Genomic DNA, 113401 nt, shown 5'->3' on the forward strand with positions numbered 1-113401 from the left:
TCGTCGACGCGCCCGGTGGTGAAGCCGCGGGAGGTCGGCGGAGGTTCGCCGACGTGGAGTTCGTCGAGCTGTGCCACCTCGGGGTGGTGGAGGTCGAAGGCCGGGGACTCGGAGCGGATGCGGGGCATGGCGTAGAAGTTGTGCGCCGGGGGCGGGCAGGAGGTCGCCCACTCCAGCGAACGGCCGTATCCCCAGGGGTCGTCGACCTCGATCTTCTTGCCGTACTTCGCCGTCTTCCAGACGTTGTAGAAGAACGGCAGCATCGAGAGGCCGAGGAGGAAGGAGCCGATCGAGGAGACGGTGTTGAGCGCGGTGAAGCCGTCGGCCGCGAGGTAGTCCGCGTACCGGCGGGGCATGCCCTCGGCACCGAGCCAGTGCTGGACGAGGAAGGTGGTGTGGAAGCCGACGAAGAGCGTCCAGAAGGTGATCTTGCCGAGGCGCTCGTCGAGCATCTTGCCCGTGAACTTCGGCCACCAGAAGTGGAATCCGGCGAAGGTGGCGAAGACGACGGTGCCGAAGACCACGTAGTGGAAGTGCGCGACGACGAAGTACGTGTCCGAGACGTGGAAGTCCATCGGCGGCGACGCGAGGAGAACACCCGTGAGCCCGCCGAAGAGGAAGGTCACGAGGAAGCCGGTCGCCCAGAGCATCGGCGTCTCGAAACTCAGCGATCCCTTCCACATCGTGCCGATCCAGTTGAAGAACTTCACGCCCGTCGGCACCGCGATGAGGAACGACATGAGCGAGAAGAAGGGGAGCAGCACCCCTCCCGTGACGAACATGTGGTGGGCCCAGACCGTCACCGAAAGGCCCGTGATCGCGACCGTCGCCCCGACGAGGCCGACGTACCCGAAGATCGGTTTGCGGCTGAAGACGGGGATGATCTCGGTGACGATCCCGAAGAACGGCAGCGCGATGATGTAGACCTCGGGATGCCCGAAGAACCAGAAGAGGTGCTGCCAGAGCAGCGGCCCGCCGTTCGCCGCCTCGAAGATCATCCCGCCGAACTTGCGGTCGTACTCCAGCGCCAGCAGCGCGGCGGCGAGCACGGGGAAGGCCATGAGCACCAGCACGGCGGTGAGCAGGACGTTCCAGGTGAAGATCGGCATCCGGAACAGCGTCATGCCGGGCGCCCGCATCCCGACGATGGTGGTGATGAAGTTGACGGAGCCGAGGATCGTGCCGAACCCCTGGAAGGCGAGGCCCATGACCCACATGTCGTGGCCGACGCCCGGGCTGCGGACGGCGTCGGTGAGCGGCGAGTAGGCGAACCAGCCGAAGTCCGCCGCGCCGTTGGGCGTGAGGAAGCCGCCCACCACGATGAGCGACCCGAAGAGGAAGAGCCAGTACGAGAGCATGTTCAGCCGCGGGAGCGCGACGTCGGGCGCCCCGATCTGGATCGGCATGATCCAGTTGCCGAAGCCGATGAACGTCGGCGTCGCGAACATCAGCAGCATCACCGTGCCGTGCATGGTGAAGAACTGGTTGAACTGCTCGTGCGAAAGCAACTGGATGCCAGGACGGGCGAGTTCGGCGCGCATCAGCAGCGCCATCACCCCGCCGAGCAGGAAGAAGACAAAGGACGTGACGAGGTAGAGCGTGCCGATCTGCTTGTGATCGGTGGTGGTGAGCCACTGGACCACCACCGACCCCGGCCGCTTGCGCGGCGGCTCCGACTGCTCCCCTGCGACGTTTGGCGGACTCTCCGTCGACGTCATGGCCTGCTCCCTCTGCGGTGGCGGTGCGCGGAGGGCGGCCCCCTGTGCGGGCGGACGCTGTGAGCCGTCGTCCGGGTGTGGGGGAGTCGCGCCGCGCGGGACGGAACCATGCATAGCGCGCAGAGCACGGAGTTCGTGGAATACCACGCCGAACACCCTTTACCGGACATGGATCGACGGCGCACACCACCCGGCGCGGAGGAGCGGAGACGCGCGTCGTCCGGCCCCGGCAAGCCGGGACCGGACGACGCGAGGTTCAGGCGGACTTGCGCCGCAGCAGCCGCACCGCGAGCAGCGTGACGGCGACGCTCCCCGCGACGAGCGCCGGCACCTTCGCCCGCTTCGCGAGGGCCGGCCAGACGGCGGCCCCCACGTCGAGCGCTTCGGGCTCGGCCGCGGTCGACGCCGCGGGCGCCGCGGACCGGGCTGCGTCCGGCGCCGCCGTCCCGACGTCCGGCTGTGCGCTCAGGTGCTTCTGCAGGTTGCCGGCGAACTGCTGCACCAGCCGGTCCCCGACCTCGACGAGGATGCCGCGCCCGAACTGCGCCGGCTTCCCCGTGAGATCGAGGTCGGTCCGCACGCGGACGGCGGTGCCCTCGCCGTCCGGCGTCAACGTGGCGGTGACCGTCGCGGTGGCGGTGCCGCCGCCGCGGGTCTCGCTGCCGCTGAGGTCGAGGACGACGCGCCGGGCCGCCTCGTCCCTGGTGATCGTCCCCTTGCCGCGGTAACTCATCGCCACCGCACCGACCTTGACCTTCACCCGCCCCTCGAAGCTGTTCTCGTCCGCGCGGTCGAGGACGGCGCCCGGCATGCAGGGCGCTATCGCCTCGATGTCGTGGAAGAGGCGCCAGGTCTCCTGCTGCGGCACCGGCACCTGGAAGCTGTGGTCGAGTTGCATGGTCTCTCCGTACGTGCGTGCTCAGGCGGTCGGGACGGCGGGGCGCTCGGCTTCGCCCCGCTCCCCCGCGGACTCGCGGATCAGGGCGCGGACCCGGTGCGGCGTCAGCGGACCGCGTCGTACCACCGCACCGTACGGACGCAGCGCGTCCTCCACCGCGTTCGAGATCACAGCCTGCGGCGCGATCGCGCCGCCCTCCCCCAGGCCCTTGACGCCGAGGTCGTTGAGGGTGCTGTGGGTGTGGGTCTCGTCCAGCTCCAGATCGGGGATCTCCGAGGAGGTGGGGAGGAGGTAGTCCATGTACGTCGTGGTGACGGGCTGGCCGTCGGGCCCGTACGCCATCTCCTCGTAGAGGGCGCCGCCGATCCCCTGCGCGACGCCGCCCGTCACCTGCGCCTCGGCGATCATCGGGTTGACGATGCGCCCCGCGTCGTGGACGACGACGTACCGCTCGATCTCCACCTCGCCGGTCCGGGTGTCGACGTCCACGACGACGGCGTGCGCCCCCGCCGCGAAGGTGAAGCCGGGTGGGCGGAAGTGCGCCGTCTCGCTGAGGTCGGCGCCGAGCCCGTCGGGCACCGTCATCGGGGAGTTGACGAGTGCGGCGAGCGGCAGGCCCTCGGGCGCCTCGCTTCCCGCACCCTCGTCAGCGGACTTCAGCGGGAGCACAACGCCGTCGACCACGGTCAGCTCGTCGGCCGGCGTCCCGAGGCGGGCGGAGGCCGAGTTGAGGATCTTCTCGCGGAGCAGCCGCCCCGCGCGATGCGTCGCGTTCCCCGCGGTGACGAGCGCCCGGCTGGCGATGGTGCCGACGCCGAAGGGCACCGCGTCGGTGTCCCCACCGACGACGTCGACGACGGAAGGCGGGACGCCGAGCGCATCGGCGGCGATCTGCGCCATGCTGGTGCGGTGCCCCTGGCCCTGCGAAGGCGTGCCGAGGTAGAGGCCGACCCGCCCGTTGCGCCGCAGTTGGACGCGCGCCGACTCGAAGGGGCCTAGCCCCGTCGCCTCCAGATAGACGGCGAAGCCGACGCCGACGCGGTGCCCCTCGCGCTCCCCCGCGCGCTGCCGCTCGCGCACGGCGGGCACGTCGATCCGGTCCACGGCGCGCCGCAGGAGTTCGGGGAAGTCGCCCGAGTCGTACTCCTGCGGGTTGCCCGCGCGGTCGACGAGTCCGGTGCGGTACGGCATCGCCTCGGGCGGTATCAGGTTCCTCGCGCGCAGCTCGGCCGGCTCGATCCCCAGCTTCGCCGCGAGGCGGTCCATCGCGCGCTCCATCGCGAAGACGGCCTCGGGGCGGCCGGCGCCGCGATAGGGCGCTGTGTAGGTGGTGTTGGTGAGGACGGCCTTGACGTCGATGTGGACGTGCGGGACGCGGTACGGGCCGAGCAGGTGGCACAGCGAGTTGTACGGGACGACGAGGCCCGTGATCGTGGTGGCGCCGAAGTTGACGAGGATCTCGTCCCGCAGGCCGAGCAGCCGCCCCTCGGCGTCGGCGGCGAGCGAGATCCGGTGGGTCTGCTCGCGCGCGTGCGCGGTGCCCGTCAGGTTCTCGTTGCGGTCCTCGCGCCAGCTCACGGGGCGCCCCGACCGGTGCGCGGCGAACGGCACGAGGAGGTCCTCCACGTAGAGGACGCCCTTCTGCCCGAATCCGCCGCCGACGTCGGTGGCGATCACGCGGACCTGCTCGGGGTCGAGACCGAGCGTGCCGGCGACCGTGTCGCGCACCCGGTGCGGCGTCTGGTGACTCGACCACACGGTGAGCCGTCCGTCGTACCCGCCGGGTGCGGCGGTGATGCCGCGCGGCTCGATCGGCGAGGCGACGTAGCGGTGCGCCCGGAACTCCTCTTCGACCACGCAGGCCGCCTCGGCGAAGGCGGCCTGCGGGTCGCCGACGGTGGTGTCGAGCGCGAGCGCCACGTTGTCGTCCCAACTCTCCTCGACGCGCGGCGAGTCCGGGCGCAGCGCCGCCTCCGGGTCGACGACGACGTCGAGCGGCTCGTACTCCACGTCGATCAGCTCCAGCGCGTCCTCGGCGAGGTAGCGGCTGTCGGCGGCGACGAGCGCGACGGGCTGCCCGACGAAGGTGACCTTCTCCCCCGCGAGGAGCGGCATCGGCAGCGCCCGCACCAGCGGATCGAGCGCCTCCTGGAGCCCCGCGGGGACGGCGAGTTCGGCGCGGTTGAGGAGCGGCGGGAGCGCTGCCGTGTCCTCGCCCGTCCAGATCGCGTGGACGCCGGGGAGGCGCGCGGCGGCCTCCGTGCCGAGGGAGGTGATCCGGGCGTGGGCGTGCGGGCTGCGGAGGAAGGCGAGTTCGAGGGTGCCGGGGAGGCCGAGGTCGTCGGCGTAGCGCCCGTTGCCCCGCAGGAGGCGGTCGTCCTCGACGCGGGGCAGGCGGCGCCCGATCCACGCCTCCTGCTCCGTGCCCGCGCTCGCCGGGGCGGCCTGCTGGGTGGTCACTTCTCCTCGCCTGCCTTCCCGTACCGGTCGTCGAGGACCTGCTCGACGGCGGCTCTGATGTTGCGGTAGCCGGTGCAGCGGCACAGGTGGCCGCTGAGCTGGTCGGCGACCTCGTCCTCGGCGGGGCGCTCGGGCGCCTCCACCATGGCGGTGCAGCTCATCACGAAGCCGGCCGTGCAGAAACCGCACTGCATGGCGTGCTGCTCGTGGAAGGCGCGCTGGACGTCGGTGAGCTGCCCCTCCTCGTCCGCGAGCGACTCGACGGTGCGCAGCGAGGCGCCCTCGCAGGCCACGGCCAACGTGAGGCAGGAGCGCACCGGTTCGCCGTCGACGAGGACGGTGCAGGCGCCGCAGACGCCGTGCTCGCAGCCGACGTGGGTGCCGGTGAGGGAGAGTCGCGCGCGGAGGAAGTCGCTCAGCAGCAGCCGCGACTCCACCTGCGCGCGGATGGGGCGCCCGTTGACGGTGAGGTGGAGCTCGTGCCAGGAGGACGGCTCGCTCAGCGGCGGGGCTGCGCTCGGCAGCGGGTCGGGTCTCGCTTCGGTCGTGTCGGTCACCGGGTACGCTCCCAGGCTCGGTTGCAGGCGCGGACGAGGAGGATCTCGGCGGCCTCGCGCCGCCACTCCGCGTCGGCGTGCACGTCGGACGGCGGGTCGAGGCGGGCGCGGGCCGCGGCTCCGGCTGCGGCGAAGGCGTCGTCGAGTCGCTCCGGCCCCTCGGCGGCGAGGAGCGCGTCCTCCGCCTCGGGGAGCCGCAGCGGCCGGGAGCCCGCCGCGCAGAAGACGACGCGGGCGCGGTCGACGCCGCCGGCCTCGGCACGGGTGAGCAGGACGGCCACGCCGATCGCGGCGAAGTCGCCGCGGCGGCGGGCGAGTTCCTCGAACGACCAACCTGTGCGGTGCGGTTGGGCGGCGAACCGGACGGAGGTGACGATCTCGTCGGCTTCGAGCGCGGTGAGGAAGGTGCTGAGGAAGAAGTCGTCGGCGTCGACGGTGCGGGTTCCGGCGGGGCCGCTGAGGTCGAACCGCGCGTCGAGCGCGAGCGCCGCCGTCGGGAGCTCGGCGGCGGGGTCGTGGTGGACGAGGCTGCCGCAGACGGTGCCGCGGTTGCGGATCTGCGGGTGCCCGATGTGCCCGATCGCCTCGGTGAGCAGCGGCCACCCGGCGCTCACCGCGGGGTCGACGGCGACGGCGGCCTGGCGGACCCCCGCGCCTATCCGGAGCGCGCCGTCCCCCTCGACGTCCAGGGTGCGCAGCTCGGGTATGCGGGTGATGTCGACGAGCAACTCGGGCCTGGCGAGCCGCATGTTGAGCATGGGGACGAGCGACTGACCACCGGCGAGGACCTTCACCTCCCGCTCTTCGTCGGCGAGGAACCGCAGCGCTTCGGGCAGGGTGCCCGGCGCGACGTAGTCGAACGGAGCCGGTTTCACGCGACCACCTGTCTCTCCACCGGGCCGCATCAGCTCTGCCGAGTTAACTAAGCCCTAAGATTTTCAGCAACCGTAGACAGCAGAATCGCTCAGCCGCCCAAGTGTCAACCCCTATCGAAGGTTTCCTCGCGGAAAGATAATGACGACAGACCGGCGGGCGAAGGGAAGGCGGGCAAGCGTGCGTGACGTCCTACAGCAGGCGCTGACCTGGCAGCGCGACGGCATCCCATTCGCCGTCGCAACCACCACGGCGACGTGGCGTTCGGCACCGAGGCCGGTGGGCGCCGCGATGGCGGTCAGCTCCTCGGGCGAGGTCGCGGGGAGCCTCTCCGGCGGCTGCGTCGAGGGCGCCGTCCACCAACTCGCACTCGACGTACTGGAGTCGGGCGAGCCGGCGGTCGAGCAGTACGGCGTCACCGACGACGACGCCTTCGCCGTCGGCCTCACCTGCGGCGGCGTCCTCGACGTACTGGTCCGCCCGTTCCGCGCCGAAGAGGGCCCGCTGCTGGAGCGGTTGGCGGCCCAGCAGGCGGCCGGGCTCCCCGCCGCGCTCGTCACCGTCGTCGAGGGCGCCGTGCCCGTCGGCGGCACCCTCCTCGCGTGGCAGGACGCCGAAGGCGGGCGGCACACCCTCGGGGCGCTCGGGACGCCGGAGGCCGACCGCGCCGGCGCGCACGCGGCGTTCGGGGCGCTCGCGGCGGGCGGTGCCGCGCGCACGCTCGACGTCGAGGAGTGCGGCACGCGCGCGGGCGGACGGGCGACGCTGCTCGTCGAGTCGTACGCGCCGCCGCCGCGGATGCTCGTCTTCGGAGCCACCGACTTCGCCGAGGCGCTCACCAGGATCGGCCGGTTCCTCGGCTACCACGTCGTGCTCTGCGACGCGCGCCCCGTCTTCGCCACCGCACAGCGCTTCCCTTACGCGAACGAGATCGTCGTCGACTGGCCGCACCGCTACCTCGACTCGGTGCGCGACACCGTGGACGAGCGCACCGCCGTCTGCCTGCTCACCCACGACCCGAAGTTCGACGTCCCCGCCCTGACGACGGCGCTGCGCAGCCGCGCCGGCTACGTCGGCGCCATGGGCAGCCGCCGCTCGCACACCGACCGCCTGGAACGCCTCCGAGAGGCCGGCCTCTCGGAACCCGAACTCACCCGGCTCCGCTCGCCGATCGGCCTCGACCTGGCGGGCCACACCCCTGAGGAGACCGCACTCTCCGTCGCAGCCGAACTCGTCGCCTCCCGCTCCGGCGGCACCGGCACCCCGCTCTCCACCACCGACGTACCGCTGCACCGGGCAACGGGTCGGGAGGTGCGGCAACCCGAGGGGTGACTCGCGTCCCAGGCGTCGAGCCGCTTCGGGGCCCGGCGACGTCGATCCGTCGCCCCTGCGTCTCCGAGAACCCCGCCCCACAGGCGTGCCGGAGCGGCGCCCGTCAGCAGCGGGTCCGGCCGTTCTCCGCAACAAGCGGCGGCAGCTTCGAGAGCAAACGCCGTCCGCAGCAATGCGGTTGGCCCACGGCAGTCCCTCGCCCTTCCGAGCGGAGGCCCCACCGCAACGGCACCGACGTCCAGAACAAGCAGTCATGCCGTCTCGCCCCGCAAGACGGCGGGCCGGGCCGGGGCGCGGGGAGGGACGGCCCGGACTCCGCCGAGGAGAGAAGGCTGCCCGTTCGTGGGCGTTCCTCGCAGCACGGAATGCGGCAAACCACCCGGAGTGGGGGCGCGGGCGTGCTCACTCCGCGAGGGGGAAGCGGAACGCGCCCTCGGAGCCGCCGAGTTGGAGCCAGAGCGCGCCGGGGTGGCGTGCCATGCGCAGGGCGATCGCCGAACACCCGGGGCAGCGCGCGGTGATGCCGGGCTGGGGTCCGTAGACGTGGAGTTGGGCGAGGCTGGAGACGAGCCGGCAGTGCGGGCAGCGGCGCAGTGCGGTCGTCGGCTCGACCGCGAAGACCTCCGACAGCGGTCCCGCGAGCATGTTCCCGTCGAGGTGCTGCATGACCATCGCCTGCTCCTCTCTCCCACCGGCGGCCGTCACCCGAACCGCTCCGTCCGCACCCGCCCGGGGGGCACGCCCGCTGCGACGAGGAGCCCCGCCGCGTGCTCGACGAACCCGGTCGGCCCGCAGACGTAGCAGAGCGGCGGGCCGCCCTCGACCTCCGCGGCGCCTGCGAGATCCGCCGCCGTCAACCGCCCTGCGGGGCGCGGTTCCTCCGCAGGCGCCTCGCGGCTGTAGAGGAGGCGCGTCCGCACGCCGTCCGCGTCCGCACCGGGGCGCAGCTCCTCCGCGTACCAGCGCTCGGCGGGCGAGCGGAGCGCGTACAGGAGCAGGAACGGCGACCGTGCCGCCGAGCTCCGCCGGGCGCGCACCATCGCCCTCAGCGGAACGATCCCCGAGCCCCCGCCGAGCAGCAGCACCGGCTCCGTACGCTCGCCGCGCCAGACGAACCAGCCACCGAGCGGTCCCCGCACCTCGACGTAGGCGTCGAGCGGCAACTGCTCCGCGAGGTAGGGAGACACCTCGCCGCCCTCGACCGGCTGGACGCCGAGCTCCAGGCGGTCACCCTCGGCCGGAGCGGCGAGGGAATAGCTGCGGATGGCCTGGTACCCGTCGTCGGCCGTGAGCCGCACGTCGACGTGTTGCCCCGGCAGGTGGCCCGGCCACTTCTCGACGTCGAAGAGGAGGGTGCGCGCGGTCGCGTTCTCCTCCCTGCGCGCGGCGAGCCGCGCGAAGTACCAGTGCCCGTGCACTCAGTCGCTCCTGTTGCGCTGCTCGCGCCAGGGGTCGCCGTACATGTGGTAGCCGACCGACTCCCAGAACCCCGGCTCGTCGCGGTCGAGCAGCCGGAGCCCCGACACCCACTTCGCGGATTTCCAGAAGTACAGGTGCGGAACGAGGAGCCGCGCCGGGCCGCCGTGCTCGGGTGGGAGCGGGAGGCCGTCGAAGGTGTGCACGATCCACGCCCTTCCGCCGGTGAGGTCGGCGAGCGGCAGGTTGGTCGTGTAGCCGCCGTAGGACTCGGCCATGACGTGGCTCGCGCTCGTGTCCACGCCTTCCAGCAGGACGTCGACGGAGACGCCGCGCCAGCTCGTGTCCCACTTCGTCCACCGGGTGACGCAGTGGATGTCGACGGTCGGCTCCTCCTGCGGGAGGTCGCCGAAGCCCGCCCAGTCCCAGGTGCGCAGCCGCTCGCCTTCGGTGCCCGTGAGCGTGAACTCCCACGTGGACGTGGGGACTTCGGGCGTCGGCCCGGCGGAGAGGACGGGGAACTGCTCGGTCGGGTACTGCCCGGGCGGGAGTCGGTCGCTGCGCGGGCGGGTGTGGCCGTGGAAGCCGGGGGAGAGGGTGTTCACGCTGCTCGCCTCGCTCGTGGACGTCGGGCGGGCGGCGCTCTCGTGACGCCGCCGCCCCTCCAGCGTCCAGCGGCATACGCACGTCGCAACTCGGCGGCTCCGGGACGCCCTGAGAGTGCGCCTTGCGTATATATAGGACACAATGCCCAAATCACACTTTCAGTTCTTAAGCGGCCTTACGGTGAGCAAAAGATCGTCTTCCCTGGAGTCGACCATGCCGCTCAGCCCAGCGGGCCCGTCCCCTCGCGCCCGCGCCTCCCGCCGCCCACGCCGCCGCCGACGCCCCCACCGCGGCACGCTCCTCGTCGTCACCGCTCTGCTCGCCGCCCTCACCGGCACCGCGAGCCCGGCGCTCACCTCCACCGCGCAGGGAAGCGCGCCAGGAACGGTCCCCTCCCCCACGGCGACGACCTCGGTGATCACCGTCAAGACCGGCGGCGACCGGAGCGCTCCCAAGGAGGTCGCCCCGCTCGCCGGCGTGCGGCTCCAACTCGTCGACCCCGCGACCGACCAGCCCGTCGGCGAGCCCTGGTCGACCTGCGTCTCCGACGGCGACGGCGACTGCAACTTCGTCGTCCCCGACACCCAGGACGGCGGGGCCAACGCGGGGCGCGAGTTCGTGGTCCGGCAGGTCGAGGACGTCGAGGATGCAGTACCGCCCGGCTGGTACACCAACCCCGAGCTCCGCACCGGCCGGGGCAGCGGCGCCCAGTCGGTGGCCCGCCCGTACGAGTTCGACACGCCGGCGATGGCGGCGGGCGAGACGTACCGCTCCACCGACGAGTTCATGTACAGCGACGACCGGCTGGACTGGAAGATGTCGGGCGGCATCTGGCAGCAGTCCCGGAACAACCCGGCGCTCCCGCAGAAGTGCGGGCTCGACGTGGCGCTCGTACTCGACGTCTCCTCGTCGGTCGGCAGCCAGCTCCCCAACCTCAAGCGGGCCGCCGACCGGGCCACCGACGGCCTCGCCGGCACCGCCTCGCGCATGGCCGTCTTCTCCTTCTCCGGCACGTCGCCGAGCCCCGGCAACCCCAACCATCCGGAGCTGCAACCCGTCTCCACGCAGGCGGGCGCCGACGCCTTCAAGGCGAAGTACGCCGACTACCAGCTCGGCAGCGGCACCAACTGGGACCAGGGCCTCTACAAGGTGGCCGAGGCGCAGGAGCACTACGACCTCGTCGTGGTCCTCACCGACGGCAACCCCACCCGCTGGTCCACCGAGCCGCTCGGCGACGGTTCCCGCACCCACTTCCGCGACGTGGAGAACGGCATCTTCTCCGCCAACTCCGTCAAGGCGAAGGGTTCCCGCGTCATCGCCCTCGGCGTCGGCAGCGGGGTGTCGGGGGTCACAGGGCTCAACCTTCGCGCGATCTCGGGGACCGAGGCGTACAACGGCAGCAACCTCAGCACCGCCGACTACGCGCAATCCCCCAACTACGAGGCGGCGGGAGACGCCCTCCACCAGCTCGCCCTCAGCCAGTGCGACAACTCGGTGACGGTGACGAAGCAACTGGTACCGGCGCAGAACACCGGCGAGGACGTCTCGGGGGCCCGCCCGGCAGGCGAGGGCTGGACCTTCGACGCCACCACGACCACCCCGGGCATCGGCGGCCTGCCCGACAGCCGAACCACCGAGGGCGACGGGACCGGCTCCGTGGTCTTCTCCCCCGAGTTCCCCACCGGCACCAGTGCGGCAGACGTGACCGTCGCCGAGACCCAGCAGCCCGGGTACACCCTCGTCACCCAGGGCGGCAACAACGCCGTCTGCGTCAACAAGGACACCGGCGCCGACGTGGACGTGACCAACGCCTCGGGTACGGGCTTCACCGTCGAGGCCCCCAACGGTGCCGCGATCTCCTGCACCGTCTACAACAGGGAGCCGCCCTCAGCCGACGTCACCGTCGAGAAGAGCTGGCGGATCGACGGCGACGAGTACGTCGAGGGTGACCAGCCCGAGGGCTTCCAGGCCCAACTCACCCTCACGGGGCCCGAGAACGACACCCCCACCGACCAGGAGTGGGGCGAGGCGCGCACCGACTACACCCGGAACGCGACCGCCACCGTCGACGAACGCATGGAGGTCCCCTCCTGGTGCCGCGTCGTCTCGCAGCGGATCACGGAGGAGAACGGCGACCCCGCCGACGCGCGACTCCCGTACGAGGCCCGTCTCGTCGCGGAGCACAACACCTACCGCCTCACCAACACCGTCGAATGCGGCGCCCAGTTGACGCTCGTGAAGCAGGTCGAGGGCGGCGACGCAAAGCCGACGGACTGGGTGCTGCACGCCTCCGGGCCGACGCAGGTCGACGGTGAGAGCGGCTCGGACGAGGTCACGGGCGTCCGCGTCGAGCCCGGCAGCTACCGACTCTCCGAGGAGGGCGGGCCCGAGGGCTACACCACCTCCAACTGGACGTGCGAGCAGGAGGACGGCGAGGAGGCACCCGTCACGGGCGGTTCCGTCACCCTCGCCCGGGGCACCTCGACGACCTGCACGGTCACCAACACCGCCAAGGGCGACGGAGGTTGGACGACGGAGAAGCAGAGCGACCCGCCCGACGGCTCGACCGTCGACCCCGGCTCGACCGTCACCTACACCATCACAGTGCGCCCGGAGAACAGCACTGCCGGCGAGGTGACCCTCTCCGACGACCTCTCGCACGTCCTCGACCACGCGACGCTCGTCCCCGACAGCATCCGCACGACGGCGGGCAAGGCGCAGCTCGACGGTACGGCGCTCAACTGGCACATCCCCGAACTAGGGGGCGAGGAGACGCTCACCTACCGGGTGCGGGTCGACGACGACGCCCACGGGAAGCTCCTCGCCAACGTCGTCACGCCCGGGGACGGCGGCACCTGCGGCGACTGCGAGGTGAAGCTCACCACGGCGCCCCACCCCGGCGGCGGGGCGCTTTCGCAGACCGGTTCCGGCTACCCCATGCTGGCGGCCGCGGGGGCTCTGCTCCTCCTCACCGCGGGAACCGTCTTCGTGACGCGCCGTAGGAGAAGGGCATCGGGAACGGAGTAACCCTCCGCTTCCGAGCAGCGGGCCGGGCACCCACGGGGGCGCCCGGCCCGCCTCTGCGGGGGACCTTCCGAACCGGGATGCGGGCGCGCGGAGTTGCGGCGCGCAGCCGTCCTCCGACTGCGGTCCGCGCTCGCCCGGGTGGGCGATGTGCCGCGCTCCGCACAGAGTTCGGAGCCCGGACGACGGGGGTCGTCCGGGCTCCGACGGGGACCCCCCGGGGGAGGGGGACAGGCTCCGGGAGCTGTCGGGGGAGCCGCTCCCGGAACCGGTCCGTTCGCACGGCGCAGCACCAGCGCCGGCGAAGCCGGATTGCGCGTTGCGGCGGCCACCTTGAGCCCCACGGGGGAGTGGCTCACGCTCACGCTCCCGTGTCGACGGGCGCGGAGCTCGGTCCGGCCGCCGCAACGCGGCCCGGGGGAGCTGTCGCTCGGGGGTTGCGATCCGTCGACCTGAGCGGCCTCCGGGTATCCAGCTCCACCGGGGACTCCGCGAGACGGATGCGCTCCGTGTTCGCTTCGTCACAGAGAACATTACGTGCTCCGGAGCCCAAGTGGGACCACACAGGGGCCAATTCGCCCGGTCGGAGCGTTCGCGGGCCGCACCCGTAACGCGGTTCACCAACGGGTGACGGGCGGCGCGGCAGCCCAGCTCAGGACAGGTGCCCGGAAAGGCTCGCGAGGCGGTGCGCTGACGCTACGGAGGGTCTCACCCGGCGTGTAAGGCACCGGAGTTGGATGTGGAGGTTGACGGATTCACCCCCGGGAGGCGGTGGCCGGCGGGGCGCGGGAAGCGGGGCACCGTCGGTGCGATCGTTGGAGTCCGACGTTCCGCTCGTCCGCAGCGCAGAAGGGAACCCCTATGTCCAGCACGAGTTCCGAAGTGGGTCCGACGCCGGCGATCGGCAGGTACGGCGTCTTCCGCTCCCTCGCCGACGTCGAGCCGGAGGCCCGCGGTGAGGCGGTGGCCGAGCTCGACGAGCTCGGGTACGGCGCCGTCTGGCTCGGCCACACGACCGTGGAGGAGGCGGCGCCGCTCGTCGGCGCGGCGCCGCGGATCACCGTCGCGACCGGTATCCACTCCATCTGGCGGCAGGAAGCGGCCGACGCGGCACGGCACTTCGGCAGGCTGGAGGAGGAGCACCCGCAGCGCTTCCTCCTGGGCCTCGGCGTGAGCCACCCGCAGATGGTGAGCGGCTACCGGCGCCCTTACACCGCGATGGCGGCGTACCTGGACGAGCTGGACGACCCGGCCACGTTCGTCCCGCCGCGGAGCCGGATGCTGGCGGCGCTCGGGCCGCGGATGGTCCGCCTCGCGCGGGAGCGCGCGGCGGGGGCCTTCCCCTACCTGGTCACCGCCGAGCAAGTGGCCGAGACACGCGCGTTGTTGGGCGACTCCCCCGTGCTCGCCCCGGAGTTGGGCGTCGTCACCGAGGACGATCCCGCGCGTGCGCGGAAGCTGGCGCGCGAGGCGCTCTCGGTCTACCTCCAGCTCACCAACTACCGGCGCAACTGGCTGCGCGCCGGGTTCACCGAGGAGGACCTCGCCGACGGCGGGAGCGACCGCCTCGTCGACGCCCTCTTCGCCTGGGGCGACGACGCGCGCATCCGCGAGCGGTTCGCCGAGTTCCGGGCCGCGGGCGCCGACCACGTCGCGCTCCAGGTTTTCGACGGGAGCCCCACCGGCGCACTGCCGCACCGGGGTTGGCGCGAGGTCGCCCGGCTGCTCGACTGACCCGGCGCTAGGCGGCGACCTCGTCGGCGGGGACGTCCTCCACCCGGACCGCGGCGAGCCACAGTGGGAGGAGGCCCTGGAGCAGGAGCAGCCCGACACCCGTACCCGCCAGGGCGCCGGCGAGGTCGGCGAGGGCGATGCCCGTCGCCGCGAGCCCCGCGAAGGCGAGGACGGCCGCGAGCACCACGAGCCGTACGACGCGGAAGGCGAGGCCGTGCACGGCTGCGCGCTCGGCGAGTTGGCGTTCGTCGAGCATGCGGGGACGGAGTTCGAAGAGGCCGTCCGTCATCGAGTTGAGGAGCCCCGTCAGGGGGACCCACACGAGGAGGGCCGCGGCGATGAGCGCCGCCCACCACGCGTTGTGGGCGGCGTAGAGGACGACGAGGCCGGTGAAGCCTGCTGCGGTGGCCGCCGTGTGCGCGAGGACGAGCGCGCGGCGGCGGCCTGCGGTCGCGTGGTACGGCTTCGTCCGCGGGTCGTTCATGATGCGGTGGAGCCGCCTGTCCGAGGCGGTGGGCTGCAAACGTCCGGGCGCGGTCATGTCGAACTCCCCCTGGGTGGTGCCGTGTCGGCTTCGGTGCCTTCGTCGCGTCGGCGCGGATAGAGCTCCTCGCTGAGCGGGCGGAAGGCGGTGAGCGAGAAGAGCGCCTCGACCGGGAGGCGGAAGTACTCGGCGATGCGCAGGGCCAGGTCGAGGCTGGGGTTGTACTGCCCGCGCTCCAGGTGGCCGATGGTCTGGTAGTGCGCGCCGACCGCGTCGGCCAACTCCCGTCGGGATACGCGGTGTTCGGCGCGCACCACCGCAAGCCTGTTGTGCACTCGCTCGCTCATGTATAAGAAGTACTACGAAGTAAAGCGTGAACACAAGACCTGGGCGGGACGGGGGCGTCGCCTCTGCGTCCCGGACCCGCGGCTGCCCGGCGGCCTCCCTATACCGTCGGGGCATGCGGGCAGACGGGGAAAAGGCGAGGGCGCGGCCAAAACGGCTCGGGCGCACGGGGGTTGCCGTGGTGGCCGGGGTGACGGCGATGGTCGTCGTGGCCACCGCTTTCGTGGTCGAGACAGTCCGCTCGGAGGGATGCTGGACACCGTCCGACGCCACCCTGCGCCTCGCCGAGGAGCCGGCTCGGGCGGCCGCGGCCCTCGACCCGGGCGAGACGCTGGTGATCCCCTCACCCATGACGGCACCGGAGACCGACCCCTCGGACACCCGCGTCGGACGGCTCCTCGCCAAGGAGCGCCGCACGACCTGCGAAGGCCCTGCGGCCTCGCAGGTCGTCGGCCGGGTCCTCCTCGCGGCCACCACCGGTTCCGACAGGGCGACTTCGGGACCTCAGCGGCACACGGAGCCGCAGTCGAGGACGGCCACCGCGGCGCTTCTTGCGCTCGGCGAGCGTGAAGAACGCTATGCAAGCGAGGAGTTCGCGCCGTACGTCGCCAAGCTCCTTGCGCATTACGCCGGCTCGGTCGGCGCGGGCGGGGACTCGGTCCCCGAGGGCGACGACTCCGTGCTCACTTTCCCCGACGAGACAACGGGCGAGCCGAGGGCCAACCTCGCCTCGCCCGGGGCGACGGACGCCGCACGGGAGGCGGTGCGCTCGGTCGCCCCGTACCCCGAGAGCTACGCGCTCCTCCACGACACCTTCCGAGCCCAGGCCGCCGAACTCCTCGACGCACGCCCGCACTCCGGGACACAGGGCAAGGAGCCCACACGGTCGCCCGACAGCCTGCGTTTCAGGCTCTCACCGGCGCTCCACGGCCTGGCCCTCCTCCAAAGCGCCCGTACACGGGCCGTGTTGGACGGCCGCGTCGAGGACCTCACCCGGTTCGACCGTCAGGTGCTCCGCCACAGCCGGGGCGGATACGGCCCCGCACGCTCTCCGCACGAGCCCCTCGACGCCGGGGCGGCGCACCGCCGCCCCGGCGTCGACGTCCCCACCTGGCTCCGCGAGGGCGCCCCCGCAGCACGGACGGAGCGGCAGCGCACCGAGTGGTTCCTCGACGGCGGCCGCCAGGTCCAGCGCACGGCAACCCTCTGGGGCAAACGGCGGGGACTCCCGGAACGGTTCCTGAACCGGCTGCGCACCGGGATCAGCAGCGAGTGGACCGCACAGACGAGGTTGTACGCACACACGGTGCCCCTCACCGGAAGCTAGCAACTCCCCACGTACGCAAGCGGACCGCCCGCACGGCACACCGGCTGCCACCCGCGCACCGCCCGACGGGGCCAGGCGCGCACACGCGCACCGACGGGACCGTCATCAGGTCGACGGCAGCCCCACGACGCCGCGACAGCACGAGCCCGCTACGCCTCCCCGGGCAGCCGCAGCCCGGTGCAACCCAGCCGACGCGTATCGGCCTGCGCGTACGCGGCGAGGGAGCTGCGCAGGACGCCGGGGTCAAGCTCCTCCTGCGGATTCGACGTGACCAGGTAGCCGACGCGTTCGCCACCGCACCGCGCGGTGCCGTACGCGTAGTACTTCCCGAGCGCGGGCAGCCAGCGGCCACTCTCCCCCTTGCTCCCCTCGGAGCCGATCCCCGCCTCCCTGCCCAGCCGCTCCACCAGCACTTCGACGGCACGCGAGAATCGCAAGGAGACCCTGCCCGACTCGCCCGCTCGCGACCGGAGTTCGACGACGCAGTGGTCGAGCGGCGCACCCTCGGCGTCCCCCGGCACCACGTCCGCCACCCGCACCGGCGTGTTCTTCCCCCGCAGCGGAAGCCCCGCGAGCTGACGGCATCCCGTCTCGCCGACCCGGCTGAACGGCACGGTCCACGGCCCGGAAGCGGCCCGCGGCAGGCTCAGCGGCTCCGTCTCGCAACCGAGCCGCTCCAGCGCCGAGTTGGCGGCACGGATCGCGCTGCGCCAGATGGCCAGCGCGTCCTCGGACACCACGTCCTCGTCCGGCCGCCACGCGCCCTCGACTCCGATCGCCGCCCTCGCCGTGTCACCGTCGATGTCCCGTCCGGCACCGGGGCACGGGGGAAGCAGGGTGATGCGGCGCTCGTCGCTCCAGCCGGGCACACCCGCGAGGCTGGGGGTCAGTCGGTCGGCGGACTCGAGACCGCCGACCACCTGGGAGACCCCCGCCCTGTCGACCGCCGCGTCCAGCGCGAGGACCACCTTGTCCCCGTCGCCCAACTCGCAGTAGTACCTGCCCAGTTCGGCGTTGTACCGCTCCGTCTGCTCCGTCGTCTCGGTCTCGCCGTCGTACTGCGCCACTTCGTCCGCGTGCAGCGCCCCTCCGCACGCGTCGTGGACGGCGCGCGCCGAGCTGAGCGGCGTGTCGACGGCGCGGTCGAGTGCGAAGGCCGCGAGCAGGCCCAGCACCACGATGCCGACCCAGATCTTGGACCGGGTCGCGCCCCGCGCCAGGTCCTCCTCGGCGTCCCAGCGTGCGGCCCGCTCCTCCCTGGTGCCCAGCGACGAGCGGGGCACCGCAGCACCCTCTTCCCCGTCACGTCCCCCCACGCGGCCCCCAACTCCGTACCGTCACCTGGCAATTGCCGCCCCCGAGCCTATCCACAGCGTTCCAGGGACCGCGCACGAAGCCCCCGCACGCACACGTGCCGCCGCCCGCGGACTCCGGGCGGCGGCACGTGGAACTCAGCGGGCCTACGAGGCCCTCACTCCCACTCGATGGTCCCCGGCGGCTTGCTCGTCACGTCGAGGGCGACGCGGTTGACCTCGGCGACCTCGTTGGTGATCCGCGTGGAGATCCGTGCGAGGACCTCGTAGGGGAGCCGGGACCAGTCGGCCGTCATCGCGTCCTCGGAGGAGACCGGACGCAGCACGATCGGGTGCCCGTAGGTGCGGCCGTCGCCCTGGACGCCGACGCTGCGTACGTCCCCGAGGAGGACGACGGGGCACTGCCAGATCTCGCCGTCGAGCCCGGCCGCCGTCAGCTCGGCGCGCGCGATGGCGTCCGCCTCGCGGAGGACCGCCAGCCGCTCGGCCGTCACCTCGCCGACGATGCGGATGCCGAGCCCGGGCCCCGGGAAGGGCTGCCGCTCGACGATTGCGTCGGGGAGGCCGAGTTCGCGCCCGACGGCGCGCACCTCGTCCTTGAAGAGCTTGCGCAGCGGCTCGATCAGCTCGAACTCGAGGTCCTCGGGGAGCCCGCCGACGTTGTGGTGCGACTTGATGTTCGCGGTGCCGTTGCCGCCGCCCGACTCGACGACGTCCGGGTAGAGCGTCCCCTGCACCAGGAAGGCGACGTCCTCGCCCGCGGCCCCCGCCTCGGCGACGAGCTCCGCCTGTGCCTGCTCGAAGACGCGGATGAACTCCCGCCCGATGATCTTCCGCTTCTCCTCCGGGTCCGAGACGCCGGCGAGCGCGGTGAGGAACCGCTCCGCTGCGTCGACCACCTTGAGCTGCACGCCGGTCGCCGCGACGAAGTCCTTCTCGACCTGCTCCGTCTCGCCCTTGCGCATCAGCCCGTGGTCGACGTACACGCAGGTGAGCTGGGAGCCGATCGCGCGCTGCACGAGGGCTGCCGCGACGGCGGAGTCAACGCCGCCGGAGAGCCCGCAGATCGCGCGCTTCGGCCCGACGCGCGCGCGGATCTCCTCGACCTGCTCGTCGACGATCGACTCGGTCGTCCACGAGGGGGTGAGCCCGGCGCCGCGGTAGAGGAAGTGCTCCAACTCCTGCTGCCCGAAGGTGGTGTGCATCACCTCGGGGTGGTGCTGGACGCCGTAGAGCTTCCGTTCGTCGTTCTCGAAGGCGGCGACGGGGACGAGGTCCGTCGAGGCGGTGACGGTGAAGCCGGCGGGGGCCGCGGAGCAGGCGTCGCCGTGCGACATCCAGACCTGCTGCCCGGACGGGGTGCCCTCGAAGAGCGTGGAGTCCGGCTTGGAGACGGCGAGTTCGGTGCGTCCGTACTCGCGGCTGCCGGTGTTGTCGACAGTGCCGCCGAGCGTCTGCGCCATGACCTGGAAGCCGTAGCAGATGCCGAGGACGGGGACGCCGGCCTCGAAGACCTCGCGGTCCATCGACGGGGCGTCCTCGGCGTAGACGGAGGACGGGCCGCCGGAGAGGATGATCGCCTTGGGGTTCCGCGCGAGCATCTCGGCGGCGCTCATCGTGTGCGGAACGATCTCGCTGTACACCCGCGCCTCGCGCACCCGCCGCGCGATCAACTGGGCGTACTGCGCGCCGAAGTCGACGACGAGGACGACCTCGGGCGCCTCCTCGGCGGGGCCGTTCTCGGTGGACGGGTCACTGCGGCGCATCGCGCCTCCTTCGGGGGCGTGGGTTTCTCGACGGGAAGGCGCCACGAAGCTGCCTCTCGGCGGATGAGACGGGGTGTACCCACGAGTCTAACCGGGCGCTGCACGTGCCTGTTCCGGCCTGCGGAAGCGCGCATCCGGGATGCGCTCCGGAGCCTCCCGTGCACGCACCGGAGCGCCCCGGGCCGCCGCCGGCTGGGCCCCTGCTTGGAGGGTATCGGGTACGGGGGCATACTGGTCCGCGTGTTCACGCGAGCGACCTTCTGGTTTACCTATGGCACCGGCCGGGCCGGCTGCCATGGGAGCCGCGGTCGTCTCCGCTGAACGACCACCGCAGACCTCCCAGGTGCCCCGGGCCGATCGACGCCCGGGGCACCTGCCGTCTCCGCTCCAGGCTCCGACCGGTCCGCCGGCTCCTCGACGGGCGTCCAAGCCCGGGGGTCGACCGACATCAGCAGGGAGCTGACCATGAGCACCACCACGCGGACCCGCACCACCGACGACGCCGGCGAGAACGGGCCCACCACGGCACAGCCCGCACCCGGCACCCCGGGGGTGGCGGCGGGCCGGGCCGAGATCGACGCGCTCGACGAACGCATCGTCGCCCTCGTCCGGGAGCGCATCGAGGTCTCCGTACGGGTCCAGCAGGAGAAGATCGCCGCCGGCGGCGGACGCGTCGACCTCGCCCGCGAGATGCAGGTCCTCGACCGCTACCGCGGCCACCTCGGCAGGCCCGGCACCGAGCTCGGCATGGTCCTGCTGAGGCTCTCGCGGGGGCGGGACTGAGCGCCCCTCTCCTCACCCGTACGGAGCGTGACCGCCCGGACGCGGCTTCGTTGGTCCCGGTGTCCCTGAAGCCAACCGGGCGCCCGGCGGCGAGGGGGCGGCGTCATCGGAGCGATGAGACGTCCGGGCCTTCGCGGCGCAGTTGCCCCGCGCGAGGCGGAGCGGCGTCGTGGGACCTCGCTCCGATGCGAGTGACCGGGCAGCAGGGGACAGCAGACCGGTCACGAAAGCGGCCGGTCACGGGGACGCCCGGGACCGGCCGCTCCGCGGACACGCCACGTACGCGGAGCCGATCCGCCGACGCCAACTCCCCCGCCACGTCGGGAGATTGCACCTGGACGGCCGTCCGCGCCGCGGTCGGTCGCAGAGGTTGCGCGGCACCGGCCGATCGAGCACGATGCACCACAGAACGGCACGGCTCGACTTCGCGCAGTGCAGCCGGCACCGCCCCAGCACATCCCCCGGTGTACCGAGGGGCCGTGCCGGCCGCTGCGAAACCGCGGCGCACCCCCCGGCGCCGCAGCTCGGCATCCGCGCTGCCCTGACGCGGGTGCTGACGGTGAAGGGCCCCGCATCGGCCGCCACTTCGGCGCCGTGCGGGGCCCTTCATCGTCGGTCGCGACGCAACTCCCGCCCGCCGGCGTGGTGTTCGCCCACCTCACTCGGCGGGCGACGGCTCCTCGGCCCCCGGCCGCATCCGCGGCTGCGGCAGCGGCACGGGCGCCCCGATCCGCAGCGCACCGAACGCGCCCTCGGGGACGGCGGGTCGGCGCGGCGCCACCGGCTCCAGCCGCCGGTACTCCTCGCTCTGCGCGGGGCGCGGGTCGGCCTCGCCCTTGTTGGGCCAGAGCGACATCGCGCGCTCGGCCTGCGCCGTAATCGTCAGCGAGGGGTTGACTCCGAGGTTCGCCGAAACGGAGGAGCCGTCGACGACGGAGATACCGGGGTGGCCCCACACCCGGTGGTACGGGTCGAGGACACCGCGCTCCACGCTCTCGCCGATCGGGCAGCCACCGAGGAAGTGCGCCGTGAGCGGCGTGTTCATCAACTCGCCGATGTTGGTCCCGGGGAAGCCCCCGATCTCGTCGGCGATCTTGCTGGCGGCCTCGGCGCTCTCCGGGATGTGGACCGGGTTCGGCGCGCCGTGCCCCTGCCGCGCGGTGAGCAGCCCCTTGCCGGGGCGCTTGCTCCGCCGGTAGGTGGTCAGGGAGTTGTCGACCGTCTGCATGACGAGCCCGATGATGGTGCGCTCCGACCACTTCCGCGCGGAGAGCGAGAAGAAGAACCGCACCGGATGGCGCAGGCATGTCCCCACGTGCGCAAGGGGCTTGGGGAGCCGCGTGTTCTGTCGCACCTGGAGGGTGGTGAGCGCGCTCATCGAGTTCGACCCCTTGCCGTAGCGGACGGGCTCGATGTGGGTGCTCTCGTTGGGGTGGACGGACGAGGTGATGGCGACGCCCTTGGTGAAGTCCGGCTCCGCGTCCTTGCCCCACTTGGCGCGGTAGCGGTACGGCAGGGTCTGGGAGCCGACGAGCGCCTCGGAGTTGGTCCGGGTCAGCTCGCCGAGCCGGCCCGAGAGGCGGGGCAGGGTGCCGGTGTCGCGCATCCGGTGCAACAGCGTCTGCGTGCCGTAGGTGCCCGCGGCGAGGACGACCCACCGGGCGCGGAGGACCCGGGCGCGGGCGCGCCGTTTGTCGGTCGGGCGCACGGCGATCTCCCAGCCGTGCTCGGGGCTCTCGGGCCCGTGTGCGGGCGGGGCGCCCGCACCCTTGCGCGGACCCGGCGCCTCGCGGACCGACACCACGGTGGTGAGCGGGTGGACGACGGCGCCGGCCCGCTGTGCGAGGTAGAGGTAGTTCTCGTTGAGGGTGTTCTTCGCGCCCCTGCGGCACCCGGTCATGCACTCGCCGCACTCGGTGCACGCGTTGCGTGCGGGACCCGCGCCGCCGAAGTACGGGTCGGGCACCTCGGCCCCGGGGTCGGCGCGGACGCCGTCCCGCTTCGACTCGTCCGCGGCGTCCTCCCCGTCGCCGAAGAAGACGCCGACGGGCGCCATGTGGAAGGTGTCCCCGTACCCCAACTCGTCGGCCGCCGCCTTGAGGTGGACGTCCGAGGGGGTCATCGTCGGGTTGAGCCGGGCGCCGAGCATGCGGCGCGCCTGGTCGTAGAAGGGGCTCAACTCCGCCTGCCAGTCGGTGATGTGGCCCCACTGCTGGTCCTCGAAGAACGCCTTCGGCGGTACGTAGAGGGTGTTGGCGTAGTTGAGCGAGCCGCCGCCCACCCCCGCGCCCGCCAGGATCATGACATTGCTGAGCAGGTGGATGCGCTGGATGCCGTAGAGGCCGAGCGCCGGCGCCCAGAGGAACTTCTTCAGGTCCCACGAGTTCTTCGGCAGCGTCTCGCGGGTGAAACGCCGGCCCGCCTCCAGGACGCCCACCCGGTACCCCTTCTCGGAGAGCCGCAGGGCGGAGACGGAGCCGCCGAACCCTGAACCGACCACGACCACGTCGTAGTCGAACTGCTCTTCCTCGGCGCTCGGTGACTTCTCGGACACGGGACCTCCGATGACGTGCGGCTCGGTCGTGACGGTGCGGCTCTGGTCGTGCGCGCTCGCGCGGGGGCGTCGGGCACCGGGACCGCCTCCCCGCACGGGCGGCCCCGGGAGTGCTCAGCGGAAGCGGAGCGCCTTCAGTGCCCGCAGGGAACGGGACATGAAGGCGGCGTACTGCGCGTCGTCCATCCCGAACGAGGGGGCCATGGGCAGCACCCGCTGGTGCGCCACGGTCTGCGGTTCGGTGTACTTCATCAGTCCGTCGACGCCGTGCCTGCGGCCGAGCCCCGAGTCGCCCATGCCGCCCATCGGCGCCTGCGCACTGCCGTACGCCGCCGCGTATCCCTCGTTGACGTTGACGGTGCCGGCGTGCAGGCGGGCCGCGACGTCGCGCGCGCGGCGTCCGGCGCTCGACCAGACACTCGCATTGAGGCCGTACGGCGTCGAGTTGGCCGCCTCGATCGCCTCCTCCTCGTCGGAGAAGCGGTAGACCGAGACGACGGGCCCGAACGTCTCCTCGCAGCAGAGCGACATCGCCGGCTCGACGCCGCCGAGGACGGTCGGCTCGTAGAAGAGCGGGCCGATGTCCGGGCGGGCGCGACCCCCGGCGAGCACTTCGGCGCCCTTCTCGACCGCCTCGTCGACGTGCCGCTCCACCGTCGCCAACTGCCGCTCGCCGGCGAGCGATCCCATCTCGGCGCCGTAGGCGAGCGCGCTGCCGAGGCGCATCGCGCGGACGCGCGGGAGGAACCGCTCCAGGAAGGCGTCGGCCACCTTCTCGTGGACGTAGAGGCGCTCGATGGAGATGCAGAGCTGGCCGGCGGAGGAGAACGCGCCGCGTACGGCGCCGGCGGCCGCCTTGTCGAGGTCGGCGTCCTCCAGGACCAGCATCGCGTTCTTGCCGCCCAACTCCAGCGAGGAGCCGACGAGTCGGGCCGCCGCCCGCTGGGCCACGCCGCGGCCCGTCGCCGTCGAGCCCGTGAACGAGACGAAGTCCCCGCGGTCGACGACCTCGGGACCTACGACGGACCCCTCGCCGAGCACCACCTGCCACACGGCCTCGGGCAGCCCCGCCTCGATCAGCAGCCGGCGCGCCCAGAGCGCGGTGAGCGCCGTCTCCGTGTCGGGCTTCATCACCACCGCGTTGCCCGCGACGAAGGCCGGCAGCGCGTCGCCGACCGAGAGCTCGAACGGGTAGTTCCACGGCGCGATCTGCCCGACGACACCGCGCGGGTGCCGCACCTCGGTGACCTTGGTGAGTACGGGTATGGCGCCCGTGTGCCGCTTGGGGCGCAGCAGCCCCGGCGCCTTGCGCCCGTAGTACCGCGCCGCTATGGCGACCGCCTGCACCTCCTCGTGCGCGTGCAGCCTCGCCTTGCCCGTCTCCAGTTGGACGAGGTCGAGCACCTCCTCCTGCCTGCGGAGGACGAGGTCGTGGAAGCGCAGCAGGATCTCGGCCCGCCGCCGGACCGGCACCTGCGCCCACGCCCGCTGCGCGGTACGGGCGCGCTCGAAGGCCGCTGCGACGTCTTCGGCGGCCGACTCCGGTGTGGAGGCGGGGAGTTCGGCGAGTACCTCCCCCGTGGACGGGGTGTGGTCGACCGCGGTGCCGCTCGCCACCACGCCCTCGGTGAGGCGGCGTACCAGTTCCGGGGTGACCACGTCCGCGGCCGTCCTGACACCGGCCGGAGCGTCCGCGACCGGGTTTCCCTCCCGGGCCGAGGTGCGGGTCCCGGTGGCCGTTGTGCTCTCCTGCGAGTCCGTCATGGGGGGAGAGTACGGCGCCGCGGCGACGCTCGTATACCCAGCGGTAACCGCTTTTCACGGAATCTGCCAGCAATCGGTGGCACAACTACGGGTGCCGGCCCGCTCGCGGAGGGTGCGCAGCCCCGACAGGCCCGCGCGCGGCTACGGTTCGTGGATCTCCAAGGACTCCACGGCCTGCGCATAGACGTCGAGCCCCTCCTCCATCGCGCTGCCCTTCTGCGGCATGTCGACCTTCAGCCGCCAGGCCACGCCGTCCTCGTTGACGTAGAAGAGTTCCTGGGCCCGCCGCTCCGTCAGCGCCTCGGGGGTCTCCTCCTCGGCCGTCGCGTCGGTGTAGCGGGTGGTGACCGAGGCGGCCTCCCGGTCCTGGTGCTCCGTCTCGCTCACCGCGCTGCGGACGTCCTCCTTCGTCGTGGTGTAGTCGTCGGGATCGCCGTCGTCGTACCGCGACTTGAACGCGTTGGCCTCGGCGAGCGCGTCCTCCTCGACGTTCTTGGTGTAGCGGGAGAGGTAGATCTCGATGAGACCGCCGGGCTCCGTGTACGTGACCGAGTTCTCGCCCGCACTGCGCTCGTAGCCGTCCGGGACCGCGAGGGTGGCGCGCACGCGCTCGTCCTCCTCCCGCGTCGACCAGCCGCTGGGCGCCCTGTCCACCGCGAGGAAGACGACGAGCGCCGCCACGGCGGCGAGCGCCGCGACCGCGCCGCCCGTGCCCCACTGCCACCTGCGGCTGCTGCGCACCTTCCCCGGGTACGCGCGCAGCGCCCTGGTGAACGCGGCGGTCCGCGGCTCCGTCGTCTGCTGCGGGAGCTGGGGCGTCGGGCGGGCGACGTCGTCGAGGGTCTGGCGCACCTCGGCTGCGCCCGGGCGCATCGCCGGCTCCTTCTGGAGGAGGTTGACGACGAGCATCCCCAACGCGCCCGAGACGGCGGCTGCTTGGGCCGGGCGCTGCGGTTCGGCGGAGAGGACGGCCTGGAGCGTCGCCGGGGTGTTGGCCCGGCGGAACGGCGAGACGCCCTCGGTCGCGGCGTAGAGGACGACGCCGAGCGACCAGAGGTCGGACCCGGGCCCCGGCCGCTGGCCGAGCACGCGCTCCGGCGCGATGTACTCGGGCGAGCCGACGAACGCGCCCGTCTCGGTGAGCCGTTGCTCCCCCTCGACCTGCGCGATGCCGAAGTCGGTGAGCACCACCCGCTGGTGGTCGCCGAGGAGGACGTTGTCCGGCTTCACGTCGCGGTGGAGGATGCCCTTGGCGTGCGCCGCGTCGAGCGCGCCTGCCACGGCGCCGCCGATGCGGGCCGCCTCGCGCGCGTCGAGCGTCCCCTCCTGGAGCACGTCGGCGAGGGAGTGCCCGCGGACCAACTCCATCACGATCCACGGCCGTTCCTCCTCCACCACCACGTCGTGGATGGTGACGACCGAGGGGTGGTCGATCCGCGCCGCCGCGCGCGCCTCACGGCGCATGCGCTGGTACATCGTCTCGCGCTCGCGGTGCGAGAGGTGCTCGGGGACGCGCGGTTCCTTGACGGCCACCTCGCGGTCGACGACCTCGTCGTGCGCCCGCCAGACCGTGCCCATACCACCGTGGCCCAGCCTCGCGAGAAGCCGGTACCTGCCGCCGACGAGGCTGCCCACGTCCGACTGCGCCCCTCCCTCAGAGCGCGGTGCCGGCACCTCCGCGGCTCCGGGCGGCTGGAGCCCGTAGCTCGTCGGCTCACCCGAGCGCTCCCCCTCGTGCGTCATGCCTCACTCCTCGCGTGGGGCGCGTGCCCTCGTCGCTGCTGCATCCGCGGCACGGCGGCACGCTCGCCCCCGTGGCCGTACGCACTGTACTGGGTGCGGAGCCAAGTGGCGTGCGGGAAAGAGGAGTTACGGCGGGTCCCTCCGCCTCGGTCGAGGGACTGCGTTCGACATGTCCGCGTCGACATCCCTCTTGAGATGCGTGACACGTGTCCTGGCCGGACCGGCAGCGTCGTCATCAGCCCTGGAGGGCTCGCACAACGGACGCTGGCCGGAGCCTCCCCCCGAGCGGACCGCCCCGTCACCGCGTCCGCGTGCCGTACGTGTCCGCCACCGCCTCGAAGGTTTCGTCGATCTCCGCGCGCTGGGACTTCGGCCCCTTCACCAGCAGGACGTGGTACTTGCCCTCGTGGAGCATCGCGCGGTTGCGTGCGTAGACCTCGCGGCCTCCGCTGTCCGGCCAGGTGAACGTGCCCTCGACCATCGCCTTGTCGCCGACGTCGATGTCCCGCAGGCCGCTCGCCGAGTTGTCGAACTCGGAGCTGCGGTAACCGGCGAGCTCCGGCTCGTGGTTGAGCTGGTACTCCATCAGGTCTTTGCCGAACTTTTCCGCGGTGTCGCGGCCGTTGGCGACGACCATCTCCACCGCGCCGCCGTTGTACCGCACTTCGCCCGACTCGCCGACGGAGCGCCTGTCCCACTTCTTCGGCACGGCGACCCGGAAGCCCGCCGGGTCGTTGCTCATTTTGTAGCCCTTGGGCGCGGCCTTGCCCGGCAGCGCGCCCGAACCGCCGTCCTGCGAACGGCCGTTGCCCTTGTCCGAGCCGCCGTCCTCGCTCTTGCCCGCACCCTTGTCCGCGTCGTCGTCGGGCGCGGGAGGGTCCGCGCTGCCGACCGATCCCTGGCGCTGCGCGTCGTCGCCCTCGCCCGCATCCGGCATGAACCACGTCGCGTAGAGCACCGCCGCCGTCAGGGCCAACAGCACGACGCCGACGAGGAGACGGCCCAGCCTCACCGGACGGCGGCCACCGCCGCGCGCAATACGCGGCTCACGCGGGCCCTTCGGCGGACGCTCGGCACGGCGCGGCTTCTCCGCCTTCGGCGGACGCTCGGCGCGGCTCCGCTTCTCCGCCTTCGGCTTCCGCGCTGCCGAGGGGGAGAGCTGGATGTGCGGTTCCTCGGCCGCCGCCGCGCGTTGCGCCTCGGCCCGTGCGCGCTTCTCGGCGCGGCGGCGCTCCCTGCGCCGCCGGACGAGCTCGCCGCGGCGCCGTACTATCGGCAGCCGGTGCGGGTCGGCCGGGCCGCCCGGCTCCAGCGACGGCGGCCCCATCACCGTCCGCAGGCCCACTTCGGGCTCGGGCGCGGAGCGGATCAGCGAGCGGAGCCAGCCGCGCAGCTCCTCGAACTCCGGCCGCTCCATGGGGTCCTGGCGCAGCAGCGACTCCACGACGGGCCGCAGCGGACCGCAGTCCTCGGCGAATGCGGGCGGCTCGGCACAGACCATCTGCACCAGCTCGGCGACGGAATCCTCCGGGTACGGCGCGTGTCCCTGCACGGCGCGGAAGAGCAGTACCCCGAGCGCCCAGAGGTCGGCCGCGGCACCGACCGGCGGTGCCAGCCTCCAGTTGTCGTAGACAGGACCTGCCTGCTCGGGCGCCCACCGCTCCGTGACGGCACCGACGACGGTCATCCGCGCCTGCCGCGCCCGCTCCGCCGCAAGCGCCGTCGTCGGCCCCCTGTACCGCTCCGGCTCGCCCCACTCCGCGGCTGCCGGCTCGGTTCGCCCGCCCCACGCGGCGTACCCGCCCGGGACGGCCTCCGGCGTGGTCTCCCGGCCCGGCCCGGCCTCGCCTTCCGCCGCGGTCTCCCCCTCGCCGCTCACGCCACCGACCGGCTCCAACTCCCCACCGGTGCCGGGCTCCTGCCCCCGCGCGCCGGGGTCACTGCGTCCGCCGTGGACGGTGCGTACGCCCGACTGCGGTACAGGACCGTACGGTTCGCCCTCGGGGCCGTACCCCTCAGCCGTCCCGTCCGCCCCGTCCGCCGCGGCCGGTGCGCGCCCGGTCCGCGTGCCGGCCCACTCGGCGCGGACCCAGCGGCCCTCGGACGGGCGGGAGCCGGGCAGCGCCGTCGGCCCCACCGGGTCCTCCGGGCCCTGGTCGCGGTGCCCGGGCGGCGGCTGCGCGCCGGGGGCCAACGGCCCGTAGACGCCCTCGCGGAGTTCGTCCCTGGAGAGTTCCGCCTCGGAATCCGCGGGCGCCGCCCCGCCCGGCAGCTCGTCGGGAGCGGACCCGCGCGACCGCGTCCACCACTCCCCCTCCTCGGCACGCCGCTCGCCCGCCTCGTCACCGCGCGACTCGGCGACCGCACGCCGCGCACCCGCCCGGTACGCGGCGATCGCCCCTCGCTTGGCCGCCCTGGCCGAGACCTCGGCGTCCAGCGCCTGGACCGCGTCCTCGGCACGGGACGCGCTCGCGGAACCCGCCCCCAACACGAACGGGCCACCCGCACGCTCACCGGGCGACCCCCAATTTCCGTATGCCTGTGCGACGTTGGACTCGCCCGACGCAGGACCAGGCCCAGCACCTTCACCGTGCGGCGCACCCCCGGAACCCGACGCCGACGGGAACGGGCCAGGCGCGCCCTCACCGGGCGTTCCCCGGTCACCGCTTCCCGGCACGTCGACACCACCCGACGCGGAACCGGGCCGTACCGCCCCGCCACCGGCATCGCCCGGCCGCCCACCGCGAGGCGCCCCCAGGGGACCCGACGTCCGATACCCCGGCACCACAGGACCGGGCTCAGATCCGTCACCCGCGCCCTCGCCAGGCGGCCAACCACCGTGCGACGACACCGGGTTGACCGAGCCCGGCCACACCGCCCCGGCACCGGGCTCACCAGCCCCGTCACCGCGAGGCGCTCCCACGGGGCCCGACGTCCGATACCCCGGCGCCACAGGACCGGGCTCGGACCCGTCACCCGCATCCCCGCCAGGCGCCCAACCACCGTGCGACCACGCCGTGCTGGACGCGCCCGGCCCGGCCGCACCCCGGGTGTCCCTCGCCCCCTGATCGAACCCGAAGAGCGCCCCGTCCTGCTCACCACCGCGGTACGGGGAAGGGGTGCCCTCGTTCTGCGGCAGGAAGCCCTTGGGCAGCGGGTTTCCGGCGAACGTCGCGGGGACGCCGGGCGCGGTCTCCTCTTCGCGCGCCGCCGCGAGCGCGGCCCGTGCGCCCGTGGCGCGGTCCGTGGCGGCGTCGGCCGCGTGCGCCGGTTCCTGAGCGGGCTCGGGCAACTGCGCCTCGGGCAGGCTCCCTTCGGGCGACGCCGCCTCAGGGGCGGGGAGCGGGTCGTAGCCGCAGAGGGCCTCCTGGGCTGCGCCCTCCGCGAGCCCCGTGAGCAGCGCGCGGCCGTCCTCGCAGACGAGCACGGTGCGTGCGGTGATGTTGCGGTGCGCCCAGCCGTGCGCGTGGACGTTGCGGAGGGCGGCGAGGAGGTCGGCGGCGATCTCCGCTGCGCGGTGCGCCCCGAGGGGGCGCTCGGCGAGGAGCGCGGCGAGCGGCCGCGCGGGCACCGACTCGCTGACTATCCACAGTCCGTCGCCCTCGACGAAGACGTCGAAGACCTGGTCGAGCCGCGGATGGTCGGGGATGCGCGAGGCGGCGAGTGCGGCCTCGACCGCGCGCCGCACCACCGGGTCGGCCGGCCGCCGCGTCGCCCCGCTGGCCTGCGCCCTGCGCCGGGGCCCTGCGGCGCTCGGGCCGTCCTCGAACTCGGCCTCCACCACCTCGGGGAGCGGCACCTGCCGGACGAGGACCTCCTGGCCGCTCGCCGTGTCGTAGGCGAGGGACTCCACGAACTCGTACTCGTCCGCCGGGGGTTGGGGCAGGCGGTAGCGCTCGGCGAGCAATCGCCCGGCGTAACCGGTGTAGTCGTCCACGGCACCTCCCCACAGCCCGCTTAACCGCTCGGGCTTCCTCCGCTCCCCTCGCGGCTCCGCACGGTCCACGGTCCCTCACGATACGTGCCGCAACTGCCTCCCGTCGCCCTCCTGCTGACTCGGCGTACGACAACTCACGCCTGTCCACGGCACGGTGGCACCCGGCGCCTACGCCGCCGTACACCACTCGTACGGGTCACACGCACGCGCGGTTCCCACGGGAGCCATGTGCCCCGAATCGACGCACGGGAACCAGGCCGTCGGCAGTGGGTGAGCGCAGGCTGCGGGGACGCACGTCCCGACCCGCCTCGCAGCGAGGGAAGTTCGCAGCGGCCGCGGGGCTCAGCCCTTCGGCTGGAAGGTACGGAAGGCGGTGTCGCGGAGCGTCTTGCACTCCTTCGCGCCCCACTCGCCGGCCTTGCAGGTGATCATGATCGCGTAGCCGCGTCCGCCGTCGACCTTGAAGCCGCGGTTGAGGACGCGGACCTTGCCGCCGTCCTCGCTCCGCGTGAACTGCCAGTCGGCGACGGTCGGGTAGTCCCGCCAGCCGACCTTGTCGATGCCGATGAGGTGGTAGCCGGGGCTGCTCCCGCTCACCGCGGGCTCCAGTTCGCGCCAGGCGCCTGCGGCGTCGTCGAGCGGGCTCGCGTTGTAGTCGACCTGGACGCGCGGGAGTCCGCCCTGCTTCGTCGCGTACTTGCCGCCCGAGTTGCGGCCCGCGACGCCGACGCGCTCGAAGCCCTCCGGCATCGCCATGGCGAAGTGGAAGCGCCCGTCGGAGACCTTCTCGTACCCGTCGGGCACGCCGTCCTTGCCCTGCTTCTCGCCGGCGTCCTTGTCCTGCTTCTCGCCGCCGTCCTTGCCCTTGTCCGGCTTGTCGTCCTTCGCGCCCTCGGTGCCGCCCGAGCCGTCCTTGTCGGCGCCCTTCTCGTCCTTCGCCTCTTTGCCGCCCGAAGTCGCGGCGTCGCCGGTGCTGCTCCCCGCGCTGCCCGTGGTCTCGTCGCCGCCGTCGTCGCCGCCTGTGCTGAAGAGCACCGCGCCCACCGCGACGAGCACCACCAGCACCGCGGCGGCGACGGCCAACACCCGCCGCGAGACGCCCTTGCGGAGCTCCGGCAGCTCCTGCAGATCCCGGAGGGAGGTGATGGCGGCGCTGCCCCCGCGCTCCGGCGCCGGACGGCCGCCGCTGCCGTCACCCGTGGCGGCAGCGCGCGACTCCGCCGGCAACTCCCCCGCCGCGGCCCGCTCGTCCTCGCCCTGCGCCGCCTCCGGCTTCACGGCACCGGCCGCCGGCCCTTCGCCCGCAGCGGTCTCCGCACCCGAACGGGCCCCCGGGGCCCGGGAGTCGGGCCCGTCCTTCACTCCGGCACCTGCCGAGCCGTTCGACGCCGCCTGTCCCGACGCCGCCTGTCCCGACGCGGCAGCCGCGCCCCCGGCAGCAGCCCCCGCCGCCGCGTTCCGTACCGACTTCAGCGCGCCCCGCAGCCGCTCCCCCGACCCCGACCCCGAGGACTCACCGCGCCGCTTCCACAGCCCGATGCTCCGCGCCCCGGACGACGCCCCCGAAGGCCCGCCCTGCGGCGAAACCCCCGGCTCCGCCCGCGTCCTGGCGTCCTGCGCCCCGTCGGCTGCCGCCGCCTTCCCGCGTCTGCGCACGGGGCTGCCCGCCGCGACGGGCTCCAGCAACGCCCGGGCCCCGTCGACGTCGAGGCGCTTCTCCGGGTCCTTCACGAGCAGCCCCGCGATCACCTCGGAGAGCTCGCCCGCCTTCTCCGACGACGGGACCGGCTCCGTCATCACCGCGGTGAGCGTGGAGATGGCGGAACCCTTGTCGTAGGGCGGGTGGCCCTCGACGGCCGCGTAGAGCAGGCCGCCCAGCGACCACAGGTCGGCGGGCGGCCCCGGGCGCTTGCCCCGCGCGCGCTCCGGCGAGATGTACGAGGGCGCTCCGACGAGCATGCCGGTGGAGGTGACCGAGGGGTCGCCCTCGACCTTGGCGATCCCGAAGTCGGTGAGGACGACGCGCCCCGTGCCGTCCTCGAGCAGCACGTTGGACGGCTTGACGTCGCGGTGGAGGATGCCCTCGCGGTGCGCGGCGCGCAGCACGTCGAGGATGGCGAGGCCGACCTCGGCGGCCCGGCGCGGAGTGAGCGTCCCCTCCCGCTTGATGCGGTCGGCGAGCGAATGCCCCTCGACGAGCTCCATCACGATCCACGGACGCCCGTCCTCGTCGACGACGTCGAAGACGGTGATCGCGCTGCCGCTGCGGATACGGGCGATCGCCTTGGCCTCGCGGAGGGTTCGCGTGATGAGGCGCTGCTTCTCGTCCTCGTCGACGCTGGAGGGGAAGCGCAGCTCCTTGACGGCGACGGTCCGGCCGAGGATCTCGTCCTTGCCGCGCCAGACGGTCCCCATCCCGCCACGGCCGAGGACATCCTCGAGCCGATAGCGTCCTCCTACCAGCCGTCCCGTGTCCTCGCTCATGAATCCCCTTGAGTCCCCTCTGCGGTGAGCCCACCCCCGGCAGAGCTTTCATTGTGAACCATCGTGATGACAAGTCGACTACGGGGTCCGGCCCTTGCCACCCCCGCACGAGGCCGGCGCAGCCGCTTCGGCCTGCGCTTTCCGACGTCTTCTCAGCCGCCGGAACCGACCCGCACGGCAGTCGTACGACGGGGCGCGCTGGCCGTCCTGACCGGCGGTCAGCACGACGCGTACGCGCGCTGGTTCGGGGAGCTCCGGGGCGCTCCTCGCCTGGCGGACCGGCGGTGGACCGCCGGCCAGGGCGACCGTATCCGATTCCGCGCCCCCGCCGGTCCGCCGACGGCTAGAGCGGGGCGATGTCGGGGGCGCCGAGCCGTGCCGCGTCCGCCGTGCGGTCGTCGGGCTGGCGCTGGGACTCCACCTCGGCCTCGACGCGCTTCTCGTAGTGCTCCACCTCGCGTGCGATCTGGTCGCCGTCCCAACCGAGTACGGTGGCCATCAGGTCGGCGCACTCCCTGGCGCTCCGCGCACCGCGGTCGAAGGTCTCGATGGAGATGCGCGTGCGCCTCGTCAGTACGTCCTCCACATGGCGTGCCCCCTCGTGCGTACAGGCGTAGACGACCTCCGCCTTGAGGTAGTCGTCGGCCGCCGGCAGCGGCTCCCCCAAAGCCGGGTCGCGCGCGACGAGTTCGAGCACCTCCTGCGCGAGCGTCCCGTACCGGCCGAGCAGGTGCTCGACGCGCGCCACGTGCAGCCCGGCGCCCGCGGCGAGCCGCGCCCGCGCGTTCCACCGCGCCGGATACCCCTCGGCGCCCACGAGCTGCACCTCCTCCGTGACGCAAGGGCCCACCTTCTCGTCGAGCCCGCGCACCGCCTCGTCGACGGCGTCCTTCGCCATCACCCGGTACGTCGTGTACTTGCCGCCCGCGATCACCACGAGCCCGGGCACGGGGTGGACGACGGTGTGCTCCCTGGAGAGCTTGCTCGTCGCATCCGACTCCCCCGCGAGCAGCGGGCGCAGCCCCGCGTAGACACCCTCTACGTCGTCGCGCGAAAGCGGCACCGACAGCACGGAGTTGAGGTGGTCGAGGAGGTAGTCGATGTCGGCGCTGGACGCGGCCGGATGCGCCTTGTCGAGGTCCCAGTCGGTGTCGGTGGTGCCGATGATCCAGTGCCGTCCCCAGGGGATGACGAAGAGCACCGAGGTCTCGGTGCGCAGGATCAGCCCCGACGAGGAGTTGATCCGGTCCCGGGGAACGACGAGGTGGATGCCCTTCGAGGCGCGCACGTGGAACCGCCCGCGTTCCGCGATGAGCTCCTGCGTGTCGTCGGTCCACACCCCCGTCGCGTTCACCACCTGCTTCGCGCGCACCTCGAACTCCCCACCGAACTCGAGGTCCTCGATCCGCGCACCGACCACGCGCTCCCCTTCGCGGAGGAAACCGACCACCCGCGCACCGTTCGCCGCGAGCGCCCCGTAGGACGCCGCCGTACGCACCAGCGTCTCGGTGAAGCGCGCGTCGTCGACCTGCGCGTCGTAGTACTGCAGGGCACCGACGAGCGCGCTGCGCTTCAGCCCGGGCGCCACCTGGAGCGCGTGCCGGCGCGAGAGGTGACGGTGGAGCGGGAGCCCGCGCCCGTGCCCCGAGGAGATCGACATGGCGTCGTACATCCCCACACCGCTGCCGACGTACAACCGCTCCCAGCCGCGGTGCTTGAGCGGGTAGAGGAACGGAACCGGCTTCACCAGATGCGGCGCCAGCCGTTCCAGGAGCAGCCCCCGCTCCTTCAGCGCCTCCCGCACCAGGGCGAAGTCGAGCATCTCCAGGTACCGCAGCCCACCGTGGATGAGCTTGCTCGACCTGCTGGAGGTGCCGGCCGCCCAGTCCCGCGCCTCGACGATGCCGGTACTAAGTCCCCTCGTCACGGCGTCGAGCGCGGTGCCCGCACCGACGACCCCGCCGCCGACGACGAGCACGTCCAACTCCCGCTCGGCCATTTTCGCCAGGGCTTCGGCCCGCTGCTCGGGGCCCAGTGTCGCTGTCCTCACGCTGCCTCCCGTGCGCTTCGTACGGAAACCTGCCCCGGACCTGCCCGTCCCCCGCCCGCCCGACTCCTGCCCACGATGGTCCCCCATTTCCCCGACTTTGGCCGAGCGTCTGGCATGGCTCGGCGTCCAATCCAACCGGGCTTTCATATAGGCCCTTAACCTGACATAGCGCCTCGCACCAGACCGCGAATCCCCGCCGCAGCGGCCGGGAAAGGGGAAGGAAGTCCTCAGCCATGCCCGCAGATCTCGCCGTACTCGGACTCGCCCGATCGGGTCTCCCACTCGCGCTCGCTGCGACCGCCGCCGGTGTCGGCACCCTCGGCTACGACCCGGACGAGGCCACCGTCGCCGAGGTCACCGCAGGACGCCCGCCCGCCGGCGCCCCGCTCACCGCAGCCGAACTCCGCCGGATGCTCTCCCGCGGCTTCCGCGCCAGCGCCGACCCCGCCGTCCTCGCCCGCGCCCGCACCGCGGTCCTCTGCACCCCGACGCCGCTCGCCACCGACCGCTCCCTCGACCTGACGACGCTGCACACCGCCGCCCGCACCCTCGCCTCCCGACTGAGACCGCGCACCACCGTCATCGTCGAATCGACGCTCCACCCCGGCGGCACCGAACGCGACGTACGCCCCCTCCTGGAGGAGGGCTCGGGCCTGCGCGCCGGACGCGACTTCCACCTGGCGTACGCCCCCACCCGCCTCGACCCCGGCAACCGCACCTGGGGGTACGCCAACACCCCGCGCGTCATCGGCGGACTCACCCCCGCGTGCACCGAGGCCGCCGCCGCCTTCTACTCCCGGCTGACGGAGAAGGTCGTACGCGCCCGCGGGCTGCGCGAAGCCGAGGCGGCGAAGCTGCTGGAGACCAACTACCGGCAGGTCAACATCGCGTTCATGAACGAGATGGCCGTCTTCTGCCACGACCTCGGCATCGACCTGTGGGACACCATCCGCTGCGCCGAGACCAAACCCTTCGGCTACCAGGCGTTCCGCCCGGGTCCCGGCGTCGGCGGACACGGCCACGCCCTCGACCCCGACTGCCTCGACCACCGCACCCGCACGCCCGGGTACCCGCTGCGCATGGTCGGCCTCGCGCAGGAGGTCAACGCGCGCATGCCGCGGTACGTCGCACAGCGCGCCGCCGCGCTCCTCAACGAGTACGGCAAGTCCGCCAGGGGCGCACGCATCCTCCTGCTCGGCGTCACCTACAAGCCCGACCTCCCCGACCGGCAGGGCGCCCCCGCCGACGAGGTGGCGGCCCGACTCCGCGAGCTCGGCGCCGAGTTGGCCTTCCACGACCCGTACGTCCCGCACTGGAGCCCGCAGGGACTCCGCGTCCGACGGGCCGAGGCGCTCTACGAGGCCGCCGCCGACGCCGACCTCACCCTCCTCCTCCAGCACCACCGCACGTACGACCTCCAGGGCCTCGCAGCCAAGGCACAGCTCTTCCTCGACACCCGCGGCGCGAGCCCGACAGGCGCCGCCCACCGCCTCTGAGCCGCACCGCACGACAGAGCGCCCGCACGCCGACAGGCGTACGGGCGCTGTATGTGTGCGGTGTCAGCGCGAGCGCGCGATGGTGACCTCCACGCGCTGGAACTCCTTCAGCTCCGAGTACCCGGTGGTGGCCATCGCGCGGCGGAGCGCGCCGAAGAAGTTCATCGAGCCGTCCGGCGTGTGCGACGGGCCGAGGAGGACCTCCTCCAGCGTTCCGACGACGCCGAGGTCGACGCGGCGGCCGCGCGGCAGCTCCTCGTGGACCGCCTCCATGCCCCAGTGGTGGCCGTGTCCCGGCGCATCGCTCGCCCGCGCCAGCGGGGAGCCCATCATCACCGCGTCGGCGCCGCAGGCGACGGCCTTGGGCAGGTCCCCGCTCCAGCCGACGCCGCCGTCCGCGATCACGTGGACGTACCGGCCGCCCGACTCGTCGAGGTAGTCCCGCCGCGCCGCGGCGACGTCGGCGACCGCCGTCGCCATGGGCACCTGGATGCCGAGGACGTTCCGCGTGGTGTGCGCGGCGCCGCCGCCGAAGCCCACGAGCACACCTGCGGCGCCGGTACGCATCAGGTGGAGGGCCGCGGTGTAGGTGGCGCAGCCGCCGACGATCACGGGGACGTCGAGCTCGTAGATGAACTGCTTGAGGTTGAGCGGCTCGGCCGCACCGGAGACGTGCTCCGCCGAGACGGTGGTGCCGCGGATCACGAAGAGGTCCACGCCGGCGTCGACGACCGCCTTGGAGAACTCGGCGGTCCGCTGCGGCGAGAGCGCCGCAGCCGTCACGACGCCCGAGTCGCGCACCTCCTTGATGCGCCGGCCGATCAGCTCTTCCTTGATCGGCTCCGAGTAGAGCTCCTGGAGCCTGGTCTGCGCGGCCGACTCGTCGAGCTCGGCGATCTCCTCCAGCAGCGGCTCCGGGTTCTCGTACCGCGTCCAGAGGCCCTCCAGGTTGAGGACGCCGACGCCGCCGAGCTCACCGATGCGGATCGCGGTGCGCGGAGAGACGACCGAGTCCATCGGGGCCGCGAGGAAGGGCAGTTCGAAGCGGTAGGCGTCGATCTGCCACGCGATGGAGACCTCTTTCGGGTCGCGGGTACGCCTGCTGGGCACCACGGCGATGTCGTCGAAGGCGTAAGCCCGCCGCCCGCGCTTGCCGCGCCCGATCTCGATCTCAGTCACGTGTGAGGCCCTTCTCTACGGTTACCGGGCCAGTATCCCCGACGCCCGCGCGCGGCGGCGCGGCCCCCACCGCCGCGCGCGGAAGACGCGTCAGCGGCGGTTGTAGTTGGGGGCCTCGGTCGTCATCTGGATGTCGTGCGGGTGGCTCTCCTTGAGCCCTGCCGCGGTGATGCGGACGAACTTCCCCCGCTCCTTCATCTCCGGGACGGTCCGCCCGCCGACGTAGAACATCGACTGCTTCAGCCCGCCGGCGAGCTGGTGCACGACGGCACCCAGCGGACCGCGGTAGGGAACCTGGCCCTCGATGCCCTCGGGGATGAGCTTGTCGTCGCCCGAGACCTGCTCCTGGAAGTAGCGGTCCTTGGAGTACGAACGCTGCCCGCCGCGCGTCTGCATCGCGCCGAGGGAGCCCATGCCGCGGTAGGACTTGAACTGCTTCCCGTTGATGAAGAGCAGCTCACCGGGCGACTCCTCGCAGCCGGCGAGCAGGCTGCCGAGCATCACGGTGTCCGCCCCCGCGACGATCGCCTTGGCGATGTCGCCGCTGTACTGGAGCCCGCCGTCCCCGATCACCGGGACGCCCGCGGACCTCGCCGCCTCCGCGGCCTCGTAGATCGCGGTGACCTGCGGTACGCCGACGCCGGCCACGACGCGCGTGGTGCAGATCGAGCCCGGCCCCACGCCCACCTTGATGCCGTCGGCACCCGCGTCGACGAGCGCCTTGGCGCCCTCCCTCGTCGCGATGTTGCCGCCGACGACGTCCACACCGGGGGCGTTGGACTTGACCTTGGCGACCATCTCCGCGACGAGCCGCGAGTGGCCGTGCGCCGTGTCGACGACGACGAAGTCGGCACCGGCCTCGACGAGCGCCTGCGCCCGCTCGAACGAGTCCCCCGCGACGCCGACCGCGGCGCCGACGAGCAGCCGGCCCTCGGAGTCCTTCGCCGCGTTCGGGTACTGCTCCGCCTTGACGAAGTCCTTCACGGTGATGAGGCCCTTGAGCACACCCGAGCCGTCGACGAGCGGAAGCTTCTCGATCTTGTGCCGACGCAGCAGCTCCATCGCCTCGTCCCGCGAGGTCCCCACCTCGGCGGTGACGAGCGGCATCGGCGTCATGACGTCGCGCACCTGGCGGCTGCGGTCGAGCTCGAAGGCCATGTCCCGGTTGGTGACGATGCCGAGGAGCCGCCCCGCGTCGTCGGCGACGGGGACGCCGCTGATCCGGAACCGGCCGCAGAGCTCGTCCGCCTCGGAGAGCGTCGCCTCGGGACGGATCGTGATCGGATCGGCGACCATCCCGGACTCCGAGCGCTTGACCCGGTCGACCTGGGCGGCCTGGTCCGCTATCGCGAGGTTCCGGTGGAGCACGCCCACGCCGCCCTGCCGCGCCATGGCGATCGCCATCCGCGCCTCGGTCACCTTGTCCATCGCCGCGGAGAGCAGCGGCACGTTGACCTTCACGTTGCGCGAGACATGCGAGGCGGTGTCGATGTCCTCAGGGGCCATATCGGACTCGCCCGGCAATAGCAGGACGTCGTCGTATGTCAGCCCCAGAGTGGCGAATTTGGCGGGCACTCCGTCGACGTACTCTGTCATGACACCTTTCCCATGCTTGCCCCGGCGAGGAAATCCATGCTAACGGCCACGGGAGAGTGCACCGCCCCTCCCCGACGTCCGCCGGCTACTGCTCGGCGAGCTCCCGAAGCCTGCTCAGCGCTCTGTGCTGGGCAACGCGCACGGCGCCCGGTGACATTCCCAGCATCTGCCCCGTCTCCTCGGCCGTGAGGCCGACGGCGACGCGCAGCAGCACCAGTTCCCTCTGGTGCTCCGGCAGGTTGGCGAGGAGCCTCTTCGCCCACTCCGCCTCGCTGCTGAGCAGCGCCCGCTCCTCCGGGCCGAGGGAGTCGTCCGGCCGCTCCGGCATCTCGTCCGAGGGAACTGCCGTGGACCCGGGACCGCGCATCGCGGCCCGCTGAAGGTCGGCGACCTTGTGCTGCGCGATGGCGACGACGAACGCCTCGAAGGGCTTTCCCGTGTCCCGGTACCGCGGCAGCGCGAGGAGCACGGCGATGCAGACCTCCTGCGCGAGGTCGTCGACCAAGTGCCGTGCGTCGCCCGGGAGTCGGGTGAGACGCGTGCGGCAGTACCGCAGCGCCAGCGGGTGCACCCGCGCGAGCAGGTCGTGGATCGCCTGCTGCTCGCCTTCGACAGCGCGGCGCACGAGGGCACCGGCGTCCGCAGGCCCCGAGGCGGCCGACTGGGCCCCCACGCTCTCGTCGTCGCGCATCGGTCCATGGTGCACCGAAGCCGCGCGATCCGTCCCCCGGCCCCGGGAGGCGGCACCCTCCCCCCGCCGCGGCGAGACCACGCCCGCACGGCCCTCGGCCTGCAACTCGGCGGTCTGATCAGGGGCGTTCACCCGCATCTCGCACGCCCTCCCCTCACGCCCGGTCGGCCCGTCCCCGAGGAACTCCATACTCCAAGGATGCGGCACACGCCCGTTAACCGCGCCGGCCCTGCCGCCCCGCCTCCCCGAAGGAGGCGCGGGCGGCGACGGGAGAGCGGTGCTCCGGGTGGCCGGCGCCGGCACTCAGCGGACGAGCCCCCAGCGGAAGCCGAGCGCGACCGCGTGCGCGCGGTCCGAGGCGCCGAGTTTCTTGAAGAGCCTGCGTGCGTGCGTCTTGACGGTGTCCTCGGAGAGGAAGAGCTCGCGCCCGATCTCGGCGTTGGAGCGCCCGTGGCTCATGCCTTCGAGGACCTGGATCTCGCGCGCCGTGAGCGTCGGGGCCGCCCCCATCTCCGCCGACCGCAACCGCCGGGGCGCCAGCCGCCAGGTCGGGTCCGCGAGGGCCTGGGTGACGGTCGCGCGCAGCTCGGCGCGAGAGGCGTCCTTGTGGAGATAGCCTCTGGCGCCCGCGGCCACGGCGAGCGCGACCCCGTCGAGATCCTCCGCCACGGTGAGCATGATGATGCGCGCCCCCGGATCGGCGGAGAGCAGCCGCCGCACGGTCTCCACGCCGCCGAGCCCCGGCATCCTCACGTCCATCAGAATCAGGTCACTGCGGTCGGCGCCCCAGCGGCGGAGGACTTCCTCGCCGTTGGCCGCCGTCGTCACGCGCTCAACTCCCGGCACGGTCGCGACCGCGCGGCGGAGCGCCTCTCGGGCAAGCGGGGAGTCATCGCATACGAGGACGGAAGTCATGACCACCCTCCGCGGCTGATGCGCATCACCTTGAGCCTCCAGGCTGCTTGTGGTTCGTCACCTGTGCGATTGACAGCCTCGGACCCACAGGTCCGAGCTGACTTCCGCCAACCGCTTCAGCCCGCTCAACGACGGTCACCCGAAAGAGTTACGGGGTCCTACGGTCGGCTTCGACACTCTACGTGAGGGCGCGCTTACGCAGCAGCCACCTCGCAGGGCGTCGGCTTCCCGGTTCCGCGATCACCTCGGCCAGGCGGTCCATCCGATTCGCCTGCCTTCCTTTGGTTCACGCGGATATGTGCCTAAAGTCCCGATGAGTCATATTTACGGATGAGCCTCCGACTCTCTCCAAGGGGACAAGGCAATGGCAGACTTCTCCCGGCTTCCAGGACCCAACGCCGACCTGTGGGACTGGCAGTTGCTCGCCGCCTGCCGCGGCGTCGACAGCTCGCTCTTCTTCCACCCCGAAGGAGAGCGCGGTGCCGCCCGCACCGCCCGCGAGGAGTCGGCGAAGGAGGTGTGCATGCGTTGCCCCGTCCGCTCGGAGTGCGCCGCGCACGCCCTCGCCGTCCGAGAGCCCTACGGCGTGTGGGGCGGCCTCACCGAGGACGAGCGCGAGGAGCTGCTCGGCCGGGCGCGGGGGCGGCTCGTCCCGGCGCGGCACGGCGGGGACGAGGAGGACCCACCGCCCGAGTAGCGCCGTTCCTGCCCACGGTCGTCCGCAAGTACGCTCGTCCCCATGCAGCTCCTCACCGTCAACATGGGGACCGCCGAGCGCTCCGAGCACACGGGAGCGCCCGGCAACCTGACAGGCATCGGCAAGCGGCCGGTCAGCGGTCCCGTGCGGGTCGTGGCGCCGGGGCCGCGGGGCGAGGACGGGAGCGGACTCGTCGGGGACGCGGTCTGCGACCTGCGGCACCACGGCGGTGACGAGCAGGCCGTCTACGCGTACGCACGCGAGGACCTCGACGCGTGGGAGAAGGAGCTCGGCCGCGAACTGCCGGCGGGCGCGTTCGGTGAGAACCTCACCACCCTCGGCGTGGACGTCAACTCGGCGCTGCTCGGCGAGCGTTGGCAGGTGGGGAGCGCCGTCCTGCAGGTGAGCTCGATGCGGGTGCCGTGCCGGACCTTCGCCGGGCACCTCGGAGAGGAGCGCTGGGTGCGGCGGTTCACCGAGCGCGCGCTACCGGGGGCCTACTTCCGAGTCGTCGAGGAGGGTGCGCTCGCGGCGGGCGACACCGTCAAGGTGACGTGGCGGCCAGGGCACTCGGTGACGGTCGGCCTCCTCTTCCGGGCGCTGACCGGCGAGCCCGAGCTGCTGCCCCGTCTCGCGGAGGCCGAGGAGTGGCTGCCCGAGGTCGGCCTGGCGAGGCTCCGGGCCCGCGTCGGGTAGCGGCCGATCCGGGCGGCGGAAAGGCCCGTCGGCGGGGCGTGCGGATGCCCGGCTAGCGTGCTCGCCATGACGACTGCGCTGATCACCGGATCGACGGCGGGCATCGGTGCCGCCTTCGCGCGCCGCCTGGCGAGGGACGGACACGACGTGGTGCTGGTGGCGAGGGACGCCGAGCGCCTCAGCGACCAGGCGGCCGAACTCCACGACCGGCACGGCGTCGAAGCCGCCACCCTCGTCGCCGACCTCGCGGAGGAGCCGGGGATCGCCGCCGTCGAGGAGCGGCTGCGGGATGCCGATCGCCCCGTCGATGTGCTCGTCAACAACGCCGGGTTCGGCAACAAGGGGCGGTACCTGGAGGTGCCGGTCTCCGACGAGTTGACGATGCTCAAGGTGCACTGCGAGGCGGTGCTGAGGCTGACGAGCGCCGCCGCCGAGACGATGCGGGGGCGCGGGCGCGGGAGCGTGGTCAACGTCTCCTCGGTGGCCGCGTTCGTGCCGCGCGGTACCTACGGCGCCTCGAAGGCGTGGGTGGTCCAGTTCACGCAGGGCGCGGCGAAGGATTTGGCGGCGTCGGGGGTGCGGCTGATGGCGCTCTGCCCGGGGTTCGTCCGGACGGAGTTCCACCGGCGTGCGGGCATGGACACGGGGAACATCCCCGGGTGGATGTGGCTCGACGCGGACAAACTCGTCGACTCCGCGCTGCGCGACCTGGAGCGCGGGAAGTCGCTCTGCATTCCGGACGCCCGGTACAAGGCGCTGCTCGGTGCCTCGCGGCTGCTGCCGCGCGGGGTGCTCGCGCGCGCGTCGTCCACCACCGGCAGGCGGTACGGGCCGCGTTGACGCGGCGAGGCCCGGCGCCCCTTCCGGGGTGCCGGGCCTCCACTGCGGCCGGGTGACTTCGCGTCAGTGCGCGTGGCCGTGGCCGTGGCCGGCGGCCGGCTCCTCTTCCTCGGCCGGCTTCTCGACGACGAGGGTCTCGGTCGTCAGGAGCAGCGAGGCGATGGAGGCGGCGTTCTCCAGCGCGGAGCGGGTGACCTTGACCGGGTCGATGACGCCGGCCTTGACGAGGTCGCCGTACTCCTCAGTGGCGGCGTTGTAGCCCTGGCCCTTCTCCAGCTCGGCGACCTTGGAGGTGATGACGTACCCCTCCTCGCCGGCGTTCTCCGCGATCCAGCGGAGCGGCTCGACAGCGGCACGGCGGACGACGGCGACACCGGTGGCCTCGTCGCCCTCCCTGCCGAGGCTGTCTTCGAGCACCTTCACGGCGTGGACCAGCGCGGAGCCACCGCCCGAGACGATGCCCTCCTCAACGGCCGCGCGCGTGGCGGAGATCGCGTCCTCCAGGCGGTGCTTCTTCTCCTTCAGCTCCACCTCGGTGGCCGCGCCGACACGGATCACGCAGACGCCGCCCGCGAGCTTCGCGAGGCGCTCCTGGAGCTTCTCGCGGTCCCAGTCGGAGTCGGTGTTCTCGATCTCGGCCTTGATCTGGGCGACCCGGGCCTTGACGTCGTCGCTGTTGCCCGCGCCGTCGACAATGGTGGTGTCGTCCTTGGTGACGGTGACGCGGCGGGCCGAGCCGAGGACGTCGAGACCGGCCTGGTCGAGCTTGAGGCCGACCTCCTCCGCGATCACGGTGCCGCCGGTGAGCGTCGCCATGTCGCCGAGCATCGCCTTGCGGCGGTCGCCGAAGCCGGGGGCCTTCACCGCGACGGCGTTGAAGGTGCCGCGGATCTTGTTGACGACGAGGGTGGAGAGCGCCTCGCCCTCGACGTCCTCGGCGATGATCAGCAGCGGCTTGGAGCTGCCCGCCTGCATGATCTTCTCGAGCAGCGGGAGCAGGTCCTGGATCGAGGAGATCTTGCCCTGGTGGATGAGGATGTACGGGTCCTCGAGGACGGCCTCCATCCGCTCCTGGTCGGTGACCATGTACGGGGAGAGGTAGCCCTTGTCGAAGGCCATGCCCTCGGTGAAGTCCAGCTCCAGGCCGAAGGTCTGCGACTCCTCGACGGTGATGACACCGTCCTTGCCGACCTTGTCCATCGCCTCGGCGATGAGCTCGCCGACCTGCTTGTCCTGCGCGGACAGGCCGGCGACGGAGGCGATGTCCTCCTTGGAGTCGATCGGCTGCGCGGTGGAGAGCAGGTCGTCGGAGACCGCCTGGACGGCGGCGTCGATGCCGCGCTTCAAAGCGGCGGGGGAGGCGCCGGCGGCGACGTTGCGCAGGCCCTCGCGTACGAGCGCCTGGGCGAGCACCGTCGCGGTGGTGGTGCCGTCACCCGCGATGTCGTTGGTCTTGGTCGCCACCTCCTTGACGAGCTGGGCGCCGAGGTTCTCGTAGGAGTCCTCGACCTCGACCTCACGGGCGATGGTGACGCCGTCGTTGGTGATCGTCGGGGCGCCGAACTTCTTGTCGATGACGACGTTGCGGCCGCGGGGGCCGATCGTCACCTTCACGGTGTCGGCGAGGTTGTTGACACCACGCTCGAGGGCGCGACGGGCGTCCTCGTCGAACTTCAGGATCTTGGCCATGAACTCTCAGGTCCTCTCGAACGAACCGCGCCCCGGCCCCGGCTCCATCGGAAGCGGGCACCAGGGCGCGGATCAGGCAAAATTCGGTGTCGGTGCGGCCGGGCGCGTCAGCGCCGCTGACGTCCTGCCCGCTCCTCGACCACTCGACGTTCGCTGTCGGCTGATTACTTCTCGACGACGGCGAGGACGTCGCGGGCCGAGAGGACGAGGTACTCCTCGCCGCTGTACTTGACCTCGGTGCCGCCGTACTTGCTGTACAGAACGACGTCGCCGACCTTGACGTCGAGCGGCAGGCGGTCGCCGTTCTCGAAGCGGCCCGGGCCGACGGCCAGGACGGTGCCCTCCTGGGGCTTCTCCTTGGCGGTGTCCGGGATGACCAGGCCGGAGGCCGTGGTCTCCTCAGCGTCGAGCGGCTGGACCACGATGCGGTCCTCAAGCGGCTTGATGGCAACCTTGCTGGCCTTGCTGGCGGTCGTCACGATCCGACCTCCCCCTTCGGAGATCTCAACACGGGGTTCTTATGTGTGCGGTGGCGACCTGGAGATCCGTCGTCGCGGGTGCCGGATCTGCCCGTCGCTGGTGCGTGTGCAACGGCGGCCTGCGGGCAGGGTGTTGCCACACCGTGCCTGCGCGGGTCGCGCATGCTCACGCGGTTGGCACTCCCTGGGCGAGAGTGCCAACGACGACATTATGCGGCGGTTAGCACTCCGTCAACCAGAGTGCCAGCGCGCCCTGCGGCCGTATTCTGCGGGACGCCTTCCGAGCCCGCGGAGGACGGCCGCCGACACCGGCGGGCGAGAATGACCGGGTGGATGCCGAGACCTTCTCCCAACTGCTCGAACCCGAGGGCCAGGCGCTCCTCGACCGACTCCGCGACCACGTGCCGGGCGACGAACTCGCCACCGCCACACGGCTGCGCCGCGAGCACCCGGCCGAGCTCGTCTCGGCCGCGCTGACGCAGGCGCGGCTGCGTCAGCGCGCGGTGGCGAAGTTCGGCGCACGCGACGCGGCGCGCATGTACTTCACCCCCGAGGGTGTCGAGCAGTCCACCCGTACCGAACTCGCCGACCACCGCGCCGCGCGGTTCGTACGGCTCGGCGTCCGCACCGCCGCCGACCTCTGCTGCGGCATCGGCGGCGACGCGCTGGCCCTCGCCCGCGCCGGCATCCGCGTGCTCGCCGTCGACTCGTCCCCGCTCGCCTGCGCGGTGGCTCGTGCCAACGCGGAAGCGCTGGGCGTCTCGGACCTCGTCGAGGTGCGATGCGCCGACGTCACCGAGGTGCCGCTCGACGGGGCGTTCGACGCTGTCTTCGTCGACCCCGGGCGACGGGGCGCGAAGGGCCGCACCTTCGACCCCGAGTCGTATGCGCCGCCGCTGAGTTGGGCCGTCGAGGCAGCACGGCGCGCGCCGTGCGCGGCGCTGAAGATCGCGCCCGGCGTCCCGCACGAGGCGGTCCCTGCGGACGCGGAGGCCGAGTGGGTCTCCTACCGCGGGGACGTCAAGGAGGCGGTGCTCTGGTTCGGTGCGGGGCGGGCCGGAGCGAAGCGGGCGACGCTGCTGCCCGCGGGGGACGCGCTCACCGGCGGGGCGGCGCAGGCGCCGCCCGTCGGGGCGGTGGGCGCCTACCTCTACGAGCCGGACGGCGCCGTGGTGCGGGCGCATCTCGTCGCGGAGGCGGCGGAGTTGCTCGGCGGGCGGCTGATCGATCCGACGATCGCCTACGTCACCGCCGACCACCGCGGCACGAGTCCCTTCGCCACCGGGTACGAGATCGGCGACGTCCTGCCGTTCAACCTCAAGCGGCTCCGGGCGCTCCTCCGCGAGCGGAACGTCGGGAACGTGACGGTGAAGAAGCGCGGCTCGGCCGTCGAACCGGAGGAACTGCGGCGAAAGTTGAAGCTCCGGGGCAGCGCCTCGGCGACCGTCTTCCTCACCCGGGTCGACGGCGCACCCTCGATGCTCGTCGGGCAGCCGCTGCGGTGACGGTCACCCCGGAGCCGGGACCGGGACGGCGGTGAGGACGGCGGAGACGGCCATGACCCCTGCGAGAAGCGCGAGTTCGGCGCGTACGGGGCCGCGCGCCGGGTCCGCGCCCCGCAGGCGCCGCAGCCGCCGGCGTGCGAAGAACGCGAGGAGCGCGACCGCGGCGATGAGCGCCAGCTTGATCAGGAACGTACGCCCGTAAGCGGAGTCGAGGAGACGATCCAGGGGGAGGCGCCGCAGGGTGCTGAAGGTGCCCGTGACGACGACGGCGGTGAACGCGACGGCCGCCACCCTCGTGTACCGCTGCAGCAGCACCCGCGCGGGCCCGGGTTCGCGCCGCCAGGCGTGCATCGTGTGGAGGACGCAGAGGAGGCCGCCCGTCCACACGGTCGCCGCGGTGAGGTGGACGAAGGTGAGGAGCGACCCGACGAGCGGAGTGTCCGCCTCCGGGTGGGCGCGGAACGCCTCGGCGACGATCACGACGAGCAACGGGAGGGGCGTCCACGAGACCCAGGGCGCACGGCGTGCCCCGGCGCAGAGCGCGGCGGCGGCGAAGGCGTTCGCCTCCAGCAGCGCGAGCGCGCCGTCCCGCGTCCCGTAGGCGGCTACGAGGTCGAGCTCGGCGAGGCGGTGGCCGAGCGAACCCGTCCCCGCGAGGACGAAGAGCTGCACGGCGGCGGCGACCGCGCCCACGAGCGCCCCGTTCACCGCCCACCGCCGCGCCGGCGACCCGGGCGCCTCGGGCACGGAGTGCGCAAGCCGTACGGCCGTCACCTCGCCGACTGCGAGCGCCAGCCCGCAGAAGGCAGCGGTACGCAGCACGGAGAGCGCCCAACCACCGGGAATCCCCAGCTCGTTGGTGCCGTCGAGGGCCAACCGGGGACCGAGCACGGCGACGAGCACGAGGGCGGCGGCGAGCAGCAGGAGGGGCGGCCACCGTTTGCCGGGGGCACGGTGGGTGGCGGGCTTCCGGGCGACGTCGGCTGGTCGGGGGCGGTCGGGGCGCGGGGCGGCGGGGTGCGGGGCGGTGCGGGACTCGGGTGGCAGGGGGCCGGGGAGGTGGCTGCCCGGGGACGGTGGTGGGGGTGCTTCCTGTGGGAGGGCGCCGGGGGGCTGCGGGGTGTGCGGTGGGGCGGCCTCGTCCGGGGTGCGTGCGGGGGGTGCGGTGGCGTGCGGGAGGGCTTGCGGGGCGGGGAGACGGCGCAGCTCGAGTATGTGCGCGTCGGAACGCTCGGGAGGTAGGGCGGCGTTGGCGGGAGCGGGGGATGAGCCGGCGTGCGGGGTGACGGAGGGTCGGGGCTGCTGCGGGGGGAGTCGGCCGCCGTCGGACATCTCGTGCGTCGAGGCGCCCGGTAGTGGGAGGGCGCCGGCGGACGAGGGAACCTTCGCGCCGGACGATCCGGCGTGCGCACCGCCGGACGATCCGGGCTGCTGCTCGGGGAGTCGGCCGCCGCCGGACGCCTCCTGCGCCGGGGTGTCCGGTGGCGACGAGGCAGCGTCCGCGGTCGCAGGGAGGTGCGCGGACGGGTTCCCGCGGTCGTCGCGGGGCGCGGGGGACGGGTCCGGACGTTTCACCGCTGACTCCTTGGTCGTGCCGGGTCTCGGGGCGCGCTTCCGGGCGCCTGGATGCTGCACTGGACGGGCCGTCGCGGCTGAAGTGCCCTGCTGGGGACGGGCGTTGCGGGGCCGCGCGGGGATTCACTGGTGGTGCGGTGCGGGCGGCGCGTGCGGGCCGACTCCGTGCGTCTTACGCAGGCGTCCATCCGCGCCGGGCGCACGAGAGTGTGCGGAGGCGCCGGGGAGGAGGCACGCTCGGCGGTGGCGCGCTGCTCGGCGTGCGGTCGTCGCGAGTCTCCCCGTCGGCGCCCGGCCGGGGGAAGACCGGGGGCGCAAGTTGGCAGCGCGGGCGCACCGGTTCGCGCGCCCGGCCTGTCCGGCACCCCTCATCGAGACCCCCACCACTCCATGCGCACCCCATCCTGCCCCCTGCCCGAGCCGCTGCCCGTCCCGGGGCCCAACCTGGGACAAACCGCGTAGCCGGTGGTCAATACACTGGCCACCATGTCCGCATCCGCCCCACCCGCCCCGCACGCACCCGAGCCGGATCTCGACGCCTACCTGGCACGCATCGGCTGGCAAGGCAGCACGGAGCCGAGCGCGGACGTACTCCGCAGACTGCAACGCGCGCACATCCTCGCCATCCCCTTCGAAAACACCGAGCCGCTCCTCGCCCGCCGCACCGCCGCCCCCTCCCTGCAACTTCCCGATGTGGAAGCGAAGTTGGTCCGCGGCCGCCGGGGCGGCTACTGCTACGAGCAGAACACGCTCTTCACCGCCGCACTGCGCGCCCTCGGCTTCGAGGTGCGCCTCCTGGCAGCGCGCGTCCTCATCGGCGCGCGCCCCGGCACCGTCCGCCCGCGCACCCACATGTGCCTGCTCGTACACGTACCGGGCGAGACGACGGGCCACCTCGCCGACGTCGGCTTCGGAACGCCCGGCATACCGCTCACCTCCGTGCCGCTCGCAGAGGGCGAGTACGAGCAGGAGGGCGGCCACCGGGTCCGCCTGCTACGCGAGCACGCCCCCGACCGCCCGCTCGCCGACTGGGAGCTGCACTCCCTCACGCCGCAGGGCTGGAACCGCCTCTACGGCTTCACCGTCGAGCCTTTCGAGGCCCCCGACTTCGACGTCGCCAACTGGCAGATCGCCACCAACCCACGCTCCCCGTTCTCCCAGACCCCCTGGATCGTCCGCACCCTCCCGGGCGGCGCCCACCGCAAACTCTCCGGACGCACCACCCTCACCCTCACCGAATCCCTCACCGACGGGACGCGGCACGAACGCCCCGTCGCCGACGGGGCGGAGGCGGTACGCGTCCTCGACGAGAAGTTCGGGATCGGACTGCCGTCAGGGAGTCGGTTGCTGGCGGGGGGAGGCTGAACTGCCCTTGGGGGGCGGCGGGTTGGTCTTTTGATGGGGGTGGCGGGGGACGCTCGTCAAGCACGCGTGGGGTAGGGGGTTTTGGCCGAGTACGGCACCGAGTCAGGGGGCCAGCAGCCCAGCGTGCGCGGGGAGCAGGGCCTTGGCGACCTGAAGGGAGCCGAGTCCGAGGGTCCATCCCCGCGTGCGCGGGGAGCAGTCGATCAGGCTCCAGATCGACTCCGGGGAGGCGGGTCCATCCCCGCGTGCGCGGGGAGCAGGTCGCGGCTGGGGGTGAGGGCGGCCTGCTCCTGGGTCCATCCCCGCGTGCGCGGGGAGCAGGGCCAGCTCGGGGTCGGCCTCGTCCTTGAGGAGGGTCCATCCCCGCGTGCGCGGGGAGCAGGCGGACATCGTCGGCAGGAACAAGCGCATCGTGGGTCCATCCCCGCGTGCGCGGGGAGCAGATCAAATCCGCCGCCGGCGGTCGTCATCACGAGGGTCCATCCCCGCGTGCGCGGGGAGCAGACCGGCGCGCTCGACCTGGCCGTGATGGACGTGGGTCCATCCCCGCGTGCGCGGGGAGCAGTGCAGAGGTTACCGGCCAGACTTCCGCCGTTGAGGGTCCATCCCCGCGTGCGCGGGGAGCAGGTGAGGGTTGCTGAAGTCCTTGTCGGGACGTGGGGTCCATCCCCGCGTGCGCGGGGAGCAGCACGCCGCCGTGGGTGCAACGTCCAAGCGGACGGGTCCATCCCCGCGTGCGCGGGGAGCAGCCGGTGTGGCCGGCGAGGACGTAGTCGTCCTTGGGTCCATCCCCGCGTGCGCGGGGAGCAGTCGGGCTGTCCGCCCGTGTGCCCGTGCCCCTGGGGTCCATCCCCGCGTGCGCGGGGAGCAGACAGGGCGGGGCGACCGGAAGGGGCTCGGGATGGGTCCATCCCCGCGTGCGCGGGGAGCAGCTAGAGCGCCAAGAGCGCGTGCTGCGGGACCTGGGTCCATCCCCGCGTGCGCGGGGAGCAGTACGCGCTCGTGCCGCCCGCCTCGCTCAAGCGGGGTCCATCCCCGCGTGCGCGGGGAGCAGGGTGAGTTGGGGGCAGGGTGCGGCGTCGAGGAGGGTCCATCCCCGCGTGCGCGGGGAGCAGACGTGACGGGCGGTGTGTACAAGGTCCCGGTAGGGTCCATCCCCGCGTGCGCGGGGAGCAGGTCATGCTCGTAGCCGAGGCGTTCGACCCGCAGGGTCCATCCCCGCGTGCGCGGGGAGCAGTCTCGTTGACCTGCATGTTTATCCGGGGCTCTGGCCCTGGGAAGCAACTTTCTTCGAAAGCGACAAATTGGACTCCCACCCTGACGGTCAACTGGCCTTGCAGCAAGGACTACTCCCCCGGTTGCCCGGTGTCATGCCCCGCCTGCCGACCTCGCACCTCTGACCGGTCAACACCGCGCAGACGAAGGCGACAGGGCGCTGTGAGCGAGCAAGCCCCCCGATCACGCCCGCCGTTCGGCGACAGCCTCCTAGCCGACGCGAGTCGCCCGGCCACGCAACTCCCAGACGCAAGCAAGGCGTTCGAAGCGAAGGCATCCCCAAGGAGCACCGAGGCACCCACTCAGTGAACACACCCCGCACGCCCTGACCAACCCCCACCCCGTCAAACCCGCTCAAACCGCCACCGATGCACCCCCCGCGCCACCAACTCCCCCGGCGGCTCAGGTATCTCCGGCAACTCCGCGTCGTAAGCGGCGTCCCACCAGATGATGACGAGCACCCGATCCCCGGGGGCCGTGAAGTGCTCCCTGCGGACCGCGAGGGTTTCGCCGAGGGCGTGTTGGGACCTGGCCCAGGCCAGCAGTTCGGGGGCGCGGCCCGGTGCGGCCTTGGCCTCCCACATGAGTGCCACAGTCATGGGGCGTAGAGGTTCTTCCTGCTCAGCTCGTGCACGTGGTCGTGGTGCGAACCGCCCTCGTGGGCGTCGTCCGGCCCGTGAGCGTAGCCCCTCGGGGACGGGGCGCCCTGCTCGGGCCGTGCCTGTGCCGACGCGGTGGGAACGTGCGGCTCGGTGACCGGGAGGGAGGAGTCGGCGGGGAGGTCCCAGTCGGAGGTGGAGCGGTTCTTCGCGACCATTTCGGCGCCGAGTGCGGCGACCATCGCGCCGTTGTCGGTGCACAGCTTGGGGCGGGGGACGCGGAGTCGGACGCCGGCGTCGGCGCACCGTTCCTCGGCCATCGCGCGCAGGCGGGAGTTGGCCGCGACGCCGCCGCCGATCATCAGGTGGTCGACGCCCTCGTCGCGGCAGGCGCGGAGCGCCTTGCGGGTGAGGACGTCGACGACGGCCTCCTGGAACGAGGCCGAGACGTCGGCGACCGGCACGTCCTCGCCGGCCTTCCGCTTCGCCTCGACCCACCGCGCGACGGCCGTCTTCAGGCCGGAGAAGGAGAAGTCGTAGACGGCGTCCCGCGGTCCGGTGAGGCCGCGGGGGAACGCGATCGCCGCCGGGTCGCCCTCGCGCGCGTACTTGTCGATGACGGGGCCGCCGGGGAAGCCCAGGTTGAGGACGCGGGCCACCTTGTCGAACGCCTCGCCTGCCGCGTCGTCGATGGTCGCGCCGAGCGGACGCACGTCGCTGGTGATGTCGGGCGCGAGGAGGAGCGAGGAGTGTCCGCCGCTGACGAGCAGCGCCATCGTCGGCTCGGGGAGGGCGCCGTGTTCGAGCTGGTCGACGCAGATGTGCGAGGCGAGGTGGTTGACGCCGTAGAGCGGCTTACCGAGCGCGTACGCGTACGCCTTCGCCGCCGAGACCCCGACGAGCAGCGCACCCGCGAGCCCCGGCCCCGCGGTGACCGCGACGCCGTCGAGGTCGGAGGCGGCGACGCCGGCCTCGGCGAGCGCGCGCTCGATCGTCGGGACCATCGCCTCCAGGTGCGCCCTGCTGGCGATCTCCGGTACGACGCCGCCGAACCGCGCGTGGGTGTCGACGCTGGAGGCGACGGCGTCGGCGAGGAGGGTGTGTCCGCGGACGATGCCGACGCCGGTCTCGTCGCAGGAGGTCTCGATGCCGAGGACGAGGGGTTCGTCAGCCATGGTTGTCTGTCCCTTGGGTGGTGCCTTCGGTGTGGTCGGTCGTGCGCGGGGGATGCGCCGCAGCGGTCGGCGGGGGGTGGGCGGCCGGGTCGGCGAGGCGCATCACGAGGGCGTCGACGTTGCCCGGTTGGTAGTAGCCGCGTCTCGTGCCGACGGGTTCGAAGCCGAAGCGCTCGTAGAGGCGCTGCGCCGGCGCGTTGTCGACCCGGACCTCCAACAGCGCCTCTTCCGCCTCCAGTTCGGTGGCGGCGGCGAGGAGGCCCGCGAGCAGCCTCGCCCCGAGCCCCGTGCCGCGGTGCCCCGGCAGCACGCCGATCGTCTGCACGTCCGCGGTGCCGGCGACGACGGCGACGCCGCCGTACCCGACGAGCCCCCGGTACTCCGCAGGACCGGCCTCCGCCTCGGCGACGAGGTACCGCCGGGTCGCGAACGGGCCGCGCGCATGCGCCAGTTCGGACCAGAACATGCCGGCCGTCCACGCGTCCTCGGGGAAGAGCTCCGCCTCGAGGCCGAGCACCGGTTCAATGTCCCACCAGCGCATCTCCCGCAGCGCCACGGCGGGCGGGGACGCCGTCATCCCCGCCCCCTGCGCCGTGCGGGACGCCGGGCGGCAGCCACCGCGGTCACTGCGGCGTGACCACCTTGTAGTTCGCCGGGACCTCGGCGTCGGGCCGACGGAGGTAGAGCGGCCGGGGCGGGAGCAACTCCGCGCCCGCGGCGAGGCGTTCGGCCGCCAACTGCGCGAGCGCCTCGGCCGACTGCTCGGCCGGGAGGTCCTTGCGGACGTCGGGAAAGGACTCCGGGTACAGCCGGGCTCCCGCGCCTGCGGCGGGCAGCGCGGCGACGTCCGCCGGCAGGTCGCCGGGGCGGTCGACGGCGGGGTCGCCGACGCGGGTGCGGGCGTCGGCGTAGCGGGCCCAGTAGACCTCCTTGCGGCGCGCGTCCGTGGCGACGACGAAGGGCTCCCTGAGACCGGAGGCGTACGCGAGCCCGTCGAGCGTGCAGACGCCGTGCACCGGCAGGTTCAGCGCGGCGCCGAACGCGGCGGCCGTCGCGAGACCCACGCGCAGCCCCGTGTAGGGGCCGGGCCCGACGCCGACGACGAGCGCGTCGACCTCGCTCAGGGGCCGGTCCGCCTCGGCGAGGACGCGGTCCACGGCGGGGAGGAGGAGTTCGCCGTGGCGCCGGGCGTCGACCTGGTGGGAGGCGGCGAGGGTGCGGCCGCCGGCGCCGTCGGCCTCGCGGAGGGCGACCGTGACGGCGGGGGTTGCGGTGTCGAGGGCGAGCAGTAGCACGCCCTCCAGCGTACGGCGCCCGGCGGGGTGCCCTCGCCGCGGGCGCTCGAAGGGGCGCGCGCGAGAGGTGCACACCCCGCGGTGTCTGCCACGGAACAGCGGCGCGGACGTCCGGCACGCGCCCGGTGCGCACGCCCCGGAGCGCCGACCGTCAGTCGTCCTTCTGCGCCGCCTGCTTCTCCGCCGCGTCGCCGAACGGCATGTCGGTGCCGGTGAGCTTCGCCCTGATCCCTTCCTTCTCGACGGAGATGTGGCGCAGCCGCACATCCCCCGGGATCTCGGGGAGCTTCATCGAGAGCGACAGCTTCTCCGCCAGCTTCGGCTCCTCGATCTTCTTCAGCGCGTCCACGAGCGACGGGTCGACGCCGATCTTCTGCAGGACCGCGGGGTGCTGGACGGCGAGGTCGACAAGGTTGAGCTTCATCACCTTGTCGAGGAACTTCGGCGTCCCCGTGACGCGGTTCAGCTCGGCCTCGCTCTCCCGCACGCGCTGCGCCCGCTCCTCGGAGAGCCCGAAGCGCTCCGCGATCGCCTCCACGCCGAAGAGCGCCTTCGCCTTCGCCGCGTCCCGCTGGATGCGCTCGGCCATAGGCGCGGCCAGGCGCAGACCGCCGTCGGGGCCGGGTGTGAAGCTGAAGAGCCCCGGGACGACGAGCCGCATGTCGTCGACGGTGGTCCCCACCCCGTGGTCGCTCGTGCGCTGGAGGTGCGCCCGCGCCTTGACCTTGACCTTCGTCCCGGCCACGGGGAGCTCCCCGTCGGCGAGCACCGTGCTGGTGCCTCCCGCTGTGAACTTCACCTGAGAGGTGCCGAGTTCGCGGTCGAGGTCGTCGAAGGCGAGGAGGACGTCGCCCTCCATGCGGCCGAGGACCGCGCCCTTGATCGACGTGGGCGCGTCCCCGACGATCTTCACATCCTTGACGTTGCCGTTGATCTGCGCGAGCGAGATCCGGCCGGCGGGGACGTCGGGGATCGTCACGTCGACGTCGTCCATCCGCTCACCGAGGAGCTGGGTGAGGAAGGGGAAGCCACGGATGTGCACCTCGGGTGCGGCGTGCAGGTTCATCGACTCCTGCACCTTCTTCTCCGCCTGTTGCTCGGCGTAGAGCGCGGCCCAGCGGTCACCGACGACGGTGAAGGCGAGGAGGACGCAGCAGGCGATGGCGACCTTGATCGTCATCCGCAGCCGGGACCTGCGCCTGCGGCGCACGGCGCGGAGGTACGGCATGTCGTCCGTGTACGCGGGCTCGTCGTAGTCCGAGCGCAAGCGGAATCCGAGTGGGCCGTCGGCATGCGGGTCGCCGTACGAGTCGTCGTCGGGGTCCGCGTCGGGCGAGAGCGCCTCGTACGGGTTGTAACTGCTGTTCGCCGGGGCCGGCGGGACGTCCGAGGAGGCGAGCTCGGACAGCTCGTCGTATGGGTTCCGGCTGCTGTCGTCGGAAGAACCGGAACCCGTCGATATCGATGAGCCGGAGCCTGTCGATGATCCGTGGGGGGTCATCGCCTTATGCCAACACAGGCGTGGCCGTTACTCCAAGTCCCGGTATACGGCCTGCGGAGAACATGTGTATAAGAGGTGCCTGCGGTATCTGCGCCGGCTCCGGGCCGGAGCATGTCGGTACCGGCTGCTACCGTCAACGCCGGCACGGAGTACGGCGTAACGGCGTATCGCAGCGGTCGTGAGGCCCGCGCGCCCCGTCCCGCGCACCCGGGGAAGCAGGAGGAAGGCGGCAGACCATGGCACGCAACAGCGCGGGTTTCGTCGTCGCTGGGCTCACCGCGGCGGCGCTCGCCGGTGTGGGATTCCTCGCGCTCCAGGCCAACGCCGCACAGGACCGCGCGGAGCAGGGCAAACCCTCCCCCTCCCCCACGCGGTCGGCGAACGACCGCGAAGGCGGCGAGCAGGCGGAGAAGCCGTCCAAGTCCGAGGCGCTGCCGCCGCGTTCGGGCAAGGGCATGCGCGTCGTCTACGCGCTGGAGCGCAAGCGGGTGTGGCTCGTGGAGAAGGGCGGCGAGGTCGAGCGCACCTTCCGTGTGATGCCGAGCCCCGTCAGCCCGCCGCCCGGCGAGTACCGCGTGGAGTCGCGCGCCTCGCACGTCACCGGCTCGGACAACGTCCCGGTGGAGAACGTCGTGCGGTTCGCCACGGTGCGCGGCACCACGATCGGCTTCAGCGCCGCGCTCGACGGCTCCACACCCGACCCCGAGTCGCGGCAGCAGACGGGCGGGGTGCGCGAGACGCGCGAGGACGGCGAGGCGATGTGGCTCTTCGCGACGATCGGCACCAAGGTCGTCGTCGTCCGCTGACGCGCGACCGGACCCGGCTGCTGCCGACGGTCCTGCTCAGGCCGCGTCGCACTCCGGGGCTTCGCTTCTCTCCCCCGGCGCCTCGGGCGGCGTCGAGACCGTGCGGGCCGCGGCGCACGAGGCGAGCAACTCGCCCATCGAGGGAGTCGCCGTGGGCGGGGCGCTCTCGGCGGCGGACCGGGAGCGCCTGACTGCCGCCGCGGCGGTACGCGCCTGGGGCGCGCGCTCTGCTGCCGTCATCCCAACTCCCTAGGCGCCCCGCCTCCGCGAAGGCCCGGAGGTCCACGGCGGGCGAGGCTACTGAGGTTTACCTAACCTGGCGTACATTGCCCATGGGACCACGGCCGTGGAGTGCGATGCAACATCTTCCCGACGTGCTGTCGGGAACGCGGAGGTGTGCGCGAGGTCCGTAGCGGGAGAACGCGCGCCCCCGGCGCGGACGTTGGAGTGCTTTGCGCCCGAGCGCGTGGCCTGTGGTCTTGTCGACGGGCGCGGGGACGGTCGTCGTTCTCGCACGGCCTCCAGCAGCGGGGTGCCTGCGGGGCGCGGAGTGCGATCTCGCACTCGTCCCCGAGGACAGGGAGCAACTGGTCTGTCTCCGCCGAGTGGTCGCCAAGCGCCCTGGCGAGGCGGACGTGGTGGTCGTTGCCCTGGCCCCGGTGCCGGGCGAGAGTCGAGGCCGCGCCTGAGGGGATCGGGACGCCCTCGTTCGTGCACCGGGCGAGCGGCCGAGGCGCCGGGAACGGCGGATGGCGAAAGGTCGTCGCAGTCCCGCGGCGCCCACCGCGTCGTCGGACGCAGGTGCAGGCGCACCTTGCGGAACCTGCTGGGTCGCCCAGGTGTCGGGCGCGACAACGCGAACCGGGCGGCGAGCACCACGACTTCACCCGCTGCTCAACCAGCCCGACGCAGCGGCCTCGGCACCTCCGCCGGTGCGTACGGCGGCACACGCACGGCGAGACTCACGCCCGGCGCGCACCGGGCGCACGTCCGGGAGAGGCGTAGGGGCCGGTGACTACCCGAGCGCGGAGAGGTCGCATCCGGCCCAGCGTGCGCCGACGCCCGTCACTTCCACGCTCCGCGGGTCCTCCTCGTCGTCGGGCGCCGTGCCGTTGTCCTCTCCGAGGCTGCGCCCCAGCCGGACGTGGAGCCGGTCCTCGGTGAGCTCCTCGACGCGGCCCTCCCCCCACTCGACCACGACCACCGACTCGGGCAGCGTCACGTCGAGGTCGAGGTCCTCCATCTCGTCGAGGCCGCCGCCGAGCCGGTAGGCGTCGACGTGGACGAGCGGCGGCCCGTCGACGAGCGAGGGGTGGACCCGGGCGATGACGAAGGTGGGGGAGGTGACGGCTCCCCGGACGCCGAGGCCCTCGCCCAGGCCGCGGGTGAGCGTGGTCTTGCCCGCGCCCAACTCGCCGGTGAGCAGCACGAGATCGCCGGCGCGCAGCAGGGTCGCGAGCGCTCTGCCGAGCTCCTGCATCCGCTCCGGTGTCCCGACTCTCCCCGACCAGCGGGCGGTGGGCTCAGCGGCCTCGTGCGGTGCGGTCGTCGCGGGGTCCCCGGTCTGGCGGTGCGGTGCTTCCATGGCTCCGGATGGTACGCGCCAGCAGCGCGGCGAGTTCCTCGTTGACCTCTTCCGGCCGCTCCAGCATCGCCAGATGGCCCGTGCGCTCCAGCACCGCGAGCTCCGCCTGCGGGAGGGCGGCCGCGATCTCCTCGCTGTGCTGCACCGGCGTGATCAGGTCGCGGTCCGCCGCGAGGACGAGTACGGCCGCGCCGCTCAGGGCCCGAAGCTCCTCGCGCTTGTCGTGGACGCCGAAGGCGGGCAGGAACTCGGCGACGACGTCGATCGGCACCGACTCCAACAGCCGCTCGGCGAACCGCGCGACACCCGGGTCGACCTCGCGCGGGCTGCCGAAGGAGTAGCGCTTCACCAGCCCGGCGAAGACGTCGGCCGCCGCCCGCCGCCCGCGCTCCACGAGCTCGGTCTGCGCGACGAGCGCGCGCAGCACCCCGGGCAGCACCCGGCGCGCGGCGCGCACGCCGGCGGCCGGCAGCCCGTACGTCACCTCGGCGAGCCGACCGGCGCTCGTCCCCAACAGCGCGACTCCGACGACGCGTTCGGCGACGTACTCCGGGTACTGCGCGGCGAGCGCCATCACCGTCATGCCGCCCATCGAGTGGCCGACGAGCACCACGGGGCCGCTCGGCACGGCCGCGTCGAGGACGGCCTTCAGGTCCCGGCCGAGCAGGTCGATGGAGACCTCCCCGCCGACGGGGCCGCGGCCCGAACGCCCGTGGCTGCGCTGGTCCCACCAGACGGTGCGCACCGCGCCGCGGAGCGCCGCGCGCTGGAAGTGCCAGACGTCCTGATCGAGGCAGTAACCGTGGGAGAAGACGAGCGTCGGCGGCTCCGGTACGGACCCGCGGGGCGTACGCCGGAGCAGGCCCAACAGGCGGTCGCGGTACGGGCGCACGGGCTGCCCGGTCCCTTCGAGCCGAACGGAGGGGACGCTCGGACCGCCGAACCCGTCGCCTGCGACGGGCGATCGGGCAGAGTCCGCAACAGGCGCTGGGGCAGCGTCCGCGACGGGCGATCGGGCGGAGTCCCCGACGGGCACTCGCTCGCTGCCCGCGACAGAACCTCCGGAAGCGGCGCGCTCGCCCGCCTCCTCGACCTCGTAGTGCAGCGCCGTTCCGTCCTCCGCGTACGCCGTCCCCTGCGCACCCCGGAGCGTCCCGTACGGGCCTTCCGCGTCGAGCGCGAGGCGGGCCTTGCGCCGCACCCCGCGGTGGACGGTGAGCCGCTCGACGGCGACCCCGGCCGCGACGGCCCCTATCGCGGCCCCGGCGATCCCCGCCTTGCGGGCGGCGCCACGCGCACCGCCACCTTCCGACTCGGCCATGGACGCTCGACCCCCTGCGACTCCGTGCCTGGACGCTCCGTCACTGCCCCGCCGCGCGCGCCCGGTCCCCCGGGCTCCCGATACCCGCGCGCCCCTCGCCGAACTCCCGCTCGCGTGCGCCGGGTTGCCCCCGCTCCTCCCGCGCGGGGCGTACCTCGGAGGCGTCCTGCGCGCCGTACCTGTGCTCGGGTGTGCGCTCGCGCACGCCGACGTGGACCCGCGGGACTCGGGCCCCGATCCGCGTGACGATCTCGTACCCGATGGTCTCCGCGGCCCGCGCCCACTCCTCGGCGGTGGGCTCGCCCCCGTCCCCCGGGCCGAAGAGGACGACAGGGTCTCCCTCGCGCACGCGGCGGTCGCCTTCGGGGCCGAGGTCCACGACGAACTGATCCATGGCGACCCGCCCCGCGACCGTCCCGCGCTCACCCCCGACGAGCACGGGACCGCGCCCCGAGGCGTGCCGGGGGACGCCGTCGGCGTAGCCGAGCGGCACGAGCGCGAGCGCCGTCTCCCGCTGCGTGCGGTAGTGGTGCCCGTAGCTGACGCCCTGGTCCACGGGCACGCGCTTGACGAGCGCGAGCGAGGCGGCGAGCGTCATCGCGGGACGCAGCCCCCACTCGGCGGCCGTGCCCACCTCGGGCGAGGGCGAGAGGCCGTAGACGGAGACGCCGGGGCGCACGAGGTCGAAGTGGGACTCGGGAAGAGTGAGCGTCGCCGGGGAGTTGGCGAGGTGGCGCACCTCGGGGTGCACGCCGGCGCGTTCGGCCACGTCGAGCGCCTCCCGGAAAGCGTCGAGCTGTGGCGCGATCGACGGGTGCCCCGGCTCGTCGGCGCACGCGAAGTGCGACCAGACCCCGGCGACGCGGACCGCGCCCTCCGCCTCCGCCGCGCGCGCCTCGCGCACCAACTGCGGCCAGTCGGCGGGCTGGCAGCCGTTGCGTCCGAGACCGGTGTCGGCCTTGAGGTGCACCCGCGCGGTGCGCCCGGCCTCGCGCGCCGCGGCGCGCACCTCGGCGAGCGCCCAACCCCCGCTGACGGAGACGTCGACGTCCTCCTCGATCGCCCGCCGCCACGGCCCGCCCGGCGTCCACAACCAGCAGAGCAGCGGCCCCTCGTCACCCGCCGCGCGGAGCGCGAACGCCTCCTGCGGCGTCGCCACACCGAGCCAGCTCGCGCCCGCCTCGCGGGCTGCGCGGGCGCACGGCACCATCCCGTGCCCGTACGCGTCGGCCTTGACGACGGCCATCAGCCCGGCGGACGAGGCCCGCGCGCGCAGGGTGCGGACGTTGGCGCGGACCGCCTCCAGGTCGACCTGCGCACGGGCCCGCTCGTCCCCGGGGATCTCCACTCCGGCACCCGCCGGACGCTCCACGTTCACCCGGCAAGTCTCGCAGGTCGCCCACGCGGACGGCGCTCCGACCGATCCCGCACGCCGCGTCCGGTGCCGAACTCCGTTGCCGATCTACGGATTCGGGCTCCTGCGCCCTCCGGGAACGGGCAGAATGCCGGGTATGACATGGATCATCTCGCCCGAGCCGGCCGCCTCCCAGGAGGCAGACGACGTCCTCTACGCCTTCACCCACGAGGTGGCGAGCCGCTACTACGGCAGGGACGCGACCGACGCCGAGGTACGCGTGGCGCTCGGCCCCGACGAGATGCTGCGGCCGCCCCGCGCCATGCTCCTCGTCGCCCGCTCCCTCTTCGGCCCCGAGCCCGAGGAGGTCGCCTCGCGCACCGGACCGGCCGCGCAGCTCGCACCCGAGTTCTCCGGATGCGTCGGCGTGCGGCTGCTTCAACCCGGCGTCGCCGAGCTGAAGCGGCTGTGGGTCGTCCCCGACCAGCGCGGGGGCGGGCTGGGCTCGCTCCTCGTGACGCGCGCCGAGCAGGTGGCGAGGGAGCAGTGGGGCGCCGAGCGCATCCGCCTCGACACCCGGAGCGATCTCGTCGAGTCCCGAAAGCTCTACGCGAAGCTGGGGTACGGGGAGATCGACGCGTACAACTCGGCGCAGTACGCGGAGCATTGGCTGGAGAAGCGGTTCGGCTGAGCCGCCGCGCTCAGGGGCGCAGCACCTCGCGCCACGCGTCGTGCAGCGCCGCCGCGACCTCCGAAGCCCCCGGCGGCACGGGCGCGTACCGGCCCGCAAGACCGTGCAGGTACGCGCCGGCCGACGCGGCCTCGCGAGCCGAGAGCCCCGTCGCGAGGAGCGAGCCCGCGAGCCCCGAGAGGACGTCCCCGGTACCGGCGGTGGCGAGCCAGCCGGTACCGGTGGCGTTGACGCGCACCGGGCCGCCCTCCGGGCCGACGACGAGCGTCGACGATCCCTTGAGCAGCACCGTCGCGCGGGTCTCGGCGGCCAACCTGCGGGCGGCTCCGAGGCGTTCGGCCTCGACCTGCTCGCGCTGCGCGCCGAGGAGCGCCGCCGCCTCGCCCGCGTGCGGCGTGAGCAGGCTCCCGAGGCCCCTGGCCGCCCGGTCCCGCAGTGCGTCGCGGTCCATCAGCCGCAGGCCGTCCGCGTCGACGAGCACCGGCACGTCCGAGTCGAGCACCTCGCCGACGCGCTGCCGCACCTCGCGGTCCTCCCCCAGCCCGGGCCCCACGACCCAGGACTGCACCCGCCCCGCCTTGTGCGGCGGCCCGGCGGAGACGAGCGTCTCGGGGAAGCGCGCGATCACCGCGTCCGCCGCGGCGCCGACGTACCGCACGGCCCCCGCGCCGCCGCGCAGCGCGCCGGCGACGGCGAGGACGGCGGCGCCCGGGTACCGCTCGGAACCGGCGACGACGCCGACCACTCCCCTGCGGTACTTGTCGCTCTCCGCCGCCGGCTGCGGCAACAGGCCGGCCACGTCCGCATGTTGGACGGCCTCGACCTCGGGCTCCTCCGGCAGGTACGGGTCGAGGCCGATGTCCACGAGCCGGAGTGCACCCGCGCGGTCCGCTCCGGGGTCGACGAGCAGCCCCGGCTTGTACGTCCCGAAGGTGACCGTCGCATCGGCGCTGACGGCGGCGCCCGGAACCTCGCCGGTGTCGGCGTCCACACCGCTCGGCAGGTCGACGGAGACGACCGGCACCCCTGCCGCCTCCACCAGGTCGACCAACTCGACGGCGGCGGGCCGCAGTCCGCCCTTCCCCCCGATCCCGACGATGCCGTCGACGGCGAGGTCGGCCCGCGCGACGATCGGCGCCATCGGCACCGGCTCGCCCTCGACGGCGGCGCCCGGCGCCGGAACGGCGCGCCCGCCCGCGGCGTGGAGCGCGCGGAGTCCGCCCTCGTGCACGCGCTCGGGTGCGAGGAGCACCGCCGTCACGCCGGCGCCCCGGCGTGCGAGGCGCGCACCGGCGTAGAGCGCGTCGCCACCGTTGTCGCCGCTGCCGACGAGGAGGACGACGCGCGCCCCCGACGTCCGCCCGAGCAGCCCTGCACACGCCGCCGCGAGCCCCGCGGCGGCGCGCTCCATCAGCGCCCCCTCCGGCAGCCGCGCCTTCAGGGCCTCTTCGGCCGCCCGTACCGTCTCCACCGTGTGCGCAGTCCTCATGCCCCCAGTCTCACCGGCGGACGGCGGGAGCGCAGGCGGTCACGCCTCCGCGATCACCACGGCGGAGGCGACACCGGCGTCGTGGCTGAGCGACAGGTGCCAGTGGCGCACGCCGAGCTCCTCCGCGCGCGCCAGCACCGTGCCCGTCACCACCAGGTAAGGGCGCCCCGACTCGGCGACCCGTACCTCGGCGTCCTGCCAGCGCAGACCGCGGGGGGCGCCGAGCGATTTGGCGAGCGCCTCCTTCGCCGCGAACCGTGCGGCGAGCGAGGCGGGTCCGCGACGCGCCCCGTCGGGGAGGCGCAGCTCGCTCTCGGTGAAGAGCCGCTGGGCGAGACTCGGCGTCCGCGCGAGCGCGTCCCCGAAGCGCTCGACCCCCGCCACGTCGATCCCCACTCCGACGATCATGAGCCCCCGCCCTCGCGCTTCGCTCCCGCTGACCCCCGTACGCTACCGCCGCCTCCGCGCCCCCGGGGATGAGCGTCCCGGAGGGGCCGCGCAGAATGGCAGCGTGTCGACCAAGCCGTACATCGACTTCCCGAGGAACGAGTGGAGCGCCCTCCGCGAGCGCACCCCGCTGCCGCTGACGGCGGCGGAGGTGGAGCAGCTCCGCGGCCTCGGCGACGTCGTCGACCTCGACGAGGTCAGGGACGTCTACCTGCCGCTCTCCCGCCTCCTCAACCTCTACGTGGGCGCCTCCCACGAGCTGCGCTCCGCGGCGCGCACCTTCCTCTCCGGCACGGGCCACGAGCCGACGGGCCGCACCCCGTACGTGATCGGCGTCGCGGGCAGCGTCGCGGTCGGCAAATCCACGGTCGCGCGGCTGCTCCAGGCGCTGCTCGCGCGGTGGCCCGAACACCCGCGGGTGGAGCTCGTCACCACGGACGGGTTCCTGCTGCCCGGAGCCGAGCTGCGCGAGCGGGGGCTGATGGCACGCAAGGGATTCCCCGAGTCGTACGACAGGCGGGCGCTGACGCGGTTCGTCGCCGACGTCAAGGCCGGAAAGCCGGAGGTGAGTTGCCCCGTCTACTCGCACCTCGTCTACGACATCGTCCCCGGCGAGGTCCACACGGTCCACCAGCCCGACATACTCGTCGTCGAGGGCCTCAACGTCCTCCAGCCCGCGCTGCCGGGCCGGGACGGCCGCACCCGTCTCGCCGTCTCCGACTACTTCGACTTCTCCGTCTACGTCGACGCCCGCACCGAGGACATCGAGGGCTGGTACCTCGACCGCTTCCGGCGCCTGCGGGAGACGGCGTTCCGGAACCCGCGCTCGTACTTCCACACCTACACGTCCGTCTCCGAGGAGGAGGCCCTGGAGTACGCGCGCGGAATCTGGCGGACCGTGAACAGGCCCAACCTGGAGGAGAACATCGCGCCCACCCGGGGCCGCGCCACCCTCCAGCTCCACAAGGGCCGCGACCACAAGGTGCGCCGCCTCTCCCTCCGGAAGATGTGACCCGCGCTCAGCCGGGGCGCCCGAGCAGGCCGTGGGCCTGCGCCCGGAGGACGGTCTCCATACGGTCCCTGGTGCCGAGCTTGCGGTAGACGTTCTCCACGTGCTTGTGGACCGTCCGCCGGGAGATCCCCAATCTGCGCGCGATGGCTGCAGCCGTCAACGCCTCGGCGAGCAGCGCGAGCACGGCGGTCTCCCGCGGCGTCAGCCCGTGCGCCGCGGCGCGTTCCGCCGGCTCCACGCCGGCGCGCGACGCCGACGCACGCCAGCCGTCGAGCACCTCCCGCTGCCCCGCGACGCCGGCGACGAGCGGTTGGAGCCGGCGCGCGCACTCCAGGTGCGCGTCGTCGAAGCCGCCGGCGCGGAACCCGCCTTCGCGGAAGATGAGGAAGCCGGTGACGGGCCCCGTAGAGGCGGGCAACGGGAGGCCCAGGACGTCGTCGGCCCCGAACGCCCGGCGGACGAGCCGGGCCGTCTCGCTCCGCCGCCACCCCGCGGACGCGATGCCGCGGGCGGTCGCCGGCATGCGGTCGCGCGTCGCGACGTAGTGGTCTGCGAGGGGGTAGCAGCGGCGGATCGCGGCACCGGTCTCCTCGTCGATCTCGGCCCCGTCCGGTCCTTCGGCCGTCGCGACGAGAAGGGCGCCGGCCTCGGCGCTCCACTCGCCCGACTTGTGGATGAGGACGTCGCCCCCGCAGGCGCGCGGGAGTTGGGCGGCGAGGAGGGGCCAGAGCCGGTCGGGGTCTCTCTCGTGGAGCACCGCAACGGCCAGGTCGAGCATCCGCTCCCACTCGGGTGCCGCTACGGCCGACGCGGTGACCACGGCGCTGTTCCCCCTGTCGATACGCACTCTTGCCCATACCGCCTGCCCCGCGATCGTCGCAGGCTGGTGCACGTGAAGGGGCCTCGGGGTCGCATGCGGTTCTCGGGGGGCGCATGCGGCTCCGGGGCCGAGCGCCGCGCAGGGAGGGGCAGCAGGCAGGGACGCCAAGTACGCGGCAGCGGCTGGGCGTTGGGACGTACCGTGCGCGTGGCGGCGGTCGCCGTCGGAGCGCCGCCGCCCCCGGTCGGCGCCGTGAACAGCCCTCCTCTTCGAGAACTGCTGCGACCGGACGCAGCTCGGGCGGCCCACCGTGCTTCGGCGGGCCGCCCGACTCTTCGCGGTGCTCCGCGCGTTCAGCCCAGTACGCTCTTGACGACGTCCGCGAGCCGCCCCGCGACCGTCTGCGCCTGCCCCACGTCCGCGGCCTCCACCATCACGCGGACCAGCGGCTCCGTGCCCGAAGGCCGCAGCAGCACGCGGCCCGTCGCACCGAGCGTCCCCTCCGCCTCGTCGACGGCGGTGACCAGCTCGGGGGCCGTCTCCACGCGGGACTTGTCGACATCGGGGACGTTGACGAGGACCTGCGGCAACCGCTCCATGACGGAGGCGAGTTCGGCGAGCGGCCGGCCCGTCGCGGCCGCACGGGCGGCGAGCATGAGTCCGGTGAGCGTGCCGTCGCCGGTCGTCGCATGGTCGAGCGCGATGACGTGCCCCGACTGCTCGCCGCCGAGCGAGTAGCCGCCGCGCTTCATCTCCTCCAGGACGTACCGGTCGCCGACCGCCGTACGCAGCAGCCGGATTCCCTCGCGCTCCATCGCCAGCGTGAAGCCGAGGTTGGACATGACCGTCGCGACGACGGTGTCGTGCCGCAGCGTGCCTGCCTCCTTCATCGCGACGGCGAGGACGGCGAGGATCTGGTCCCCGTCGATCTCCTCTCCCGCCGCGTCGACGGCGAGGCAGCGGTCGGCGTCCCCGTCGTGGGCGACGCCGAGATCGGCGCCGTGCTCCAGGACGGCGGCGCGGAGTCCTTCGATGTGCGTCGAGCCGCAGCCGTCGTTGATGTTGAGGCCGTCGGGCTCCGCCGCGATGGTGACGATGTCGGCTCCGGCACGCGCGAACGCCTCGGGCGAGACCCGGGAGGCTGCGCCGTGCGCCGCGTCGATCACCACCCTGAGCCCGTCGAGGCGGTTGGGCAGGACGCCGACGAGGTGGGCTACGTAGTTGTCGAACCCTTCGTCGTAGTCGCGGACGCGGCCGACACCGTCGCCGGTCGGCCTCGACCACGGCTCGCCCGACGCGTGCTCGCGGTAGCGGGCCTCGATGCGGTCCTCCAGTTCGTCCGCGAGCTTGTGCCCGCCGCGCGCGAAGAACTTGACGCCGTTGTCGGGCATCGGGTTGTGGCTGGCGGAGAGCATCACGCCGAGGTCGGCGCCGAGCGACCCCGTCAGGTAGGCGACGGCGGGCGTCGGCAGGACGCCGACGCGCAGCACGTCGATCCCCGCGCTGGCGAGGCCCGCGACGACGGCCGCCTCCAGGAACTCCCCCGAGGCACGCGGATCGCGGCCGACCACCGCGACGGGCTTCGCGGCACGGCCCTCGCGGGCCTCTTCCGGATCGGCGACGATGCCGCTCTCGGCGAGTACATGGGCGGCGGCGACGGAGAGACCCATCGCCAGCTCCGCCGTGAGTCCTTCGTTGGCGACGCCGCGTACACCGTCCGTACCGAAGAGTCGTCCCACTTGTGGTTCCTCCGAGTTCACCAGGGCCGGAGCCCGTCTCGCGCCCGGCGCCTCCCAGGTATACGCGCCGCGCGCGTCCGGCCGCGGCGCGGCCCCTGCCCGGCGCGTCAGCGTACGCGCGCACGCCCGTCTCCCGCCCGCAGCGCCACGGGCGGACCGGGACGCGAGACGGGGCGAAGAGCGACGAACGCCCCGCGGCCTGGATGCCGTCGGGGCGTTCGAGCAGGGCGTACCCGGGTCAGCGCTTGCTGTACTGGGTGCCCTTGCGTGCCTTCTTGAGACCGGCCTTCTTCCGCTCCACCGCACGGGCGTCACGGGTGAGGAAGCCGGCCTTCTTCAGCGGGCCGCGGTTGTTGTCGACGTCCGCCTCGTTGAGCGCACGGGCGACGCCGAGGCGCAGGGCGCCCGCCTGACCCGAAATGCCGCCGCCTGCGATGCGGGCGACGACGTCGTAGCGCTCGTCGAGCTCCAGGACCTTGAAGGGCTCGTTGACTTCCTGCTGGTGCACCTTGTTGGGGAAGTACCCCTCCAGGGTGCGGCCGTTGATCTTCCACTTGCCGCTGCCCGGGATGATCCGGACCCGCGCCACGGCGTTCTTGCGGCGGCCGGTGCCGGCGGCCGGCTGCGGCTCGCCGAAACGGCTTGCGAGGGACTCGGAGGTGAACTCCTCCGGGGCCTGCGGGGTCTCGCTGGTGTACTCCTCGACGCCCTCGACGGGGGTCTCGGGGGTGGTCTCGGCCACGATTCTCCTCAGCTTCTCTTCTTCAGACGGTGGTGGCCGGACTTACTGCGCGACCTGGCTGAACTCGAACGGAACCGGCTGCTGAGCAGCGTGCGGGTGCTCGGGGCCCGCGTAGACCTTCAGCTTCGAGAGCATCTGACGGCCCAGGGTGTTCTTCGGGATCATGCCCTTGACGGCCTTCTCCACGGCACGGGCCGGGTTCTTCTCCAGCAGCTCGTCATAGCGGACGGAACGCAGACCACCCGGGTATCCCGAGTGGCGGTAGGCCATCTTCTGGGTCCGCTTGTTACCGGACAGGTGCACCTTGTCGGCGTTGACGATGATGACGTAGTCACCCGTGTCGACGTGAGGCGCGTACACCGGCTTGTGCTTGCCCCGGAGAAGAATGGCGGCCTGGGAGGCCAGACGACCCAGGACGACGTCACGGGCGTCGATGACGTGCCACTGGCGCTGGACGTCGCCGGGCTTGGGGCTGTACGTACGCACGGTCGTAGCCTTCGCTTCTTCAGTGGGTGGAGTCACCTCGGACCCGGAGGGCCTGAGGTGACGGTCCTGACAAGGCCACCTGGCTGATCACGACAGCCTGAGCGCAGGCGGTGACGCATCCGCGCGCGCTCGCTGGTCATCGGCCGGCTGGCCGGTGTGCGGCCTCCCACGTGAGAACAGGCAAGCCAATACACACAACGATCCGACAGCCTACCGACCTGCACCCGCACGGGTCAAAACCGCTCCACCGCCCCTCACCGGACCCGGGCCACCCGCTCCTCGTCCCAGACGGGTTCGGGCACCTCGCGCACCCGGCCGTCGGCGCCGAAGACGAGGAAGCGGTCGAAGCTCCGCGCGAACCAGCGGTCGTGCGTCACGGCGAGAACGGTGCCCTGGTAGGACTCGAGCCCCTCCTGGAGCGCCTCGGCCGACTCCAGGTCGAGGTTGTCGGTCGGCTCGTCGAGGAGGAGCGCGGTGGTGCCGGCGAGCTCGAGGAGGAGGATCTGGAAGCGCGCCTGCTGTCCGCCGGAGAGCCGGCCGAAAGGCTGCTCGGCCTGGCGGGTCAACTCGTAGCGGTTGAGCGCGGGCATCGCGGCGCCGCGGTCCTGCGCGTGGTCCTTCCAGAGGATCTCCAGCAGGGTGCGGTCCTGCAGCTCGGGGCGCAGGTGGGTCTGCGCGAAGTGCCCCGGGACGACGCGGGCGCCCAGCTTCCAGCTTCCGGTGTGCGCCACGGGGCCGCCCTCCGCCTCCGTCGAGGGCCCTGCCTCGCCCGGTGCACCGCTCGCCAGGAGCCGGAGGAAGTGCGACTTGCCCGAGCCGTTGGAGCCGAGCACCGCGACCCGCTCGCCGTAGAAGACCTCCAGGTCGAACGGGTGCATGAGCCCCGTGAGTTCGAGCCGCTCGCAGGTGACGGCGCGGACGCCCGTGCGCCCGCCGCGCAGCCGCATCCGGATGTCCTGCTCGCGCGGCGGCTGCATCGGGGGACCGGCCTCCTCGAACCTCTGGAGCCGGGTGCGGGCCGCCTGGAGGCGGGAGGCCATGTCCGAGTTGAAGGCGGCCTTCTGCTTGTACATCGTGACGAGGCGCCTCAGCTTGTCGTGCTCCTCGTCCCAGCGGCGGCGCAGCTCCTCGAACCTGGCGAACCGCTCCCGCCTGGCCTCGTGGTACGTCGCGAACCCGCCGCCGTGCACCCAGACGTCGCTGCCGGCAGCGCCCGGCTCGACGCTGACGAGCTTCTCCGCCGCGTTGGCGAGGAGTTCGCGGTCGTGCGAGATGAAGAGGACGGTCTTGCCCGTCTCCCGGAGCTGCCCCTCCAGCCACCGCTTTCCCGGTACGTCGAGGTAGTTGTCCGGCTCGTCGAGGAGGAGGACCTGCTCCTGGCCGCGGAGCAGCGCCTCCAGTACGAGGCGCTTCTGTTCGCCGCCGGAGAGCGTGCGCACCGAGCGCCAGCGTGCTCGCGCGTACGGGACGCCGAGGGCGGCGACCGTGCACATGTCCCAGACGGTCTCTGCCTCGTAGCCGCGGGCCTCGGCCCAGTCGGCCAGGGCCTGCGCGTACTGGAGTTGGGTGCGCTCGTCGTCCCGCTCCATGAGCGCCTCCTCGGCCGCCTCCACTTCGGCGGCGGCACGGCGGATGCGGGGCGGTGCGACGGAGACGAGGAGGTCGGCGACGGTCGAGTCGTCCCGCACCGAGCCGACGAACTGCGGCATCACGCCGAGCCCTCCGCTGCTGGTGACCGAGCCGGAATCGGGGGCCAGTTCGCCCGCGACCAGGCGCAGCAGCGTCGTCTTGCCCGCACCGTTGGCGCCGACGAGGCCGACCGTCGCGCCCTCGCCGACGCGGAAGGAGACGTCGTCCAGGAGCGGGCGGCCGTCGGGCAGGAGGTAGTGCAGGTGCGCGACTTCGACGTGACCCATGGGGCGATTCTCGCCCGGCGGCGCCGTCCGGGGCGAACGGATTATTCCCCTTCCGTCCGCCTCCGCCGGGCTGCGGAGGCGCGTGCGGGCTGCACCGCGGCGCACGGGCGTCTATAGGATGCGCGGCATGAGCTTTGGGCAGGGGGGACCCGAGTGGGGTCCAGGGGGTTCGTCCACGCCGGACTGGACAGCGCTTGCCGAGGAGGCCGAGCGGGCCAAGGCCCGGCGCCGGCGGTGGATGGTGGTGGGCGGCGGGGCGCTCGCAACGGCCGCCGTCGCGGGGATCGTCGCCGTCGCCGTCGTCAACGAGGGCTCGGGCGGGGGCGCTTCGGACGCACCGTCGAGTTCGCTCCCCTCGCCCGAGGAGCTGCCGACGGACCCCGGCACCCAGCCGGAGCCGACGTTCAAGGACGAGCCCCCGCCGCCGCCCCCGCCGCTCGACTTCATCAAGAGCGCCGAGCGCGACAGGGCACCGCTCGGCACGGAGACCCTCTTCCCCACGGAGAAGGTCACCATCAACGGCCGCGGCTACCAGCGAGCCGAAACCCAGGGGACCACCGAGTGCGCGAAGGCGACCCACTCCGACCTCGGCAAGGTCCTCGACAGGCACGGCTGCAAGGAGCTCTACCGCGCCACCTTCACCCGGCAGGGCCTCGCCGTCACCGTCGGGATAGCGGTCTTCGACAAGAGCCGCACGGCGGCGGCCGTGAAGAAGGAGTACGAGCCCAACCTCAACGCGCTGCCCGGCAGCGGCGTCCCCGACTTCTGCCGCACGGTGACGTGCCGCACCACCGCCAACTCCCTCGGCAGGTACGCCTTCTTCACGATCGCGGGCCGCACCAACGGCAAGCCTTCGACGAGCGAGGACAAGACAGCCGCACGCGTGAGCCTCGACGGCTCGGACTACGCGTACGCACGCGTACTCCAGCGCGGCAAGGCGCAGTCCTCGAAGGCAGCGGCGGCACCCGGGGAGTGACGTCCGTGGCGCCGGGCGCGGACACGTGGCCGCCGTGCACGGCGGCGGACCGGGCGGCTGATCCCATGGGGCGTCCCGTCCAACGTCCGTAGCAGACGGAGCAGTTGCGGCACTCTCGCCACCCAACGCGCCGCCAGGAGTCCGGTCCGCACCGGGGGCGCACGACCTTCGCAGCGGCGAACACCCGCAGTGCCGCCCCGGTCACCACGCGCCCAGCCCGACTCCTCCCGGGGCGCACAGCGGACGCGCCGGCCGCGCGGCCTTCCGACGGAGCGGCGGTCGGGGCGGCGGGTGCCCCTGTACGCCCGTCTCATCGTCGAGCCCCTGACCTCCCTCCGTGATATAGATGCACTATGAAACGTTCGTCCGAGCGGACCCGCACACCGCGTGCTGCACGCCACACGGGCCCGCCTCGCGTACGTCGCCTCTGACCGACACCCGCTCCCCGAAGCCGCCGGCCTAGGGGAGCCGTGCCGCGCGCGGTCCTCACGTGCAGGCGCTCGCGCGGTACCACCCGTCGCACCTTCGTCGAAAGGGGAGCACGCCGATGGCCGGCCGCACCGCGGGCCCAGCAGCGAACCCGCTCAAGCAGCCGAAGGCGGTCTTCGCCGTCGCCTTCGCCTGTGTCGTCTCGTTCATGGGGATCGGCCTCGTCGACCCGATCCTCCCGGCGATCTCCGAGGACCTCGACGCCTCGCCGAGCCAGGTCACCCTGCTCTTCACCAGCTACCTCGTCGTCACCGCCGTCGCGATGCTGATAACCGGCTGGGTCTCCAGCCGGATAGGCGCCAAGCGGACGCTCCTCGTGGGCCTCGCGATCATCGTCGTCTTCAGCGCGCTCGCCGGGGCGAGCGGTTCGATCGACGGGATCGTCGGCTTCCGCGCCGGCTGGGGCGTCGGCAACGCGCTCTTCATCGCGACGTCGCTCGCCGTCATCGTCGCCTCCGCCAGCGGCGGCTTCGCCGGCGCGATCATCCTCTACGAGACGGCACTCGGCCTCGGCATCGCGATGGGGCCGCTCGTCGGCGGCCTGCTCGGGCACATAAGCTGGCGCGGGCCCTTCTACGGCGTCGCCGCGCTGATGGCGATCGCGATGATCGCCACCTGGGTGCTCGTCGAACCGCTCCCGAAGCCGGAGCGCAAGGGCCGGCTGACCGACCCGCTGCGCGCCCTGCGCCACCGCGGGCTGCTCACCATGTCGCTCACCGCGCTCTGCTACAACTGGGCGTTCTTCACCGTCCTCGGCTACGCGCCCTTCCCGATGGAGCTCGGCGCCATCCAGTTGGGCTTCGTCTTCACCGGCTGGGGGCTGCTCGTCGCGCTCTTCTCCGTGGTCGGCGCCCCGTGGCTGCAGAGCCGGCTCGGCCTCGCGCGCACCCTCTACGCCAACCTCGCGCTCTTCGCCGTCGTGGTGCTCGTCATCGCCGTCTGGACGACGACGAAGCCGGTGCTCATCTGCGCCGTGATCGTCGCCGGCGTCTTCATCGGCATCAACAACACCGTGACGACGCAGGCGGTGATGACGGTCGCGCCCGTCGAGCGTCCCGTCGCGTCGGCCGCGTACGGGTTCGTACGGTTCATCGGCGGTGGGCTCGCGCCCTTCGCCGCAGGCAAGCTCGTCGAGGCGAGCAACGTGCACGTGCCGTTCTACCTCGGCTCCGGCGCCCTCCTGCTCGGCATCGCCGTCCTCGCGACCGGACACCGCTTCCTGGAGGACGCGGAGCGCACGCAGGCGGCCGAGGCCGCCGGGCACGAAGTCCCCGCGCCCGAGGCCGAGTCGGCGCCCGACGCCGCGCAGGACACGGAGCCGGGCCAGCACCAGGCGACGGTACCGGCGGACCGCGCCGCCGAGTGAACACGGGCGCGAGCGGCGCCCCTGCGGCCCCGCTCGCGCCCGACTCGCCCTCCGCCGAGTCGCGTTGCTCCACGGACGCCAGCCGCGCGACCGACCGCGAGACGGGCGGCAGCACCGCAGCGAGCTCGCCCCCAGCCGTCACCTCCCTGCACGGGGCGCGGCACCACGCAGTCGTGCTCCGCCTGGGAGTTGACGGCGTCGGGGCCGTGAGACGCGGTAGGAAGCGCCCCGGGGCGTCTCAATTCGCCTTGCACACCCAGGGATTCAGCCACGGGCTCACCCGCAGCACCCCGACCCCCCGGGCAACGTACGCCGGTTGCGCGCCTCGCGGTTCCGCTCGGCGAGGCGGCTGTCGGCCGGGTAGCCGACCTCCTCCAACGTCAGCCCGTGCGGGCGCACCACGTGCACGGCCGAGTCCCGCACCCCGGCGGCGAGCACCTTCGCGGGCCACTGCGGACCGCGGTGCCCGTCGCCGACGAAGAGCAGCGCGCCCACCAGCGCGCGCACCATGTTGTGGCAGAACGCGTCGGCGCGGACGGTCCCCTCCAGGACGCCGTCCTCCCGCCGTACCCAGTGGAGTTGCTGGAGGGTGCGGATCGTCGTGGCGCCCTCGCGCTTCTTGCAGTACGCCGCGAAATCGTGCTCTCCCAGCAGCCCGGCCGCCGCCTCGTTCATCGCGTCGACGTCCAACGGCCTGTTGTGCCAGAGGACATGGCCCCGCTGAAGGGGATCGACGCCTCCCGGATGATCGGTGACGCGGTACGCGTACCGCCGCCAGACCGCGGAGAACCGCGCGTCGAAGTGCGGGGCCGCCTCGGCCACCCGCCAGACGCGGACGTCCATCGGGAGCCGTCCCGCGAGGCGCCGCAGGAGCTGGGCGCCCTGCTCCTCCCAGAGCGCGGCCGGCACGTCGACGTGCGCCACCTGCCCCCGCGCGTGCACGCCGGAGTCCGTACGGCCCGCAACGGTCAGCTCGGGCGCTGCGGCGCCGCGCGTCACCACACGGAGCGCCTCCTCGATCTCCCCCTGCACCGTCCGCTGGCCCCGCTGCTTCGCCCAGCCCGCGAACTCCCGCCCGTCGTAGGCGAGATCGAGCCGCACCCGGACCCGCTCACCCGCCGGGACCGCCCCGGCCGTACCGCTCAGCTCATTCACCCGTCGCTCCTCCCACCGACCGAAGAACCCCCGCAGACGGCGAACGGGCCCGCCCCCGAGGGAGCGGACCCGTCAGCCGGAAGTGCCGGAGGCTCAGGCGTCCTTGGACTCCTCGGCCTCCTCGGCCTTGGTGTCCTCGGCCTCGGCCTCGGCCTTGGCTTCGGCGTCCTTGGCCGTGCGCTTCGTCGCCGCCTCGGCCTCGCCGACAGCGGCCTGCTGCACGGTGAGCGCCTCGACGAGCTCGATCACGGCCATCGGCGCGTTGTCGCCGCGACGCGGGCCGATCTTGGTGATGCGGGTGTAACCGCCGGGGCGGTTCTCGTACCGCGGGCCGATCTCGGTGAAGAGGGTGTGCACCACGCCCTTGTCGGTGATGGTGCGCATCACCTGGCGACGGTTGTGCAGGTCGCCCTTCTTCGCCTTGGTGATCAGCCGCTCGGCGACGGGCCGCAGCTTCCGGGCCCGCGACTCAGTGGTGGTGATACGGCCGTACTCGAAGAGGTCCGTGGCGAGGTTCGCCAGCATGGCCTTCTGGTGCGCGGCACTGCCACCGAGACGGGGACCCTTGGTGGGCTTCGGCATCTTCTCTCTCCTTGAACTCTGCACCGGCCGTGTCAGGTACCGGTGTCAGGCCGACGAGGCGGGCGCCCCGCCGGAGTCCGTACGCGCCACGGGCGCCTACGGCGCTCGGCCCGCGCACCGGGCGGACGCCGGGTGCGCGGGCCGAGAACGGCTCAGTACTGCTCGGTCTCCACGAAGCCCGCGTCCGCGTCGTCTTCGGCGCCGAAGGCGTCGGCGGCGGCGGTCGGGTCGAATCCGGGCGGGGAGTCCTTCAGCGCGAGGCCCATGCCGGCGAGCTTCGCCTTGACCTCGTCGATCGACTTCGCACCGAAGTTGCGGATGTCGAGCAGGTCCGCCTCGGAGCGCGCGACGAGCTCGCCCACGGAGTGGATGCCCTCGCGCTTCAGGCAGTTGTAGGAGCGGACGGTGAGCTCCAACTCCTCGATCGGCAGCGCCAGATCGGCGGCGAGCGCGGCGTCCGTCGGGGACGGGCCCATGTCGATGCCCTCGGCGTCGACGTTGAGCTCGCGCGCCAGGCCGAAGAGTTCCACGAGGGTCTTGCCCGCGGAGGCCATGGCGTCGCGCGGACGCATCGCCTGCTTCGTCTCGACGTCGACGATCAGCTTGTCGAAGTCGGTCCGCTGCTCGACACGGGTGGCCTCGACCTTGTAGGTCACCTTCAGCACCGGCGAGTAGATCGAGTCGACCGGGACGCGCCCGATCTCCTGGCCCACCTGCTTGTTCTGCACGGCGGAGACGTAGCCGCGACCGCGCTCGACGGTGAGCTCCATCTCCAGCTTGCCCTTGCCGTTGAGGGTGGCGAGGACGAGGTCCGGGTTGTGCACCTCGACGCCGGCCGGCGGCGCGATGTCCGCAGCCGTCACGTGGCCGGGGCCCTGCTTGCGCAGGTACATCACGACCGGCTCGTCGTGCTCCGAGGAGACGACGAGGCTCTTGATGTTGAGGATCAGGTCGGTGACGTCCTCCTTGACGCCCGGCACGGTCGAGAACTCGTGCAGGACGCCGTCGATCCGGATGCTCGTCACGGCGGCACCGGGGATCGAGGAGAGGAGCGTACGACGCAGGGAGTTACCGAGGGTGTAGCCGAACCCCGGCTCCAGCGGCTCGATCACGAACCGCGAGCGGAACTCGTCGACGACCTCTTCGGTGAGAGAGGGGCGCTGAGCGATCAGCATGGGGTGTGTTCCTCCAGTCTTCGGCAACCGCTATTTGATGCCGATCACCGGGCCGCATCCGACACGGCACGGTGTTCTTGCAAGGGTACGGGCGCCGCGGCGGAACCGGACCGCGAAGTCCGGCCACCGCGGGCCCGTACCGGTGCGAGCTGCTACTTGGAGTAGAGCTCGACGATGAGCTGCTCCTGCACCTGGGTGTCGATCACCTGGCGCTCGGGCAGCGAGTGGACGAGGATGCGCAGTTGCGACGGGACGGCCTCCAGCCACGCCGGCACCGTCCGCTCGCCGGCCTCCGCCTGAGCCACCTGGAAGGGAACCAGGTTCCTGGCGCCCTGGCGGACCTCGACGATGTCGTTGACGCTGACCCGCGCCGACGGGATGTCGGTCTTGCGGCCGTTCAACTGGATGTGGCCGTGCTTCACCAACTGGCGAGCGTGGTCACGGGACTTCGCGAAGCCCGCCCGGTAGACCACGTTGTCCAGACGGGTCTCCAGGATGCGCAGCAGGTTCTCGCCTGTCTTGCCCTGCTGGCGGTTGGCCTCGGTGAAGTACCCGCGGAACTGCTTCTCCAGAACGCCGTAGATGCGCGCGGCCTTCTGCTTCTCGCGCTTCTGCAGCAGGTACTCGGAGTCCTTGGTGCGCCCGCGCCCGTGCTCACCCGGGGGGTAAGGACGGATCTCGATCGGGCACTTCGCGCTCTCGCACTTGCTCCCCTTGAGGAAGAGCTTCTGCTTCTCCCGACGGCAACGCTTGCAGTCGGCCCCGGTGTAACGCGCCATTGTCTTGTTGATCTCCTATTTTCTTCTGGAGCCCGCGGAATCAGACCCGGCGACGCTTGGGCGGGCGGCAGCCGTTGTGCGGGGTCGGGGTGACGTCCTGGATCGAACCCACCTCGAGGCCGGTGGCCTGGAGCGAGCGGATCGCGGTCTCACGGCCGGAGCCGGGGCCCTTGACGAAGACGTCGACCTTGCGCATGCCGTGCTCCTGCGCGCGACGAGCGGCGTTCTCCGCGGCCATCTGCGCAGCGAACGGCGTCGACTTCCGCGAGCCCTTGAAGCCGACGTGGCCGGCCGAGGCCCAGGAGATCACGTTGCCGGTCGGGTCAGTGATCGAAACGATGGTGTTGTTGAACGTGCTCTTGATGTGAGCGTGCCCGTGGGCAACGTTCTTCTTTTCCTTGCGGCGCACCTTCTTGGTGGCGGCCGCACGGCCCTTCGGAGGCATAGCTGAAAACTCCCGTGGAGGTGGTCGGTCCTGCAACGCGGACCGCGTGTACGTCCGCGGCGGCCGGGCGGAGGTTCAGGCCCGTGCGCCTCGACGGCCGCGGCAGCGTCCGGTGCGGACTACTTCTTGCCCGGCTTCTTCTTGCCGGCGATCGCGCGACGCGGGCCCTTGCGGGTGCGGGCGTTGGTCTTCGTACGCTGACCGTGGACCGGGAGCCCGCGCCTGTGGCGCAGACCCTCGTAGCAGCCGATCTCGACCTTGCGGCGGATGTCGGCCTGGATCTCGCGGCGGAGGTCGCCCTCCACCTGGAGGTTGTTGTCCACGTACTCGCGCAGCTTGACCAGGTCCTCCTCGGCGAGGTCCCGGACACGGACGTCGGGGCTGACCCCGGTCTCGGTCACGGTCTGCCGGGCGAGGGTGCGCCCGATGCCGAAGACGTAGGTGAGGGCGACCTCGATGCGCTTCTCACGCGGGAGGTCGACGCCTGCGAGGCGTGCCATGGGATGTGGCTCCTGATGTGTTCGTAGGAGGTCTGCCGCAGCACCGTCCCCCGGTTTGACGTGCCCGGCCGCCGGAGCGGTACGGACCCGAGGCACACGAGGTCCCCGGCCTCCTGCCGGGGGTGTCGTCCCCTGCTGGGCAGGGGGGTCGGGCGCTGCGTATGTACTTGTGATTCGCGTCGCGCGAAGAACCGCGAGGGTGCGAAGGGGTTGGCTGCGGTCAGCCCTGGCGCTGCTTGTGGCGCAGGTTGTCGCAGATGACCATGACCCGACCGTGGCGGCGGATCACCTTGCACTTGTCGCAGATCTTCTTGACGCTCGGCTTGACCTTCATGGGTGTGAGGTTCTCCGGGTCAGTCCGCCACCCCACGGGACGTGGGATCGCGGCTCGATCTGTCGCTCTACTTGTAGCGGTAGACGATCCGTCCGCGCGTCAGGTCGTAAGGGGAGAGTTCCACCACGACCCTGTCGTCGGGGAGGATACGGATGTAGTGCATCCGCATCTTGCCGCTGATGTGCGCGAGGACCTGGTGTCCGTTCTGGAGCTCCACCTTGAACATCGCGTTCGGGAGAGACTCGACGACGGTGCCCTCGATCTCGATGGCCCCTTGTTTTTTGGCCATGCTTGAGCGCTTCACCTTCCGGGATCGGCTACCTACCTTCTGATCGACTCGGGACGCTCGGCAGTCCGTCGCTGGGCACACGGGCCTCGGGCCGGAGAAACCGGAACCGGGGAGTCGGTGAACAGCGCAGGGCATACCGCTAGACCTGGGCCGACGAGCCATCCTACGGCAGTGACCCCGGAAAGACGAATCTCGGATTCTCCCCACCGAACCGGCTCCTTATGTCAGGTAGCCCGGAATCGGAGCGCCCCGTGGGGTTCAGGCGAGCGGATCGGGTGCCGTCTCGACGCCGAGCTCCGCGAGCTTCGCCTTCCCGCCGTCCGGCGCCGTCAGGACGAGGGGTCCCTCCTCGGTGAGCGCCACCGAGTGCTCCCAGTGGCTCGACCACGTACCGTCGTTGGTCTTCACCGTCCAGTCGTCGGAGAGGACGTGCGTCTTCGGGGTGCCGAGGCTCACCATCGGCTCGATCGCCAGGCACATGCCGGGCACCAGCTTCGGGCCGCGTCCGCGGCGGCGGTCGACGTAGTTGAGCAGGTGCGGGTCCATGTGCATCTGCGAGCCGATGCCGTGGCCGCCGTAGTCCTCGACGATCCCGTACTTGCCGGACGCCGGGAGCGGCTGCCTGCGGATGTACCCCTCGATCGCCTTCGAGACGTCGACGAGCCGGTTCCCCTTGCGGACGGCCGCGATCCCCGCCCACATCGACTCCTCGGTCACCCGGCTCAGTTCGCGGAGCTCCGCCGAGTGTCCCTCCCCCACGAAGACGGTGAGCGCGGCGTCGCCGTGCCAGCCGTCGACGATCGCGCCCGCGTCGATCGAGAGGAGGTCGCCGGCCTTCAGTACCGTCCCGCGGTCCGGGATGCCGTGCACGACGATGTCGTTGACCGAGGTGCAGATGTTGCCGGGAAACCCGCCGTAGCCGAGGAAGTTGGGCTTGGCGCCGTGGTCGGCGAGGACCTTCGCCGCGACCTCGTCGAGGTCCTTGGTGGTCGCCCCGGGGACGGCGGCCTCGGCGCAGGCGCGGTGGATCGCGGCGACCACCAGCCCCGCCTCGCGCATCTTCGCGATCTGCTCCGGGGTCTTGATCTCCACCATGGCGAACGTCGCCTTCCTGCACCGAGGGTTGCTGTCGATTGCTTGCGGTCGCTGACGGGCCGCACCCGGCACCGCAGAGCGCGGTGACGACGAGGACGCCGCGGTACCGCCCGACAAGTCTGCCACCCGCGGCCGTGGAAGGAGACCCCGCAGGACGCCTCGCGGCCCGTGCCCCGGCTGCGGGGGCACGGGCCGCGTGAGTCGCTGCGCCGCGGGCTCAGCTCTTGCCGAGGGCCGCCATCGCGCGGCCCGTCACCTCGGTGACGGAGCCGAGCGCGGAGATGGTCGTCACCAGGCCCTGCTCGCGGTAGTGCTCGATGATCGGCTCGGTCTCCTCGTGGTAGACGGCGAGGCGCTTGCGCACCGTCTCCTCGCGGTCGTCGTCCCGCTGGTAGAGCTCGCCGCCGCAGATGTCGCAGACGCCCTCCGTCTTCGGGGCGCTGTACTCCACGTGAAAGACGTGGCTGCTGTCGCTGCGGCAGATACGGCGGCCGGCGATCCTCTTGACGATCTCCTCCTCGGGGACCTCCAGATCGAGGACGGCGTCGAGCTCCTCGCCGTCCTCCTTGAGGATGCCGTCGAGCGCCTCGGCCTGCGCGATGTTCCGCGGGAACCCGTCGAGCAGGAATCCGCCCGCCGCGTCGGGCTCGGACATGCGGTCCTTCGCCATGCCGATGGTGACCTCGTCGGGTACCAACTGCCCGCCCCGCATGTATTCCTGAGCCTTCTGCCCGAGCTCGGTGCCCTGGCTGATGTTGGCGCGGAAGAGATCTCCGGTGGAGATGTGCGGAATGGAGAGTTTCCCGGCGAGGACAGTGGCCTGCGTGCCCTTACCCGCGCCAGGCGGTCCGACGAGGACGATTCGCATCAGCGGAGGAACCCTTCGTAATGGCGCTGCTGGAGCTGGCTCTCGATCTGCTTCACAGTTTCGAGTCCGACGCCCACGATGATCAGGATGCTCGTCCCGCCGAAGGGGAAGTCCTGCTGAGCGTTGAACAAGATCAGCGCGACGGTCGGCACCAGGGCGATCAGCCCCAGGTACAGAGAGCCCGGCCACGTGATGCGGTTCAGTACGTAGCTCAGGTACTCCGCGGTGGGACGACCGGCCCGGATGCCCGGGATGAAGCCACCATACTTCTTCATGTTGTCGGCAACTTCCTCGGGGTTGAAGGAGATGGCGACGTAGAAGAAGGCGAAGAAGACGATGAGTACGAAGTACGTGACGATGTAGAGCGGGTGGTCACCCTTGACGAAGTGCGCCTGAATCCATTCCGCCCATCCTGCTTGCGAACCGCTGAACTGAACGATCAGCGCCGGAATGTAGAGGAGCGAGGAGGCGAAGATGACCGGGATCACACCGGCTTGGTTGACCTTCAGCGGAATGTAGGTCGAGGTGCCGCCGTAACTCCTGCGCCCGATCATGCGCTTCGCGTACTGGACGGGGATGCGCCGCTGCGCCTGCTCGACGAAGACGACGAGCGCGACCATCGCGAGACCGCAGAGGATCACCGCGCCGAACTCGATCCAACCGTCGGCGAGCTTGCCCTGCTTCTTGATCGACCAGAGCGCACCGGGGAACCCGGCCGCGATGGAGACGAACATGAGGATGGACATGCCGTTGCCGATACCGCGGTCGGTGATGAGCTCACCGAGCCACATGATCAGCGCCGTGCCGGCCGTCATCGTGAGCACCATCGTGATCGTGGTGAAGATCGAGCTGTTCGGCACGATTTCGTTGGCGACCGAGCAGTTCTGGAAGAGGCTGCCGCTGCGCGCGGTGGCGACGAGGCCCGTCGCCTGAAGGACCGCGAGCGCGACCGTCAGATAGCGGGTGTACTGGGTGATCTTCGCCTGTCCTGCCTGCCCCTCCTTCTTCAGCGCCTCGAGCCGCGGGATGACCACGACGAGGAGCTGGAGGATGATGCTGGCCGTGATGTACGGCATGATGCCGAGCGCGAAGATGGTGATCTGGAGCAGCGCACCGCCGCTGAACATGTTGACGAGCCCGAAGAGCCCGGACTGGTTCTGCGCTTCGTCCATGCACTGCTGGACGTTCTGGTAACTCACGCCCGGCACGGGGATGTGGGCCCCCACCCGGAAGAGCACCATGATGCCGAGCGTGAAGAGCAGCTTCTTACGCAGGTCGGGCGTCTGAAACGCTCGGGCGAACGCGGTGAGCACGGTGCCTCCTGCGCCCCCCGCGATCAACCACGCGAGAGGTGACGGTCTTGAGGATCGACGGATATTCGACTACGCGACCGCGAGACGACCCCACGGTCACAAGCAACAGCGCACGACACCTTACCGGCGACTGCACCGCCCTAGAAACGACCGGCTGAGAAACAACCGCCGGGGACGCCCCGTTGGAGCGCCCCCGGCGAAGTTGAGTCAACCGCCCAACGAACTCAGGAGAGTTCGGTGACGGTTCCGCCCGCGGCGGTGATCTTCTCCTTCGCCGAGCTGGAGACCTTGTCGACGGTCACCTGCACTGCGACGGGAATGTCGCCGGAGCCGAGCACCTTCACGAACTCGTTCTTGCGTACCGCGCCCTTGGCGACCAGGTCGTCCTTGGTCACCTCGCCGCCCTGCGGGTAGAGGGCGGCCAGCTTCTCCAGGTTGACGACCTGGAAGTGCTTGTGGCCCGGGTTGTTGAAGCCCCGACGCTTGGGCAGCCGCATCTGGAGCGGCAGTTGCCCGCCCTCGAAGCCGGCGGGGACCTGGTAGCGGGCCTTGGTGCCCTTGGTGCCACGTCCGGCCGTCTTGCCCTTGGAAGCCTCACCGCGACCCACGCGGGTCTTGGCGGTCTTCGCGCCGGGCGCCGGCCGGAGGTTGTGGACCTTCAGCGGCTTGCTCTCGGAAGAGTCAGCCATCTCAGTCGACCTCCTCGACCGTGATGAGGTGCTGTACGGAATGCACCATTCCGCGCACCTCGGGACGGTCCTCCTTGACGGCCACGTCGTTGACGCGCTTGAGACCGAGGGTCCGCAGCGTGTCTCGGTGGTTCTGCTTCGTCCCGATGACGGACTTGTTCTGCGTGATCTTCAGGCGAGCCATTACGCGCTCACCCCGGCACGGGCGCGCAGCAGTGCCGCGGGCGCCACGTCCTCGAGCGGCAGACCGCGGCGGGCCGCGATCTCCTCCGGGCGCTGGAGGCCGCGGAGGGCGGCCACCGTGCCGTGGACGATGTTGATCGGGTTCGACGAGCCGAGCGACTTGCTCAGCACGTCGTGGATGCCCGCGCACTCCAGCACGGCGCGCACCGGGCCACCGGCGATCACACCGGTACCGGGGGAAGCCGGCTTCAGCAGCACGACGCCCGCGGCCTCCTCACCCTGGATCGGGTGCGGGATGGTGCCCTGGATACGCGGGACCTTGAAGAAGTGCTTCTTGGCCTCCTCAACGCCCTTGGCGATGGCGGCCGGCACCTCCTTGGCCTTGCCGTACCCGACACCCACGGTGCCGTCGCCGTCGCCCACCACGACGAGCGCGGTGAAGCTGAAGCGACGACCACCCTTGACAACCTTGGCGACACGGTTGATCGCGACAACGCGCTCAACGTACGCGGTCTTCTCGGCAGCAGCGCCGCCGTCCCGGCCCTTCCGGTCCCGCCGCTCGCCGCCACCGGCGCCGCCACCGCGGCGCTGGGGTCCAGCCATTGGATTTACCTCTCTCATCTACGCCCGCGGGCGCCGAAGCGCCCACGGGGCCCATAGCTCTTCGGCCGGCTCAGAACTTGAGACCGGCCTCGCGAGCGGCGTCAGCCAGGGCGGCGATCCGCCCCGCGTACTTGTTTCCACCACGGTCGAAGACGACGGCCTCGATGCCGGCGGCCTTCGCGCGCTCGGCGACGAGCGCGCCGACCTGCCTGGCCGCCTCGCTCTTGTCGCCCTCGCCGCCGCGGATGGACGAGTCGAGGGACGAGGCCGAGGCGACGGTGTGGCCGATGGTGTCGTCGATGACCTGAGCGGTCATGTTCCGGTTGGAGCGAGTGACCACGAGCCTGGGGCGCTCGGGAGTGCCCGAGACCTTCTTCCGGATGCGCAGGTGCCGGCGCTTGGCGGCAGCCCGCTTGTAAGCGTCGCCCTTAGCGATCTTCACGCCGTATGTCATGGCTTACTTACCAGCCTTTCCGACCTTGCGGCGGATGGTCTCGCCGGCGTACTTCACGCCCTTGGCCTTGTACGGGTCGGGCCTCCGCAGCTTGCGGATGTTGGCGGCGACCTCGCCGACCTTCTGCTTGTCGATCCCCTCGACCGTCAGCTTGGTCGGCGACTCGACCTTGAAGGAGATGCCCTCGGGCGCCTCCACCACGATCGGGTGGCTGTAGCCAAGCGAGAACTCCAGGTCGGAGCCCTTCGCCTGGACGCGGTAACCGACACCGCTGATCTCAAGGTCCTTGGTGAATCCCGTGGTCACGCCAGTGATCATGTTCGCCACCAGCGTCCGGGACAGACCGTGCAGGGCCTTGTTCCGAGTCTCGTCGTTGGGACGGGTGACGAGGATCTCGCCCTCCTCGCCCCTGGCGACCTCGATGGGCTCAGAGACGGTCTGCGCGAGGGAACCCTTGGGGCCCTTCACCGCGACGCTCTGGCCTTCGATGGTGACGTCCACACCGGCGGGAACCTGGATGGGGAGCTTGCCGATACGCGACATTGCTTTTCTCCTCCGTTCCCGACTACCAGACGTAGGCGAGGACTTCCCCGCCCACACCCTTCTTGCTGGCCTGCCTGTCGGTCAGCAGACCGTGGGACGTGGAGATGATCGCCACGCCCAGGCCGCCGAGGACCTTCGGCAGGTTGGTGGACTTTGCGTAGACCCGCAGACCCGGCTTGGAGATCCGCTTGATGCCGGCGATCGAGCGCTCGCGGTTCGGGCCGAACTTCAGCTCGACGACGAGGCTCTTGCCGACCTTGGCGTCCTCGGTCTTCCAGCCGGTGATGTAGCCCTCCTGCTGGAGGATCTCCGCGATGTGCGACTTGATCTTGCTGTGCGGCATCGACACCGAGTCGTGGTAAGCCGAGTTCGCGTTCCGCAGACGCGTCAACATGTCTGCGATTGGGTCGGTCATGGTCATGTGATGGCCTTCGGCCTCTCTCGCCGGGGTTTCCTGTCTGCACCGTCCTTCTCCCCGAGCTTGTCGGGACAGGTGTGGTGCGGGGACCTACGGCGTAGTCGAATCCATTGGCGGGCGGTGCCCGCTCCGGTCGTGGGCGTCGGGCCGGCCCCCACCAGGTTAGGCGATCGCCCCACCTGGGGAGTCCGGGCCCGGCGCCCGGTGAGCTACCGGGAGCCTGCGGTTACCAGGAGCTCTTGGTCACGCCCGGCAGCTCGCCGCGGTGCGCCATCTGACGAAGGCACACGCGGCAGAGGCCGAACTTGCGGTACACCGATTGCGGACGGCCGCAGCGCTGGCAGCGCGTGTAGCCGCGGACCGCGAACTTCGGCTTGCGGTTGGCCTTGGCGATCAGGGCCTTCTTCGCCATGTCAGTTCTCCTTGAAAGGGAAGCCGAGGTGACGCAGGAGGGAGCGGCCCTCGTCGTCGGCGGTCGCCGTGGTGACCACGGTGATGTCCATGCCCCGGACCCGGTCGATCTTGTCGGGGTCGATCTCGTGGAACATGACCTGCTCGGTGAGACCGAAGGTGTAGTTGCCCCGACCGTCGAACTGCTTCGGCGAAAGACCGCGGAAGTCGCGGATGCGCGGCAGCGCCAGCGACAGCAGGCGGTCAAGGAACTCCCACATGCGGTCGCCGCGCAGCGTGACGTGCGCGCCGATCGGCTGCCCCTCGCGCAGCTTGAACTGCGCGATGGACTTGCGGGCCTTGGTGATCGCCGGCTTCTGGCCCGTGATGGTGGCGAGGTCGCGGACCGCGCCGTCCATCAGCTTCGAGTCACGGGCGGCGTCGCCGACACCCATGTTGACCACGATCTTGGTCAGCCCCGGGATCTGCATGACGTTCTCGTACTTGAACTCGTCCTGCAGCTTGCCCTGGATCTCTTCGCGGTAGCGCTGCTTCAGGCGCGGCGCTTCAGTGGTGGCAGTCATCAGATGTCCTCACCGGTCCGCTTGGCAACGCGGATCTTGTTGCCGTCCTCGTCGAAGCGGTATCCGATGCGAGTGACGACCTTATTGCCGTCCTTCTCCACCACGAGCTGAACGTTGCTCACGTGGATCGGAGCCTCGGTCGTGACGATGCCCCCGGTCTTCGAACCGCGAGCCGTCTGCCCGGCCTTGGTGTGCTTCTTGACCCGGTTGACACCCTCGACGATGACGCGGTCCTCGCGCGGGTAGGCCACGATGACCTTGCCCTGCTTGCCCTTGTCCTTGCCGGTGATGACCTGAACCAGGTCGCCCTTCTTGATCTTCATGGTCACAGCACCTCAGGGGCGAGCGAGATGATCTTCATGAACTTCTTCTCGCGCAGCTCTCGGCCGACGGGGCCGAAGATGCGGGTGCCACGCGGGTCGCCGTCGTTCTTGAGGATGACGGCCGCGTTCTCGTCGAAGCGGATGTACGAGCCGTCGGGGCGGCGGCGCTCCTTCACGGTGCGCACGATGACCGCCTTGACGATGTCGCCCTTCTTCACGTTCCCACCCGGGATCGCGTCCTTGATGGTAGCGACGACGACGTCACCGATGCCCGCGTAGCGCCGGCCCGAGCCACCGAGAACACGGATGGTGAGGATCTCCTTGGCACCCGTGTTGTCGGCGACGCGCAGCCGAGACTCCTGCTGGATCACGTCTATCTCCTGATCGTCTGCCGGTTCCCGGAGGGGTGCGCCACCGAGGTGTGCACCCCACCGAGCCTGGCGGAACCTGCCCTGGGTCAGTCCCAGGCTGTATGAACGGAACCTCCTTGCGGAGGCCCCTGGTTGGCTACTTGGCCTTCTCGAGGATCTCGACGACGCGCCAGCGCTTGGTCGCGGAGAACGGCCTGGTCTCCATGAGGAGAACGCGGTCCCCGACACCAGCGGTGTTCTGCTCGTCGTGTGCCTTGTACTTCTGCGTACGGCGGATGACCTTGCCGTACAGCGAGTGCTTCACACGGTCCTCGACAGCGACGACGACGGTCTTGTCCATCTTGTCGCTGACGACCAGGCCCTGGGCCGTCTTGCGAAAGCCCCGGCCGGCGGCGGTGCCGCTGTTCTTCTCAGTCACATTCGTCTCGCTCATCAGGCGCTCTCCACCGTCTCGATGCCCAGCTCGCGCTCACGCATCAGGGTGTAGATCCGGGCGATCTCCTTGCGGACGGCCTTCAGCCGACCGTGGTTCTCAAGCTGCCCGGTCGCCGCCTGGAAGCGGAGCTTGAACAGCTCGTCCTTGGCCTCGCGGAGCTTGGTGACAAGCTCCTCGTTGCCCAGCTCGCGCAGCTCGGACGCCTTGGTTCCGGCCGCCATCACGCGTCACCTGCCTCGCGCCGCACGATGCGGCACTTCATCGGAAGCTTGTGAGCAGCGCGGGTGAGCGCCTCACGAGCAATCTTCTCGTTCGGGTAGGACAGTTCGAACATCACGCGACCAGGCTTGACGTTCGCGATCCACCACTCCGGCGAGCCCTTGCCCGAACCCATGCGGGTCTCGGCGGGCTTCTTCGTCAGCGGGCGGTCGGGGAAGATGTTGATCCACACCTTGCCGCCACGCTTGATGTGCCGGGTCATCGAGATACGTGCGGCCTCGATCTGCCGGTTGGTGACGTACGCGCCGGTGACGGCCTGGATGCCGTACTCGCCGAACGCGACCTCGGTACCGCCCTTGGCCATCCCCTTGCGCTTGGGGTGGTGCTGCTTGCGGTGCTTGACCCTGCGCGGGATCAGCATGACGGTCAGCCCTCCGTTCCGCCGCTAGTCGAGGACGAGCCCTCAGCCGCGGGAGCGCTGGCGGCCTCGGCCTTCGGGGCCTCGGTGGCGCCGGCGCCCTGCGCCTCGCGGTTCTGCGGCTTGCGGCCGCGGCCACCGCGCTCGCCGCCCCGACGGGGACGGTCGTTGCCACCGCCGCGCGACGGGCGGTTGCCCGCGCGGGCCGCGGCGTTCTCGGCGCGCACCTCGGCGATGTTCTTGACGTCGCCCTTGTAGATCCAGACCTTCACACCGATCCGGCCGAAGGTGGTACGGGCCTCGAAGAAGCCGTAGTCCACGTTGGCGCGCAGCGTGTGCAGCGGCACCCGGCCCTCGCGGTAGAACTCCGAACGGGACATCTCGGCCCCGCCCAGGCGTCCACCGCACTGGATCTTGATGCCCTTGGCCCCGGCCTTCATCGTCGTCTGCATGCTCTTGCGCATCGCGCGACGGAACGACACACGCGACGAGAGCTGCTCGGCGACGGCCTGGGCCACGAGCTGGGCGTCGGTCTCGGGGTTCTTGACCTCGAGGATGTTGAACTGGATCTGCTTGCCGGTGAGCTTCTCCAGGTTCCCGCGCAGGCGGTCGGCCTCGGCGCCGCGGCGGCCGATGACGATGCCGGGACGGGCGGTGTGGACGTCGACGCGAACCCGGTCACGGGTGCGCTCGATCTCCACCTTGGAGATACCGGCCCGCTCCATGCCCTGCGTGAGCATGCGGCGGATCGCGACGTCTTCCTTGACGTAGTCCTTGTACAGCTTGTCGGCGTACCACCGGGACTTGAAGTCCGTGGTGATGCCGAGCCGGAACCCGTGCGGGTTTACCTTCTGGCCCATTACCGGGTTCCTTCCTTGCTGCTCACGACCACGGTGATGTGGCTCGTCCGCTTCCGGACTCGGTACGCGCGGCCCTGCGCGCGCGGCCGGAACCGCTTCAGGGTCGGGCCCTCGTCGACGTACGCCTCCGAGATGAAGAGCGTGTCGGCGTCCGTGTGGTCGTAGTTGTGCGCGGCGTTGGCGATGGCGCTGTCGAGCACCTTGCCGACCGGCACGCTCGCGGCCTGCGGGGCGAAACGCAGGACCGCCTGAGCCTCCGTGGCGTCCATGCCACGGACAAGGTCCACCACCCGGCGGGCCTTCATGGGCGTGACGCGCACGTAGCGCGCGGAGGCCCTGGCTTCCATGGTTGTCCCTTCGGTGTCAGTCATAGTCTTCACACCCGCCGGTCAGCGACGCCGCGACTTGCGGTCGTCCTTGACGTGGCCGCGGAAGGTGCGGGTCGGCGCGAACTCGCCGAGCTTGTGGCCGACCATCGACTCGGTGACGAACACCGGGACGTGCTTGCGGCCGTCGTGCACCGCGATCGTGTGGCCCAGCATGGCCGGGACGATCATCGAGCGGCGAGACCAGGTCTTGATGACGTTCTTGGTGCCCGCGTCGTTCTGGGTGTCCACCTTCTTGATGAGGTGGCCGTCGACGAAGGGCCCCTTCTTGAGACTGCGCGGCATCGAAAACCCCGCCTCCTAGCGCTTCTTGTTCGTCTTGCGGCGGCGGACGATGTACTTGTTGCTGGCCTTCTTCGGGGAGCGGGTACGCCCCTCCTTCTGGCCCCACGGCGACACCGGGTGCCGGCCACCGGAGGTGCGACCCTCACCACCACCGTGCGGGTGGTCGATCGGGTTCATCACGACACCGCGCACGGTCGGGCGGACGCCCTTCCAGCGCATGCGGCCCGCCTTGCCCCAGTTGATGTTCGACTGCTCGGCGTTGCCGACCTCACCGACGGTGGCGCGGCAGCGGACGTCGACCAGCCGGATCTCGCCGGACGGCATACGGAGGTGGGCCATGCGGCCCTCCTTCGCCAGCAACTGCACCGAAGCACCGGCGGAGCGGGCGAACTTGGCGCCGCCCCCGGGCTGGAGCTCCACGGCGTGGATCACGGTACCGACGGGGATGTGCCGCAGCGGGAGGTTGTTCCCGAACTTGATGTCGGCGTTCGGCCCGTTCTCCACACGCGCGCCCTGCTTCAGGCCGGCGGGCGCCAGGATGTAGCGCTTCTCGCCGTCGACGTAGTGCAGCAGCGCGATGCGCGCGGTGCGGTTGGGGTCGTACTCGATGTGCGCGACCTTCGCGGGCACGCCGTCCTTGTCGTGACGACGGAAGTCGATCACTCGGTAGGCGCGCTTGTGGCCACCGCCCTGGTGGCGAACGGTCACACGACCGGCGTTGTTACGGCCGCCCTTGCTGTGCAGCGGGCGGACCAGCGACTTCTCCGGCGTGGACCGCGTGACCTCGACGAAGTCGGCGACGCTGGCGCCACGACGCCCAGGAGTCGTCGGCTTGTACTTGCGGATACCCATTTCTCAGTCCTCGTCCGATATCGGACGACCAGACCTCCCTCAGGAGGTCGGGCCGCCGAAGATGTCGATACGGTCGCCCTCGGCGAGGGTCACGATGGCGCGCTTGGTGTCTGCGCGCTTGCCGTAACCGGTGCGGGTGCGCTTGCGCTTGCCCTGCCGGTTGATCGTGTTGACCCCGGTGACCTTGACCTCGAAGACCGCCTCGACGGCCTGCTTGATCTGGGTCTTGTTGGCGCGCGGGTCGACGAGGAACGTGTACTTGTTCTCGTCGAGCAGCGCGTAGCTCTTCTCCGAGACGACCGGCTTGATCAGCAGGTCACGGGGGTCCGTGAGCGTCTTGCTGGTCACACCGGTGGTCCGGGTGTCGGCCCCTGCGGCCATCAGGCGTCGCTCCCTTCGAGCTCAGCCTCGTGCGAAGCGGCCGGCGTCCTCGCCGCCAGGAAGGCGTCGAAGGCGGCCTTCGTGAAGACCACGTCGTCGGAGACGAGCACGTCGTACGTGTTCAGCTGGCCCGGCTCCAGGATGTGGACCTGGGGCAGGTTGCGGGCGGAGAGCCACGCGGCCTCGTCGGAGCGCTCGACGACGAGCAGGAGCTGCTTGCGCTCGCTGATCTTGCCGAAGAGCGTCCGCGCGGCCTTGGTGGAGGCCTCGCCCTCGACCACGCCGTTCACGACGTGGATACGGTTGTTGCGCGCCCGGTCGGAGAGGGCGCCGCGGAGCGCGGCGGCCTTCATCTTCTTCGGGGTCCGCTGGGAGTAGTCGCGCGGAACGGGTCCGTGCACGACGCCACCGCCGGCGAACTGCGGTGCGCGGACGGAGCCCTGACGTGCGCGTCCTGTGCCCTTCTGGCGGTACGGCTTCTTGCCGCCGCCGCGGACCTCACCGCGGGTCTTGGCCTTGTGCGTGCCCTGGCGGGCAGCGGCCAACTGACCCACGACGACCTGGTGGATCAGCGGAACGCTGACCTGCGCGTCGAAGATCTCTGCCGGGAGCTCTACGGTCCCGGCCTTCTCGCCTGCCGGCGAAAGAATGTCAACGGTGCTCATGGTTACCTTCAGGCCCCCTTGGCCGCGCTACGGACCAGGACGAGGCCGCCGTTCGGACCGGGGACAGCGCCCTTGATGAGCAGCAGGCCCTTCTCCGCGTCAACAGCGTGGACGGTCAGGTTCTGGGTGGTGACCCGCTCGTTGCCCATCCGGCCGGCCATCTTCGTGCCCTTGAAGACACGACCAGGAGTGGCGCAGCCGCCGATGGCGCCCGGCTTGCGGTGGATGCGGTGCGCACCGTGGCTGGCCTTGCCGCCATGGAAGCCGTGCCGCTTCATGCCGCCGGCGAAGCCCTTGCCCTTCGACTTGCCGGTGACGTCGACCTTGATGCCCGCCTCGAAGGTGTCGGCGCTGATCTCCTGGCCGAGCGAGTACTCGCCGGCGTCGGAGGTGCGCAGCTCCACGAGGTGGCGACGCGGGGTGACGTCCGCCTTGGCGAAGTGGCCCTTGAGGGGCTTGTTCACCTTGCGCGGGTCGATCTCGCCGAAGGCGATCTGGACGGCCTCGTAGCCGTCCGCCTCTGCGGTGCGGACCTGGGTGACCACGTTGGGGCCGGCCTTGACGACGGTCACGGGAACGACGCGGTTCTGCTCGTCCCAGACCTGGGTCATGCCGAGCTTCTCGCCCAGGACGCCCTTGATCTGCTTAGCCATCTTCTTCCCGCCCCTCAGAGCTTGATCTCGATGTCGACGCCGGCCGGGAGGTCCAGGCGCATCAGCGAGTCAACGGTCTTGGGCGTCGGGTCGAGGATGTCGATCAGACGCTTGTGGGTACGCATCTCGAAGTGCTCGCGCGCGTCCTTGTACTTGTGCGGCGACTTGATGACGCAGTACACGTTCTTCTCTGTGGGCAGCGGCACCGGGCCCGCGACCGACGCACCAGTGCGGGTCACCGTCTCGACGATCTTCTTCGCCGAGTTGTCGATGACCTCGTGGTCGTAGGCCTTGAGCCGGATGCGGATCTTCTGTCCCGCCATGGCTACTTCGTAGTCCTGTCTCTCGTCACGCTCTGGAACCCTTGCGCTTTACTGCCCCGCCGACCCACGCGGTCGGGCGTGTCGTCGCCCTTCTCATGGATGTCCCCAACGAGGTTTCCCTGCAGGGGAGTTGGGGGCAGAAAGCCACCGGGTGCCTGGCTGGAAGCCCCTCCCACACTTCCCGGAAGATTCCCGTACTTCCATCCCTGATGAGGGGTGACGAATACGTGGGACTCGCTTCCGGTCCTCCCGGCGGGAGGCGTGCAGCATCGGCACTCAACCGAGCAACCTGGACAGTGTGCCATAGGCCAACTGACTCACGCCAACCAGGTAGATGCACTGGCCAGCGGCGGAGAACACATGCTCGGGAGTCAGACCGCAGATCAGTCCTAGCACACCCGCGCCCGCCGGGACGACAGCCGGGGGCTCCCGCTCTTCCGGCCGCGGGGACGCACGTAGGGGCCACGGGTGGCCCCTACACCGCGCCGGATTCCTCTTCGGCTCTGCCGCAGCTCCGGCGCACCCGACCCCTCACCGCCCCTGCCCCCGCGCCCGACCGCCCCCAGCCTCCCCGCGCGGTGGTGCAGATATAGGGGTTGTCACGGGTGTCCTGGCGTTCCGGCGGCTCACTAGCGTGCGGCGGGAGAGCCCAGGCTGGGCGAGCGCGCTCGTGGAAAGGTGTCGAGAAGTGACCATGCCGCCCGATTCGGTGGCCGTCATCGGTACCGGGTACCGGCCTCCGGAGCACGAGGCCGCGCGGGGCGGCGGCATGGCGAGCGACGCCGCGTCCCTCAGTCGCCTGCTCGCCGCGGCAGCCGCCGAGGCCCTGCCGCCCGGCGGGCCTTCCGGCGACAGCAGCGGCCTCTTCCTCGGCCTCGACTCGACGGCGAGGGGAACGACACCGCCCCTCGGCGAGGCGCAGCGCGGGCCCGTCACCTTGCTCGACGCCGACCGCTGCCCCGGGCTGCTGCCGCTCCGTCTGGCGTGGCAGAGCGTACGGCTCGGCGAGTGCAGGGCCGCTCTCGCCGCGGTGGCGGGGAGCGGTGCGGCGGACGGGGGTGCGGGGGCCGCGGCCGTGGCGCTGAAGCGGCTGGGCGATGCGCGCAAGGACGGTGACCGCGTGCTCGCCGTGCTGCCCTGGACGTCCGCTGCCCTCGAAGGCGGCTCCGCGTACGACTCGAGGCCGTCGAGCCCGCTCGACGGCCTCGCCAGGATCGTCGAGCTGCTCGGCGCCACGGGCTCGGAGAGCCTCCCGTGTTCGGTGCACGCTGCGGGCGCCGACCGTACGAGCGTCTCGGTGCGCCTGGAGCCGCCCGGCGCACCGCGCGCCGAAGGCGCCGCCGGGCACAAGGTCGTCTTCGCGTTCGCCGGGCAGGGGCATCAGTGGCTCGGCATGGGCAGGGAACTGCTGCGTCGGGAGCCGGTGTTCAGGGAAGCGGTGGAGCGGTGCGACGCGGTCGTCCGGGCCCAGGTCGGTTGGTCGGTCGCCGAGCAGTTGGCGCTCGACTCGGCCGAGCCGCGGCTGCACAGGTCGGACGTGCTGCAACCCACGTTGTTCACCGTGCAGGTGGCGCTCGCCGCGGTGTGGCGCTCGTGGGGCGTGGAGCCGGACGCGGTGGTGGGCCAGAGCATGGGAGAGGTGGCGGCTGCGCACGTCGCGGGCGCACTGTCGCTCGACGACGCGGCGACGATCCAGTGCCGGCGCAGCGCGCTGCTGGAGCGGATCAGCGACCGGGGCACGATGGCGGTCGTCGAGCTGCCCGGCGATGCCGCAGCCCGCGAGGCGGAGGAGGCGGACGGGCCCGTGAGCGTCGCCGGGTACAACAGCCCCTCGACGACCGTGCTCAGTGGTGACCGACGGGCTCTGGACGGGCTCCTGCGCTCGCTGGAGGCGCGCGACATCTACTGCAAGCAGGTCAAGGACACCGCGCCCTCGCACAGTCCCTTCGTCGAGGAGTTGCGCGACGACCTGTCGGCGGTGCTCGGCGGCCTCCGGCCGCGGCAGGCCGCGGTGCCGATGTACTCGACGGTGACGCTGGAGCGCGTCCAGGGGCCCGAGTTGACTGCCGAGTACTGGTTCCGGAACCTGCGCAGGCCCGTCCGCTTCGCGTCCGTCGTGGGATCGCTGCGCCGCGGCGGCCACGACGTCTTCCTCGAAATCAGCGGCCATCCCGTGCTGGACGACTCGATCCGGGAGTGCCTGGAGCACGCGGGACAGAGCGGCCACGTCCTCGTCTCCGGGCGCCGCAGGGCGGAGCTGCGCTCCATGCTCGCGTCCCGGGAAGCTCTGCGCTCCCTCGGCAGGGCGTCGCCGGCACCCGCCCCCGCGCGGCGCCGGCTGACGCCCTACCAACGGGTGGTCGCACCCGGCCTGTTCGCCCGAAGGAAGGAGGCGCGAGGAGCGTGAGTCGCAGGCCGCCGAGGCGCCCGCCGGAGGGATGCGACGCGTGGACGACGTACGAACACGACCGTGTTCCGCCCGGGTTCAGGAGAGGAAAAGCTGGTGCTTCCCAAAGTCTTCGGAGAGTTCGCTGAAGGGCTTCGCACGATCAACCACGCGCGGGAGGCCGGTGGTCCGGGCTTCGAGTCGGGCGAGCGGTTCAAGCGCGCTACGCGGTCGATCTACGACATGGCGGCTGTGGGCGCCGCGAAGGGCGACATCTGGAACTGGGGTGTCCACGACGACGCGCTGGAGAAGGAGATCCGCGCCCGGATACCGGGCTTCGGTACACGCGACACCGACGGCTACTCCGAGCAGATGTACTACCTCGCCTTGCGCGAACTGCCCCTCGCGGAAGACGACTACGAGGGTCTCGCCGTGGCGGAGGTCGGTTGCGGCCTCGGCGAGGGGCTGAACTTCCTCTCCCGCCTCTTCGACGCCCGGATGGTCGGCGTCGACCTCTCGTCCGCCGCCGTGGAGCGCGCGGACAGCCGCCTCTCCCGGGGCGACCGGCTGCGCTACATGCAAGGCGACGCGGAGAATCTGCCGTTCGAGGACGGCCAACTCGACATCGTCCTCAACATCGAGAGCTCGCACACCTATCCCGATCTCGGTCGCTTCCTCGCCGAGGTCACCCGGGTGCTCAAGCCCGGCGGCCACTTCTCGTACATCGACAGCTTCACGCACGCCAGACACGAGCAGCTACTCCAGCTCAAGGAGCGCACGCCGGGCCTGGACTGGGTCCACGAGCAGGACATCTCCGAGCTGACGAGGGCGGCCATCCGGCGCCGCTTCACGCCCGGCAGCCTCTTCCACCGCGCCTTCGCGGCACAGCGCATGTCCGTCTCCGCGCGCGTCCTCCAGCAGCAGTCGCGGAGGGCGCTCTTCGGCGCCAAGTTCGCCGGCTACCAGGACAGCCGGCTGGCGAAGGCGCTGAAGAAGGCCGGGGTGCTGCCCTCGGGCCATCCGCTGCCGGACAGCTACCGGCACCTCGTCGCCAGGAAGGTGGAGAAGCCGGACTCATGAGGCTCAGCAACGTCTTCCTCTTCGCCGGCCAGGGCTCGCAGTACCACCGGATGGGCTCGTGGCTCCACGAGCACGACGAGGTTTTCCGGCGCACGCTGCTCGACCTCGACGCCGTCGTCCGCGAGGAGCGCGGCGACTCGGTGGTGGAGAGGATGCACGGCGCCCCCGTGGACGAGCCGATGGACCGGTTCGCGGACAGCCAACCGGCCATTTTCATGACCGAGTACGCGCTGGCGACCGCCCTCGTCGCGCAAGGGGTCGAGCCGGACGCCGTGGTCGGCGCGAGCCTCGGGGAGACGGCTGCGGCGGCGGTGGCGGGCGTCGTCGATCCGAAAGAGTGCCTGCTGCTTCTTTTGCGGCAGGTGGAGGTCTTCGAGAGACGCTGCCCGCCGGGCGGCATGCTGGCGGTGCTCGCCGACCCCGGACTCTTCGACCGGGCGCCCGCGCTGCACCGGCGGTGCGAACTCGCCGCCGTCAACTCGGAGGGCAACTTCGTCCTGGCGGGGACCGCCGACGCACTCGACCGCGCCGAGGAGTACCTCGCAGGCGAGGGCATCCTGTTCCAGCGGCTGCCCGTGCCCTTCGCCTTCCACTCCAGCGCGATCGACGCCGTCGCCGAGGAGTTCACCTCGCTGATCGGCACACTCACCTTCCGCACTCCCCGCATCCCGGTGCTCTCCTGCACGACGGGCGGGGAGGTGGCACGGTTCGACGCCGAGCACCTCTGGCGGGCGATGCGGCACCGCTTCGACGTCCGTCCGGTACTCGACGGGCTGCTGCGCGAGGACCGCCACCGCTACCTCGACCTGGGCCCGTCGGGCTCGATGGCGAACCTGATCACGCCGCTGCTGCCTTCGGGGGCGGCCTCCGTCGCTCTCCCGCTGCTCTCGCCCTTCTCGCAGGACGGCTCCCTGTTCGAAAAGGCCCTGGAGCACCAGCGTCGCGACGGGCCACCGGCACCCGCGTCCCGACCGAAGGCGGAACACATGACGGAAAAGAAACTTCGGGTGCACCTCTTCCCCGGGCAGGGATCACAGGTCAAGGGCATGGGGGAAGAACTCTTCCGCCAGTTCCCCGAGTTGACGGCGAAGGCGGACGCGATCCTCGGATACTCGGTCCGCGAACTCTGCGTCGACGATCCCGAGCGGCTGCTCCGCAGGACCGAGTACACCCAGCCGGCGCTCTACGTGGTCAGTGCCCTCTCCCATCTGGCGTCGTTGCAGGAGGGCGAGCGCCTCCCCGACTACGTGCTCGGCCACAGCCTCGGCGAGTACGCGGCGCTCTTCGCCGCCGGCGTCTTCGACTTCGAGACCGGCCTGCGGTTGGTGAGCAAGCGCGGCGAGTTGATGGGTCGCGCGGGTGGCGGCACGATGGCGGCGGTCTCGGGGCGCGACGCCGAAGCGGTGGGCAAACTGCTGCGGCAGCACCAGTTGGATGCGATCGACGTCGCCAACATCAACGCTCCTTCCCAGACGGTGATCGCTGGACCGCAGGAGGAGGTGCAGCGGGCGCTGCCGCTCTTCACGGAGGACGGCGCCCGCTGCGCGGCGCTCAACGTCAGCGCCCCCTTCCACAGCCGCTACATGGCGGGCGCCGCCGAGGAGTTCGGCCGTTTCCTCGACGGATTCACCTTCAGCGCGCCGAAGATCCCCGTGATCGCCAACGTCGACGCCAGGCCGTACAGCGGTGCGGCGGAGGTCGGGGAGAAGCTGCGGCGGCAGATAGACCACCCGGTGCAGTGGGCCGACAGCATCCGCTACCTCATGGCGGAAGGAACGCCGGAGGCAAGGGAGTTGGGCCCCGGCAGCGTCCTCACCAAGCTGGTTGCGAAGATCCGGTCGGAGGCCACCCCGCTGCTGGAGTCCGCAGCGCCGAGCGCGCCGGCACCCGCCGCGCACGCAGTGGCCGCGAGACGGGAGGCGCGCGAGTTGGGTGCCGCGGCCTTCCGCGAGGCGCACGGGGTGGAGTACGCGTACGCGGCGAGCGGGCTGCACCAGCAGGTGGGCTCGGCCGAGTTCGTGGTCGCGCTGGCGCGTGCCGGGTTCCTCTCCTTCCTCGGCAGCAGCGGGCTGACGGGGCAGCAGCTCGGCTCGGCGATCCGCGAGGTGCGTCAACAGCTCGGGGCGGGTGCTCCGTTCGGCGTCAACCTGACGTACAGCCCGTTCGGTCGCCGGGCCGAGCGCGAGGTGGTCGACGCCGCGCTGCGGGAGGGCGTGCGTGCCCTGGAGACCTCCGCCTACGTGCAGATCACCCCGGAGCTGGTGCGCTACCGGCTGCGCGGCGCCGGACTGCGCGGTGACGGCAGCGCGCACGCCCCGCAGCGGCTGCTCGCCAAGGTCACCCATCCCGAGACCGCGATGCTGTTCCTCAGGCCGGCGCCGCCACGGATCGTCGAACGCCTCCTCGCAGAGGGCGCGCTCAGCTCCGAGGAGGCGCAAGCCGCCGAGTCCCTGCCGATGGCCGACGACGTCTGCGCCATGGGCGACTCGGGCGGCTACACCGAACTGGGCCTCCTGCCGGCCCTGTTGCCCTCGGTGCGGCGGCTGCGCGAGCGTGCGGCGGCCGAGAACCCGGCGTCCGGAACAGTGCGGGTGGGCGCGGGCGGCGGCATCGGCACGCCGGAAGCCGCAGCCGCCGCCTTCGTCCTCGGCGCCGACTTCGTGCTGACCGGCTCGATCAACGCGTGCACGGTGGAGAGCGGCTTCGGCGGCCGGGTCAAGGACATGCTCCAGAACCTGGACGTACGGGACACCACCTACGCACCCTTCGGCGACCTCTTCGAACTGGGCGGGCGCGCCCGGGTGATGAAGAAGGGCGTGCTCTTCCACGCCCGCGCCAACAAGCTCTACGACCTGTGGCGCACCCATGACGACTGGGAGAGCATCGCGCCCCGCGTCCGGTCCGACATCGAGGAGCGCTACTTCCAGGCGTCCTTCGCGACCGTCTACGCACAGGCCAGGGCGCGGGCGGCGGAGAAGGGCGAGGAGGAGCCCGAGCCCGACCCCAAGCGGCGCATGGCGCTGGTCTTCCGCTGGTACTGCGACCGCGCGCTCCAGCTCGCGGCCGAAGGGGAGCCGGGGCGGGAGGCGGACTTCCAGGTCTTCTGCGGACCGGCGATGGGCGCCTGCAACGAGTGGCTGCGCGGCACGGACCTCGAAGAGTGGAAGCAGCGGCATGCGGCCGAGATCGGCCGCCGAATCATGGAAGGCGCGGCGCGGATCACCGGCTGACCCGCCGCGGTGCTTCCGGCTCCGGCCGGCAGCACCGGAGAACCGGAAGACCGAAGAAAGGCGGCACCATGACGGAGACAGCCCGGTCGGAACCGGCCCGAGCAGGCGAACCCCAGCCGGACGGAGTCGAGTACGACCTCTCCGACCCCGCGTTCGTCACCGACCCCGCGGCCGCCGACCGGTGGCTGAGCGCACCCCGCGCGGCATGCCCGGGACGCTCGCTCGACGGCTCCCCCGTCCTCGTCGTCACTCGCTACGAAACGGCGCGGGAGGTGCTCTCCGACCCGCGCTTCACCAGCCGCCCACCGGGCGACTCGCACCTGCGCGGGCTGCTGCGCCAGGGCGTGCCCGAGGACTTGGCGCCGCTGATGTCCTCGACGCTGCTCTCCATGGACGGCCCCGACCACGACCGGGTGCGCCCGCTGGTGAACGCCGCCTTCTCGGCGAAGCGGATACGGTCCCTCCGTCCGCGGATCGACGACCTGGTGTGCGGGCTCCTCGACGGGCTGGACGCCGAGCGGGAGGTCGACCTGCTCGCGGAGCTCGCCGACCCGTTGCCGCTCTCCGTCATCGGCGAACTCCTCGGCGTGGGCGAGGAGGACAGGCGCAGGTGGCTCGCCTCGGCCCGCACCTTCAGCGGCGCCAACCCGGCCACTCCCGAGGAGACCGGGCCCGCGCTGCGCGGTATCGCCGCCGTACTGACCGAACTGATCGCCAAGCGGCGGGCGGAGCCGGGGGACGACCTCCTCTCCGAGCTGGTGCGCAAGCGCGACGAGGACGAGACGCGGATCTCGGAGAGGGAACTGCTGGCGCTCGCCATGCTGGTGATCCAGGCGGGGCACGACTCCGTACGGCAGTTCATCTCGCAGAGCGCCTGCCTGATGCTCGCCCGGCCCGAACGTGCCGAGCGGCTGCGGTCGGACCCCTCGCTGTGGCGTACGGCCCTGCCCGAAGTGATGCGGCACGCCACTCCCGTGAAGCACGCCTTCCGAAGGTTCGCCACCGAGCCCGTCGAGGTCGAGGGGCAGACCGTGGGGGCCGGCGAGGGCGTCCTCGTGGTGCTCGCCGCCGCCAACCGCGACCAGGGCCAGTTCCCCGCGGCGGGCACCCTCGACCTGGAGCGCACGCCCAACCAGCACCTCGGCTTCAGCCACGGGCCGCACTTCTGTCCCGGCTCCTCGCTCGCCCTGGCACAGGCGGAGATCGCGCTCTCGCGCCTCTTCGAGCGGTTCCCCGCTATACGGCTCGCCGCGCCCGCCGAGGAGCTCGCGCCGCGGTTCCTCATCGGGATGCAGCGGCTGCCGGTGCATCTGCGGTGAGGCGCGCCGCGGGAGAGCACACCGACGCGACACCAGCACCGTCCGATTGGCAGCAGAGTCCGAGGAGCGAGAGCCAGATGACCGAGAGCGTCTACCGGGACCCGAAGACCGTGCCGCACGAGTCGGAAGGCGAACGCGACTCGCGCCTGCGCCTGACGAAACTCCTGGCCGAAACGCCGATCCCGCCCGAGTACCTGATCGACAACCTCCCCGTCTACCTGCGCCGCCCGCAGCTCGCCGACCTCCTCGCCATGGACGCGCTCTACCGGAAGGTGCTGGAAGTCCCGGGCGTGATCATGGAGTTCGGGGTACTGCACGGGCGGCACCTCGCCGCCCTCACCGCCCTGCGCAGCATCTACGAGCCCTACAACTCGCTGCGCCGGGTGGTCGGCTTCGACACCTTCACCGGCTTCCCCGACGTCGCGCAGATCGACCGGGCGACGGCGAGCGCCACTCCCGGGAGGTTCGCCGTCCCCGAGGACGAGGTCGACCACCTGCGCGACGTACTAGAGGCCCACGAGGCGAACGAGCCGTACGGCCACACGCGGCGCAGCTTCGTGGTCCAGGGGGACGTGCGCGAGACGGTTCCCGCGTACCTGGCGGAGAACCCCGAAACCGTCATCGCGCTCGCCTACTTCGACCTCGACCTCTACGAACCGACGAGAGAACTCCTCGACGCCGTGCGCCCCCACCTCACAAAGGGCTCCATCCTCGCCTTCGACGAGCTGGCGCACCCCAAGTGGCCGGGCGAGACCAAGGCGTTGAACGACTTCACCGAGCTCGGCAGGACCAGGCTGCGCCAACTGCCGCACCGTGAGTCGCCCCTCATCTACATGGAGTGGGGCGAGGACTGAGGAGGGCGCGTCCGCCGGTGGAAGACGCTCCGCCGGCGGACGCGGAGAGTCCCGCCGCTCCGTGCACCGAGGGGACTCACCTGGCCCACGCCTCCGGCCCCGGACCGCCGTTGCCGAGCGGGGGGAAGAGCGCGTCGAGCCGTTCCAGCACCTCGGGCGGAAGCTCCAACTCTCGGCTGTCGAGGGCGCTTTCAAGCTGGGCGAGGGAGCGCGGGCCGATGACGGGCGCCGTCACTCCGGGGCGCGACCTCACCCAGGCGAGGCCGACCTCCGCCGGGTCGGCGCCGAACTCCGCGCAGAGCTCCTCGTACGCGGCGACGGCCTCGCGCCGCGTCCTGAGCGCCTCCGCCGCCCGCCCCTGTGCGCCCTTCGCCGCCGTGCCTTCGGCCGTCTTCCGCAGCACGCCGCTGAGGAGCCCGCCGTGCAGGGGCGACCACGGCAGCACCGCCACCCCGTACCTGCGGCAGGCCGGAATCACCTCGAGTTCGACGTACCGGGTGGCCAGGTTGTACACGCTCTGCTCGGAGACGATGCCGAGGAAGTGCCGGCGGTGCGCCGCCTCCTGGGCCTCGGCGATGTGCCAGCCGGCGAAGTTCGAAGAGCCGACGTACCGCACCTTTCCCTGTTGCGTGAGGGTCTCCATCGCCTGCCACACCTCGTCCCACGGCGCGTGGTGGTCGACGTGGTGCATCTGGAAGAGGTCGATCCAGTCCGTCCGCAGCCGGCGCAGCGACTCCTCGCAGGAAGCGATCAGGTGCCGCGCCGACAGGCCGGTGTCGTTGGGCCGGTCGCTCATCGGCTTGCCGGCCTTGGTGCCCAGCACGACCTGCTCCCGCCGCCCACCGCCCTGCGCGAACCAGCTCCCGAGGAACTCCTCGGTGTAGCCCTTGTGTTTCTGCCAGCCGTACTGGTTGGCGGTGTCGAGGAAGTTGACGCCCCGGTCGAGGGCGGTGTCGAGGATGGCGAAGCTCTCCTCGTCGCTCGCGCGCACCCCGAGGTTCAGGGTGCCGAGGCAGAGGTCGCTGACCTTCAGGGCTGTGCGGCCCAGGTGGGTGTACTCCATCGCTCTCCTTCGTCGGCGGTCATCCTTGCGCGTACGTCTCCCATTGACGGCGCACCGAATCGGAGAGCGCCGTTCCGGGGGTCCAGCCCAGCACTTCCCCGGCCAGCCGGATGTCGAGCCTCGTCGAACCGCCCGTCGAGGGGAGGCACTCCTCTTCGACCAGCTCCGGGGGGAAGCCCGCAGCGGTGATGAGGAGCCAGGCCAACTCGCGCATGCTGATCGTGGACCCGCCCCCGATGTTGACGACCCGGCCCGACACCGGAGCGGTGAGGGACCGCGCGACCGCCGAGGCGGCGTCGTCGACGTCGACGAAGTCCCGCCCGTCCGCGATCACTTGCAGGCTGAGCGGCGCCCCGGTCGGCGCCGTGTCCCGCAGGCGCTCCGCGAGGCCGCCGAGGAAGCTGCGGCGCGGGGTGCCGGGGCCGCAGACGTGGGAGAGGCGCAGCACGCAGCCGTCGACCCGGCCCTGCGCCGTGGCGTCGAGGACCCTCCGCGCGCCGGCGAGCTTCGTCCTTCCGTACGCGGTGGTCGGGGCGGTCGGGTGGTCCTCGCCGATCACCGTTCCGAAGGGGGCGCGGCCGTACTCGTGCACCGAGCCGAGCTGCACCAGCCGCGGCGTCCCGGGTGCCGCGGCCATCGCCTCGATCAGGCGCTCGACCAGGGGGACATGGGACGCCGTCATCGCGGCGGTGGTCCCCTCCCAGGTGTCCCCCGCCGCGTTGATCACGGCGTCGGCCGCGCCGACCACGCTCGCCAGCTCGTCCATGGGTCCGGTGAGCACGTCGAGTACGACGGTCCGCGCCCCCTGGACCGGCCGAGCCGGGCCCCTGGTGACCGCGGTGACCCGGTGGCCGCTCCCGCTGAGGGCCGCACAGATGCGCCGGCCGAGGAACCCGGCCCCGCCGAGCACCACCACAGAGCCGGCACGGCGGCTCATCCGCGCCGCCACGGAAGCGCGGAGCAAGCGCGGTACGTCGGCAGCAGTCCTGCACGCTGCGCCTCGGCCAACGACGGCGCGTCGCGGTCGCGTCGCGACACGAGAGGGGGGAGGTCGGCCGGCCAGTCGAGGCCGAGCGCGGTGTCGAAGGGGTCCACCTCGTGCTCCACTCGCGGGTTGTACTCCGTCGAGTTGAGGTAGGCGGTGATCGTGCCGTCGGCGAGCGCGACGAAGGCGTGCCCGAGTCCCTCCTCCAGGTAGACCGCCTTCCCCGAGGCGGCGTCGAGCTGGACGCTGTCCCACTGCCCGAAGGTGGGCGAGCCGAGGCGCAGATCCACGACGAAATCCCTGATCGCCCCGCCGGGGCAGCATACGAGCTTCGCCTGCCCCGGCGGCACGTCCGCGTAGTGGATGCCGCGGATCGTTCCGCGCCGCGAGGTGCTGAAGTGGCTCTGCCCCAGCGGGAGTTCGCGTCCGGTGGCCTCGGCGAAGGCGGCCGCGGTGTACGGGGCGACGAAGCTGCCCCGCTCGTCGCGGTGGACCTCCGGCGTGATCAGGTAGGCACCGGGCACGGACAGTTCGGTGAAGACCACTCGTCCTCCCCGCTCACCAGGCCACGGGGAGTTCGGCGACGCCGTAGAACGCCGTGTCCTCGTAGAGCGGCACCTCGTCGGCCGGTACGGCGAGCTCCATCCGCGGGAGTGCGCGCAGGAGTTCACGGAGCGCGACGGTGATCATCAACCGGGCCTGGTGCTGCCCCAGGCACCGGTGGGCACCGTGCCCGAAGGCGACGTGCTGCCTCGCGTTGGGCCTGGTGAGGTCGAGCCGGTCGGGATCGGTGAAGACCCGCTCGTCGCGGTTGGCGGCCGTGAGGGCGGCGACGACCAACTCGCCCTCGGCGAATTCCTGTTCGCCGGCCTCGGCCTCGGCGGCGGCCTTGCGCACCGACCCCATGTTGTTGATGGGCAGGTAGCGCAGCAGCTCGTCGACGGCTTTGTCGAGACGGTCGGGAGCGTCGCGCACCAGCGCGAGCTGGTCGGGGTGGCGCAGCAGGGCGAAGATGCCGAGTCCGATGGCGTGGGCGACCAGGTCCTTGCCGGCGATGCGGAGTTGGAGGCCGATCGAGGCGGCCTCCTCGTCGCTGAGCGGACCCTGCGCGTCCTCGGCGCCGAGGAGTTCGGTGAGCATGTCGTCGCCCGGCTCGCCGCGCTTCGCCCGCACCAGCTCGCGCATGCCGTACCACATCGACTGGTAGGTGGCGACGAACGCTTCGGGAGTGACGTCGGGCGCGACGAGCCTGCCCACCCGGCGCTCGAACTCCTCCTGGTCGTCGAGGGTGGTACCGAGCAGGTCGCAGGAGACCCTCGACGAGATCGGCCAGGCGTAGCGGTTCATCAGGTCGGCCGGACTGCCTTGCTCCTTGAGCTCCTCGAGGCGTCCGGTGACGATCCGCACCAGCCTGGGCTCGAACCGCCGCATGCGGCGCTCGGAGAACATCTCGGCGAGCAGCCTGCGGTACCTGGTGTGCTCGGGCGGGTCCATGCCGAAGATCCAACCCCTGGGGCTCCGCCCCTCGATGACCGGCGGCAGGACGTGCAGCGAGGAGCTGAACCTGCCGTCCTTCAGCGCCTTGCGCACCTCCTGGTAGCGGGTCAACAGCCGGCCCGCGCGGCCCTGTTGCATGGTGACCATGACGGGCCCGCCCTCCTGCTGGGCCCGCCGGTAGTCGTCCGGCGGGTCGAAGGGGCAGCGGCGCGGCTGGGCCCCGGGGATCGGCAGCGCGTCGGTCATCGTCCGGCCCCGTCCGTCCGGGCGTCCTGTTGCAGGAGCAGGTGCGGGTCCGAGGACTCGTACCAGCCGAGGAAGGGCGGGCAGGTGTCGTAGCCGAGCAGCCGCTGGAGCTCCTCGGGGAACTCCTTGACCTTCTCCCTCGGTACGGCGAGGTACTGGTTCTCCTCCTGCCGCATGTTGCCGGCGATCAGGGAGACGGTCAGCCCGGTGCGCGGCGCCTCGGACTCGTTCGGGCCGCCGCCGTGGTACGTACCGCCCAGCCACAGCAGGCAGGACCCCGCCTTCATCTCGACGGGCACCGCCCGGTCCTTGGCCGGCGGTTGCTCGTCCCCCAGCGTGTGGCTGCCGGGAACGACGAGCGTGCCCCCGTTCTCGGCGGTGAAGTCGCTCATGGCGAGCATGAGTTGGACCCTGCTGATGCGCGAGGGGTAGGTGCGCAGGTGCGACATGTCGTCCCGGTGCAGCCACTGGGCGCCCTCGCCCGGCCAGATCTGGATCACCTGGGTGGCGCTGATCTGGACATTCGGTGCCAGTTCGACGCGCTTGCCGCCCATCCACACCGGGACGGGCCGCTCGATGAGCTTGCGGGCCGAGCCGAGGAACTGCGGCGTGAGGACGACCTTCGCGACGTGCGGGGTGCGGGCGAAGAGCGACGAGAGGCGTTTGGTCCGGTGTCCGGAGAAGTCGTCGGCGCCGTACTGCCAGTCCTCCAGCGCCGGACCCAGGTCGCTCCAGAGCCCGCGCAGCGTCTCCTCGTCCACCAGGTCCTCGACGATCAGACCGCCGTCCCGCTCCAGCACTTCGGAGACCTCGTCGGCGGAAGATCGCGGACTCAGACGGATGAGCGTGGATTCCACGTGCCCTCCTTGCGTTGCGCCGCGGATCACTGCCGCGGATCGATGGGCGTGCAGGTGCCGAGCCGCTCCTCGACCGCGGCTGCCGCGTCGAGGCACAGGTCCTCGCGGAACGGCCGGGAGATGAGCTGCACGCCCTGCGGCAGCCCGTCGGCGACACCGGTCGGTACGGCGACGGCGGGCAGGCCGGCGAAGGTGGAGACCGAGCACAGCCGGAGCGCCGTCATCACCTCCTCCAGGCTCTCCGCGTCCCGCGACTCCGCGCCGGGCTCACCCGGCTGCGCGGTGGAGACGGGGCCGAGCAACAGCGGGCAGCCGTCGAGGAGTTCGGCCCAGGCACGCTGCACACCGCTCCGCTCGCCGGTGAGTCGGACGTACTCGGCCAGGTCGACGGGGGGATTGCGCTCCATGGACAGCTCCAGGAAGCGCTGCCCGTCCTCGGGCATCAGCGGGCGGAGCGACTCCCAACCGAGGCTGTACTCGGTCATCATCAGCCGCGCATAGGCCCGCACGGCCTCCTCGAGTTTCGGGACCTCGACCTCCTCGACGCGGTACCCGGCGTCCTGGAGCGCACCGGCCGCCGCCTCGACGGCCGCCCGCACCCGCGGGTCGACACCGAGGCCGCCGGGGTCCGCCACGACCCCGACCCGCAGCGGCCCGGGTGGCGCGGGACCGCGTACGGGCGCGGGGACCGCCCGCGGATCGCGGGGGTCGGCGCCGCAGAGCAGGCCGTGCAGGACTTCCAGGTCGGCGACCGAGCGCGCCATCGGCCCGTCGACGGGGAACAGTTGGGTGGCGAGGGTGGGTTCGCGGTCCATGAGGCGGTTGTCCGAGGCGTACCTGCCCTGGCTCGGACGCAGCCCGGTGACACCGGCGAAGACGGCGGGCACCCGGATCGAGCCCTCCCAGTCGTTGGCGAGCGCCAGCGGCGCCATGCCGGACGCGACGGCGACGGCGTCGCCCCCGCTGGTGCCGCCCGGTGTCCTCGTGCGGTCCCACGGGTTGACCGTGTCGCCGTGCGTGCTGCTGCGGGTGTGCATCCCGCGCATTCCCATGTCGGGCATGTTGGTGCGGCCGACGGGGAGGGCGCCCGCGGCGCACAGCCGCCGCACGTCCGGGCCGTCCTCGGCCGCGACCAGGGCGCTGAGCGCGGGCATTCCCTGCGTCGTCGCCATCGCCTCGACGTGGATGTTGTCCTTGACCGTGAACGGCACCCCGGCGAGCGGGCCCAGCGGCTCGCCTGCCGCCCGACGCTCGTCGACGGCCTCCGCCGCTGCTTCCGCACGCTCGGCCATGACCGTGGTCACGGCGTTCACTCCGGGGTTCACCGCGGCGATCCGCTCCAAGTGGGCGTCGAGCACCTCGCGTGCGGTCACTTGCCCGGTGGCGACGGCCTCCGCCAGCGTCGTGGCGCTGAGGCGCCAGATGTCGGTGTCCATGCGATCTCCGTGGTCGAACTGGTCTGCGTGGCGGCCCTGTCGCGGTGCGGGCTGCTACCCGGCTGCCCGGTACTCGGCGGTGAGTTTCTCCAGCGTCGGCACCAACTCCCCCGGCGACGGGACCGAGAGGATTTCGGCGCGCTGTCGCGCGGCGGCCTCGCGGAAGGACCCTTCGTGCAGGAGCCGGCCCACCGCCTCGCGGAGCGCGGGTCCCGTGGCCTCCGCGTCCGGCACCGCCAACCCGATGCCCTGGCGCTCGAGGTGCTCGGCCTTGAGGAGGGTGTCGCCCGACTGCGGGACGAGCAGTTGGGGCACACCGTGGAGCATCGCCGTCATCCATGTACCGCTGCCGCCGTAGTGGACGACGGCGTCGCAGCTCGGCAGCAGCACGTGCATGGGGACGAAGTCCACGATCCGGGTGTTGGCGGGGACGGCGGCGAACTCCTCGCCAGGCGCCGGTACGAGGGTCGTGACGATCTCCGCTTCCAGGTCGCCGAAGGCGTCCAGGTCGGTGAGGGGGAAACCGTCGTGGCCGGTGTACTGACGGCGGGAGAGACCCATGGTGACGCAGACCCTGGGCCTGTCCGGCGGCTCGCGCAGCCACTCGGGCACCGTGGCGGCGCCGTGGTAGGGCGCGTACCGCACCGGCACGGTGTGCAGATCGAGCGGGAGGCGTGCGCTCGGCGGCGAGGGGTCGATGGTGAACTGCCCGGTGACGGCCTCCTCTTCGAACTCCAGGCCGTGCCGCCCGAGCATCTCGGCGACCCACTCGCCGAGCGGGTCGGCTCTCCGCTCGGCCGGCTGCTCGGCGAGCAACTCGCGAAAGATCTCCCGCGACCGCCCGAGGAAGTCGGGGCCCCACAGGAGCCGCGCGTGCGCGGCGCCCGAGGCGCGGGCCGCCACCGCGCCGCTGTGGCTCATCTGCTCCCAGAGGACCAGCTCGGGGCGCCAGAAGCGGGCGTAGTCGACGAGTTCGTCGACGAAGGCCGTGTTGTTGGCCACCCGCAGGTAGTAGGGCACCAGGCCCTGGTAGAGCGCGAGTTCGCGTTCCCAGGTGGTCTCGGGCTTGGCGAGGCCGCCGAAGGAGGGTCCCTGCGAGAACGCCTGCGGGTTCTCCTCGGCGATGGCGCGGGCGGTCTCGAAAAGCCTGTGGTCCTCACCGAGGGGTACGGCCGTGAGCCCCGACGCCGTGATCTCCGCGGTGAGCGCGGGCTGGCTGGCGACGCGGACCTCGTGCCCTGCCGCCGCGAGAGCCCACCCCATGGACACCATATGGAGGTAGTGCGTCTTCTCCGCGTACACCACGATCAGAACGCGCATCGGTTTCCCCACGTCGGTTACGAATCGCCCGACAGGTCGACGCCTCGGAGCGAAGTGCCCTTCGCGAGAAGTCAACTGACTCGGCGCCCGCGCATCAACCCCTAACCACTCGCCCACCGCACCCCTAAGCGGCACCCACCCCCTGTATTCGGCGGCTACCACTGCCCGTCGGATCATCCGAGCTGTAGCTTCGAGCCGATGAAGGGAATCGTGCTCGCCGGGGGACACGGAACACGACTGCGCCCGCTCACTCACGCCGTCTCGAAGCAGCTTCTTCCGGTTTACAACAAACCGATGGTCTACTACCCGCTGTCGGTGCTGATGCTCGCCGACATAAGGGACGTCCTACTGATAGTGAAGCCGGGGCAGTTGCACCTCTTCAAAGCTCTCCTCGGCGACGGTAGGCACCTCGGTATGCACATCGAATACGCGGAGCAGCCCGAGGCGAGAGGCATCGGCGACGCCTTCAGAATCGGAGCCGACTACATCGGCGACGACGAAGTGGCGCTCGTACTCGGCGACAACATCTTCCACGGCCCGAGTTTCTCGACGCTGCTCATGCAGCACAGCAGCAGCGTCGACGGATGCGTGCTCTTCGGCTACTGGGTGAAGGACCCGGAGCGCTACGGGGTCGGTGAGGTGGACGCCGAGGGCATGCTGCTCGACATCGTGGAGAAACCGCTGCATCCGCGGTCGAACCTCGCCATCACGGGGCTCTACTTCTACGACAACGAAGTGGTGGACATCGCGCAACGGCTCTCCCCTTCGGACCGCGGTGAACTGGAGATCACCGAGATCAACAGGGCTTATGTGAAACGCGGTAAAGCCCGCCTCGTCGACCTCGGCCGCGGTTTCGCCTGGCTGGACACCGGAACCCACGACTCGCTCCTCCAGGCCGGCCATTACGTGCAGATGCTCGAAGAGCGCCAGGGGGTGCGTATCGCCTCGCTGGAGGAGATCGCCTTCCGTATGCACTTCATCGACGCCGAAGCCTGCTACGAACTCGGCGTTGAATTCGGTGCGTCCGAGTACGGCGAGTACCTGCGCTCGATCGCCACCAGGGAGAGTCAGTGAGGCGGGAAGTATGCGAATAGTGGTCACGGGCGGCGCCGGTTTCATCGGCTCGCACTTCGTCAGGAGCCTGCTGGCGGGCGCCTATCCGCCGCTCGCAGGCGCTGAGGTGGTCGTCCTCGACAGGTTCACCTACGCGGGCTGCCGGGCGAACCTGGCGCAGGTGGCGGACGATCCGGCGCTCACCGTCGTGACGGGCGACGTCTGCGACGCGGCGCTCGTCTCCGAGGTGCTGAGCGGTGCCGATCTGGTCGTGCACTGCGCCGCCGAATCCCATGTGGACCGATCCATCGCGGACGGCGGCGAGTTCGTGCGCACCAACGTGCTCGGCACCCAGACGCTGCTGGAGGCCGCCGCCCGTGTGGGCGTCGGCAGGTTCCTCCAGGTGTCGACCGACGAGGTCTACGGCTCCGTCGAGCACGGCTCGTGGCACGAGGACCAGCCGCTCCACCCCAACTCGCCGTACGCCGCCTCGAAAGCCTCCGCCGATCTGCTGGCGCTCGCCTTCCACCGCACCCACGGCCTCGCCGTCTGCGTCACCCGCTGCTCCAACAACTACGGCCCCTACCAGTTCCCGGAGAAGGCGCTCCCCCTCTTCGTCACCAACCTGCTGGACGGCAGGAAGGTGCCGCTCTACGGCGACGGCGGCAACGTGCGCGACTGGCTCCACGTGGACGACCACTGCCGCGGCCTCGCCCTGGTCGCGGAGGCCGGCAGGGCCGGCGCCGTCTACCACATAGGGGGCGGCACCGAGCTCGCCAACCGGGAGCTGGTGGCGCGGCTGCTGGAGCTGCTGGGCCGCGACGGCACGATGGTGGAGCGGGTGCCGGACCGCAAGGGCCACGACCGCCGCTACTCGCTCGCCTTCGACCGGATCTCCGAAGAGCTCGGCTACGCGCCGCGGACCGGGTTCGAGAGCGGGCTCGCCGAGACCGTGAAGTGGTATGCGGAGCACAGGGATTGGTGGCTGCCGCTGCGGCAGCGTCTCGCGCGGGAAGCGTCGCCGGCATGAAGCGGACGCACGCGCGGGTGGCGCTCTCCGCCGTCGCCGAGGAGACCGCCACCGCGCCGCTCGCGGGCTTCCACCGCTGGTGGGAGGAGCGCCGCGCGGAGGACACCTCGCGGGTGGACCGCATCCCCTTCGCGGAGCTGCGCTCCTGGAGCTTCACGCCGGGCACCGGGGACCTCGTCCACGACAGCGGCCGGTTCTTCCAGGTGCGGGGAGCGGAGGTGCACCGGCCGGAGGGGCCCGTTCCGCAGTGGTCGCAGCCCCTGCTGCACCAGCCGGAAGTGGGCATCCTGGGGCTGCTCGCCAAGGAGTTCGACGGCGTGCTGCACTTCCTGATGCAGGCGAAGACGGAACCCGGCAACCGGCCGGGCCTCCAGCTCTCCCCCACGGTGCAGGCGACGCTGAGCAACTACAGCGGGGTCCACGGAGGCCGCGCCGTCCCCTACGTCGAGCACTTCCTGCACCGGAACGCGCACCGGGTGCTCGTCGACGTCCGCCAGTCCGAGCAGGGCAGTTGGTTCTTCCGGAAGCGGAACCGGAACATGGTCGTCGAGGCCGCGGGGGACGTCGAGGTGCGCGAGGGCTTCCGCTGGATGCCGCTGGGGCAGCTCCACCGGCTGCTCGCCGAGGGCACCGGAACGGACGGCACCCACACCTCCGTTGTGAACATGGACACCCGCAGCATCCTGTCCTGCCTCCCCTTCCCGTTCACCGATGTTCCGCGCACGGAACCGAGCGGGGACCTGCTGGGCTGGCTCACCGAGGCGCGCAGCCGGGAGCGGGTCCGGGTGGAGCGGGTACCGCTCGCGGGGCTGCCCGCGTGGCGGCAGGAGCCGGACCGCATCGCGCACCGGAACGGGGCTTTCTTCAGCATCGTGGCGGTGCGTGTACGGGCGGGGGAACGGGAGGTCGCGGAGTGGACCCAGCCGCTGCTCAGGCCGCACGGCGTGGGCGTCTCCGCGTTCCTCACCAAGTCCGTCGACGGTGCGCGGCACGTACTCGCCAACCTCCGCGTGGAACCGGGCTGCGTCGACGTGCTGGAGGTCGGGCCCACCGTGCAGTGCACGCCGGAGAACTACGCGCACCTGCCGGCCGCGGCCGGACCGCCGCTGCTGGAGAAGGTGCTCGGTGCACCCCGCGCACGCGTGCTCTTCGACGCGGTCCTCGCCGAGGAGGGCGGACGGTTCCAGCACGCGCGCAACCGGTACCTGATCGTGGAAGCGGACGGCGATCCGTACGAGCCGCCCGGGCACCGGTGGGTCCCGGTCGCCCAACTCCTCGGGCTGATGCGGCACAGCCACTACGTCAACGTGGAGGCGCGTACGCTCATCGCCTGCCTCCAGAGCGTGTGCGTCCCGGAACCGGGGCGGCCGGGAAAAGGTGGATGAAGATGACGCGCGCACTCGCGCTGGAAGAGATGGTGCACCTCGGGGACGCCAAGAGCCGGGTCACGGTGGTGTGTTCGGTCGGCGGGCACGTCGAAGAGGAGCCGCTGGCGCGGGCGTTCGCCGCCGTGGTGGCGCGGCTCCCCTCGCTGCGCAGCCGGGTCCGGCAGGACGGTCCCTACGCGTTCTCCTTCCAGCCGCTGGAGACGGGTCCGCCGCAGCTCCAGGTCCGCAAGGGCGTACCGGGCTCGCTGCGCGAGGAGATCAACACGCCGCTCCCGCCCGACGGCGGCCTGGTGCGGGGCGTCCTCATCGAGGGCGCGGACGAGGACACCTTCGTGCTCAGCATCGACCACTCCATCACCGACGGGCAGAGCGCACTCGCCGTCTGCGATGCGGTGTGGCGGGGCTACACGGCTTGCGTCGAGGGCACGTTCACCATGCCGCAACCCGAAGACGACGGGGACGACGGGGACGACGCCCTGCCCGCCGCGCTCTCCGCCCGGCTGCCCGCGCACACCCCCGAGGACCTGGCCGCATACGTCACGGCCCGCGGGGAGCGGATGCGGGGGGCGCCCCTCGTGCATCTGCCGTACGCGGCAGGGGAGTCGGCGGCGGAGGAAGAGCTGCCGATGCGGGTGGCCAGGGTCCGGCTCGACCGGGAGCAGACCGCCGGAGTGATCGGTGCGAGCAAGGCCGCAGGGGTGTCGGTGCACGGAGTGCTCGTCGCCGCCCTGCTGCTGGCGGTCCGCGACGCGGCCGGCGGCGCGGGGACGCAGCGGATGAGCAGCATGTCCCCCGTCGATCTGCGGGGGCGCCTCTCTCCGCCCGTCCACCCGGAAGAGCTCTTCCCCGCCGCCTCGCTCTTCTTCGACGTGCTCGACGTGCGGGAGGACGCCGACGTGCTCTCGCTCGGGCGGCGCCTCGCGGAGAACCTCCGCGAGGCCATCGCCCGCGGCGACCTGGAGCGGGAGATCCTGGCGGCGGCCCAGGTGCTCAGGGACCCGTCGCTGCTCAACGCCAGCCTGGTGACCACGAATCTCGGCAACGTGCCGGTGCCCGAGACCCCGGACGGGCTGCCGATCACCGACGTGCGGTGCTTCGCGCTCGGCGATGTCTCGTTCCCGCAGGCCGGGTTCGGCCCGCTGGTGGCTTCCGTGCTGACCGTGCGCGGGCAGCTCGACATCGAACTGCCCTACAGCGCCCGGTGCTTCTCGGCCGGACAGATGGAAGCGATCCGCACCTCGGTGCGTGGACGGCTGCTCGCGCTGGGGAGTTGAGCGGCACGGCACCGGCTCACCGGCGCCGTCCCGCAGCGGCTCAACGAGTGCGGACGAACACCGCGTCCGCGCGCACGGCCGCCTCGACGCCGGCGGCCCCGGCGGCCCCGGCGGCGAGGACGCCGCAGAGCCGGCCGCGGGACGGTGCGTCGAGTACGGGCGGGAGGTCGACCGTCCCGCGCGTCCGCGCCGACTCCAGGGCCCGAGCCCGCAGTTGCTCCTGATCCGCCTCGGCGCGGGCAACTTCGCCGACCGCTACGGCCCCTCTCGTGACGCCCCACACGGCGGCCTCGGGGACGGCGTCGCCGAGGGCGCCGAAGAGCGCGTCGACGGTCTCGGGCACCGCGCCCGGCAGCCAGGTGAGGACGCCGGAGGGACGGCGACCCGTCGACGACAGGTGCCGGAGGCGGGCGCCGAGCACCTCCCGGTCTTCGCCCGCCTCGACGGTGAAGTGCACCGCCTCGGCTCCGTGCCGCACCAGGGCACCCACCAGCGCATCGCCCACCTCGTCCGAGCAGGCGGTGTCCTCCGGGTCCCGAACCCCCTCGGAACCGGTCGGGAGTACGACGAGCCAGACCCCGGTCAGCTCCGCCGGGTCCGCCCCGGGTGTCCGGCGCCACCCGCCGGTCCCCGTCCCGCCGCGCCGCCAGGCGGCCAGCGCGGGGAGGGCGACGCTCAGCGGCTCGTCCCCGCGCAGGCCGAGTTCGCGCACGAGGCCGTCCACGTCTCCGCGCTCGACGCGCTCCCAGAAGCGCTCCCCCGCCGGGGCGCCCGGGTCCGCCGGACGGAAGCTGCGGCGCTGGAACGCGGAAGGGGGCAGCCGCACCTGCCGGTCGG

General features: G+C 72.0%; 106 protein-coding genes and 1 CRISPR repeat array (2 of these 107 only partly in view). Of the genes, 25 read left to right on the plus strand and 81 right to left on the minus strand.

Going from position 1 to position 113401, the window contains the following annotated elements; translation table 11 throughout:
• The 5 genes from ctaD to F603_RS0115900 form a co-directional block, all read right to left on the minus strand.
• Positions 1 to 1718, minus strand: the 5' portion of a protein-coding gene (gene ctaD / locus F603_RS0115880) for an aa3-type cytochrome oxidase subunit I (RefSeq protein ID WP_019546996.1). 82 nt of this gene lie to the left of the window's left edge; only the first 1718 of its 1800 coding nucleotides appear in the window; its start codon is at positions 1716 to 1718; its stop codon lies off the left edge, out of view.
• A 256-nt stretch (positions 1719 to 1974) separates the two neighbouring features.
• On the minus strand, positions 1975 to 2616 hold the full coding sequence (locus F603_RS0115885; RefSeq protein WP_019546997.1) for an SRPBCC family protein: 642 nt from the start codon (positions 2614 to 2616) through the stop codon (positions 1975 to 1977).
• 21 nt (positions 2617 to 2637) lie between these two features.
• Positions 2638 to 5076 carry a xanthine dehydrogenase family protein molybdopterin-binding subunit gene (locus F603_RS0115890; RefSeq protein WP_019546998.1) on the minus strand — a complete coding sequence of 813 codons (2439 nt, stop codon included), beginning with the start codon at positions 5074 to 5076 and terminating at the stop codon, positions 2638 to 2640.
• Complete coding sequence (locus F603_RS0115895; protein ID WP_019546999.1) at positions 5073 to 5633, minus strand: (2Fe-2S)-binding protein; 561 nt, start codon at positions 5631 to 5633, stop codon at positions 5073 to 5075. Before F603_RS0115895 ends, F603_RS0115890 begins: the two co-directional genes overlap by 4 nt.
• Positions 5630 to 6508: an FAD binding domain-containing protein gene (locus F603_RS0115900; RefSeq protein ID WP_019547000.1), complete on the minus strand. Its 879-nt coding sequence runs from the start codon at positions 6506 to 6508 to the stop codon at positions 5630 to 5632. Before F603_RS0115900 ends, F603_RS0115895 begins: the two co-directional genes overlap by 4 nt.
• Before the next feature lie 178 nt (positions 6509 to 6686).
• On the opposite strand from F603_RS0115900, the gene F603_RS0115905 reads away from it, so the two are divergent.
• Complete coding sequence (locus F603_RS0115905; RefSeq protein ID WP_019547001.1) at positions 6687 to 7838, plus strand: XdhC family protein; 1152 nt, start codon at positions 6687 to 6689, stop codon at positions 7836 to 7838.
• Positions 7839 to 8240: 402 nt separating this feature from the next.
• Here F603_RS0115905 and F603_RS0115910 read toward each other — a convergent pair whose 3' ends face one another.
• From F603_RS0115910 to F603_RS0115920, 3 genes are read right to left on the minus strand one after another with little or no spacing between them, the layout of a single operon-like run.
• Positions 8241 to 8510 (minus strand): DUF6510 family protein, encoded by a 270-nt coding sequence (locus F603_RS0115910; RefSeq protein WP_019547002.1) that lies wholly within the window; start codon positions 8508 to 8510, stop codon positions 8241 to 8243.
• Positions 8511 to 8539: 29 nt separating this feature from the next.
• Positions 8540 to 9256 (minus strand): FAD-binding oxidoreductase, encoded by a 717-nt coding sequence (locus F603_RS0115915; RefSeq protein WP_019547003.1) that lies wholly within the window; start codon positions 9254 to 9256, stop codon positions 8540 to 8542.
• Complete coding sequence (locus tag F603_RS0115920; RefSeq protein ID WP_019547004.1) at positions 9257 to 9859, minus strand: sulfite oxidase-like oxidoreductase; 603 nt, start codon at positions 9857 to 9859, stop codon at positions 9257 to 9259. It abuts the gene before it with no gap.
• Between the two features lie 214 nt (positions 9860 to 10073).
• Between F603_RS0115920 and F603_RS32275 the strand changes: the two genes are divergently transcribed.
• Both F603_RS32275 and F603_RS0115930 read left to right on the plus strand, forming a co-directional pair.
• Complete coding sequence (locus F603_RS32275; RefSeq protein ID WP_019547005.1) at positions 10074 to 12887, plus strand: DUF7927 domain-containing protein; 2814 nt, start codon at positions 10074 to 10076, stop codon at positions 12885 to 12887.
• 858 nt (positions 12888 to 13745) lie between these two features.
• Positions 13746 to 14618 (plus strand): LLM class F420-dependent oxidoreductase, encoded by an 873-nt coding sequence (locus F603_RS0115930; protein WP_019547006.1) that lies wholly within the window; start codon positions 13746 to 13748, stop codon positions 14616 to 14618.
• A gap of 7 nt (positions 14619 to 14625) precedes the next feature.
• On the opposite strand, the gene F603_RS0115935 is transcribed toward F603_RS0115930, so the two are convergent.
• Together F603_RS0115935 and F603_RS32280 are read right to left on the minus strand one after the other, a co-directional pair.
• On the minus strand, positions 14626 to 15159 hold the full coding sequence (locus F603_RS0115935; RefSeq protein ID WP_019547007.1) for a hypothetical protein: 534 nt from the start codon (positions 15157 to 15159) through the stop codon (positions 14626 to 14628).
• Entirely contained in the window at positions 15156 to 15449 is a 294-nt protein-coding gene (locus F603_RS32280) for a helix-turn-helix transcriptional regulator (protein ID WP_051096248.1), read from the minus strand. The genes F603_RS0115935 and F603_RS32280 overlap by 4 nt, the downstream gene beginning before the upstream one ends.
• Positions 15450 to 15562: 113 nt before the next feature.
• Here F603_RS32280 and F603_RS0115945 point away from each other — a divergent pair, with 113 nt between their 5' ends.
• Positions 15563 to 16774: a MoxR family ATPase gene (locus tag F603_RS0115945; protein ID WP_158678648.1), complete on the plus strand. Its 1212-nt coding sequence runs from the start codon at positions 15563 to 15565 to the stop codon at positions 16772 to 16774.
• A 149-nt stretch (positions 16775 to 16923) separates the two neighbouring features.
• Here the strand turns inward: F603_RS0115945 and F603_RS0115950 are convergent, their stop codons facing one another.
• Positions 16924 to 18057: a hypothetical protein gene (locus F603_RS0115950; RefSeq protein ID WP_019547010.1), complete on the minus strand. Its 1134-nt coding sequence runs from the start codon at positions 18055 to 18057 to the stop codon at positions 16924 to 16926.
• Positions 18058 to 18245: 188 nt separating this feature from the next.
• On the minus strand, positions 18246 to 19853 hold the full coding sequence (gene guaA / locus F603_RS0115955; protein WP_019547011.1) for a glutamine-hydrolyzing GMP synthase: 1608 nt from the start codon (positions 19851 to 19853) through the stop codon (positions 18246 to 18248).
• Positions 19854 to 20318: 465 nt separating this feature from the next.
• On the opposite strand from guaA, the gene F603_RS0115960 reads away from it, so the two are divergent.
• Positions 20319 to 20636: a chorismate mutase gene (locus F603_RS0115960; protein WP_019547012.1), complete on the plus strand. Its 318-nt coding sequence runs from the start codon at positions 20319 to 20321 to the stop codon at positions 20634 to 20636.
• Positions 20637 to 21294: 658 nt separating this feature from the next.
• On the opposite strand, the gene F603_RS0115965 is transcribed toward F603_RS0115960, so the two are convergent.
• The 6 genes from F603_RS0115965 to F603_RS0115990 all read right to left on the minus strand — a co-directional run bounded on the left by F603_RS0115965 (position 21295) and on the right by F603_RS0115990 (position 35168).
• Positions 21295 to 23190, minus strand: a complete 1896-nt coding sequence (locus tag F603_RS0115965; RefSeq protein WP_019547013.1) for a GMC family oxidoreductase — start codon at positions 23188 to 23190, stop codon at positions 21295 to 21297.
• Between the two features lie 114 nt (positions 23191 to 23304).
• The gene (locus F603_RS0115970) at positions 23305 to 24954 is read right to left on the minus strand and encodes a succinic semialdehyde dehydrogenase (RefSeq protein WP_019547014.1); all 1650 of its coding nucleotides are present in this window, start codon (positions 24952 to 24954) and stop codon (positions 23305 to 23307) included.
• A 141-nt stretch (positions 24955 to 25095) separates the two neighbouring features.
• Positions 25096 to 26697, minus strand: coding sequence for a serine/threonine-protein kinase (locus F603_RS0115975; protein ID WP_019547015.1), 1602 nt, complete (start codon positions 26695 to 26697; stop codon positions 25096 to 25098).
• Between the two features lie 298 nt (positions 26698 to 26995).
• On the minus strand, positions 26996 to 30634 hold the full coding sequence (locus F603_RS0115980; protein WP_019547016.1) for a hypothetical protein: 3639 nt from the start codon (positions 30632 to 30634) through the stop codon (positions 26996 to 26998).
• A gap of 342 nt (positions 30635 to 30976) precedes the next feature.
• Positions 30977 to 33118 carry a serine/threonine-protein kinase gene (locus F603_RS0115985; protein WP_026328461.1) on the minus strand — a complete coding sequence of 714 codons (2142 nt, stop codon included), beginning with the start codon at positions 33116 to 33118 and terminating at the stop codon, positions 30977 to 30979.
• A 343-nt stretch (positions 33119 to 33461) separates the two neighbouring features.
• The gene (locus F603_RS0115990) at positions 33462 to 35168 is read right to left on the minus strand and encodes a glycerol-3-phosphate dehydrogenase/oxidase (protein WP_026328462.1); all 1707 of its coding nucleotides are present in this window, start codon (positions 35166 to 35168) and stop codon (positions 33462 to 33464) included.
• Positions 35169 to 35401: 233 nt separating this feature from the next.
• Here F603_RS0115990 and F603_RS0115995 point away from each other — a divergent pair, with 233 nt between their 5' ends.
• A complete protein-coding gene (locus F603_RS0115995; RefSeq protein ID WP_019547019.1) occupies positions 35402 to 36664 on the plus strand; it encodes a nucleotide sugar dehydrogenase in 1263 nt (420 codons plus the stop codon).
• A gap of 63 nt (positions 36665 to 36727) precedes the next feature.
• Here the strand turns inward: F603_RS0115995 and F603_RS0116000 are convergent, their stop codons facing one another.
• From F603_RS0116000 to F603_RS0116015, 4 genes are all read right to left on the minus strand, one after another.
• Positions 36728 to 37843 carry a GuaB3 family IMP dehydrogenase-related protein gene (locus F603_RS0116000; RefSeq protein WP_019547020.1) on the minus strand — a complete coding sequence of 372 codons (1116 nt, stop codon included), beginning with the start codon at positions 37841 to 37843 and terminating at the stop codon, positions 36728 to 36730.
• A 90-nt stretch (positions 37844 to 37933) separates the two neighbouring features.
• Positions 37934 to 39439 (minus strand): IMP dehydrogenase, encoded by a 1506-nt coding sequence (gene guaB / locus F603_RS0116005; protein ID WP_026328463.1) that lies wholly within the window; start codon positions 39437 to 39439, stop codon positions 37934 to 37936.
• Positions 39440 to 39524: 85 nt separating this feature from the next.
• Positions 39525 to 40130, minus strand: a complete 606-nt coding sequence (gene shbA, locus F603_RS0116010; RefSeq protein ID WP_026328464.1) for an RNA polymerase sigma factor ShbA — start codon at positions 40128 to 40130, stop codon at positions 39525 to 39527.
• A 303-nt stretch (positions 40131 to 40433) separates the two neighbouring features.
• A complete protein-coding gene (locus F603_RS0116015; RefSeq protein WP_003948568.1) occupies positions 40434 to 41045 on the minus strand; it encodes a response regulator transcription factor in 612 nt (203 codons plus the stop codon).
• A gap of 364 nt (positions 41046 to 41409) precedes the next feature.
• Here F603_RS0116015 and F603_RS0116020 point away from each other — a divergent pair, with 364 nt between their 5' ends.
• The 3 genes from F603_RS0116020 (at position 41410) to F603_RS0116030 (ending at position 43278) form a co-directional block, all read left to right on the plus strand.
• Complete coding sequence (locus F603_RS0116020) at positions 41410 to 41742, plus strand: WhiB family transcriptional regulator (RefSeq protein ID WP_019547023.1); 333 nt, start codon at positions 41410 to 41412, stop codon at positions 41740 to 41742.
• Positions 41743 to 41784: 42 nt separating this feature from the next.
• Positions 41785 to 42438: an MOSC domain-containing protein gene (locus F603_RS0116025; protein ID WP_019547024.1), complete on the plus strand. Its 654-nt coding sequence runs from the start codon at positions 41785 to 41787 to the stop codon at positions 42436 to 42438.
• Between the two features lie 66 nt (positions 42439 to 42504).
• Positions 42505 to 43278 carry an SDR family NAD(P)-dependent oxidoreductase gene (locus F603_RS0116030; protein ID WP_026328465.1) on the plus strand — a complete coding sequence of 258 codons (774 nt, stop codon included), beginning with the start codon at positions 42505 to 42507 and terminating at the stop codon, positions 43276 to 43278.
• A gap of 63 nt (positions 43279 to 43341) precedes the next feature.
• Here the strand turns inward: F603_RS0116030 and groL are convergent, their stop codons facing one another.
• Positions 43342 to 44967, minus strand: coding sequence for a chaperonin GroEL (groL, locus tag F603_RS0116035; RefSeq protein WP_019547026.1), 1626 nt, complete (start codon positions 44965 to 44967; stop codon positions 43342 to 43344).
• Positions 44968 to 45131: 164 nt separating this feature from the next.
• A complete protein-coding gene (gene groES / locus F603_RS0116040) occupies positions 45132 to 45446 on the minus strand; it encodes a co-chaperone GroES (protein ID WP_016909742.1) in 315 nt (104 codons plus the stop codon).
• Positions 45447 to 45775: 329 nt separating this feature from the next.
• Between groES and F603_RS0116045 the strand changes: the two genes are divergently transcribed.
• Entirely contained in the window at positions 45776 to 46951 is a 1176-nt protein-coding gene (locus F603_RS0116045; protein WP_019547027.1) for a class I SAM-dependent methyltransferase, read from the plus strand.
• Between the two features lie 3 nt (positions 46952 to 46954).
• Here F603_RS0116045 and F603_RS0116050 read toward each other — a convergent pair whose 3' ends face one another.
• Positions 46955 to 48526, minus strand: coding sequence for a CopD family protein (locus tag F603_RS0116050; RefSeq protein ID WP_019547028.1), 1572 nt, complete (start codon positions 48524 to 48526; stop codon positions 46955 to 46957).
• Between the two features lie 486 nt (positions 48527 to 49012).
• Here F603_RS0116050 and F603_RS0116055 point away from each other — a divergent pair, with 486 nt between their 5' ends.
• Positions 49013 to 49891 carry an arylamine N-acetyltransferase family protein gene (locus F603_RS0116055; protein ID WP_019547029.1) on the plus strand — a complete coding sequence of 293 codons (879 nt, stop codon included), beginning with the start codon at positions 49013 to 49015 and terminating at the stop codon, positions 49889 to 49891.
• 170 nt (positions 49892 to 50061) lie between these two features.
• Positions 50062 to 51128: direct repeats of the CRISPR family, unit length 29 nt; unit sequence GGGTCCATCCCCGCGTGCGCGGGGAGCAG.
• Positions 51129 to 51510: 382 nt separating this feature from the next.
• Here F603_RS0116055 and F603_RS0116060 read toward each other — a convergent pair.
• The 5 genes from F603_RS0116060 to F603_RS0116080 all read right to left on the minus strand — a co-directional run bounded on the left by F603_RS0116060 (position 51511) and on the right by F603_RS0116080 (position 55736).
• A complete protein-coding gene (locus F603_RS0116060; protein ID WP_019547030.1) occupies positions 51511 to 51765 on the minus strand; it encodes a hypothetical protein in 255 nt (84 codons plus the stop codon).
• Positions 51762 to 52940: a tRNA (adenosine(37)-N6)-threonylcarbamoyltransferase complex transferase subunit TsaD gene (gene tsaD / locus F603_RS0116065; RefSeq protein WP_019547031.1), complete on the minus strand. Its 1179-nt coding sequence runs from the start codon at positions 52938 to 52940 to the stop codon at positions 51762 to 51764. Before tsaD ends, F603_RS0116060 begins: the two co-directional genes overlap by 4 nt.
• Positions 52933 to 53517 (minus strand): ribosomal protein S18-alanine N-acetyltransferase, encoded by a 585-nt coding sequence (gene rimI, locus F603_RS0116070; RefSeq protein WP_026328467.1) that lies wholly within the window; start codon positions 53515 to 53517, stop codon positions 52933 to 52935. The genes tsaD and rimI overlap by 8 nt, the downstream gene beginning before the upstream one ends.
• A gap of 46 nt (positions 53518 to 53563) precedes the next feature.
• The gene (gene tsaB / locus F603_RS0116075; protein ID WP_019547033.1) at positions 53564 to 54235 is read right to left on the minus strand and encodes a tRNA (adenosine(37)-N6)-threonylcarbamoyltransferase complex dimerization subunit type 1 TsaB; all 672 of its coding nucleotides are present in this window, start codon (positions 54233 to 54235) and stop codon (positions 53564 to 53566) included.
• Between the two features lie 151 nt (positions 54236 to 54386).
• Entirely contained in the window at positions 54387 to 55736 is a 1350-nt protein-coding gene (locus tag F603_RS0116080) for an LmeA family phospholipid-binding protein (RefSeq protein WP_019547034.1), read from the minus strand.
• A 236-nt stretch (positions 55737 to 55972) separates the two neighbouring features.
• Between F603_RS0116080 and F603_RS0116085 the strand changes: the two genes are divergently transcribed.
• Positions 55973 to 56542: a hypothetical protein gene (locus F603_RS0116085; protein ID WP_019547035.1), complete on the plus strand. Its 570-nt coding sequence runs from the start codon at positions 55973 to 55975 to the stop codon at positions 56540 to 56542.
• Positions 56543 to 56578: 36 nt separating this feature from the next.
• Here F603_RS0116085 and F603_RS0116090 read toward each other — a convergent pair whose 3' ends face one another.
• The 4 genes from F603_RS0116090 to alr all read right to left on the minus strand — a co-directional run bounded on the left by F603_RS0116090 (position 56579) and on the right by alr (position 60796).
• Entirely contained in the window at positions 56579 to 56782 is a 204-nt protein-coding gene (locus F603_RS0116090) for a hypothetical protein (RefSeq protein WP_019547036.1), read from the minus strand.
• A 775-nt stretch (positions 56783 to 57557) separates the two neighbouring features.
• Positions 57558 to 58127, minus strand: a complete 570-nt coding sequence (tsaE, locus tag F603_RS0116095; protein ID WP_019547037.1) for a tRNA (adenosine(37)-N6)-threonylcarbamoyltransferase complex ATPase subunit type 1 TsaE — start codon at positions 58125 to 58127, stop codon at positions 57558 to 57560.
• Positions 58066 to 59448, minus strand: a complete 1383-nt coding sequence (locus F603_RS0116100) for an alpha/beta fold hydrolase (RefSeq protein ID WP_019547038.1) — start codon at positions 59446 to 59448, stop codon at positions 58066 to 58068. The genes tsaE and F603_RS0116100 overlap by 62 nt, the downstream gene beginning before the upstream one ends.
• Positions 59449 to 59488: 40 nt before the next feature.
• Positions 59489 to 60796, minus strand: coding sequence for an alanine racemase (gene alr / locus F603_RS0116105; protein WP_019547039.1), 1308 nt, complete (start codon positions 60794 to 60796; stop codon positions 59489 to 59491).
• A gap of 163 nt (positions 60797 to 60959) precedes the next feature.
• Here alr and F603_RS0116110 point away from each other — a divergent pair, with 163 nt between their 5' ends.
• A complete protein-coding gene (locus F603_RS0116110; protein ID WP_019547040.1) occupies positions 60960 to 61493 on the plus strand; it encodes a GNAT family N-acetyltransferase in 534 nt (177 codons plus the stop codon).
• Between the two features lie 10 nt (positions 61494 to 61503).
• Here F603_RS0116110 and F603_RS0116115 read toward each other — a convergent pair whose 3' ends face one another.
• The gene (locus F603_RS0116115) at positions 61504 to 62982 is read right to left on the minus strand and encodes a bifunctional ADP-dependent NAD(P)H-hydrate dehydratase/NAD(P)H-hydrate epimerase (RefSeq protein ID WP_026328469.1); all 1479 of its coding nucleotides are present in this window, start codon (positions 62980 to 62982) and stop codon (positions 61504 to 61506) included.
• 39 nt (positions 62983 to 63021) lie between these two features.
• Complete coding sequence (locus F603_RS0116120; protein ID WP_019547042.1) at positions 63022 to 63390, minus strand: holo-ACP synthase; 369 nt, start codon at positions 63388 to 63390, stop codon at positions 63022 to 63024.
• 103 nt (positions 63391 to 63493) lie between these two features.
• On the opposite strand from F603_RS0116120, the gene coaA reads away from it, so the two are divergent.
• A complete protein-coding gene (coaA, locus tag F603_RS0116125) occupies positions 63494 to 64441 on the plus strand; it encodes a type I pantothenate kinase (RefSeq protein ID WP_019547043.1) in 948 nt (315 codons plus the stop codon).
• Between the two features lie 7 nt (positions 64442 to 64448).
• Here coaA and F603_RS0116130 read toward each other — a convergent pair whose 3' ends face one another.
• The 5 genes from F603_RS0116130 to F603_RS0116150 form a co-directional block, all read right to left on the minus strand.
• Entirely contained in the window at positions 64449 to 65288 is an 840-nt protein-coding gene (locus F603_RS0116130; protein WP_342665926.1) for a helix-turn-helix transcriptional regulator, read from the minus strand.
• Between the two features lie 326 nt (positions 65289 to 65614).
• On the minus strand, positions 65615 to 67000 hold the full coding sequence (glmM, locus tag F603_RS0116135) for a phosphoglucosamine mutase (RefSeq protein WP_019547045.1): 1386 nt from the start codon (positions 66998 to 67000) through the stop codon (positions 65615 to 65617).
• Positions 67001 to 67238: 238 nt separating this feature from the next.
• Positions 67239 to 67742 carry a 30S ribosomal protein S9 gene (gene rpsI / locus F603_RS0116140; RefSeq protein ID WP_016909718.1) on the minus strand — a complete coding sequence of 168 codons (504 nt, stop codon included), beginning with the start codon at positions 67740 to 67742 and terminating at the stop codon, positions 67239 to 67241.
• 42 nt (positions 67743 to 67784) lie between these two features.
• Entirely contained in the window at positions 67785 to 68228 is a 444-nt protein-coding gene (rplM, locus tag F603_RS0116145; RefSeq protein WP_016909717.1) for a 50S ribosomal protein L13, read from the minus strand.
• A 254-nt stretch (positions 68229 to 68482) separates the two neighbouring features.
• Positions 68483 to 70144 (minus strand): ABC-F family ATP-binding cassette domain-containing protein, encoded by a 1662-nt coding sequence (locus F603_RS0116150; RefSeq protein WP_019547046.1) that lies wholly within the window; start codon positions 70142 to 70144, stop codon positions 68483 to 68485.
• 238 nt (positions 70145 to 70382) lie between these two features.
• Here F603_RS0116150 and F603_RS0116155 point away from each other — a divergent pair, with 238 nt between their 5' ends.
• Both F603_RS0116155 and F603_RS0116160 read left to right on the plus strand, forming a co-directional pair.
• Entirely contained in the window at positions 70383 to 71120 is a 738-nt protein-coding gene (locus F603_RS0116155) for a hypothetical protein (protein ID WP_019547047.1), read from the plus strand.
• A gap of 547 nt (positions 71121 to 71667) precedes the next feature.
• Positions 71668 to 72975, plus strand: a complete 1308-nt coding sequence (locus F603_RS0116160) for an MFS transporter (RefSeq protein ID WP_019547048.1) — start codon at positions 71668 to 71670, stop codon at positions 72973 to 72975.
• A 276-nt stretch (positions 72976 to 73251) separates the two neighbouring features.
• On the opposite strand, the gene truA is transcribed toward F603_RS0116160, so the two are convergent.
• From truA to rpsJ, 32 genes are all read right to left on the minus strand, one after another.
• Positions 73252 to 74130, minus strand: coding sequence for a tRNA pseudouridine(38-40) synthase TruA (gene truA / locus F603_RS0116165; RefSeq protein ID WP_019547049.1), 879 nt, complete (start codon positions 74128 to 74130; stop codon positions 73252 to 73254).
• Between the two features lie 93 nt (positions 74131 to 74223).
• The gene (gene rplQ, locus F603_RS0116170) at positions 74224 to 74712 is read right to left on the minus strand and encodes a 50S ribosomal protein L17 (RefSeq protein ID WP_019547050.1); all 489 of its coding nucleotides are present in this window, start codon (positions 74710 to 74712) and stop codon (positions 74224 to 74226) included.
• 152 nt (positions 74713 to 74864) lie between these two features.
• Positions 74865 to 75887, minus strand: a complete 1023-nt coding sequence (locus F603_RS0116175; protein ID WP_019547051.1) for a DNA-directed RNA polymerase subunit alpha — start codon at positions 75885 to 75887, stop codon at positions 74865 to 74867.
• A gap of 152 nt (positions 75888 to 76039) precedes the next feature.
• The gene (gene rpsD / locus F603_RS0116180; protein ID WP_016909709.1) at positions 76040 to 76666 is read right to left on the minus strand and encodes a 30S ribosomal protein S4; all 627 of its coding nucleotides are present in this window, start codon (positions 76664 to 76666) and stop codon (positions 76040 to 76042) included.
• A gap of 40 nt (positions 76667 to 76706) precedes the next feature.
• Entirely contained in the window at positions 76707 to 77111 is a 405-nt protein-coding gene (gene rpsK, locus F603_RS0116185) for a 30S ribosomal protein S11 (protein WP_019547052.1), read from the minus strand.
• 119 nt (positions 77112 to 77230) lie between these two features.
• Positions 77231 to 77611 (minus strand): 30S ribosomal protein S13, encoded by a 381-nt coding sequence (gene rpsM, locus F603_RS0116190; protein ID WP_016909707.1) that lies wholly within the window; start codon positions 77609 to 77611, stop codon positions 77231 to 77233.
• A 220-nt stretch (positions 77612 to 77831) separates the two neighbouring features.
• Positions 77832 to 77945 carry a 50S ribosomal protein L36 gene (gene rpmJ / locus F603_RS0116195; protein ID WP_003956441.1) on the minus strand — a complete coding sequence of 38 codons (114 nt, stop codon included), beginning with the start codon at positions 77943 to 77945 and terminating at the stop codon, positions 77832 to 77834.
• 67 nt (positions 77946 to 78012) lie between these two features.
• Positions 78013 to 78234, minus strand: a complete 222-nt coding sequence (gene infA, locus F603_RS0116200; RefSeq protein WP_003948620.1) for a translation initiation factor IF-1 — start codon at positions 78232 to 78234, stop codon at positions 78013 to 78015.
• Positions 78235 to 78492: 258 nt separating this feature from the next.
• Positions 78493 to 79329: a type I methionyl aminopeptidase gene (gene map / locus F603_RS0116205; RefSeq protein ID WP_019547053.1), complete on the minus strand. Its 837-nt coding sequence runs from the start codon at positions 79327 to 79329 to the stop codon at positions 78493 to 78495.
• 217 nt (positions 79330 to 79546) lie between these two features.
• Positions 79547 to 80197, minus strand: coding sequence for an adenylate kinase (locus F603_RS0116210; RefSeq protein WP_019547054.1), 651 nt, complete (start codon positions 80195 to 80197; stop codon positions 79547 to 79549).
• On the minus strand, positions 80197 to 81510 hold the full coding sequence (gene secY, locus F603_RS0116215) for a preprotein translocase subunit SecY (protein WP_019547055.1): 1314 nt from the start codon (positions 81508 to 81510) through the stop codon (positions 80197 to 80199). The genes F603_RS0116210 and secY overlap by 1 nt, the downstream gene beginning before the upstream one ends.
• A gap of 224 nt (positions 81511 to 81734) precedes the next feature.
• Complete coding sequence (rplO, locus tag F603_RS0116220; protein WP_019547056.1) at positions 81735 to 82199, minus strand: 50S ribosomal protein L15; 465 nt, start codon at positions 82197 to 82199, stop codon at positions 81735 to 81737.
• 1 nt (position 82200) lies between these two features.
• Entirely contained in the window at positions 82201 to 82383 is a 183-nt protein-coding gene (rpmD, locus tag F603_RS0116225) for a 50S ribosomal protein L30 (RefSeq protein WP_016909702.1), read from the minus strand.
• Positions 82383 to 82985 (minus strand): 30S ribosomal protein S5, encoded by a 603-nt coding sequence (gene rpsE / locus F603_RS0116230; RefSeq protein ID WP_016909701.1) that lies wholly within the window; start codon positions 82983 to 82985, stop codon positions 82383 to 82385. The genes rpmD and rpsE overlap by 1 nt, the downstream gene beginning before the upstream one ends.
• A gap of 70 nt (positions 82986 to 83055) precedes the next feature.
• Complete coding sequence (gene rplR, locus F603_RS0116235; RefSeq protein ID WP_019547057.1) at positions 83056 to 83439, minus strand: 50S ribosomal protein L18; 384 nt, start codon at positions 83437 to 83439, stop codon at positions 83056 to 83058.
• A gap of 3 nt (positions 83440 to 83442) precedes the next feature.
• A complete protein-coding gene (rplF, locus tag F603_RS0116240; RefSeq protein WP_016909699.1) occupies positions 83443 to 83982 on the minus strand; it encodes a 50S ribosomal protein L6 in 540 nt (179 codons plus the stop codon).
• Between the two features lie 22 nt (positions 83983 to 84004).
• Complete coding sequence (rpsH, locus tag F603_RS0116245; RefSeq protein ID WP_016909698.1) at positions 84005 to 84403, minus strand: 30S ribosomal protein S8; 399 nt, start codon at positions 84401 to 84403, stop codon at positions 84005 to 84007.
• A 223-nt stretch (positions 84404 to 84626) separates the two neighbouring features.
• Positions 84627 to 84812, minus strand: a complete 186-nt coding sequence (locus F603_RS0116250) for a type Z 30S ribosomal protein S14 (RefSeq protein WP_016909697.1) — start codon at positions 84810 to 84812, stop codon at positions 84627 to 84629.
• A gap of 1 nt (position 84813) precedes the next feature.
• Entirely contained in the window at positions 84814 to 85374 is a 561-nt protein-coding gene (gene rplE, locus F603_RS0116255) for a 50S ribosomal protein L5 (protein ID WP_016909696.1), read from the minus strand.
• Positions 85374 to 85697, minus strand: coding sequence for a 50S ribosomal protein L24 (gene rplX / locus F603_RS0116260; RefSeq protein ID WP_016909695.1), 324 nt, complete (start codon positions 85695 to 85697; stop codon positions 85374 to 85376). Before rplX ends, rplE begins: the two co-directional genes overlap by 1 nt.
• 2 nt (positions 85698 to 85699) lie before the next feature.
• On the minus strand, positions 85700 to 86068 hold the full coding sequence (gene rplN / locus F603_RS0116265; RefSeq protein ID WP_016909694.1) for a 50S ribosomal protein L14: 369 nt from the start codon (positions 86066 to 86068) through the stop codon (positions 85700 to 85702).
• Positions 86069 to 86204: 136 nt separating this feature from the next.
• Positions 86205 to 86501: a 30S ribosomal protein S17 gene (gene rpsQ, locus F603_RS0116270; RefSeq protein ID WP_019547058.1), complete on the minus strand. Its 297-nt coding sequence runs from the start codon at positions 86499 to 86501 to the stop codon at positions 86205 to 86207.
• Complete coding sequence (gene rpmC / locus F603_RS0116275) at positions 86501 to 86725, minus strand: 50S ribosomal protein L29 (RefSeq protein WP_016909692.1); 225 nt, start codon at positions 86723 to 86725, stop codon at positions 86501 to 86503. The genes rpsQ and rpmC overlap by 1 nt, the downstream gene beginning before the upstream one ends.
• On the minus strand, positions 86725 to 87144 hold the full coding sequence (gene rplP, locus F603_RS0116280; protein WP_016909691.1) for a 50S ribosomal protein L16: 420 nt from the start codon (positions 87142 to 87144) through the stop codon (positions 86725 to 86727). Before rplP ends, rpmC begins: the two co-directional genes overlap by 1 nt.
• A gap of 5 nt (positions 87145 to 87149) precedes the next feature.
• Positions 87150 to 88001: a 30S ribosomal protein S3 gene (gene rpsC, locus F603_RS0116285; RefSeq protein WP_016909690.1), complete on the minus strand. Its 852-nt coding sequence runs from the start codon at positions 87999 to 88001 to the stop codon at positions 87150 to 87152.
• Positions 88001 to 88348, minus strand: coding sequence for a 50S ribosomal protein L22 (gene rplV, locus F603_RS0116290; protein WP_019547059.1), 348 nt, complete (start codon positions 88346 to 88348; stop codon positions 88001 to 88003). Before rplV ends, rpsC begins: the two co-directional genes overlap by 1 nt.
• Positions 88349 to 88390: 42 nt before the next feature.
• Positions 88391 to 88672 (minus strand): 30S ribosomal protein S19, encoded by a 282-nt coding sequence (gene rpsS, locus F603_RS0116295; protein WP_016909688.1) that lies wholly within the window; start codon positions 88670 to 88672, stop codon positions 88391 to 88393.
• Between the two features lie 15 nt (positions 88673 to 88687).
• Complete coding sequence (rplB, locus tag F603_RS0116300; RefSeq protein WP_019547060.1) at positions 88688 to 89524, minus strand: 50S ribosomal protein L2; 837 nt, start codon at positions 89522 to 89524, stop codon at positions 88688 to 88690.
• Between the two features lie 39 nt (positions 89525 to 89563).
• Positions 89564 to 89905 carry a 50S ribosomal protein L23 gene (rplW, locus tag F603_RS0116305; protein ID WP_016909686.1) on the minus strand — a complete coding sequence of 114 codons (342 nt, stop codon included), beginning with the start codon at positions 89903 to 89905 and terminating at the stop codon, positions 89564 to 89566.
• Positions 89905 to 90570 carry a 50S ribosomal protein L4 gene (gene rplD, locus F603_RS0116310; RefSeq protein ID WP_019547061.1) on the minus strand — a complete coding sequence of 222 codons (666 nt, stop codon included), beginning with the start codon at positions 90568 to 90570 and terminating at the stop codon, positions 89905 to 89907. The genes rplW and rplD overlap by 1 nt, the downstream gene beginning before the upstream one ends.
• Positions 90571 to 90578: 8 nt before the next feature.
• Positions 90579 to 91223 (minus strand): 50S ribosomal protein L3, encoded by a 645-nt coding sequence (gene rplC / locus F603_RS0116315; protein ID WP_019547062.1) that lies wholly within the window; start codon positions 91221 to 91223, stop codon positions 90579 to 90581.
• A gap of 14 nt (positions 91224 to 91237) precedes the next feature.
• On the minus strand, positions 91238 to 91546 hold the full coding sequence (gene rpsJ, locus F603_RS0116320; protein ID WP_016909683.1) for a 30S ribosomal protein S10: 309 nt from the start codon (positions 91544 to 91546) through the stop codon (positions 91238 to 91240).
• Between the two features lie 694 nt (positions 91547 to 92240).
• Here rpsJ and F603_RS0116325 point away from each other — a divergent pair.
• From F603_RS0116325 to F603_RS0116345, 5 genes are all read left to right on the plus strand, one after another.
• Complete coding sequence (locus F603_RS0116325; protein ID WP_245600809.1) at positions 92241 to 93953, plus strand: acyltransferase domain-containing protein; 1713 nt, start codon at positions 92241 to 92243, stop codon at positions 93951 to 93953.
• Between the two features lie 96 nt (positions 93954 to 94049).
• On the plus strand, positions 94050 to 95012 hold the full coding sequence (locus F603_RS0116330) for a class I SAM-dependent methyltransferase (protein WP_019547064.1): 963 nt from the start codon (positions 94050 to 94052) through the stop codon (positions 95010 to 95012).
• Positions 95009 to 98242, plus strand: coding sequence for an ACP S-malonyltransferase (fabD, locus tag F603_RS0116335; RefSeq protein WP_019547065.1), 3234 nt, complete (start codon positions 95009 to 95011; stop codon positions 98240 to 98242). The genes F603_RS0116330 and fabD overlap by 4 nt, the downstream gene beginning before the upstream one ends.
• A 68-nt stretch (positions 98243 to 98310) precedes the next feature.
• Positions 98311 to 99561, plus strand: a complete 1251-nt coding sequence (locus F603_RS0116340) for a cytochrome P450 family protein (RefSeq protein ID WP_019547066.1) — start codon at positions 98311 to 98313, stop codon at positions 99559 to 99561.
• Positions 99562 to 99638: 77 nt separating this feature from the next.
• Positions 99639 to 100415 (plus strand): class I SAM-dependent methyltransferase, encoded by a 777-nt coding sequence (locus F603_RS0116345; protein WP_019547067.1) that lies wholly within the window; start codon positions 99639 to 99641, stop codon positions 100413 to 100415.
• Positions 100416 to 100491: 76 nt separating this feature from the next.
• On the opposite strand, the gene F603_RS0116350 is transcribed toward F603_RS0116345, so the two are convergent.
• From F603_RS0116350 to F603_RS0116380, 7 genes are read right to left on the minus strand one after another with little or no spacing between them, the layout of a single operon-like run.
• Complete coding sequence (locus tag F603_RS0116350) at positions 100492 to 101478, minus strand: aldo/keto reductase (RefSeq protein ID WP_019547068.1); 987 nt, start codon at positions 101476 to 101478, stop codon at positions 100492 to 100494.
• A gap of 19 nt (positions 101479 to 101497) precedes the next feature.
• Complete coding sequence (locus F603_RS0116355) at positions 101498 to 102415, minus strand: NAD-dependent epimerase/dehydratase family protein (protein WP_245600796.1); 918 nt, start codon at positions 102413 to 102415, stop codon at positions 101498 to 101500.
• The gene (locus tag F603_RS0116360; RefSeq protein ID WP_019547070.1) at positions 102412 to 103008 is read right to left on the minus strand and encodes a dTDP-4-dehydrorhamnose 3,5-epimerase family protein; all 597 of its coding nucleotides are present in this window, start codon (positions 103006 to 103008) and stop codon (positions 102412 to 102414) included. The genes F603_RS0116355 and F603_RS0116360 overlap by 4 nt, the downstream gene beginning before the upstream one ends.
• 13 nt (positions 103009 to 103021) lie before the next feature.
• Complete coding sequence (locus F603_RS0116365; RefSeq protein WP_019547071.1) at positions 103022 to 104206, minus strand: cytochrome P450; 1185 nt, start codon at positions 104204 to 104206, stop codon at positions 103022 to 103024.
• Positions 104203 to 105063: a phytanoyl-CoA dioxygenase family protein gene (locus tag F603_RS0116370; RefSeq protein WP_019547072.1), complete on the minus strand. Its 861-nt coding sequence runs from the start codon at positions 105061 to 105063 to the stop codon at positions 104203 to 104205. The genes F603_RS0116365 and F603_RS0116370 overlap by 4 nt, the downstream gene beginning before the upstream one ends.
• Positions 105064 to 105089: 26 nt before the next feature.
• Positions 105090 to 106499: an amidase gene (locus F603_RS0116375; protein ID WP_019547073.1), complete on the minus strand. Its 1410-nt coding sequence runs from the start codon at positions 106497 to 106499 to the stop codon at positions 105090 to 105092.
• A gap of 54 nt (positions 106500 to 106553) precedes the next feature.
• The gene (locus F603_RS0116380) at positions 106554 to 107819 is read right to left on the minus strand and encodes an activator-dependent family glycosyltransferase (RefSeq protein ID WP_019547074.1); all 1266 of its coding nucleotides are present in this window, start codon (positions 107817 to 107819) and stop codon (positions 106554 to 106556) included.
• Between the two features lie 198 nt (positions 107820 to 108017).
• Between F603_RS0116380 and rfbA the strand changes: the two genes are divergently transcribed.
• From rfbA to F603_RS0116400, 4 genes are read left to right on the plus strand one after another with little or no spacing between them, the layout of a single operon-like run.
• Positions 108018 to 108893 carry a glucose-1-phosphate thymidylyltransferase RfbA gene (gene rfbA / locus F603_RS0116385; protein ID WP_019547075.1) on the plus strand — a complete coding sequence of 292 codons (876 nt, stop codon included), beginning with the start codon at positions 108018 to 108020 and terminating at the stop codon, positions 108891 to 108893.
• A 10-nt stretch (positions 108894 to 108903) separates the two neighbouring features.
• Complete coding sequence (gene rfbB, locus F603_RS0116390) at positions 108904 to 109902, plus strand: dTDP-glucose 4,6-dehydratase (protein ID WP_026328470.1); 999 nt, start codon at positions 108904 to 108906, stop codon at positions 109900 to 109902.
• On the plus strand, positions 109899 to 111287 hold the full coding sequence (locus F603_RS0116395) for an NDP-hexose 2,3-dehydratase family protein (protein ID WP_245600797.1): 1389 nt from the start codon (positions 109899 to 109901) through the stop codon (positions 111285 to 111287). Before rfbB ends, F603_RS0116395 begins: the two co-directional genes overlap by 4 nt.
• 2 nt (positions 111288 to 111289) lie before the next feature.
• Positions 111290 to 112564, plus strand: a complete 1275-nt coding sequence (locus tag F603_RS0116400) for a phthiocerol/phthiodiolone dimycocerosyl transferase family protein (RefSeq protein WP_106431334.1) — start codon at positions 111290 to 111292, stop codon at positions 112562 to 112564.
• Positions 112565 to 112604: 40 nt separating this feature from the next.
• On the opposite strand, the gene F603_RS0116405 is transcribed toward F603_RS0116400, so the two are convergent.
• On the minus strand, positions 112605 to 113401 hold the end of the coding sequence (locus tag F603_RS0116405) for a type I polyketide synthase (protein ID WP_245600798.1). 7036 nt of this gene lie beyond the right edge of the window; only the last 797 of its 7833 coding nucleotides appear in the window; the start codon falls outside the window, past its right edge; it ends in the stop codon at positions 112605 to 112607.

This window comes from Streptomyces sulphureus DSM 40104, from assembly GCF_000381025.1.
In the GTDB taxonomy this organism is placed as follows: Bacteria; Actinomycetota; Actinomycetes; order Streptomycetales; family Streptomycetaceae; genus Streptomyces; species Streptomyces sulphureus.

Excerpts from the sequence above, each read along its gene's own strand:
- F603_RS0116085 (WP_019547035.1), top strand. The coding sequence starts at position 55,973 with ATGGCACGCAACAGCGCGGGTTTCGTCGTCGCTGGGCTCACCGCGGCG.
- rplD (WP_019547061.1), bottom strand. The coding sequence starts at position 90,570 with ATGAGCACCGTTGACATTCTTTCGCCGGCAGGCGAGAAGGCCGGGACC.
- F603_RS0116155 (WP_019547047.1), top strand. The coding sequence starts at position 70,383 with ATGGTGGTGGGCGGCGGGGCGCTCGCAACGGCCGCCGTCGCGGGGATC.
- rplE (WP_016909696.1), bottom strand. The coding sequence starts at position 85,374 with ATGACTGCCACCACTGAAGCGCCGCGCCTGAAGCAGCGCTACCGCGAA.
- rplB (WP_019547060.1), bottom strand. The coding sequence starts at position 89,524 with ATGGGTATCCGCAAGTACAAGCCGACGACTCCTGGGCGTCGTGGCGCC.
- F603_RS0116015 (WP_003948568.1), bottom strand. The coding sequence starts at position 41,045 with ATGACTTCCGTCCTCGTATGCGATGACTCCCCGCTTGCCCGAGAGGCG.
- rpsD (WP_016909709.1), bottom strand. The coding sequence starts at position 76,666 with ATGGCGCGTTACACCGGGGCCGACTGCAAGCGTTGCCGTCGGGAGAAG.
- rpsE (WP_016909701.1), bottom strand. The coding sequence starts at position 82,985 with ATGGCTGGACCCCAGCGCCGCGGTGGCGGCGCCGGTGGCGGCGAGCGG.
- F603_RS0116100 (WP_019547038.1), bottom strand. The coding sequence starts at position 59,448 with ATGGCCGAGTCGGAAGGTGGCGGTGCGCGTGGCGCCGCCCGCAAGGCG.
- rplF (WP_016909699.1), bottom strand. The coding sequence starts at position 83,982 with ATGTCGCGTATCGGCAAGCTCCCCATCCAGGTTCCCGCCGGTGTGGAC.
- F603_RS0116345 (WP_019547067.1), top strand. The coding sequence starts at position 99,639 with ATGACCGAGAGCGTCTACCGGGACCCGAAGACCGTGCCGCACGAGTCG.
- shbA (WP_026328464.1), bottom strand. The coding sequence starts at position 40,130 with ATGCGCGACGACGAGAGCGTGGGGGCCCAGTCGGCCGCCTCGGGGCCT.
- F603_RS0115970 (WP_019547014.1), bottom strand. The coding sequence starts at position 24,954 with ATGACGGACTCGCAGGAGAGCACAACGGCCACCGGGACCCGCACCTCG.
- rpsH (WP_016909698.1), bottom strand. The coding sequence starts at position 84,403 with ATGACCATGACCGACCCAATCGCAGACATGTTGACGCGTCTGCGGAAC.
- F603_RS0115975 (WP_019547015.1), bottom strand. The coding sequence starts at position 26,697 with ATGACGCACGAGGGGGAGCGCTCGGGTGAGCCGACGAGCTACGGGCTC.
- infA (WP_003948620.1), bottom strand. The coding sequence starts at position 78,234 with ATGGCCAAAAAACAAGGGGCCATCGAGATCGAGGGCACCGTCGTCGAG.
- F603_RS0116325 (WP_245600809.1), top strand. The coding sequence starts at position 92,241 with ATGCCGCCCGATTCGGTGGCCGTCATCGGTACCGGGTACCGGCCTCCG.
- F603_RS0115945 (WP_158678648.1), top strand. The coding sequence starts at position 15,563 with ATGCGGGCAGACGGGGAAAAGGCGAGGGCGCGGCCAAAACGGCTCGGG.
- rpmC (WP_016909692.1), bottom strand. The coding sequence starts at position 86,725 with ATGGCGGCCGGAACCAAGGCGTCCGAGCTGCGCGAGCTGGGCAACGAG.
- rpsJ (WP_016909683.1), bottom strand. The coding sequence starts at position 91,546 with ATGGCGGGACAGAAGATCCGCATCCGGCTCAAGGCCTACGACCACGAG.
- F603_RS0116250 (WP_016909697.1), bottom strand. The coding sequence starts at position 84,812 with ATGGCGAAGAAGGCCCTGATCGCCAAGGCCAACCGCAAGCCGAAGTTC.
- F603_RS0116365 (WP_019547071.1), bottom strand. The coding sequence starts at position 104,206 with ATGACCGACGCGCTGCCGATCCCCGGGGCCCAGCCGCGCCGCTGCCCC.
- F603_RS0116110 (WP_019547040.1), top strand. The coding sequence starts at position 60,960 with ATGACATGGATCATCTCGCCCGAGCCGGCCGCCTCCCAGGAGGCAGAC.
- F603_RS0116375 (WP_019547073.1), bottom strand. The coding sequence starts at position 106,499 with ATGGACACCGACATCTGGCGCCTCAGCGCCACGACGCTGGCGGAGGCC.
- F603_RS0115910 (WP_019547002.1), bottom strand. The coding sequence starts at position 8,510 with ATGGTCATGCAGCACCTCGACGGGAACATGCTCGCGGGACCGCTGTCG.
- F603_RS0115885 (WP_019546997.1), bottom strand. The coding sequence starts at position 2,616 with ATGCAACTCGACCACAGCTTCCAGGTGCCGGTGCCGCAGCAGGAGACC.
- rplO (WP_019547056.1), bottom strand. The coding sequence starts at position 82,199 with ATGGCTGACTCTTCCGAGAGCAAGCCGCTGAAGGTCCACAACCTCCGG.
- F603_RS0115930 (WP_019547006.1), top strand. The coding sequence starts at position 13,746 with ATGTCCAGCACGAGTTCCGAAGTGGGTCCGACGCCGGCGATCGGCAGG.
- rpsK (WP_019547052.1), bottom strand. The coding sequence starts at position 77,111 with ATGCCTCCGAAGGGCCGTGCGGCCGCCACCAAGAAGGTGCGCCGCAAG.
- F603_RS0116355 (WP_245600796.1), bottom strand. The coding sequence starts at position 102,415 with ATGAGCCGCCGTGCCGGCTCTGTGGTGGTGCTCGGCGGGGCCGGGTTC.
- F603_RS0116350 (WP_019547068.1), bottom strand. The coding sequence starts at position 101,478 with ATGGAGTACACCCACCTGGGCCGCACAGCCCTGAAGGTCAGCGACCTC.
- F603_RS32280 (WP_051096248.1), bottom strand. The coding sequence starts at position 15,449 with ATGAGCGAGCGAGTGCACAACAGGCTTGCGGTGGTGCGCGCCGAACAC.
- F603_RS0116055 (WP_019547029.1), top strand. The coding sequence starts at position 49,013 with ATGTCCGCATCCGCCCCACCCGCCCCGCACGCACCCGAGCCGGATCTC.
- rpsM (WP_016909707.1), bottom strand. The coding sequence starts at position 77,611 with ATGGCACGCCTCGCAGGCGTCGACCTCCCGCGTGAGAAGCGCATCGAG.
- tsaD (WP_019547031.1), bottom strand. The coding sequence starts at position 52,940 with ATGGCTGACGAACCCCTCGTCCTCGGCATCGAGACCTCCTGCGACGAG.
- F603_RS0116060 (WP_019547030.1), bottom strand. The coding sequence starts at position 51,765 with ATGACTGTGGCACTCATGTGGGAGGCCAAGGCCGCACCGGGCCGCGCC.
- rpsC (WP_016909690.1), bottom strand. The coding sequence starts at position 88,001 with ATGGGCCAGAAGGTAAACCCGCACGGGTTCCGGCTCGGCATCACCACG.
- map (WP_019547053.1), bottom strand. The coding sequence starts at position 79,329 with ATGGTGGAGATCAAGACCCCGGAGCAGATCGCGAAGATGCGCGAGGCG.
- F603_RS0116115 (WP_026328469.1), bottom strand. The coding sequence starts at position 62,982 with ATGAGGACTGCGCACACGGTGGAGACGGTACGGGCGGCCGAAGAGGCC.
- rpsS (WP_016909688.1), bottom strand. The coding sequence starts at position 88,672 with ATGCCGCGCAGTCTCAAGAAGGGGCCCTTCGTCGACGGCCACCTCATC.
- F603_RS32275 (WP_019547005.1), top strand. The coding sequence starts at position 10,074 with ATGCCGCTCAGCCCAGCGGGCCCGTCCCCTCGCGCCCGCGCCTCCCGC.
- rpmJ (WP_003956441.1), bottom strand. The coding sequence starts at position 77,945 with ATGAAGGTCAAGCCGAGCGTCAAGAAGATCTGCGACAAGTGCAAGGTG.
- F603_RS0116340 (WP_019547066.1), top strand. The coding sequence starts at position 98,311 with ATGACGGAGACAGCCCGGTCGGAACCGGCCCGAGCAGGCGAACCCCAG.
- F603_RS0116210 (WP_019547054.1), bottom strand. The coding sequence starts at position 80,197 with ATGCGAATCGTCCTCGTCGGACCGCCTGGCGCGGGTAAGGGCACGCAG.
- F603_RS0116120 (WP_019547042.1), bottom strand. The coding sequence starts at position 63,390 with ATGATCGTCGGAGTGGGGATCGACGTGGCGGGGGTCGAGCGCTTCGGG.
- F603_RS0116030 (WP_026328465.1), top strand. The coding sequence starts at position 42,505 with ATGACGACTGCGCTGATCACCGGATCGACGGCGGGCATCGGTGCCGCC.
- guaB (WP_026328463.1), bottom strand. The coding sequence starts at position 39,439 with ATGACAGAGTACGTCGACGGAGTGCCCGCCAAATTCGCCACTCTGGGG.
- groL (WP_019547026.1), bottom strand. The coding sequence starts at position 44,967 with ATGGCCAAGATCCTGAAGTTCGACGAGGACGCCCGTCGCGCCCTCGAG.
- F603_RS0115985 (WP_026328461.1), bottom strand. The coding sequence starts at position 33,118 with ATGAGCGAGGACACGGGACGGCTGGTAGGAGGACGCTATCGGCTCGAG.
- rpsQ (WP_019547058.1), bottom strand. The coding sequence starts at position 86,501 with ATGAGCGAGACGAATGTGACTGAGAAGAACAGCGGCACCGCCGCCGGC.
- rplW (WP_016909686.1), bottom strand. The coding sequence starts at position 89,905 with ATGGCCGCAGGGGCCGACACCCGGACCACCGGTGTGACCAGCAAGACG.
- F603_RS0116175 (WP_019547051.1), bottom strand. The coding sequence starts at position 75,887 with ATGCTGATCGCTCAGCGCCCCTCTCTCACCGAAGAGGTCGTCGACGAG.
- rfbA (WP_019547075.1), top strand. The coding sequence starts at position 108,018 with ATGAAGGGAATCGTGCTCGCCGGGGGACACGGAACACGACTGCGCCCG.
- rimI (WP_026328467.1), bottom strand. The coding sequence starts at position 53,517 with ATGACGGCGTCCCCGCCCGCCGTGGCGCTGCGGGAGATGCGCTGGTGG.
- rplV (WP_019547059.1), bottom strand. The coding sequence starts at position 88,348 with ATGGAAGCCAGGGCCTCCGCGCGCTACGTGCGCGTCACGCCCATGAAG.
- rplP (WP_016909691.1), bottom strand. The coding sequence starts at position 87,144 with ATGCTGATCCCGCGCAGGGTCAAGCACCGCAAGCAGCACCACCCCAAG.
- guaA (WP_019547011.1), bottom strand. The coding sequence starts at position 19,853 with ATGCGCCGCAGTGACCCGTCCACCGAGAACGGCCCCGCCGAGGAGGCG.
- F603_RS0116160 (WP_019547048.1), top strand. The coding sequence starts at position 71,668 with ATGGCCGGCCGCACCGCGGGCCCAGCAGCGAACCCGCTCAAGCAGCCG.
- rplQ (WP_019547050.1), bottom strand. The coding sequence starts at position 74,712 with ATGCCGAAGCCCACCAAGGGTCCCCGTCTCGGTGGCAGTGCCGCGCAC.
- F603_RS0115995 (WP_019547019.1), top strand. The coding sequence starts at position 35,402 with ATGCCCGCAGATCTCGCCGTACTCGGACTCGCCCGATCGGGTCTCCCA.
- rplR (WP_019547057.1), bottom strand. The coding sequence starts at position 83,439 with ATGACATACGGCGTGAAGATCGCTAAGGGCGACGCTTACAAGCGGGCT.
- rfbB (WP_026328470.1), top strand. The coding sequence starts at position 108,904 with ATGCGAATAGTGGTCACGGGCGGCGCCGGTTTCATCGGCTCGCACTTC.
- F603_RS0116400 (WP_106431334.1), top strand. The coding sequence starts at position 111,290 with ATGACGCGCGCACTCGCGCTGGAAGAGATGGTGCACCTCGGGGACGCC.
- tsaE (WP_019547037.1), bottom strand. The coding sequence starts at position 58,127 with ATGGAAGCACCGCACCGCCAGACCGGGGACCCCGCGACGACCGCACCG.
- F603_RS0116395 (WP_245600797.1), top strand. The coding sequence starts at position 109,899 with ATGAAGCGGACGCACGCGCGGGTGGCGCTCTCCGCCGTCGCCGAGGAG.
- rpmD (WP_016909702.1), bottom strand. The coding sequence starts at position 82,383 with ATGGCTCGCCTGAAGATCACGCAGAACAAGTCCGTCATCGGGACGAAG.
- F603_RS0116380 (WP_019547074.1), bottom strand. The coding sequence starts at position 107,819 with ATGCGCGTTCTGATCGTGGTGTACGCGGAGAAGACGCACTACCTCCAT.
- F603_RS0115935 (WP_019547007.1), bottom strand. The coding sequence starts at position 15,159 with ATGACCGCGCCCGGACGTTTGCAGCCCACCGCCTCGGACAGGCGGCTC.
- F603_RS0116025 (WP_019547024.1), top strand. The coding sequence starts at position 41,785 with ATGCAGCTCCTCACCGTCAACATGGGGACCGCCGAGCGCTCCGAGCAC.
- F603_RS0116020 (WP_019547023.1), top strand. The coding sequence starts at position 41,410 with ATGGCAGACTTCTCCCGGCTTCCAGGACCCAACGCCGACCTGTGGGAC.
- F603_RS0116080 (WP_019547034.1), bottom strand. The coding sequence starts at position 55,736 with ATGACCCCCCACGGATCATCGACAGGCTCCGGCTCATCGATATCGACG.
- F603_RS0116150 (WP_019547046.1), bottom strand. The coding sequence starts at position 70,144 with ATGGGTCACGTCGAAGTCGCGCACCTGCACTACCTCCTGCCCGACGGC.
- fabD (WP_019547065.1), top strand. The coding sequence starts at position 95,009 with ATGAGGCTCAGCAACGTCTTCCTCTTCGCCGGCCAGGGCTCGCAGTAC.
- rplC (WP_019547062.1), bottom strand. The coding sequence starts at position 91,223 with ATGGCTAAGCAGATCAAGGGCGTCCTGGGCGAGAAGCTCGGCATGACC.
- F603_RS0116090 (WP_019547036.1), bottom strand. The coding sequence starts at position 56,782 with ATGACGGCAGCAGAGCGCGCGCCCCAGGCGCGTACCGCCGCGGCGGCA.
- F603_RS0115960 (WP_019547012.1), top strand. The coding sequence starts at position 20,319 with ATGAGCACCACCACGCGGACCCGCACCACCGACGACGCCGGCGAGAAC.
- rplX (WP_016909695.1), bottom strand. The coding sequence starts at position 85,697 with ATGAAGATCAAGAAGGGCGACCTGGTTCAGGTCATCACCGGCAAGGAC.